Origin of the sequence: Geomonas ferrireducens, assembly GCF_004917065.1 — a bacterium.
Classification (GTDB): Bacteria; Desulfobacterota; Desulfuromonadia; order Geobacterales; family Geobacteraceae; genus Geomonas; species Geomonas ferrireducens.
Map to the genome: position 1 here is coordinate 788727 of NZ_SSYA01000003.1, position 115343 is coordinate 904069.

The following is a 115343-nucleotide window of genomic DNA, read 5'->3' on the forward strand; positions in this document are numbered from 1 at the left end:
CGATATACCCTCTTTTTCTTTGTCGGAAAACGAATTCATCTCACTGATCGGACCCAACGGTGCGGGGAAGTCTACGCTGCTTCTCTCCCTTTTGGGTCTCATCAAGCGCAGCAGCGGCACCGTCTCCTACCGGGGGCGCGAGATAGTGAATTCCGCCGACTGGCTCAAGGTGCGCCGCAGCATCGCCATGGTGCTGCAGGAACCGCTTCTCTTCGACGCCACCGTGTTCGATAACGTGGCGAGCGGGCTGAAGATCAGGGGGATGGGGCGCGGCGAGATCAAGAGCCGGGTCACGTCCTATCTGGAGCGCTTCCGGCTTGCCGACATGGCGCAGCGCTCGGCTAGAAAGCTCTCCGGCGGCGAGGCGCGCCGCGTGAGTCTCGCCCGCGCCTTTGCCGTGGAACCCGAGGTGATCCTCTTCGACGAGCCTTTCGCCAACCTCGATCCCCCCACGAGACAGGCGCTCACCGAAGACATGGACGAGGTCATCCGTGACCGCGGCATTGCCGCCATCCTGGTCACCCACGACCAGTCCGAGGCGCTCAGGATGTCGCAGCGCATCGTAGTGATGAACGGGGGGCGCATAGTCCAGGAAGGGACCCCAGCTGCGGTGATGAACCACCCGGTGAACGAGTTCGTTGCCAATTTCGTCGGGATGGAGACCATCCTGGAGGGAGAGGTGGTGGAAAACCGGGACCAGCGGATGACGGTGCAGGTGGCGGGAAGCGAGATCGACACGGTGGGGGAGGCGCAGCCCGGTGCGCTCGTCTACTGCTGCATCCGTCCCGAGAACGTCACCGTGAGCCTGGGCCATTCCGAGGAGAAAAGCAGTGCCCGCAACCATTTCGCCGGGCGCGTCGCCGGCATCGCCTCCATGGGGCCCTTCCTCAAGTTGCGACTTGACTGCGGTTTTCCGCTCACCGCCTACGTCACCCGCGAATCCTTCGCGGAGCTTGCCCTGTTAGAGGGGAAGGAGATCTTCGCTTCCTTCAAGGCCACTTCGGTGCACGTGATCGGCAGACGCGCGGCGTAATATCCTTTTCAAAAGCAGGCTTACGCTATATAGTCCTGCACTGACTACATCTGAGGGAGGAAATGCTATGAAATCACATTTCGGTTTTCTTGCGGCCCTTTGCGTGACCCTGGCGGCGTTTGACTGTGCATCCGCCGCCGATTCCGAGAGCATGCGGTGCAAGGGGGGGATCGTCTCCATCGGCAATTCAGCAGGCGAGGTGGTGGCGAAATGCGGGGAGCCCGCCACAGCGACGCAGAGCTCCAGGAAGTTGGTGGAAAAGGGGACTTACGGGACCAAGACCGCGACCGTCACCACCATCGTCGTGGACAACTGGATCTTCAACTTCGGCCCCAGCGAATTCCAGTACCAGCTCGAGCTTCAGGACGGCCGCGTTTGCCGAATCCAGAGCCTCGACTACGGGTACTAGTACGGGCCATATCAGCAGGAGAAACAATGGATTGGATCAGCATCATGGGGATCGCCGTGGCCCTCGCCATGGACGCCTTCGCCGTCGCCCTCGCTGCGGGCGCGGTCTTGAACCCCATCACCGGGCGGCACCTTTTCCGCCTGGGCTTTCACTTCGGCCTTTTCCAGGCCCTCATGCCTATCGCGGGGTGGCTTTTGGGACTCACGGTCCAGAAATGGATCACCTCCTATGACCACTGGATCGCTTTCGGCCTGCTTGCCTACGTCGGCGGAAGGATGATCGTCGAGGCCTTCGATGACGAAGAGGATGGGGACCCCGCCGATCCGACCCGCGGACTCACCATGGTGATGCTTTCGATAGCCACCAGCATCGACGCCTTCGCGGTCGGTCTTTCCCTCGCCATGCTGGGCGTCAGCGTATGGGTTCCCTCCGTGGTCATAGGCCTAGTCGCCGGCGTCCTCACGGTAACCGGCATGCTCCTTGGACGAAAGCTGGGCGACAACTGGGGAAAGAGGGTGGAGGTGTGCGGCGGGGTGGTCCTCTGTCTCATCGGACTCAAGATCCTTCTCGAACACACGCTCTTGAAATAGCAATGCACGCGCCGCCTCCTCATGGGGGCGAGCGCCGCTCCATCCTTCCTACCTCCACATACCTTGTGCTCCGCCACCTCCTTTGGGTACCGAAGCAGCCTTCCTCTCCAGTTTCGGCAGTCATGACGTCATTGTCGTATGGCATAGCCTCCATTGACTGTCATATTCATTGCCTTGAACTGTCACGAAATATCTGTATATTTTCCGCATGTCGTATTTCCCAATGCGTTGTCAGGTTCTTGATACATTGCCACCCGCATGAATTTCATTTTTATGCGACTGTGAAGTCATTGAGGTACGAGTGATCGACAAGCCAAGGGATACCGAAGAAACCGCGCTCTACCGCTTCATCATCGATACCATCCCGCAGATCGTTTGGACCGCCACGCCTGACGGGGCGCAGGACTTTGCAAACCTGCGCTGGTACGAGTTCAACGGACTGATCCCCGGCGAGCCCGATCCTGAGCCGTGGCGCAGCATCATCCATCCCGACGACGTCGACATGACTGCACAGAAGTGGAAACACTCGCTGGAAACCGGGGAGCCTTACAATTGCCTGCACCGCAACCGCAGGTTCGACGGCGAGTACCGCTGGGTGCTCTCCCGGGCCGTGGCGCAGCGCGACGAGTCCGGACGGATCGTGCGCTGGATCGGCAGCGGCACCGACATCACCGAGCAGAAGGTCGCCGAGGCCGAGATGCTCAGGTACCGCGACCACCTGGAGGAAGTGGTGCGGGAGCGGACCGCCGAGCTGGTCGTGGCCAAGGAGCGGGCCGAGGTGGCGGCACGCGCCGTCCTCGAGGCGAACGAACTGCTGGAGCTGCGGGTTGAAGAGCGGACCGCGGAGCTGAGAAGGACGGAAAAGGAGCTCAGACAGGCCCAGAAGATGGAGGCGATCGGAACGCTGGCCGCCGGGATCGCCCACGATTTCAACAACATCCTCACCTCGATCCTCGGCTTCACCGACATGGTGCTGCACAAGCTGCCACAGGACGGGGCGGGGCGCCCCGAGATGGAGCAGGTCTTCACGGCGGCCCAGCGCGCGGCGGATCTGGTGCGGCAGATCCTGAGCTTCAGCAGGCGCACCGAACAGGAGCGGAAGCCGGTGCATCTGCTGACGGTGATGGACGACGCCATGAGGCTGCTCCGTTCCTCGCTTCCTACCTCGATCGCCATCCGCAAGGAAATTTCCGTCCCGCCCGAAGCCGACAAGGTGCTTGCCGACGCCACCCAGTTGCACCAGGTGCTGATGAACCTCTGCACCAACGCCTACCATGCCATGCTGCCGCAGGGGGGGATCCTGACCGTCTCTCTGGAGTTGGTCCCTGCAGGCTCACCACTGCTCCTCCCATTCCCTTTTCTCGACCCGGTCGACCACCTGAGGCTGTCGGTGCGCGACACCGGATGCGGCATAGAAAGCCGCACCCTCGAGCGTATCTTCGATCCCTACTTCACGACGAAACCGGCCGGGCAGGGTACCGGGCTCGGGCTCGCCGTGGTGCAGGGGATCGTCAAGAACCACGGCGGTGCCATCTCCGTGCACAGCGAGGTCGGCGCGGGGACCTGCTTCGAGATCCTCCTCCCCGTGGTGGTCGATGAGATCGTACGTGAGGAGGACGTGCCGGAGCAGATGCTCCAGGGGCGTGAGCGCATCCTGTTCGTGGATGACGAGGAATCCCTTACCGTCCTGGGCAGGGGAATACTGGAGAACCTGGGTTACAGCGTGGTCACCGCCCTCAGCGGCACGGCAGCCTTGGAGCTTTTTCGGGCCGATCCCGCCGCTTTCGACCTGGTAATCACCGATCTCACCATGCCGGGACTTTCCGGCAAGGCACTCGCCCGCGAGATCACCGCCCTGCGGCCGGACATCCCCATCATCCTTTGCACCGGGTTCAAGGGGACCTTCGAGGAGGCGGACCGAGAGGTCGGTATCCGGGCCTGCCTCATGAAACCTTACACCATGAAGGTGCTCGGTCATACGATAAGGCAGGTGCTGGACCCCCGGTCTCTGCCATGAATAGGAGGTCAGCATGTGGAACTACGTAACCCAGGCCCTCACCGCGTTGGTGAGTTTCGCCCTCATGGTGATGTTCATGACCGCGGCCGTGAAGCGTGGCGTGTCGGTCCCCTTCGCCATGCTGGTGCTCTCGTTGGTGCTGACGGTATCGTTCGCGGTCTGGTCGGCGGGAGATTGGGGGATGTGGGATGCGTGGAAGTCCGCAGTTCCCCTGCTGGTCGCAGCGGGTGCCTGCAGCGTGCTCGGGAACTGGGCCATGTTTCTCGCCACCGCGTCGAGCGCGAACGCCGGGTACGCCCTCGCCATCATCGGCTGCCAGTCCGCCCTGGTGCTGCTCCTTTCCTACTGGTTCCTCGGTGGGGAGATGCACTGGCTGAGGCTCGTCGGCATCGCCACTTGCGTGCTCGGCGTGGTCATCATCAGTTGGCCGCTAGCGCCCGCCGTGAAGGGGTAAGTTCGGCGGCTTGCGATCAGGCGGGGCGGAAAAGCGGACGTGCCCAGGGGGTGACGACGCTGAGCGCGCCGCGGCAGCCGCGGCTCTGGATGAGGAGGGCGCAAGGAGCGAGCGCTTCCAGAAAGAGCGTCTCCCCGCTGCGTACCTTGAGCCGTGCTCCCGCCGACAGACAGTAATCGCGGGTGTCGTCGGTTCTCGTGAGCCAGAGCTTCCCAGTGGTAAGGGTAATCGACGCGATCGCGTCCCCAGGCTGCAGGGTGAGTAGCTCTCCTTTTTGCAGCTCGCAACGCATGGCAACCTCCTTTTTAAAAACAAAGGCTTATTTAACAGAGATGAAGGGGATAAAAGGGATAAATCCTTGAAAAGAAAAAGACTTTGAGGGTAAACCAAAATCCTTTCCATGTTTCTGCTTGTCTTTGCGCCTTTGCGGCTTTGCGTGAGACAGGTTTTATGCCTGTATCCCCTGCATCCCCTTCATCCCTGTTTGAATCGGTTTTAAAGCACCCCAAAGGACTAAAACCGCGTCCGGTAGGCGATCGGGGTGACGCCGACCTCTCGGATGAAGGTGCGCCGCATCTGTTCGGCGCCGGTGAAACCGCTGTCACGCGCCACCCGCTCGAGCGGCAGCGTGGTCTCCTCCAAGAGGGCGATGGAGCGCTCCAGCTTCAACTGGTCCAGGTACCTGGCCGGCGTCGTGCCGGTCTCGCGGACGAAGACCCTGGCGAAGTTCCTAGGGCTCATCGCCGCCCGGTCCGCCAACTCCTCGACGGTGACCCTGCCGCACCGGTTTTCCTTAAGCCAGGACAGAAGCGGCGCTAGCTGCCCCCCCTCGACCATCTGGGCCCTCAGCTGCGTGCTGAACTGGGCCTGCCCGCCCGGTCTCTTCAGGAACATCACCAGGCGCCTTGCCACGGCGAGCGCCATCTTCCTGCCGAAATCCTCCTCGACGAGTGCCAGGGCCAGATCCATCCCCGCGGTCACCCCGGCCGAAGTGGCCACCGAACCGTCGCGGGTGTAGATGGCGTCATTCTCCACCTCCACCTCCGGGTATTCGCGGCGCAGCGCTCCAGGTCGAGCCAGTGCGTCGTGGCGCGGCGGCCGTTTAAAAGTCCCGCCTCGGCGAGCAGGAAGGCCCCGGTGCAGACCGAGACGAGGCGCCGTGTGCGCGGTCCGGCCTGTGCCAGCCATTCGATGAGCCGCCGGTTCTTAAGCGCCACCTCCAGCGCCGCGTCCGGGCTTCCTGGAACCAGGATGGTGTCCGCGGTCTCCGGGAACTCATCCCAGGCGTGGTCCGCCACGATCCGCACCCCGGGACAGGTGGTGAAGGGACCGCTCTTCTCCGCGAGCAGCACGATCCGGTACCCCGGCTGTTCCGGCGCCGTTTCCGAAAGGCAGCGGTTCAGCATGTTGAACACCTCGATCGGCCCGGTCACGTCGAGCAGTTCCGCCCCCTCATAGGCCGCCACCGCCACGGTGCGCGCCGCATCCTTTATCTCTCTCTTTTTCATGGCCCTCTCCATGGCGCAGATAATTGCACAACCGCCCGCGCGGTTCAATGACAACGAACCTGCAGATCCTGCCAATGTAGATTTCGGCGAGGGGGTGGGAAGTGGTGAGCTATTTAATCGGGGGAGGGGAGAGGAGTTCTTGACAGGTATAAACAATCTGTTTACATTCTGCCATGATCGTATCGTTTGCAAACAAGGAAACAGAAAGGCTCTTCGCCGCGGGGAAGTCGAGAAAGCTTCCTCCGGAGATCCTTCAGCGTGCAATACTGGACAGCGCGCGCGAAGTCACTGACCTGCTGCTGCCACCGTCAAACCGGCTTGAAGCCCTTTCCGGCACAAGATCAGGCCAGTGGAGTATCAGAATCAACGACCAGTGGCGTATTTGTTTTTCATTCGCGAACGGCGAAGCAACGGTTGTCGAAATAACTGATTACCATTGAGGAAAAGATCATGCCCACCCCAAATGGCCTTCCTGCCATTCATCCCGGTGTATTCCTGAAGGAGATACTCGACGAACTCCACGTATCTCAGAATGCCTTTTCAAAGGCGATAGGCGTTTCTCCAATGCGGGTTTCGCATGTCATCAAAGGAGCGCGCCCTGTCACTGCGGAGTTGGCGCTCCTTTTCGGGAAAGCCTTAAATCAGACGCCGACTTACTGGATGAATTTGCAGACGACCTATGATCTGAAGACGGCAGAGAAGGAACTTGCCCTGAAGGTACGTCAGGTGCACCCGCTTTCGAAGGCTGCGTAGGAGGAGGCGGAGCCGTGGCTCCGCCTCGTTTGAGTCTTTACATCTTCAACGCGCCGATCATCAGCTCGTAGTCTTCCAGAAGCGACTGCAGGTCCTCCTCGTGCTCGACTTCCTGTTGCAGGATGGTGAGCACCATGTTGTAGGTGACCGGGTCCTTCTCGCGGGTCAGGTCGAGGAGTTTCTTGTACACGCTGATGGCGCACTGCTCACCCTTGATGTTCTGCTCCAGGATCTTCTTTACGAAGGGGTCGTCCGGGGCGTCGTAGCCGCAGTTGGTGAACTTGTACCACTCCTCGGGTTTTGTTACCGGCGTTCCCCCCAGCTGGATGATGCGCAGGGCAACCATGTCGGCGTGCGCCAACTCTTCGGTCGCGTGCACCAGCAGTTCGGCGCCGACGGCGTCCTTCATCGGTCCCTTCACGACCTTTGCCCCGAGCCAGTACTGGTAATAGGCGAACCACTCATCGCAGAAGGCGCGGTTCAACAGAGTGAGGAGCTCTTCCACGTCCATTCCGACAATTTCGCGTCCCTTAGATCCCATCTTGTTTCTCCCTTTGTTCAAGAAGTTTCCAGCCTGATCCTGTATGAGCGTGGAAGAGGCTGTGTCAATAGCCAAGGCTCAAACGAGTATAGCGGCGCTCTGTCAATGCGCAAATTATCGTTGAAGCAGAAACACTTCGGCTCATTAACAAGTTGACCCTCGCTCCCAGTTGGCGTATAGATTTTCGATGACTTCGTGGCTTCCCGGGACCCTCCGGTAGTGCGAAACGTTACCCGCAATAACCTCTGTCGGAAGGAAGGCAACGTGAAGAAGAAGCTCGCAGGACTGTCCCCGTTACCGCAGGAAATCCCCCCCCAGTACCGTATCGAGAACCCGATCCGCCAGGAACTCTACCTGATCGGCGGCGAGCTGCGCCGCTGGGAAGGGCCGATGCAGGAGGTGCTTTCGCCGGTACAGGTGCGAGCGGGTGAGCAGTCCGAAGCGCAAAGGGTAGGGGAGGCGCCGGCGTTGTCTGTTCCCGCAGCGCTGGAGGCGCTCGACGTCGCGGTGGCCGCGTACGATAACGGCCGGGGCGCCTGGCCCACCATGTCGGTCGGCGAGCGGATCCAGTGCGTGCAATGCTTCGCAAAGGCGGTAAAGGAGCGACGCGCCGAGGTGGTGAAGCTCCTCATGTGGGAGATCGGCAAGTCGATCAAGGAGGCGGAGGCCGAGTTCGACCGCGCGCTCGCCTACGTGAAGGACACCATCGACGCACTCAAGGAACTGGACCGCGTTTCGTCCCGCTTCGTCATCCAGCAGGGGATCATTGGTCAGATCCGCCGCGCCCCCTTGGGGGTCGTCCTCTGCATGGGCCCATACAACTTCCCGCTCTACGAGACCTTCACAACGCTCATCCCGTCGCTCGTCATGGGTAACACCATTGTGCTGAAGCCTCCCCGCTTCGGCGTCCTCATCTTCGAGCCGCTGCTGGAAGCCTTCCGCGACTGCTTTCCTGCGGGTGTCGTCAACACGGTGTACGGCGACGGCGAAGAGATCCTTCCGCCGCTCATGGCGACCGGCCGCGTCGATGTCCTCGGCTTCATCGGGACAAGCCGCGTGGCCGATGGGCTGCGCGCGAGTCACCCCCGCCCGCACCGGCTTCGCTGCGTGCTCGGGCTGGACGCGAAAAACCCCGCCATCGTCCTGCCGGACGCGGACCTGGAACTGGCGGTAGAGGAGTGCCTATCGGGTGCACTGAGCTTCAACGGGCAGCGCTGCACCGCGCTCAAGATCATCTTCGTGCACCGCAGCATCGCGGAGGGATTCCTGAAGGGAATGGCGGAGGGGATCGGTCGGCTGAAATGCGGCGTACCCTGGCAGGAGAAGGTGGCGATCACCGCACTCCCCGAGCCGGAAAAGCCGGAGTACCTGGAAGGGCTTTTGCGCGACGCGGAGAAGCACGGTGCGCAGGTGGTGAACGACTGCGGGGGAACAAGGAGCGGCTCCTTCTTCTACCCGGCGCTCCTTTACCCGGTGACGCCGCAGATGCGCGTCTACCACGAGGAGCAGTTCGGCCCGGTGGTCCCGGTGGTGGTCTTCGATGATCTGAAGGAGACCATCGACTACGTGGTCAGCTCCCCCTACGGCCAGCAGGCGAGCATCTTCGGGCGCAACGAGGACCAGTTGGCCCAGTTGATCGACGCGCTGGTGAACCAGGTCTGCCGCATCAACATCAACAGCAAGTGCCAGAGAAGCCCGGACAGTTTCCCCTTCAACGGCCGGAAAAACTCAGCCGAGGGGACCCAGTCCGTAGCGGATGCGCTGCGCGTCTTCTCCATCAGGATCGTGGTCGCCGCGAGGGAAACCGACGCGAACCGGGAGATCATCACCGGCATCGTGAAGGAGAGGAAATCCCATTTCCTCTCCACCGATTACATCCTCTGATTCTTTAAACACATGCCGCAAAAAAAACTCCGAAAGCGCCTTGAGCGTTCTCGGAGTTTTTTCTTTTGGGTGCGTTGGCTGGGGCGACCACGCCTCACGCGCCGGTCGCGAAGCAAAAGACGGGGTCTTCCTCCGAACTGCGATACTGGTGCACCGCCGTGTGCAGCGCGGTGGCTGCCATGCGGCAGCAGTACATCTTCTCCTCCGGCACACCGCCGAGGGCCGTGGCGATGGCAGCGGGGCCTATGGTCAGCACTTCGTCCAGGGACTTGCCGACGGCAAGTTCCGTCGCCACTGAGGAGGCGGCTACAGCGGCGGGGTTACCCTTGGCGAGGAAACGCACCGCTTCAACCTGCTCATCACGGATCTTGAACAGGTAGAGAAAAGCGTCCCCCTGTGAAGGATCTCCCGCCTGTACCAGCACGTCGGCGTCGGTGAGGAATCCGAGGTTGCGCGGGTTCCTGGCGTGATCCCAGATCTTGGTGCTGAACAGCTCGGCCATCATACCTCCATAGCTAGGTGCATCGGACAGGTCGGCGTTTTATCATCTAGAAATATGAATGTCAAGATATAACAGCCACGCCTGCAGTTGCGACGCTATCGACGGCGTTTTATTGGTTCTTCATGGAACTGACCCTTGGAGTACAGCTGTCCAGGAAGCGCAGCATGAGCCGTACGTTCCCCCCTTCGCCAAGGCTACGGGGGGCAGGGGGGAAGGGGGGATGCTGGATTCAGGAGTGTTGAGCCCGAAGCTCACAGCAAGGAGGCAAGCCCCTGCCAGACGAACCATCCACCCGCGATGGCGACGATTGCGCCGCTTAACCGCTTGGCCCACGTGGAGAGCCCCTGGATCCCCTTCGACTTGGCGAAGGATTCCACGAACCCGGTGCAGGTCCCGGCGAAAAGCATGAGGAGACAGTGCCCGATGGCGTAGCAAAACAGGAGGGCGATGCCGTAGAGGACCTGTGCCTTGCTCGCCACCAAGGTGAGCAGTACGACGAGCACCGGCGTCGCGCATGGGGATGAGACGATGCCGAAGAAAAGGCCGAGGATGAAGGCGCCGAAAAGCCCGGCCTGCCGCGGGCGCCACTCGGTGCGCCACGGCAGTTCGAACCGGTACATCTCCATCATCTGCAGCCCCATGAGAAGGGCGATGGTCCCCGCGATCAGGTACCACTTCCCGCCGAGGGTGCCGAACATGGTGCCGAGAAGTCCCGCCGCCGCCCCGAAGGCGGTGAAGGTGAGCGAAAGACCGAAGATGAAGCAAAGCGAGTAACGAAACGCCTTCAGCCGATCACCGTCGGCGTATCCCCCGGTGAACCCGACCACAAGTGGGATGGTGGTCAGGACGCATGGCGAGGCGGAGGAAAGGACACCGGCAAGAAACACCGCCCCGAACGCCGCGAAAGGGTAGAGCGCGATGATGCGCTCGATGTCCTCGAGCATGCTCACTTGAGCCCCGCAGCCTTGAGATCCCGGACCATTTCGGTCTTTTCCATGGATCCGATGTGGCGCTTGATCTCCTTGCCGTTTTTATCGAAGAAGACCTGGGTCGGGATCATCTGCACGCGGAACTTCTCCGCGGCCGCCTGGTTTTCGTTAACGTCGATGAAGAGGACGGAGGCCTTGCCGCGGTACTCGGCGGCGAGGTTCTCCAGGATCGGCGCCATCTTCCTGCACGGGATGCAGGTGCGGGCCCCGAGGTCGATGACGGTCGGTTTTCCGGAGCGAAGTGCACTGGCCACGGCGGCGTCCGTTGCGGAGGGTAGCTCGGCGTGGGCGAGGGCGGCGGAGGCGAGTAAAAGCGCGAGGGTGGTGGCGATTTTCATGGCGGTTTCCTTTCCGTGGTAATGGCGGCTACAGGAGCGCCATGATCTCTATGACCGACGCGGCTTTGCCGGAGAAGGCGACCTTGCCGTCGATGACGAGGGCGGGCGTGCTCATGACGCCGTACTTCATGATGGAAGGGATATCCTCGACTTTCACGACCTCGGCCTCCTTGCCGCTGTTGGCGACGGCAGTAACGGTGTGTTCGTAGAGGGTCTTACATTTGGCGCAGCCGGTTCCGAGCACTTCGATTTTCATGTCGTTCTCCTTTTCTGGGTGGTTAGAGGATGGCGTTGAAGAGATACCCCACTATCGTTATCGCTACGGCGACGATGCCGAAGAAAGTTGCCAGAAGCGGCCTTTTGAGGACGTTGCTGAGGATCACCGCCTCCGGGAGCGAAAGTGCCGTCACCGCCATCATGAAGGCGAGCACGGTCCCCATCGCCATACCCTTCTCCATGAGGGCGTGCACGATGGGGATCACCCCGGCGGCGTTACTGTAAAGCGGCACGCCGAGGGCCACCGCGACCGGCACCGCGAAAGGATTGTCGCGCCCCGCGAAGCGAGCGAGAAAGTCGGCGGGAACGTAGCCGTGGATGAAGGCGCCGAGCCCGATCCCGACGATCACGTAGGGCCAGATCTTTTTCAGAAGGCCAATGGTGTACTCCCGGGCGTAATCAAGCTTTCCCCGGAAGTCCGGTATGACGAGATCGGCCTGTCCCACCTTCATCTGCCAGACGTAGTCCTGGACGTAACGCTCCATCTTCAGTTTCCCGATGACGATGCCGGCCACGATGGCGACTACGAGTCCCGTCCCGATGTAGATGGCTGCTATCTTCCAGCCGAAGAGCCCCCAGAGCATGATGAGCGCCACCTCGTTGACCATCGGGGAGGAGACCAGGAAGGAGAAGGTCACGCCGAGCGGCACCCCGCTCTCCACGAAGCCGATGAAGAGGGGGACCGCCGAGCAGGAACAAAAGGGTGTGACGATGCCTAAAAGGGCGGCTAGCACGTTGCCGACGTACTCCCTTTTGTGCGCCAGCATGCGCTTGGTCTTCTCCGGCGGGAAGGATGAGCGGACCACCGCCACGACGAAGATGATGGAGGTGAGCAGGAGAAAGATCTTCACCGTGTCGTAGAGAAAGAAGTTGAGTGCCTCGCCGCCGCGGGAGCCGGGCACGAGGCCCAGCAGATCGAAGGTGAGGTAGTCCGCCGCTTGTTTCAGCATTTCAATCCCCCTACGCCGCCGTCATCCGGCGCTGAAACCAGAAGGCGACGTTGACGAGACCGATCATCACCGGCACCTCGACCAGGGGGCCGATGACCGCGGCGAAGGCTGCTCCGGAATTGAGGCCGAAGACCGCTACCGCGACGGCTATGGCGAGCTCGAAGTTGTTGCTCGCGGCGGTGAAGGCAAGCGTCGTGGTCTTGCTGTAGTCGGCTCCCATCCGTTTCCCCATCAGGAAGGAGACGAGGAACATGACGATGAAGTAGATGAGCATGGGGATCGCGATGCGCACGACGTCCATGGGAAGCTGCACGATCAGATGCCCCTTCAGGCTGAACATCACCACGATGGTGAAGAGGAGGGCGATCAGCGTGATGGGACCGACCTTCGGGACGAACTCCCGGTGGTAGCGCTCCTTGCCCATGATCTTCACGCCGAAAAGGCGGGTCAGGGCGCCGGCGATGCAGGGGATGCCGAGGTAGATGAAGACGCTTTTCGCGATGTCGCCTATGCTCACGTCCACAGCCACACCCTGAAGACCCACGAGGGGCGGCAGCACGGTGATGAAGAACCAGGCGTAGACGCTGTAGAAGAGGACCTGGAAGATGCTGTTGAAGGCTACGAGGCCCGCGGCGTACTCGGTGCTACCCTTCGCGAGCTCGTTCCACACCACCACCATGGCGATGCAGCGCGCGAGACCGATCATGATGAGGCCGACCATGTACTCCGGCTTGTCCGGGAGAAAGATGACCGCTAGCACGAACATGAGCACAGGTCCTATCAGCCAGTTCTGTACGAGAGACAGCGCGAGGACCTTCTTGTTGCGGAAGACCTCCGGCATCTCCTCGTACTTCACCTTGGCGAAGGGTGGATACATCATCAGGATGAGTCCCGCCGCGATCGGTATGTTCGTGGTGCCGACCTGGAAGCTGTTGACGAGTGTCTCGACGCCCGGGACGAAGTAGCCGAGCCCCACGCCGAGCGCCATGGCGGCGAAGATCCAAAGGGTCAGCCAGCGGTCGAGGAAAGAGAGTTTGCGGGAAAGATGTTCGCTCACTTGGTGCCTCCAAACGTTTCCATGATCCAGTTCTTTATTTCGTCACGCACGCGGCGAAACTGCGGCAGGACTTCCTCCTCGCTTCCCTGGACACGCGAGGGGTCGTCGAAGCCGTGGTGGGTGCGCGTGACACCTCCGATGAAGAGGGGGCACTTGTCGTTGGCGTCCCCGCAGAGGGTGATGACGTGATCGAAGCTTTGCCCCTCGAACTCATCGACGGTCTTCGAGTACTGGCCGGAGATGTCGATGCCGATTTCGGTGAGGACTTTCGCGGCGAGCGGGTTCACGCGGGTCGCTTCGGTTCCGGCGGAGAAGGCTTCCACCTTGTCTTCAAGGAAATAGTTCGCGAGCCCCTCGGCCATCTGCGAGCGGCAGGAATTGTGGGTGCAGAGAAACAGGATCTTTTTCCGGGGCATGTGCGGTCTCCAATATCCGTTCCGGCGGATATATGCGGGCAAAATTTTTTTTAGGCGCAGCTGTTGTCGCAACCGAAGCCGGCGAGGGTTTCGCGGTCGTCCGCCGAGGTGCTGGTCTTCAGGAGCTGTTTTTTCAGAAGCGGGATGAGCTCCCTTTGCGGTCCCGCGTTCTCGCGCACGGAATAATAGATCCAGAGGCCGCAGCGGCGGTCATTCACCCATCCGGTCTTCTTCAGGATGGCAAGCTGGCGCGAGATGGTAGACTGTGGGAGTTTCAAAGCGGCGATGATGTCGCAGACGCAGAGCTCACCACCCTCGCCAAGAAGCAGCGCGAGGATGCGCAGTCTGGTCTCATCGGCCAGCGATTTGTAGAGCAGCAGGATGTCGTTCATGGGTGGGGACTATATCCGTGTTGGCGGATGTAGTCAATGGTGATTTAATTGTCTTCACAGATTCTTGCTGCGGCTGTAACGAAACCGCAACATTTGGCTCCTATAGTTTCCACAAACAGACAAAGGAGGAAATGAATGATTCAGACCATCAAAAAGGCATTTTTCGCTCTCGCTTTGGTAGCCGCAGTGGGCGGCGCAGGCCAGGCAAACGCAGCAACACTCATAAACGGAGCCGGCGCAACCTTCCCGTATCCGCTGTACTCCAAATGGTTCACCGAGTACGCCAAGGTGGACAAGAGCGTCAAGTTCAACTACCAGTCCATCGGTTCGGGCGGCGGCATCAAACAGATCACCGCGCAGACCGTTGACTTCGGCGCAAGCGACAAGTTCCTCTCCGACGCCGAGCTTAAGGGCGCGCCGGGCAAACTGATCCACATCCCGACCGTGATGGGCGCCGTTGTTGTCACCTACAACCTCCCCGGCGTTCCCTCAGGCATCAAGCTGAACTCCGAGGACGTGGCCAACATCTACCTCGGCAAGATAACCAAATGGAACGATCCTCGAATCGCTGACGACAACAAGGGTGTGAACCTTCCCGCCAAGCCGATCATCGTCGTGCACCGCTCCGACGGGTCCGGCACCACCAGCATCTTCACCGACTACCTCTCCGGCGTGAATGCGGAGTGGAAGAGCAGGGTCGGCACGGGCGCCGCGGTCAAGTGGCCTGTCGGTCTTGGCGGCAAGGGTAACGAAGGTGTCGCAGGGCAGATCAAGACCACCCCGTACTCCATCGGCTACGTCGAACTTGCCTATGCCTTCGAAAACAAGCTCCCCTATGCCTCGCTGAAGAACAAGGCCGGTGTCTTCGTGGCGCCTTCCATCAAGTCGACGAGCGCTGCCGCGGCAGGTGCGGTGAAGAACATGCCGGCCGACTACCGCATCTCGCTGGTTAACCAGCCCGGCAAAGACGCTTACCCGGTGGTCGGTTTCACCTGGCTCCTCGTCTACGAAAAACAGAAGGACGCTGCCAAGGGGAAACACCTGGTCGAGTTCCTGAACTGGGCCATGACCAGGGGACAGAAGATGGCCGCCCCGATGCTCTACGCGCCGCTGCCGGACAGCGTGGTGAAGATGGTGCAGAAGACGATAAAGACCATCAAGTAGTCCGCTCCGAAAAATAGAAGGAACCATCCATCCGGGTGCACGGCATATGCTGTCACCCGGATTTTTTTATCTCTGTAAAACAGGAGCTTGCTTCATCCTCGCACTGTGATTGAGTGCATCTTCACTTGATATTTGCCTAAGAGCTTGGAGAATGTAACCAGCAGCACTAAAGGAGGCAATCATGTTCAGAAAAATGATGGTCTGCACCGATCTGACTCCTGCTTCATTTTCCCTCATCGGATGTGCAGCTCAGTTACAGCAGATCGGCACCAAAGAGATTGTCTTGGCTCACGTAGTAGAGTCCATCGCCTCAGCGGAAAGGACGCTTTTATCACAGGAATTGGAGGCTGTCTTCCGAAGGCAAAAGGAGATGCTCGAGCAGCGCGGCCTCGATGTCACCGCAGAGGTGCTTCACGGCTTGCCGGTCTCGACCCTGGATGCCGCCGCAGAAAAGCACGACGTGGGGGGCATCGTGGTCGGCTCGCACAGTAAGGCCGTTATCGCTCTTGCCACCCTGGGAAGCGTATCCGCGGCTCTTCTGGCTCTAACCCTGCGCCCGCTGCTGCTTTACCGTGTCGATTTTGTCGCTGAGGGGAGAGGGGAGGTGGAGTGCGGCAGTCTGTTCCGGCACGTCCTTTTCCCCACCGACTTCTCGGAAGCTGCGGAACTTGGGCTCGACTACCTGGGCAAGATCGCGTTGGAGCAGCACGGCGCGGAGATAACACTCTTTCACGTCCTTCCCATGGACGAGGAAGCCGAGGACGGACGAACCGAAGAGGATGCGCGGTATCTGCTGGAAGCGAAGAAAAGGCGACTGGAGCGGCTGGGGGCAAGCGAGGTAGGGATCGAACTCGTACGCGGCGAGGCGGCGGACGAAGTGATTGCAAGGGGGAAGGCCGGGCTTTATTCGCTTGTTGTCATGGGGTGCCAGGGGAAAGGGCCACTGAAGCGGGTATTGGCCGGGAGTACCGCCGAGCAGGTCACGCGCCGCATCGAAATCCCGGTGCTGCTCGTACCGGGAAAACACCACGTGGAATAGCCGTTTCGAAAAACAGCGGCGTTAACGAAAAATGCCACGGCAGCCGCCGTGGCATTTTTTTTGTTCCTTCTGGATTTGGGATAAAGGGTGATTCCCATGGCTGGAAGCATGCCGTAAATCTTTTAGCCCGCGTCCCGAAGCGCTGCATGAGCCCCAGCGTCCCCCCCTTTGCGAAGGGGGGACAGGGGGGATTTGCCTTTGGGGTGCACATTTACGCGATGGTATGCCGGATGTCCTTCCCCTTGATCATGAAGATGACCATCTCCGCGATGTTGGTGGCGTGGTCCGCGATGCGCTCCAGCCCTTTGGAGACCTGAATGATCTTCATGGCGCGGCTGATGCACTTCGGATCTCCCATCATGAAAGTCAAAAGCTCGCGCTGGATCTGCTCGTTCAGCTCATCCACGCACTGGTCGTCCTGGCAGACCTTTATGGCCAGGGCGTCGTCGCCGCGAACGAAGGCATCAAGCGCCTCTTTCACCATGTCCGAGGCCGCTTGCGCCATGCGCGGCAGGTCGATGTACGGCTTCAGGGCCGGCTCCTGGTTCAACTCCCGCGCCCTCTTGCAGATGTTGGCGCACTGGTCACCGATACGCTCAAGGTCGGTTACGATCTTCAGCGCCAGCGTGATGAAGCGCAGGTCGCGCGCGGCAGGCTGACGGCGGGCCAAAACCTCCAGGCACTTCTCGTCGATGACCATCTCGAGCGTATTGATCTCGTGATCGAAGGCGATGGTCCGCTCGGCTAGCTCCGTGTCCCGCTCGACGAGGGACTTCATGGCGTTGGCGATCATCACCTCGACCTTTCCCCCCATCTCAAGGAGCTTCTCGCGTATCTGGTTCAGCTCGTTGTCGAACTGTCTGCTGAAATGTTCTCTCTCCATGTCTTCTCCGCTTTCCTTGGTGGCGCTGCTTATGTGTTAGCCGAAACGGCCCGTGATGTAGTCCTCGGTGCGCTTCTCTTCCGGGGTCGTGAATATCTTCTTCGTTTCGCCACACTCGACCAGGTCTCCCATGTAGAGAAAGGCGGTGTAGTCGGAGACGCGGGCGGCCTGCTGCATGTTGTGCGTCACGATGATGATGGTGTAACGCTCCTTCAGCTCCTCGATCAGTTCCTCTATCTTCAGGGTCGAGATGGGGTCGAGAGCCGAGGCGGGTTCGTCCATGAGGATCACCTCGGGCTTCACCGCGATGGTGCGCGCGATGCAGAGGCGCTGCTGCTGCCCGCCGGAGAGCATCATGGCGTTACTCTTCAGACGGTCCTTCACCTCGTCCCAGAGCGCCACGCGCTTAAGGCAGCTCTCTACGATCTCGTCCGCCTCCTCGCGCGGCAGCCTTCCGTTCAGCTTGTAGCCTGCGATGACGTTGTCATAGATCGACATGGCGGGGAAGGGGTTCGGTTTCTGGAACACCATGCCGACGCGGCGCCTGATTGCGACGGGATCGACACCCCTTTCGTAGATGTCGCCGCTGTCGACGAGGATCTTGCCGGTGACCCGTGCCGATGGAACCAGGTCGTGCATCCTGTTCATGGAACGCAAAAGGGTCGACTTGCCGCACCCGGACGGCCCGATGATGGCGGTGACGCTGTTCTCCGGGAAGCTCATGTTGATGTCGCGCACCGCGTGGGTCTTGCCGAAGTGTATGTTTACTTCTTCCAGTTGTACCTTGTTGTTCATCGTATCCTCTGTCTTTCCTTGAAAACGTGGGGAGCTAGTGCGCCTGCCTGCTTCTGCTGAAGTAGCGGGCGGTGAGGCTTAAGCCGAACATGACGCTTACCAGCACGAGGGCGCCGGCCCAGGCGAGCTTGTGCCAGTCCTCGTAGGGTGCTATGGCGAAGCTGAAGATCTGCAGGGGGAGTGCCGCCATCGGCTGCATGACGTTCTTGCTCCAGAACTGGTTGCCGAGCGCGGTGAAAAGAAGCGGTGCGGTCTCGCCCGCGATCCTCGCCACCGCGAGCAGGATACCGGTGAGCACGCCGGACATGGCACTTCTGAGTGTCACCTTGAGGCTCGTGCGCCAGAAGGGGACGCCGAGTGCGAGCGACGCTTCGCGCAGCGAACCCGGGACCATCTTCAACTGTTCCTCGGTGGTGCGCAGCACGATCGGGATCATGATCATGGCGAGCGCCACCGCACCGGCAAGCCCGGAGAACCCTTTCATCGGGACCACGAGCAGCGTATAGGCGACCATGCCGGTGATGATCGACGGCGTGCCGGAGAGAACGTCCGCGGCGAACCTGATCGTCGTCGACATCTTGGAGCCGCCGAATTCGGAGAGGTAGATGGCCCCGAGGATGCCGATGGGAAGTCCGATCAGCGACGCTCCGCCGATCATGATGAGCGAGCCGAGCATCCCGTTGGCCATGCCGCCGCCCGGTTCACCGGTGGGCGCCGGGATGTGGGTGAAGAAGTCGATCGAGAGCGAACTGAGCCCCATCTTCACGATGTGTACGAAGATGAGTGCGAGCGGGATGAGGACCGCCAGGGTGCAGGCAAGCATGACGAAGCTCATCAGGTGGTTCTTCGCTTTGCGGAAAGCCATGCCGTTCATCATGCCGCACCTCCCTTCGCTTCACGCGAGACGCTCCAGATCAAGAGCCTCGCCAGTGCGTTCACGATCAGGGTAACCACCATGAGGATGAGGCCTATCTCCATGAGCGCGGAGGAGTGCAGCTTCGTGGTCGCCTCGGCGAACTCGTTGGCGATGACGCTCGGCATGGTGTAGGCCGGAGACAAAAGCGACAGCGAGATATTCGGAGCGTTGCCGATCACCATGGTGACCGCCATGGTCTCGCCGATGGCGCGGCCTAGCCCCAGGATTGCGGCGCCCAGGATGCCGGACTTGCCGTAGGGGAGGATGGCGACTTTGATGGTCTCCCAACGCGTGGCGCCGAGGGCTATCGCCGCCTCCTTCTGGCTTTGCGGTACGGCGAGGAGCACCTCGCGGGTGATCGAGGTGATGATCGGGACCACCATGATCATGAGGATGAAGATGGCGGCGAGCATGCTGACGCCGTAAGGGGCGCCCTCAAAGAGCGGGATGAAACCGAAGTGCTCGATCAGGAAGGGCTGCACCGTGGTCTGCAGCCAGGGGGCCATGACCAGCACGCCCCAGAGGCCGTAGATGACCGACGGTATCGCCGCCAGCAGTTCCACAAGCGGCGCCACGATGGAGCCCAGGCGCCCCGGCGCGATCTCGGTGATGAAGAGGGCCGCCCCGATGCTCAAGGGGGTGGCGAGCAGAAGGGCCAGCACCGAGGAAACCACCGACCCGTACAGGTAGGGGAGGGCGCCGAAGGTTTCCTGCACGGCATCCCAATCCTTCGAGCTTACGAATTTCCACCCGAACGCCTTGATGGCGGGCATGCTCTCACCGGCCATCTCGTAAAGCATGAGGGCGAGTATCGCGAGGATGCTGAAGGCGAAGAAGGTGGTGAGGTAGCGGAATACCGCGTCCCCGTTCAGCCTCTTCGCCGTATCCGGCTCACGTCTTTTCGTCGTCGCTCGTGCCACGTCTTTCTCCGTTTCACTGGTGCAGTAGGAACTGCGTACGTCAATGTCCAAGTGTTGCCTCCGGGAGCGTTTCGAGCCGCCAACCGACTGCCGCGCGGCCCATGTGAGGGGGCAGCGACCGCGTCGCGCTCGAACCTTCAATGCTCCCTAGGATGCCGGAGAAATGTTACAGCGTTGTTACAGATTGGCTAAATGTTTATGAACCTTTCACCGTTGTTTAGCCGGTTCGAAAGGAGCTCGGTGTGGGGAAGGCTGTGGTTTAAATGGTGAGTTGGCAGGAAGTTAGTCGCGCAGAAGGGGGGGGCGCTCACATCCCCTCTCCCTCTGGGAGAGGGCCAGGGTGAGGGCATTGGCAGCTGCAACTACTCACTTCGGGGCAACGCCCTCGCGCAGGCCCGGAGGGAGAGGGGAGCTAAGGGGTATCCGGTCCGGCCTGGCGCTCCGCATGATGTTCCTGGCATGCGACATCGGCCCTGGGGAGAAAGATGGTGCAGGTGGTACCCCTGCCGGTTTCGCTTTCCACCTTGATGAAGCCCCCGTGGCGTTTCACGATGCCGTAGCTGATGGACAGCCCGAGACCCGTTCCCCGGCCGACCTCCTTGGTGGTGAAGAAGGGATCGAAGATCCTGGCCCGCGTGGCCTCGTCGATGCCGGAACCCGTGTCCGAAACGGAAATGCGGACATAGGGGCCGGGCTTGGCGTAGCCGTCCACATCGTCGGCCCCGAGGACCGCGCCGTCCAGCGTCATCGTGAGCCTGCCCCCGTCCGGCATGGCGTCCCGGGCATTGGTCACCAGGTTCACCAGGACCTGCTCCATCTGCGCCTGATCCACCAGCACCGTCTGCAGCGACCGTGACGGACGCCATTCGAAGGCGACGGACTGGCCCGCCAGCCTTTCCAGCAGCACGACCACGTTTTCCACAAGCGTGTTGCCGTCCATGCGCGCGGTGTAGACGGGTTCCTGCCTGCTGTAGGCGAGCAGGTTTCTGACCAGCGCGATGGCCCGGTTCGAAGAGGTGTGGATGTTCTCGAGGAATCCCTTGAAAGGAGCGGGAGGGTTGAATTCCATCATCAGGAGATCGGTGTAGCCGATGACCGCGGTCATGATGTTGTTGAAATCGTGCGCGATGCCGCCGGCGAGGGTGCCGATCGCCTCCATCTTCTGCGCTTGGAGGAGCTGGCTTTCCATCTTCTTCAGTTCGGTGATGTCGTGGAAGGTCCAGACCCTGCCGGCAAGCTGTCCATCCTCGTAGTGCGGCCTGGAATAGCGCTCAAGCCACCGGCCGTCCCGCATCTCCACCAGGTCGTAGCTCTCGAGGTCGGGCTGCCAGTAAAGTTCGGTCACCTTCTCGAAGAAGAGGACAGGGTCGCGCACCTGGCCGAGCAGGGATATCAGCATCCGGTTCGAATCGCCCGATACCAGGATCTCCTCGTCGATCTCCCACATCTGCTGGAAGCGCCGGTTGCATGCGACGATTTCGCCCCCCGCGTCGACGGCCATGATGCCGTCCAGGGTGGCTTCGATGGTCGCTGAGAGCATCGAACTGACGTCGTTGCGCCGACTGGAAAGCCCGGCGAAACTGCGCAGTCGCCGGATCGGTACGGGAGCGATGCCGTCCGGAGGCATGGCGCCCGTGTCGGCGCTGTAATTGTCCTGGCAGTTCGTTGACCGCTCTTGCATCATTTGTTCGTTCTCCATGCTGAACCTTCCGCCGCTGCGGGCTGCGGATGCAGTCACCATTCGTTCAGGATGCGGGCCAACTGCTCGCCGTAGATCTCCACGTTGAGTTCCCGGTAGGAGTCCCGAATTTCCCGCAGCTTTTCGAGCGGGCGGTCCATGTCGTGAAAGAGCCTGCCGAACAAGTAGTTGATCGCCTTCATGCCGTCCCCTCCTTCCGCCCACCCTGAGCCTTTACCGGTGCCGCCAGCAGGAACACTCCGGTCATCTTGAACAGCATGCTGTGCGTCTGGTTCAGCCCCTCGATGCGGATTTCGGCCTTGTCGCTGATCTCCTTGAAGCAGCGCAGGATGAGGGCGATCCCCATGGAGTTGATGCGACCGGCCAGGCTGAAGTCGAACCTCGCCACCGGGTGTTTGACCTTCTTCGGGATCTCTTTCAGCGCGTCTTCGGCGTGCGCGTCGATGATCCCCTCAAGGATGAAGCAGTCCTCTTCGTTTGATACGTAATTTGCCAGATTCATGCAGCTACCTCCTCACAACGGTTCATGATGTGGAATCCCCGCGGTGCTTCGGGGGGAAGTGTCGACTTTAGATGCAGGTTGCCGCCGACCCTGGTCGAGTGGCCCGGCGTTACGGCGACGTGGAAGCGGTCCAGGAAGCGCCACACGATGAAGAGCCCACGGCCGCCGGGGTCGCCGCAATCGAGCGTCTCCTCCTCGTTTCGGGTCAGGTACTCGAGCACCTCGTCCGGGTCCAGGCTGCCCCAGTTGTCGGTAAGGGCGAGCGACAGGGTCTCACCGTCGAAACCGAAGCTGAAGACGATGTCCTCCCGCGGCAGCATGCTGCGCCGCTGTCCCTTGCTGAAAAGACGGTCCCCGCAGCCGCTCCGGGGGGCGTCGTACATCGCGTTCTCCAGGAGCTCGTCGGCGAGAAGCGCGCCTTTTTGCCTGAGCAGTTCCATCTCCTCGCCCTCGCCGTCCAGGAGCTCTTCGAGTTTCGCGATGAGGTCCTCTTTTTCGTCGCTGGAGCTCAACCGATAGGAGTGCAGCACGGTTCCCTCTTTGAGGCAGCAGGAGATGTCCCAGCCACGCTGCTTGAGCAGCATGTCGATCACGGCCGAGAGGCATGCTTCGTTCACCCCTGCTTGCCCCGGCATTATGCAGAGGTGTCTGATGCGGTCCTCGATGAGTGGCTTAAGCGGTGGTGCACAAGCCTCCCGCGAGATCAGGAGCACCTCCAGGTCCGGGTTCAGCTCGCGCAGCAAGCCGACCAGTCCCGGGTGAGGGTACGGGTACAACAGTGAGGAAATCACCGCCACGCGCAGGTCCTCCCCAATGGCGCGTATGCTATCCAGCGCCCGGGTCAGACCGTTCTCCGCGGTTACGGTCATGACGTGCGGTATCCCCCGGAAAGCCTCGTCCCATCCCTTGCGGTCCGTCTCATCGAGGCAGAGCACGGCTATCTTTTGCATTTGTTTCTCCCTGTAATTGATCATCACGCAGAACGTTGAACGGGCTCTAAGTCTCGAATCGGGCAGCCAGGGTGGTGACGTCGTCCTCCAACGCTCCGCCCCCGGTAAAGCCCGCCACGGCGCTCATGAGGTAATCGTGCATCCGCCCCACCGGAAGCTCCCTGCCGCGGACCAGAAGCTCTTCCAGCCGATCGTATCCGAGTTCCTCACCGCCTGGGGGCGTGCTCTCCACGAGGCCGTCCGTGTAAAGAAAAAGAAGGTCTCCGGGTGCGAAAGCGCTGCTCGTTTCCGGGTAGCAGGCCTCGCGGTCGAACCCGAGCGGGAACCCGGACTCCGTATCCAGCAGCTCGGCGCGCGCCGCCTCACGACGCAGCAGAAGCGGATAGTTGTGCCCGGCGTTGGCGAAGGTGATCACCCCTCGGCCCAGGTCGACGCAGGCGATCAGGCCGGTCATCAGGAGGGTGCGGCGCGCCGTGGCGAGAATGGCCCTGTTCATACCGGCCAAAAGCCCGGAAGGGGTGGTGACGCCGAGGGATACCAGGGTGTGGAGACTCGCCTTGGCGGCGGTGGTGACCATGCCCGCCTGCACGCCGTGGCCGCTTACGTCCGCGATTACCATGCCGAGGATGTTGTCACCCGCACTGAAATAGTCGAAGAAGTCACCGCCGATCTCGGAACAGGTGGCTATGCCGGCCCCGACCGTCAGGCTGCCGAAGCGATAGTCGGGCGGGGGGAGAAGGTCCTGCTGGATCTTCATGCCGAGGGCGACCTCCTCGCGCAGGCGGGAGCTCAGGCGGTCCAGCGCCCCCAGCAGCTCCTTTTGCCGTTCCGCCACCGTCATCATGAGGTCGGAAACGGATACGATGCCGCGACAGCGCCTGTCATCCACCAGGGCCAACGCCTCGGTCTGCAGGGTGGGGTCGAGCGAGAGGAGCTGCACCGCGGCCTCGTCCACGTCGAGCTCGGGCGGGAGTACGATCCGTTTTCCCTTCAGGTCCTGCATGAGGGTGAGCACCGGCTTCTTCGCGTACAGCTCCATGGCGAAGGGGCGGCTCAGCAGGGTCAGGAGCTCCTTGCGGTTCACGCACCCCCGGAAGTCCCCCTCTTCTTCGATGACTACGCTAAGCAGATCGGGGTCCCTTTGAAACAGGGCGAGCACCCCCTGCACCGGCAGGTGAGGCGGGGCTGCGACGGCACCCCTGCTTATGTCGGCCAGCCTGGCACGGCTTCGCTGCATGTGGCCTCCTCCTTAGAGATGGCCGCAGCATAGGTGAGAATTCTTGTGGTTGTGTTACGAAGGTGTGAAAGTTTTGGTGAGACTTGGGGCGGGGCTACCGGCGAAGAGCGGTTACGCCGACTTCAGCCGGTAGCCGACGCCGAGCTCGGTGATGATGTAGCGGGGGCGGGAGGGGGCGGGTTCTATCTTCTGGCGCAGGTTGCTCATGGTCACCCTGAGCACGTTCTGCTGGTCGGCGTACGTGTTCCCCCACACCTGCTTCAGGATCTGGCCGTGGGTGAGCACCATTCCCGCGTGGTTCGCCAGCAGGCGCAGCAGGTCGTACTCGGTGGGGGTGAGCTGGATCTCGACCCCGCCGCGCGTGACCTTTCTCCGCTGCAGATCGATCTCCAGCTCGTCGAAGCGGTAGACCGGCTCGGGGGCCTGCTGCAGCGAGCGGCGCAGCACCACCCTGATCCTCGCCTGCAGCTCCGCCACCCCGAACGGCTTCACCAGATAGTCGTCCGCGCCCGCGTCGAGCGCGGCGACCTTGTCGTCCTCGCGGTCGCGCACCGATAACACGATGATGGGAAGCGGTGACCATTCGCGGATCCGCCTGATCACCTCAACGCCGTCCAGGTCGGGAAGCCCGAGATCGAGCAGGATGAGGTCGGGACGCGCCGCAGCGGCGGCGGCGAGCGCCGCATGGCCGTTCTCTGCGAAGTGCAGCGAGTACTCCTCGCCCGGCAGGGCGCTCTTCAGGAAACGCAGGATGGCCGCCTCGTCGTCGACCACGAGGATGCGGGGGCGGCCGCTATCGGTTTTCACCTTTTGCATCTTTTCACCTTCCTTTTCAGATCACGGGAAGCGAGACGGTGACGCGCAGGCCGCCGCCAGAGCGGTTGTGCGCCTCGATGGTTCCCCCGTGGGCCTCGACGATGCCACGGCAGATGGAGAGCCCGAGCCCGGTCCCTCCTGCGCCTTCCGGTACCGGCACCCGGTAGAACTTGTCGAAGATGTGGGAGAGATCCCCGGCGGGAACGCCGCGACCCCGGTCGGACACCTCCAGGGTGAGCCAGTTCCCCACGATGTCGGCTGCCACCTCGACCGGGCTTGTAGGGGGAGAATACTTGAGCGCGTTGTCCAATAGGTTCACCAGCACCTGGGTCATGAGCACCATGTCCATCCGTACCGGGGGGAGCCCGGAGGGGACCGCTATGTTCACGCTGCGCCGTCCCAGATGCGGCTCCAGCACTGCCAGGGCGCACCCGACCAAGTCCTGGACGTCGGTGTGCGACTCCTTCACCTTAAGGGCACCCGATTCCAGCCGCGTCATGTCCAGGAGGTTCCCGACGAAACGGTTCAGCCTCCCCGCCTCCTCCCACGCAGCCTCCAAGAGGTCGCTTTTTGCCTCGGACGCCAGTGCGACACCCTTCTCGCGCAGGGCGCCGAGCGCGCCGGTTATGGTGACGAGCGGGGTGCGCAGGTCGTGCGAGACCGAGTTCAAAAGCGCCCGCTCCAGGCTCTCACGAGCCTTCAGGATCTGCGCCTGTTCCGCCTGCCTTGCGAACTGCGCCCGCTCCACGGCGAGCGCAGCCTGGGCGGCGTAGGCCTGCACCAGCCGACGGCACTCGGGCGAGGTGAACTCTTGCTCCTCGCGAAACCTGATGCCGATAACGCCCAGGACGTCGCCGCTTGTCTGCAAGGGGAGGTGGAGGAGCTTCGCGGAGCCAAGCGTATCCGTTCCCTTCCCCGCGGGTGCACGGTTCCTGAAGGCCCAGTCGGCGACGGCGGCCTCCTTGGCCCCCAGGGTGAACCCGCCGCTTGCCGCCTGCACCTCGAGGCGCTCCCCTTCGGAGAGAAGCACGACCACCTGCGCCTGCAGGTTCTCCTCGATGTTCCTCACCAGCGCGTCGAGGATCGCATCGAGACCGGAGACCGCAGCGAGGTCGCGACTCAGGTAGTAAAGGGTCGCGGTCTGCGCCTCCCGCTGGCGTATCGCCTCGGCCCGCTCGCGCGTCTGCGAAACCAGGGTGCTGATCACGACGCCGACTACGAAAAGCGCAAGGAAGGTGATCAGGTACTGCGTGTCGGAGACGGCGAAGGTGAACCTCGGGGGGACGAAGAAGAAATCGTAGGCGAGGACGCTCAGAAAGGCGGTGAAGGTCGCCTCCTGGCGCCCTAAGCGCAGCGCCGCCAGCACCACGGCCAAGAGGTAGATCATCACGAGGTTCGTAGGCGCGAGGAAGGCGTGGACCGGCTGGCATAAAAGCGAGGCGGCCAGCACGAGCAAAAGGCTCTTCAGGAAGCCGGAGAGCGGTGGGCGCTTCCGGCGCAGCACCCCCTCCTTCTTCGCCGCGTCGGCCGGCGCGATGCTGACCACGTAGACGTCGATGCTGCCGGAAAGGCGGATCATCTGGTCCACGAGGGGGGTGCGGAGAAACTCTCGCCACCTCGGCTTGGTCGGTTTCCCCACCACGATCTTGGTGACGTGGTTCTTCCTCGCGTAGTCGATGAGTGCCTCGGGAACCGAGGCGCCGGTGAGGGTCGCCACCTGGGCGCCCAGGCTCTCGGCGAGGCGCAGGTCCTTCCATACCCGTTCCCGGTTCTCCTGGAGCTGCTTCCCGGCGCCCGGCGTCTCGACGTAGACCGTGTGCCAGGTGGACTTAAGGTCGTCGGCGAGGCGCCTCGTGGTGCGGATCAGGGTCTCGCTGAAGGGGCTGCCGCTCACGCAGACGAGGATGCGCTCCGCCACCGGCCAGGGACCGGGGATGGAGCGGGACTCCATGTAGGCGCGCACCTGGTCGTCGACGCGCGCGGCGGCGCGGCGCAGGGAGAGCTCGCGCAGCGCCATCAGGTTTCCGGGCTTGAAGAAGTTCTCCGCGGCGTGCGCCGCCTTTTCCGGGATGTAGACCTTCCCCTCTTTGAGGCGCTGCAAAAGGTCCTCGGGGGGGATGTCCACCAGCCGGATCTCCACGGCCTGGTCGAGGATCGAGTCGGGGACGTTCTCCCTGACCACGACCCCGGTGATCTGCGCCACCACGTCCCTCAGGCTCTCGAAATGCTGGATGTTCACCGTGGTGTAGACGTCGATCCCGGCGGAAAGGATCTCCTCGACGTCCTGCCACCTTTTCGGGTGACGGCTTCCGGGGGCGTTGGTGTGGGCGAGCTCATCGACGAGGACGATCTGCGGCCTGCGCGCGAGCACCGCGTCGAGGTCGAGCTCGGGAAGGGCGACGCTGAGGTACTCGACCTGTACCCGGGGGACCACCTCGAGCCCCTCGAGCAGGAGGTCCGTCTCGCTGCGGCCGTGGGATTCCACGTACCCTACCACCACGTCCCGGCCGTCGTGCAGGCGCTCGTGCGCGGCCTGCAGCATGGCGTAGGTCTTGCCGACCCCGGCGGCGTAACCGAGGAAGATCTTCAGCTTCCCCTTCGCGGCCTGGGCCTCCTCGGCCTGCGCCACCTTTAGCAGCGTCTCCGGTGAGGGTCTTGATGTCTCGTCGTCTCGCATCGAGGCTCCTACTTCATCGTGTCAAGGGCCAGGTTCAACTCCAGCACGTTCACCCGCGGCTCCCCTATGAAGCCGAGCTGCCGCCCCTGCGTGTGCTTGGTGATCAGGCGTTCCAGGTCGGCCGCCTTCATCCCGCGCGCCCGCGCCACCCGCTCCGCCTGGATGGCGGCCCCCTGCGGCGAGATTTCCGGGTCGAGACCGCTCGCGGACGCCTGCACCAGCTCGGCAGGCAGCGTCCGCGTCGCGCCGCTTTCCCTTAAGGCCCGCACCCTTTGCGCAACCGTCTTCAGGTAGTCCGGGTTGGTGGGGCCCGCGTTGGAGCCACCCGAGGCCATCGGGTTGTAGGGGAAGCCGTCGGTGGCCGAGGGGCGGGGCCAGAAGTATTTCGCCCCGGTGAAGGGCTGGCCGATCAGCCTGGAACCGACGCTGACTCCGGCGGCATCGGCAATGAAGCTGCCGTCTGCCTGGCTCGGGAAGGCGAGCTGGGCGATGCCGGTTACGACGAGCGGGTAGGCGCCACCCAAAAGCAGCGTGAAGGCGATGAACAGCATAAGCGTCGGGCGTATGTCTTTCATGTCGGTTCTCCTATAGCATCAAGCCGACCAGGATGTCGATCAGCTTGATGCCGACGAAGGGGGCGACGACCCCGCCGACGCCGAAAACGAGCAGGTTGCGGATCAAGAGCCTCTCGGCTGGCATGGGGCGAAACTTGGTCCCCTTGAGTGCCAGCGGCACGAGGAACGGGATGATTAGGGCGTTGAAGATGACCGCCGAGAGGATCGCGGAGAGCGGACTGCCAAGCCGCATCACGTTCAGCGCACCGAGCTGCGGGTAGATGGAGAGGAGCATCGCGGGGACGATGGCAAAGTACTTGGCGACGTCGTTGGAGATCGAGAAGGTGGTCAGGTTGCCGCGGGTCATCAGGATTTGCTTACCGACCTCGACTATGTCCAGGAGCTTCGTCGGGTTCGAGTCGAGGTCGATGATGTTGGCCGCCTCGCGCGCGGGCTGCGTCCCGGTGTTCATCGCCACCGCCACGTCCGCCTGTGCGAGGGCAGGCGCGTCGTTGGTGCCGTCTCCGGTCATCGCCACCATGAAACCCGCCTCCTGGTGCTCTCTTATCAGGCGGAGCTTGTCTTCGGGTTTTGCCTGGGCGAGGAAGTCGTCCACCTGGGCCTCGGCGGCGATGGCGGCCGCGGTCAACTGGTTGTCCCCGGTGATCATCACCGTCTTGATCCCCATGCTGCGCAGTTGCTGGAAGCGCTCCTGGATCCCCCCCTTTATGATGTCCTTAAGGTTGATCACCCCGATCACGTCGGCGTCGCGCGACACCACGAGCGGCGTCGCCCCGGCGCGGGCGATGCGGTCCACAATTACGGGTAGGTCGGCCGGAACGCCTGACGCGCCGAGGCTCACGACGAAGGCGACCGCCGAGTCGGCAGCGCCCTTGCGGTACTTCACCCCCGCCGTGTCCAGCCCCGAGAGACGGGTCTCGGCTGAGAAGGGGACGCTCCGTCCGTCGGCCGGGAGCTCGGCCACAAGGCCGTGCTTCTCGCGGGCGAGGGCGACGATGCTGCGCCCCTCCGGGGTCTCGTCGGAGAGCGACGCCATGAGTGCGGCCTGCGCCACCTCCGCTTCCGTGTGGCCGCCGACCGGGACGAATTCCACCGCCTCGCGGTTGCCGAGCGTGATGGTGCCGGTCTTGTCGAGCAGTAGCACGCTCACGTCCCCGGCCGCCTCGATGGCGCGCCCGGAGAGGGCGATGACGTTCTTCTGGAAGAGCCGGTCCATCCCGGCGATGCCGATCGCGGGGAGGAGGGCTGCTATCGTGGTGGGGGCCAGGCAGACGAAGAGGGCGACGAGCACGGTGAGCGAGACCGGCGCACCGTGCCCCGCGGCCCCCGCGCTGTAGAGCGACAGCGGGCGGATGTTCACGCAGACCAGGAAAAAGACCAGGGTGAGCGCGATGAGGAGCACCTCGAGCGCGATCTCGTTCGGCGTCTTCCTCCTTTTCGCCCCCTCGATGAGCGAGATCATCCGGTCGAGGAAGGTCTCACCCGGGTTCGCGGTGATCCGCACCACGATGCTGTTTGCGATCACCTCGGTCCCGCCGGTGACGGCGCTGCGATCGCCGCCGGATTCGCGCACCACCGGGGCCGATTCTCCGGTCACCGCCGCCTCGTTCACAAGGGCAGCTCCGGCGACCACGTCCCCGTCGCCGGCGATCATCTCGTGCGCCCCGACCAGGATGTAGTCGTCCTTTCTTAGGTGCTCGGCCGGGACCTTCTCGTAGGGGGCGTCCAGTTCCGGGCGCTTGAGCCTTTTCGCCGTCACCTCGGTGCGGCTTTTGCGAAGGGATGCGGCGCGCGCCTTGCCGCGCCCCTCGGCGAGGGATTCGGCGAAGGTCGAGAAGATCACGGTGAGCCAGAGAAAGAGCGAGACGAGGCCGGTGAAAAAGGGAGGCTCGCCGTTTTTGCCCGCGAGGGACATGGCGAAGGTGCAGAGGGTGACGACGCTCGCCACCTCGACGCTCAGCATGACCGGGTTGCGCCAGAGCGCGCGCGGGTCGAGTTTTCTGAAGGACTCGACGAGCGCGGGTTTAAGGATGCGCGGGTCGAACATGGAAACCGGTGCCGGTGCGTGTTTGGACATGGCTATTTCCCTCCCAGCATGGTCACGTGCTCGACGATGGGCCCGAGGCTCAAAGCCGGGAAGAAGGTGAGCGCGCCGACGACGAGGATGACCAGGGAGAGCCAGAGGGCGAAGGGGACCTTGTCCGTTGGGAGCGTCCCGAGACTCGGCGGGACGTACTTCTTTCCGACGAGCGACCCCGCCATGGCGAGGGAAGCGACGATGGGGGCGAAACGCCCGACGAACATGGCGAGGGAGCCGGTCAGGTTGTAGAAGAGGGTGTTCGCGGCGAGACCTGCGAAGGCGCTGCCGTTGTTGTTGGACATGGAGGCGAAGGCGTAGAGGATCTCGGAAAGGCCGTGGGCGCCGGGGTTCGCCATGGAGGCGACCGCTTGAGGGGTCCAAAGGGCCAGGGTCGTGAAGAAGAGCACCAGGACACCGGAGGTCATCACGGTCACGATGGACATCCACATCTCGCGCACCTCGATCTTCTTGCCGAGAAATTCCGGGGTGCGCCCGATCATGAGCCCCGCCACGAAAACCGCAATCACCACGAAGGCGATCATGGTGTAAAGCCCGGTTCCCACGCCGCCGACCACCACCTCGGAGAGGAGGATGAGCGACAGGGGTACCATCCCGCCAAGCGGAGTCATCGAGTCGTGCATCGCGTTTACCGCGCCGCATGAGGTGCCGGTGGTGGCGCTGCTGAAAAGGGCACTTCCCGCAACGCCGAAGCGCGTTTCCTTACCCTCCAAGTTCACCTGTTGCACGCCGAGTTTTGCAACGAGCGGGTTTCCGGCGGACTCGGCCGCGTAGTTGATCCCGATGGCCAGGACCAGCAGGGCGAGCATCACCGCGAGGATGGCCCACCCCTGGCGCGGGTTCCCCGCCATCTCCCCGAAGGTCAAGGTGAGCGAGGCGCCGATCAGCAGGATCAGGAAGGCCTCGATCAGGTTGGTAAGCGGCGTCGGGTTCTCGTAGGGGTGCGCCGAGTTGGCGTTGAAGAAGCCGCCTCCGTTGGTCCCGAGCTCCTTGATCGCCTCCTGCGAGGCCACCGGTCCCATCGGTACCGTCACCTCCCGCACGACAACCCTTTCGGTGACTGCGTTACCCCGCGCGTCGCGCACCGCGTTGCCCCCGCCGTCCACCTTCGCCTTGTCGTAAGTGAGGGGCTGGACCAGAGGCATCATTTTGTAGGGGCCCAGGTTCTGGATCACCCCCTGGGAAACCAGAAGGGGGGCTACGAGCAGCGAGACCGGGAGGAGCACGTAGAGGATTGACCGGGTGAGATCGACATGGAAGTTGCCGATGAGATCGGAGCGGTGCCTTGCGAAGCCGCGTATCGTCGCGATGGCCACCGCGATCCCGGTTGCGGCGGATAGGAAGTTGTGCACCGTGAAGCCGAACATCTGGGTGAAATAGCTCGCCGAGGTCTCGCCCGAGTAGGCCTGCCAGTTGGTGTTGGTCATGAAGCTCACCGCGGCGTTCAGCGCTAGGTGCCAGGGAAAGGAGGTGAACTTTTGCGGGTTGAAGGGGAGCGCGCCCTGCAAAAGCAGGATGGCGAAGAGTGCTACGCCCCCTGCCAGGTTGAAAAGGACGAGCGACAGCGCGTAACGCCGCCAGGGCATCTCCTCGTTTCTGTCCACACCGCACACCCGGTACAGGATGTTTTCGCACGGGACGAGCAGAGGCGACAGGAAGGTACGCTCGCCGCGGAACACCCGGGCGAGGTAAGCCCCGAACGGTTTGACCGCCGCCAGGAGTATCACGAAAAAGACGATGGTTTGCATCCATCCGTAGTTATTCATTATCTCTCTCCACCTTTCAGTTTACCGCACTGTCAAAGATAGTCTTCCGAGCCTTAAGACGGCGTCAAAATAGGTCCCGAAGGCATTAAGAGAGCGTTAAAACCGGATTGCCTGCGCTACTGTCACCGCCAGGCCAGGGGGATGCGGGGCCTTTGCCTGGTGGCGATGACTGTGCGCTCGAAATCTTCTGATCGAATTAACGCGACTGCAACACCGCTGCAACATACCGGCGCTATCCTTCCCTTAAAAAAATGAGAAGAGAGAGAAGGAGTGAACACATGGATCTTATGCCGGTAGGTGATCGTTACATCTGGTACTGCGACTGGTGCGACACGAAGAACGTGACGCCTTGGGTGAGAGTGAGTGAGAAGGAAGTCTGCTGCGCGGCATGCCACAAGAGCTTCCCGTCTTCCGGCAAACCGGAGCCTGTGATGGCCTCGGCAGGTCGGAGACAGTTGCTATGACAAAGCGGTCTTTGAGCGGTGCGGTCAGGACGGGAAGAAAAGGGGTGACCATGAAGTGGTACGCGGGACTTCCGCTCGGAAGGAAGATCCTAGCCGGCTTTTTGCTGGTGGCCGGGCTTTGCGGGGTGAGCGGCATGGTGGCGGCGGGGAGCATCTACGAGGTCGGGGCACGCGCGGAAACGATGTACGTCGGGAACCTGGTCCCCCTTAGCAAACTTCCGGAGCTGGTCAGGGACTACCAGGCCTCCCTGTACCTGCTGCGGGACATCATCATGGACCCTTCCGAACAGGAGCGGCAGGAGCACCGGGAGCAGCTGAACCGCTGCACGCAAAAGGTGGAGCAGGGGCTGGCGGAGTTCTTCGCCTCGAACCGCACCCCGCAGGGGAGGGAGCTGCAAAAAAGCATCGCCGAGGACCTGAAGCTGTACGGCTTCTTCAGGGACAAGATCGTCGATCTGGCCGCCGAGGGGCGCCGGGACGAAGCGATCAACATCATGCGCAACCAGGGGGGAGATGTCATCGCCAGGGTCGACCAGGGGATCGCCGCGGTCGTTGCCCTGAACAGAACCCAGGCGCAAAAGAGTTTTGCCGACAACGACCGGATGGCGCGGCTCGCGCTCGGGGTGAGCGCGCTCTTCCTTTCGCTGGGAGCGGCGGCCGCCTTGGCCGCGGGGTACTTCTTATCCCGCAGCATCACCGCGCCCCTCGCAGCTGTCGGGGGGAAGGTCGCCGAGATCGCCTCGGGGGATCTCACCGTTCGGGTCGATGCGGCACATGCGGAAGAAGACTCCCGGAACGAACTGCACCGTCTCTCCCGCAACGTGAACCAGATGGCGCAGACGCTGCACTCGGTCGTTTCCTGCATCGCCACGGAATCGAAGAGCCTTTCCAGCGCCTCCGGCACATTGAGCGAGAGATCCGCGGGGATGGTGCAGCGTGCGGTGCTGGCGGGCAAGGAGATAGACTCGGTGGCCGGTTCCAGCGCGGAGATCAACGTCACGGCATCCGAGATCGCACGGAACTGTTCGGTTGCCGCCGACAACGTCGCCATCGCGAACCGCGCCGTGGAATCGGCTCGCGGCGTCATGGGCGAGACCATCGAGACCATGCAGGCGATAGGGGCGCATTCCCGCGAGACCTCCCTCGTCGTTGCGGAGCTCGGCAGGCGCTCTCAGCAGATAGGCGAGATCACCGACACCATCAACGACATCGCGGACCAGACCAACCTGCTGGCCTTAAACGCAGCCATCGAGGCCGCCCGCGCGGGAGAGCAGGGGAGGGGCTTCGCGGTGGTCGCCGACGAGGTCCGCGCCCTGGCTTCGCGCACCACGGCCGCCACGCGTGAGATCTCCGAAATGATCAAGGCGATCCAGCGGGAGACGCGTCGCGCCATGGATGCCATGGAAAAAGGGGTTGGCGAGGCGGAGCGCGGCGTGGCCAAGGCGTTTTCCACGGGCGAGGCCCTGAATGCCGTCACGGCGACCATCGAATCGATTGCCGGAGAGGTGAGTCAGATCGCCACGGCCGCAGAGGAGCAGAGCCTGTCGGTGCATGCGGTGGCTGGGAACATCAGTCACGTCACCGGAGTCATCAGAGAAAGCGGCGCCGGAGCCCAGGAATTCGCCAACGCCGCAGCGCATATGCACGCGATCGCCGAAGAACTGAAGGTTGTCGTGAGCCGCTTCCAAATTGGACAGCGGGATAATGATTGTAGAGAGTTGGAAGAGGCGGTGGAGCCCCGGGCATCGTATCTTGTCACGGCACCAGCCATGTCCTAGACAGCGGTATTTTTTCATGCCTTCCTGCCCGCGGCCCCACGAAGGTGAGCCGGAAAACAGCTTTGGTGGCCGAGGATGCTGTAAACCATTGACACACGGCAAGTTACGTGCGATATCCATGAGCCCGAAGCCGCGCATGCCGTAGAGGAGCCTCAGGCTTCCAGGCGTCAAAGGAGAAGCCATGGAAAATATAAGCGCCTGCTGTTTGTCAGTGCTGAATTCGATACCGCTCATAATTTTCGTGGTGGACAACGATGTGCGGATACGCGATCTGAACAAGACGGCGGCAACGACCTTCGGTCTCGACAAAGACGCGATCTACAACAAACGCGGTGGAGAGGTTTTCCACTGCCTGCATTCCCACGATGTCCCGGAAGGATGCGGTAGGGCGCCGATCTGCAAGAGCTGCGTGGTCAGAAACTCGGTTACGCTGAGTTTCGGCGGCCAGACCGTTTCCAAGAGCCGGGCGAAGTTCGAGATTCAGGTCGGAGGCTCCAAAAAGGAGCTGGAGCTGCTGATAACGACCAGTCCCGTTGAGTTAAACGGCGAGAAGCTGGTTCTTCTTATGCTGGAAGACATCAGTGAGTTCACCATGCTGAAGAACATCATCCCGATCTGCATGCACTGCAAGAAGATCCGTGATGATCAGGACTACTGGCATAGCGTTGAAGAGTACTTCAACGCATACGTCGGGGTCGATTTCTCCCACGGCATCTGCCAGAGCTGCCTCGACAAACTCCACCCGGAAGTGCGTGAGGCGCTCAACCGGAAATAGCTGCCGTGCTTCTCCTTGTGGCGCGAGCCTTCCATCGATCATTCGACTCCCGTTTCCCACCTCTGTTGTTTCTTTTCCCGCATGACCGATCATCCTGGCAGGCACCGCCGATGTGGCGGTGCCTGCCAGCCCCGCGTAGAAGTCCGCTTTAGTTTTCGCTTCCCTTCCTGGACGGAAAATTAAGCAGGAAAACGGCTTGACCGAAAAAAGGTAATAAGGTACCTTTATACGCCAATAGCCTCCGGCAACCACCTCGCTGGTAGTGAAGCTGCACCCAAAATGGGATCCGTGATGACCGGTTTCTTGCGCAGGCACAAGGTTTCACTGACTCTCGCGGCCGTCGTCGCCCTGACCGTTTACGCACTGATCATCATCGTTGACGCCAACGACGATGTGCGCGCGGAGGCGAGGGCGAGGTTCTTCGAGCAGTACAGCCGGCAGCAGTACCTGGTGGCGCAGTTGACGGCGAACTCCCTGGACGAGCTCTTCGCCACGCTGCACCGGAATCTTGACCTGGTCGCCAGTCTGTTCGAGGGTCAACGGGTGGACCCGCGAAGAGCACGGGCGGTGCGTGCAAGCCTCGGCAAGATCTACGTCTCCCTTTCCGGCACGCCGGTCATCGACCTGGTGGTTTTCGACGCGAACGGGACCGCCGCCGCCATAGAGCCCCACGATTCCTTCACCCTCGGGCGCAGCTATGCCTGGCGCGACTACTACCGGTGGATGCGTGACCGGAGGGAGCCGGGGCGCATGTACGTGTCGCCCCTCATGCGCATGGAAGGGGGACGCTTGCGCGGCGCGAAGGAACTCATCGTCGCGGAGGGGATCTACGGCGTCGGCGGCGAGTTCCGCGGCGTGGTCGCCTGCACCGTCGACTTCGATCAGCTGGCACGCAAACACATCCTGTCGGTGAGGATGGGAAAACACGGCCATGCCTGGCTCATGGACAACACCACGAGGACCATCCTGGTCGATCCGAACGGCAGGATCGCGGGGATGGGCTTCGACGAGGCGCTGCGAAACAAGTGGGACCGCCTGTACCGACTGCTCATGCGGGCCGGCGACGGCAGGCCGGGGAGCGGCTGGTACGACTTTCATGATCCGGACGACCCTTCCCGGCAGGTGCGCAAACTGGTGAGCTACCACCCGGTGCGCCTCGACAACCGGCTCTGGACGGTCGGCGTGGCGACCCCGGAGCGGGAGGTCGAGGCGCTGCTCACCTCCTTTTTGCAACGGCAGGAATTCATCTCAACCGCCCTCCTTACCACCATTCTCGGGGTGGCCGCCTTTCTGCTCGCCCTTCTTTTCAACTGGAACAGAACCCTCTCCACCCAGGTGGCGCTCCATACCCGTGCGCTGAGCGACACCCATGCCCGCCTTAAGTCCACCTTCGACGAACTGCTGGTGGCGAAGAAGGTGGCCGCGACCGGTCACCTGGCCCTGGGGCTTGCCCACGAGATCCGCAATCCCCTATCCGCCATCAGGATGAACATGCAGATGATCCGCAAGAGGATAGAACCCTCCGGCGTCATGTTCGAGAACTTCTCCATCGTCGAAGGGGAGATCAAGCGCCTGAACCGTCTGTTGAACGACGTGCTGGACTTCGCGCGTCCGCGCCCGCTCAGGCTGCGGAACGTCCCGGTGGCCGAACTCGCCGGGCGCCTCATGCAACTCATGTCACAGCGCCTGACCGACCGCGGCATCACCGTTACCACCGATCTCGACCCGGAGCTGCGCCTTGTCTGCGATCCGGAACAAATCCACCAGGTGCTTTTGAACCTCGTTCTGAACGCGATGGAGGCGATGGAGGGGAGTGAGCGGAAGCAACTGGAGATCAGGGCACGCGCGAAGGGGGAGCACGCCCTCATCGAGGTGTGCGACACGGGGGCGGGGATTGCGCCCGGCAAATGCGAGCAGCTGTTCGATCCCTTCTACACGACGAAAGCAGTGGGGGGGCTCGGGCTTTCGATCCTGCAGACCATAGTGATGAACCACGGCGGAGGCGTCAGCGTCCATAGCGAGCCCGGTGCGGGGGCCGCTTTCACCATTACCCTGCCGCGAAGCGGTCCGCCGGGAAACGGAGAATGCATTGAAGACCATCCTTATTGCTGACGACGATGCCGCCATCAGGCGCACCCTGGAACTGCACCTTTGCGAGGAGGGATACTCCGTGGTCACCGCGGGAAACGGACGCAGCGCCGTGGAGATCGCCGCCGAGAGCCGCATCGACCTGGTCCTTCTCGACCTGCGCCTTGGGGGAGTGGACGGTTTCGAGGCGTTAAAGCTCATGAAGGAGCGCCGGGGGGATTTGCCGGTGGTGATGGTCACCGCCTACGACGACATGCAGACGGCGATCGAGGCGATAAGGCTTGGCGCCATAGATCACCTGGGCAAGCCGGTCGATCTCGACCACCTGGACAAGGTGATCGCCCGCATCTTCCAGATGAGCGCCCTTTCCAAAAGCGGGGTGGCCTTCTGCGATTCCCCCGATCCCCCGTTCGAGCCGAACACCATGGTGGGACGCTCCAGGGGGATCAAGGAGATATACAAGGTGATCGGGGCGGTCGCGGACTCGCGCGCGACCGTGCTGATTCAGGGGGAGAGCGGCACCGGCAAGGAGATGGTGGCGAGGGCGCTTCATTTCAACAGCAGTTTCCGCAACCGTCCCTTCATCGCGGTCGCCTGCTCCTCGCTCGCCCCGACCATCCTGGAAAGCGAGCTCTTCGGCCACGAGAAAGGGGCCTTCACCGGCGCCTACCGGACCAAACCGGGCAAGTTCGAACTGGCCCAGGGGGGGACGCTGTTTCTCGACGAGATCTCGGAGGTGAGCCAGGAGATCCAGGTGAAGCTCTTGCGCTTTCTCCAGGAGAGGGAGTTCGAGAGGGTGGGGGGAGTGGAGACCATCAAGGCGGACGTGCGCGTGGTCACCGCGACCAACAAGGCGCTCGCTGGACTTGTGGCTACCGGGGAGTTCCGGCAGGACCTCTACTACCGCCTGAACGTGGTGACCATCGACCTGCCGCCGCTTAGGGATCGAAAGGACGACATCCTCCTCCTGGTCCGCTTCTTCCTCGGGAAGATCAGGCTGGAAACCGGGAAGAACGTGGACGTGGTCCCCCAGGAGACGCTGGATCTGATCCTCGCGCATCCATGGCCGGGAAACGTGCGGGAGCTGGAGAACGCGCTGCGGCGGGCCGTGCTCCTGTCCCGCGGCAGCGTACTCTTGCCGGAATCCCTGCACCTTGGAAGCACGGGAGGGCGGGAGCGGTTCCCCCTGGTGATGAAGCCTCTCCACGAGGTGGAGCGCGAGCATATCGAGAACGTGCTTGCCTTCACCTGCTACGAGAAGAAAAGGGCGGCCGAGATACTGGGGATATCCCGGCCGACCCTGGACCGGCGGCTGAAGGAGTACGGGGTGGAAGAGCCGACGGCGTGAACTGAACCATCACCGGGGATTCAGAAGGGGTCAGCAGTTCCCCTGCTCGGCCGGATTCCCTCCGGGGACGGCGGCGCGCGAGGCGGCGGGCTCGGGCGCCGTTCTCACCAGGGGCCATTTGTCGAAGAAGGTGTTCAGCAAAAGAAGCGTCATGAGCAGGGCGAACTGTCCGGCCAGCACCCCGAGCGGGGGGACGCCCATTCCGAGGTCGTTCGCGCCGTAGGGGATGAGCTTGAAGCTCTTCAGCCAGACGATGCCGTACAGCGTCCCCCCTCCGAACCACGCCGCCATCCTGCAGAGGATCCGAGCGGCTGTGCCCGGCACAAGCTGGGCGTTCGGGTAGTCGTCGAAGAGGTGGTGCCAGGCCAGCATGAAGACGATTACGGAAAGTTCGAGCGAGGCGACCGCCACATCGGCGGGGAGCCCGGGTACGAGGTTCAGCGGGACGATGACGGCCTTGATCGCGGGGGGGAGGAGAAACCCGGCGGCAAGAGCGATGATGAACCCGGCGATCCCCATGAACGGCTGTTTCTTCGCAAAAAACTTCATCGGGTACAGCTCGCCACCCTCGACCGGCATGATGGCGAAGATGACGTAGGCCTGGCAGAAGGCGGCGAAGGCGGGCCACCCCCCGAGGGGCGCGGTGACCACCTGCTCTTCCCCGATGGCGAGCTTCATCCAGCTCGGCACGATCAGCGCCATCCAGGCGATGAAGGTGACGGCGGTGCCAAGCGCCAGGGTCGCCCAACTCTCGAACGGCTTCTCACCCTTGCCTGCGAAAGGCCACTTCTGGAAGAGCGAAACCAGCGGGATCTGCGCGATGATCACGGCCAGCGCGTAGAAGTTCGACGCCTCCCACGCCTCCAGGGCGAGATGGGCCTCGGCTGCGGAACCGGGGGTGAACATGACGGCGAGGCTGAAAGGCTTCCACCAGATCCCGAGGAAGCTGATCAGGACGAGAAACCCGACCGCTCCCGCGCAGAAGGCGATCAGGGTGTAACGGATGCCGGTCCAGGGCTGCCTGGTCGCCACGGCGCTCTTGCCGTGATTTCCCATGACCAGGGTGAGCCAGATCCAGCTGTTGATCACGGTCCAGAAGAAGGTCCCCCTGGCGACCGAGCCGATCAGGTTGCCCGCCGTTTTCGGATCCGCGGCGGCGAGCCCCGCGGCGGCCAGGTTCTGGTAGATCGCCTTCACGGTGAGCGACCACGCCGGCCAGATCAGCATGGCGGCGATGAAGCTCAGCACGAGGGCGGCGGCGCCGGTGGCAAGCGGGCTTTCGAACTGTCTCTTCGTCGTGTGTTGCTCCATAAGATCTCCTTTTCATGCCTGACGTTGCTTCGGGATTAAAAGAAGTAAAAGGCCGAGACCCGGTAGACGTTCGCCACCCCTTTATCGGAGGTGCCCGCCGCGTTGTTGCCGTAGCGGGTGTCCAGGTGCTGGTATTCCGTTCCGAAGCGGATGGCTGCGTTGATGTCGTAGGAGACGTTGGCGAAGATCTGCGAGCTCCATTTCTGGAAGTTCGCGATCCCGTCGTAGCTTCCGTAATCGTAGGCGTTGCGCCTACCGTAACCGGCGGCGAAGCCCAGGTTTTGCGTCGGGTAGAAGATACCCTGGCCGAACATGCCGTACCCTTTCGCCGGGACCTTATGTCCCGCAGGCCCGGTGAGCGGTGTGGCGGTGGCGTAGTTGAAAGACATGTTCGCCGCCTGGTAGGTCTGGGCCTCGAGGCTCGCGGTCATCGCGCGGCTCTTGCCGTCTTTGGACGGCAGAAGCGGCACGAAGAGGTAGCCGCCGTACCCCCAGGAGGCGACGCTCCTGTCGTTCTCGCCAACGTCCTCCCTGCCGTACAGGCCGAAGAGCCCGGCCTGCAACGGGTTCATGGAGAGCCCCCAGAAACCAGGTGCTACGCCGAGGCTTTTGCTCACCAGCATCGCCTGGCCCGCGGTGTTCACCGCGCCTCCCCAGGTGTCCGTGGCCGCGCCTGACTGCTGGTTCGAGTCCTGTACCGGGTTTTGCAGCGAGAGGCTCAGCTTCAAAAGGTTCTGCTCGGAGAGTTTCACCTTCTGCGTGACCCTGAGCTGCGCCACGCGTGGCTGCTGCGGGTTGCCGGCGGTGGCGCCCAGGCCGAAATCGAGGGTGGAGGCGTTTGCCACGCCGAAGTTATCCCAGTACTGGCCGAAAAGGAGCTGGGTGTTCTCCCAGTCCAGCGTGCCGTAGGCGTGGCGCATGCGCAGGTTCCCTGACTCATTCGTGCCGTTGGCGCCGTAGAAGTCGACCTCGATAAGCGCCGCGGTCTTGGCGCCCAGTACGGGAGGTCCGGCGACCTTGAACCAGAGGCGCGACTGACGCGCGGTGAAGACCGACTGGTCCTGCTTTCCGGCGGGTGAGCTCGTCTTCGGGATGCCCCCCTGCTGCAACGTCGCCAAGGCGCCGTTACCCCCAAGGTTCACCGAGTTGTGGACGTAGTCGAGCTTCACCATCCCGCCGAGGCTCAGGTTGAACTTGCTCGTAACGGGCGACGAGAGCTTGCCGTAGAAGCCGGGGGCCACCTCGCAGGAGGGGTCGAAGTCGCAGTTGTAGGCCGGTGCAGCACTCGGGGCGAGTTCCTGGCCGAAGGCGGGAGCGGCGAGAAGTAAAATGGCGGCTGAGAGGCTTTTCTTGTTGAGCACGGATGCCCTCCTTTTCAATTGATGCCGCATCTGTCAGGCGGCCTTTTGTTGCTGCAGCATGTCGCGCAGTTCGAAGCGCTTGATCTTGCCGGTGGCGGTCTTCGGGAGCTCATCCATGAACCTGATCCAGCGCGGGTACTTGTACAGGGCGAGCGACGACTTAACGAACTCCTTCAGCTCGGACTCCACCTTCTCAGACGGCTCCTTAGAAGCGGCAAGGACCACGAAGGCCATCGGCTTTACCAGGTCGTCCTCGTCGGACGCGCCGATGACGGCGCATTCGAGAACATCTGGATGCTCGATGAGACATGCCTCCACCTCGTTCGGGGAAACCCAGATCCCCCCGACCTTCAGCATGTCGTCGGAGCGCCCGGCGCAGTAGAAGTACCCTTTTTCGTCGCAGTAGTACTTGTCGCCGGTGTTCACCCACGACCCCATCATGGTCTCGGTGGTTTTCTTGTGCTTGTTCCAGTAGAAGGCGGCGGCACTGTCCCCCTTGACGAGGAGCGTTCCGATCTCCCCGCCGGCCACGTCGCGCATCTCCTCGTCGACGATGCGCGCCTCGTAGCCCGGCACCACCTTGCCGGAGCTTCCCGCGGCGATTTCGCCGGGACGGTTGGATACGAAGATGTGCGCCATCTCGGTCGAGCCGATGCCGTCCAGGATGTCGAGCTGGAAGCGGGCCTTCCAGCGGTGCAGGTAGGAGGGGGGGAGGGCCTCTCCGGCCGAGACGCAAAGACGGACACCGGCCATCTGCCCGTCCTGTTCGAGCATCTGCCCGTAGAGGGTCGGGACCCCAAAATAGAGGGTAGGGCGGTGGCGGCGCACGGTGGCGTAGACCTGTTCGGGAGTCGGCCGGTGGGGCAGGTACACGGCGGTCGCGCCGACGTGGAAGGGGAAGTAGATGCCGTTGCCGAGGCCGTAGGCGAAGAAGAGCTTGGCCGCCGAGAAGAAGACGTCATCCTCCTTGATCTCCAGGATCTTCATGCCGTAGGTGCTCGCCGCGTACACCATGTCGTGTTGCAGGTGCACCGTTCCCTTCGGAGAGCCCGTCGATCCAGAACTGTAGAGCCAGAAACAGGCGTCGTCCCGGCAGGTGGGAGCCGCGTCGAGCCGGTCCGACTGGGCCGCCAAAAGCGTGTCGAAATCCAGATCCCCCGGTCGCATGCCGTTCACTGGTGGCTCGTCCGAGCAAGAAGGGGCTTGTCCCCCGTAGCCTTGGCGAAGGGGGAAGCCTTGGCGAAGGGGGACGACGATTACGTGCTCAAGGAAGGGGAGCTCATTGCGGATCGGCTCGATCAGTTCCAGCAGGGGCGCATCCACCACCAGGACTCGCGTCCTGGAATCGTTCAGGTAGAACCGGAAATCCTGCGAGCGGTTCATCGTGTTCAGACAGACCGGCACCGCACCAATCTTTATGGCGCCGAAGAAGGCCTGCGGATACACCTCCGTATCCAGAAGCAGCAGGGACACCCGCTCCTCCATGCGGACCCCAAGCGACTTCAGGGCGTTGCCGAACCGGTTCATGCCATCCTGCATCCCGGCATAGGTGAGCAAGCGGTCCTCGCAGAGGACAGCCGCTTTTTCCCCTCTTCCCTCACGGACGTTGCGGTCGACGAAATAATCGGCGGCGTTGAAAGCGTCGGGCAGATTCAGACTGTACGGCATGGCGACCTCCTGTTTGGGCGTGGGTTGTGATGAATTCTGAAAAGATGTTTTGCAGATCACGAGCCATATCCAGATTTAAAATTCAAGATTGGCATTAAAAGTGTAAGTCGTTGTATTGTGGCTGTAATTTATGGTGAGTTTATGTGTAACGCTGTTTACTTTTAATGATTGGTGCGACTTGCGTGTAACGTTTTGAGGGGCGGGTGTAAAGGTTTGCATCGGGGAAGGGGGGGCTTTATGGACCGGGAATCGGCGGAGCATTATCGACGGAAACTGACGACGGCGGACGAGGCGGTGCGGCAGATCCAATCCGGTTGGCGCGTCTTTCTCGGCTCGGGCTGCGCGGTGCCGCAGGCGCTTTTGTCCGCGCTGGTGAGGAACGCGGGACGTTTTCACGACCTGGAACTGATACAGCTCTTGGCCTTCGGTACGGCGGACTACTGCACCGGGGATTACGCCGGTCATCTGAGGCACAACTCGTTCTTCATAAGCGGCAAGATCCGGGAGGCGGTCCGCGAAGGGCGGGCGGATTACACCCCGATTTTTCTCAGCGAGATCCCCGAGTTGATCCGCTCCGGGCAGAGGGGGTGCCAGGCGGCCTTGCTGCAACTGTCTCCGCCCGACCGCCACGGCTACTGCAGCATGGGAATCAACGTGGACATACAGCGGGCCGCACTCGACCGGGCGAAGCTCGTCATCGCCGAGATCAACCCGCGCATGCCGCGCACCTTCGGGGATACCTCCGTGCACCTGAGCCGGATCGACCTCGTGGTGGAGTCCGACCTCCCCATCCTGGTCTCCGAGGCAAAGGAACCGGACGAGGTGGAACTGCAGATCGGCTACCACATCTCGCGGCTCGTGGAGAACGGCAGCTGCCTTCAGATGGGTATCGGGGCCATCCCTGGAACCGTCCTCAAGTACCTCGCCGACAAGCGCGATCTAGGGATCCATACTGAGATGTTCAGCGAGTCGCTTTTGCCGCTCATCGAGCAGGGCAATATCACCAACAGGCTTAAAAAGGTGCATCCCTTGAAGAGCGTGGCGAGCTTCGTCATCGGAAGCCGCGCCCTCTATGATTTCGTGGACGGCAACCCCGGCGTTGAGTTCCACCCGTCAGACCATGTCAACGACCCCCGGGTGATCAGCGCGAACGACAACGTGGTCGCCATCAACTCTGCCCTCCAGGTCGATCTCACCGGGCAGATCTGCGCGGACAGCATCGGCTACACCTTCTACAGCGGCATCGGAGGCCAGGTCGATTTCACGCGCGGGGCGGCCATGAGCCGCGGCGGCAAGCCGGTCATCGCGATCCGGAGCACGGCCGGGGAACTTGGCGTAAGCCGCATCGTGGCGCGCATCGACGACGGAACCGGGGTGGTGACGAGCCGAGGCGACGCGCATTACGTGGTGTCGGAATACGGCATCGCCTATCTGCACGGCAAGACGATCCGGGAGCGCGCCCTCGCCCTCATCTCCATCGCCCACCCCGATTACCGCAGGGATTTGCTCGATTTCGTCAAGAAGAAGCACTACGTATACGAGGACGAACAGGTGTGGCAGCAGGCGCTCGACCGTTACCCGCGTGACTACGAGGAGTCGCGCTCGTTCAAGGGGGTGGAGCTTCTGGTGCGCCCGCTGAAGGCGGTGGACGAACGCCTCCTGCAGGAGTTCTTCTACAGTCTCGACCCAGAGAGCGTGTACAACCGGTTCTTCGGCAGCAAGGTCCGGATGGCCCACCGCGAGGCGGCGAAGCTTGTCTGCATCGATTACGACAGTCGGATGGCGCTGGCGGCCTTTGAGCGGGAGGAGGGGGTGGAGAGGATGGTGGCGGTGGCGCGCTACGCGGTGAATCCCCGAAGCGGGATGGCGGAGACCGCCGTGGTCGTGAACGACGGCTTCCGCCGCCTGGGTGTCGCCCGTCATCTCATGCGCCGCCTGGAAAAGTACGCCAGGGGGCGCGGTGTTGAGGGATTTCAGGCCGAGATCCTGCCGACAAACGAGGCGATGCTCCGTTACCACCGCGAGCTCGGGCATTCGCTGGCCCTTTCCCAGGAAAGCGGCAACTTTCACATGGAGTACCGCTTTGAGGCATGAGGCGGCTTATCTGGTAACGGCGTTATTGTTTTACGTCGTCGTCGTTTCCTCCATAACCGTCTCCGACGGAGTGTCCTGCTCTCTAAGCGTTTAATTTGTGCAGTTTCAGCCTCTTATTCCGATTAGGCTCCACTATGGTCCTCTGCTAGAAAAAAAAACCAATTCCGCTTGACAGGTAAAATGGTATTGTGGTACCTATTTACACAAAACAAAGTTTTGCTGATTTGGCTCGGTCCTGTCAGCCATTAACGAAGGAGGAGGTTTTATGTCCAAGCAAGCGTATCGCTGGTCCATGACGGCCGTTGGTGAACCTATGGCGAAGAGCGAATTCACCCCGACCCCCGGAGCAGGCGAGGTCGTGGTCGAGGTTGCCGGTTGCGGCGTCTGCCACACCGATCTCGGCTTCTACTACAGCGGTGTCCGTTTCAACCATCCCGCTCCGCTCACGCTGGGGCATGAGATCAGCGGCCGCGTGGTGGCGACCGGGGAGGGCGCCGGCGCCTGGGCGGGGAAGGCCGTCCTGATCCCGGCGGTCATGCCTTGCGGCGAGTGCGACCTCTGTCTTTCAAGCCACGGCACCATCTGCCGCGCCCAGCAGATGCCGGGTAACGACATCCACGGCGGGTTCGCCTCGCACATCGTCGTTCCGGCGAAGACGCTCTGCCCGGTGGACGAGAAACGCCTCGCCGCGGCCGGTCTCAACCTGGCCGACATCTCGGTCGTGGCCGACGCTGTGACGACGCCCTACCAAGCCGCGGTCCAGGCCGAGGTGAAACCGGGTGACGTAGCCATCGTCATCGGCATCGGCGGGGTGGGGGGCTACGCGGTCCAGGTGGCCAACGCGCTCGGCGCAACCGTCATCGCCATCGACGTCGACCAGGCGAAGCTGGACAACATGGCCAAGCATGGCGCGGCGCTCACCCTGAACTCCCGCGAGATCCAGGGCAAAGAGCTCAAGAAGGCGATCAACACCTTCGTGAAGGAGAAGGGGCTCAAGGAGACCTGCTGGAAGATCTTCGAATGCTCGGGGAGCGCTCCAGGCCAGGATACCGCCTTCGGTCTGCTGACCTACGGCGCGACCCTCTCCGTGGTTGGCTTCACCATGGACAAGATCGAGCTGCGCCTCTCCAACCTGATGGCCTTCCATGCGCGGGCGCTCGGGAACTGGGGATGCCTCACCGAACTCTATCCGGCGGCGCTCGACCTCGTCCTGGACGGCAAGGTGAACCTCGCCCCCTTCATCGAGAAGCACCCCCTGGACAACATCAACGAGGTCTTCGCCTCGGCCCATGCCCACAAGCTCACAAGGCGCGCCATCCTGGTTCCGGGCGCGCAGGGAGGTGCGTGATGAGCGAAGCCGCGGCAGCAGCACAGAACGCGACGGCACAGGTCAACTCCCCGCTCAAGGTGAGCCTCGAGCGCGATGGCCGCCTGCTTAAACTCACCCTCGCGCGTCCCAAGGCGAACATAGTCGACGCGGCCATGATCGCCGCGTTGCAGGGCGCCCTTGACGAACACCTCGCCCGTCCGGAGCTTAGAGCCGTGCTCCTTGCGGCCGAGGGGTCGCACTTCAGCTTCGGGGCGAGCGTCGACGAGCACATGCCGGACTCCTGCGCCCAGATGCTCAAATCGCTGCACGCGCTAGTGCTGAGGCTCGTGGAGAGCCCGGTTCCGGTGCTGGTCGCGGTGCGCGGACAGTGCCTGGGCGGCGGGCTTGAGGTGGTCGCTGCGGGCAACTTCATCTTTGCCGCACCGAACGCGCAACTCGGGCAGCCCGAGATCAAGCTCGCTGTCTTCGCACCCGCCGCCTCCTGCCTGCTGCCGGAGCGGATCGGGCAGGCGCAGGCGGAGGATCTCCTCTTTTCGGGCCGCAGTGTGAGCGCCGAGGAGGCCCTCCTCATGGGTCTTGTGTCGGTAGTTGCGGAGGACCCGGACCAGGCGGCCTACGACTACTTCGACAAGCATCTCGCCTCCGTGAGCGCGAGCACCCTGCGCTTCGCCGTCAAGGCCGCCCGCACCCAGTTCGCGCAGCGGGTCAGGGCGAAGATCGAGTTCGTGGAGAAGCTGTACCTTGAAGAGATGATGAAGACGCACGACTCGGTCGAGGGGCTCATGGCCTTCGTCGAGAAACGTCAGCCGACCTGGCTCGACCGTTAGCCGTGCGATAACGTACTCACCCCCCGCAAGGGGGGAGGGGGGATTGCCGTTCTCTCGGACAGGCGGCAATCCCCCTGAGTCCAAAAAATCCATCTGTGACCACGAAGCGCTGCATGAGAACTCGCGTCCCCCCCCCCCTTTTTGCGTAGGTTCTTCGGGGGAAAACCGGGAATCGCGGAGTACAGCAGTCAACTAAGCGCTGCACGAGCCCAGCGTCCCCCCCCCTTGCGAAGGGGGGACAGAGGGGATTTGCCTTTTAGCTTTCAAGGATGAGGGGCAAATGTGACGCGGATTCTTCTTCGTGTACAGGTGGGGGCGGTTGTAGAAAGCACAACAAATCAAATCCCCCCTGTCCCCCCTGCGCCAAGGCTACGGGGGGCAGGCTCCCCCTTCGCAAAGGGGGGGACGTGACGCCAAGGTTGCCCCTTTGAGGGAGCACGACCGGCTGGGGGAGTTCTATCCAACTGCTTTAGAGGGGGCGACATGAGCAGCTTTCTGAATTTCGAGGGACGGACCGCGGTGGTCACCGGTGGCGCGCGCGGACTGGGGCTTTCCATCACCCGCACGCTCCTGGCGCACGGCGCTAAGGTGCATGTCTTCGACGTGGCCGAGGGGGAAGGGGGAGGCGGCTACCAGTTCCACAAGGTCGACATCACCGACCCCGCGAGCGTCTCGGCCGCCGTCGCCACCATCCCGGAACAGGTGACCCTTCTGGTCAACAACGCGGGCATCACCCGCGACCGCAGCGTCCTGAAAATGTCCGACGACGAGTGGCAGTCCGTCCTCGGGGTCAACCTGACGGGCGCCTTCAACGTGGTCAGGGCCTTCGCCCCCGGCATGAGGGACGCGGGCTACGGTCGCATCGTGAACATCACCTCGATCAACGGCATCCGCGGCAAGTTCGGCCAGGCCAACTACGCCGCCTCCAAGGCTGGTCTCATAGGTCTCACCAAGACCCTCGCCCGCGAGCTCGGGCCGAAAGGGGTCACCGTGAACGCGGTGGCGCCTGGCATGGTGCTTACCGACATGGCGCTCGCTCTCCCCGCGGAGATCCTCGACAAGGCGAGAAACGAGTGCCTGCTCCCGGATCTCGCGAGGCCGGAGGACATCGCCAACGCGGTCGCGTTCCTTCTTTCGGACGCGGCCGGCAAGATAACCGGCGAGGTGATAAGGGTGGATTCCGGGCAGTACATCTGAGAACCCTAAGGCTTTAACGCGGAGACGCAAAGCCGCGAAGACGCGGTGAAAACCTTGTACGGAAGGGCTTTGCCCTAAATGCTTTCTTAGCGCCTCCGCGCCTTTGCGCCTTTGCGTTAATGCTTTTAGGTTCTACTAAAATCAGGCCTGACGCTGCGGCGGTGGGCATGGAGGTTCATGTGCGTGAAGCGGTGATAATCGATGCGGTGCGGACGCCGGTTGGGAAATTCGGCGGCGCTTTGGGAAAGGTTAGGCCGGACGACCTGGCGGCGCTTTGCATTTCGGAACTGGTAGAGCGCAACCGGCTCGATGCTTCCCTCATCGAGGACGTGATCCTCGGATGCACCAACCAGGCGGGCGAGGACAACCGCAACGTGGCGCGCATGGCGGGGCTCCTCGCCGGGCTGCCGCACAGCGTCGGCGGCCAGACCATAAACCGCCTCTGCGGCTCTGGGCTGAACGCGGTCAACGCGGCGGCGCTCGCCATCAAGGCGGGGGAGGGGGACGTCTTCATCGCCGGAGGCGTCGAGTCGATGACCCGCGCCCCCTTCGTCTTCGCCAAGGCTGGCTCCCCGTTCTCCCGCGACATGAAGATTTTCGACTCGACCATCGGCTGGCGCTTCGTGAATCCCCGGATGACCGAGCCGTACGCGAAGGAGGCGATGGGAGACACAGCGGAGAACGTGGCGCAGCGCTACGGGATCACCCGGGAAGAGCAGGACGAGTTCGCTCTTGCGACCCAGAGGAAGTGGAGCGCGGCGCAGGCGGCCGGTAAGTTCGCCGACGAGCTGGTGCCGGTTCCCGTCCCGCAAAGAAAAGGGGAGCCGATTATCGTGGACCGTGACGAGTTCCCACGCCCGGAGGTGACCATCGAACAGCTCGGGAAGCTCCCTGCCGCCTTCAAGAAGGAAGGTAGCGTCACCGCCGGGAACTCAAGCGGCATCAACGACGGGGCCGCCGCGGTCCTTCTCATGGAAGCCGAACGCGCCCGTGCTCTGGGATACCGCCCCATGGCGCGGGTGGTGGCGAGCGCCGTGGCTGGCTGCGATCCCTCCTACATGGGGTTGGGTCCCATCCCGGCCATTCGCAAGGCGCTCGAGCGCGCGGGGCTCTCCATCGACGACATCGATCTCTTCGAGATAAACGAGGCGTTCGCCGCCCAGGCCATCCCCTGCTTAAGGGAGCTCGGCATCGACCCGGAGAAGGTCAACGTCAACGGCGGCTCCATCGCCATCGGCCATCCGCTCGGCTCCACCGGCGCGCGCATCACGGCGACGCTCGTGCACGAGATGAGAAGGCGCGGCTCGCGCTACGGCATCGCCTCGCTCTGCATCGGCCTCGGGCAGGGGATCGCCACCATCGTGGAGCGGGTCTGAAGGTAAGGAGGCAGCCATGACGGCGCCAGGGGAACAGAAACCGCGGCCTTTGAGGATCGATTTTCACGTGCACCTCGCCTCGTACGACGGCTCTCTGCACCCCTGGGTGGTGGATTGGATGCGGCTGTCGCACCCGGTTGATTACGAGGATTACGTCGCCCGCTACAGCGACCCCGGCGCCTTCGAAACGCTCCTCGAGGAGGAGGGGGTGGATTACGCCTGCCTCCTCGCCGAGTTGAACCCCGTCACTACCGGCGTTTGCAGCAACGACCAGGTGCGCGAGTTTTGCCGCGGTAGGAAGAGGCTGATTCCTTTTTGCGACCTGAACCCGTACCTGCACACGGACCTGGGGGGGAGCTGCGCCGCAAGGTGGAAAAAGAAGGTTTCCGCGGCATAAAGCTCTATCCCAGCTATCAGCACTACTACCTGAACGAGCCGAGGATGTACCCCCTGTACCAGGTCGCGCAGGAACTCGGCATCCCCGTCCTGATCCATACCGGTTCCTCCGTCTTCAAGCAGACGCGGCTCAAGTACGCGAACCCCCTGCACCTGGACGACGTGGCGGTCGACTTCCCGGACCTTCCCCTAGTCATGGCCCATTCCGGACGTGGCTTCTGGTACGACCGCGCCTTCTTCCTCTCCAAGCTGCATAAAAACGTCTACATGGAGCTTTCCGGGCTTCCCCCGGTGAAGCTTTTGACCTATTTCCCCGAGCTCGCACGCAACACGGACAAGACCATCTTCGGCAGCGACTGGCCCGGCATGCCGCGCATCCGTCACAACATGGATGCGATCGCGGAACTGCCGCTGCCTGCCGACGGTGTCGCGGCGATCCTCGGCGGAAACGCGGCCCGGATTCTCAAGTTGTAAGTCCGGAAGGAGCACGGCATGTCTCTGATCGATTCCTACGGCAGGCGCATCAACTATCTACGGCTCTCGGTGACGGACCGCTGCAACCTGCGCTGCCGTTACTGCATGCCCGCCAAAGGGGTGCAACTGCTCCCGCAAGACGGGATCCTTTCCTTTGAGGACCTCCTGAGAATTTCGGAACAGGCGGTTCTCGCCGGAATCCGGAAGATACGGGTGACCGGCGGCGAACCCCTGGTGCGCAAGGGGATTCTTCCCTTCCTCTCGAACCTTTCGCGGCTCCCCGATCTGAAGGAACTGGTGCTTACCACGAACGGCACCTACCTGGGTGAGATGGCCAAGGAACTCAGAGAGGCAGGGGTGCAGCGGCTCAATATCAGCCTCGACTCCTTGAAGCCCGAAACCTACGCGAGGATCACCCGCGGCGGACGGCTCTCCGACGCCCTTTCCGGCATCGAAGCGGCGGAAAAGGCGGGCTTCCCGCCGCACAAGATCAACGTGGTGCTGATGCGGGGCGTAAACGACAGCGAGATCATGGACTTCGTGGAACTAACCAGGGAACGCGCCTACAACGTCCGGTTCATCGAGTACATGCCGACAGGCCACTCTGGCAACTGGCGCGCCCTTTCCATCCCCGGCTCCGAGGTCATCGAGCGGATCGCGCAGCGCCACCTGATCGAGAAGGTGGCGCCGACCGAGCACTCCGGCCCGGCGAGCAATTTCAAGGTGCGCGGAGCGCCGGGTACGCTCGGGATCATCTCCGCCATGACCGGGCATTTTTGCGACGGGTGCAACCGGCTGAGGGTAACTGCGTCGGGAGTGGCGCGGGGATGTCTTTTCTCCGGGGAAGGGGTCGACTTGAGACCCGCCCTGGAGAGCGGAACCGACGCCTTGCTCAGGCGGGAAATACGAAACCTCGCGCTGGCTAAGCCTGCGGGACACGAGATGAGGGGGAGCCGCGCCTCTTTCCCTCCCGTTTCCTTCCACATGTCCGCCATAGGCGGCTGACGAAGATGGGGTGCGAGTAACGACTGCGGCGGAGGAACCATGACGTGGGTCTACAGGTATGAAAAGGGGACGTTGTCGGCGCGGGAGCGCGAGGTGGTCGAGGAGGTCCCGGTCGTCCTCAACGTGAACGGAAGGGAGCTCGCGACGCTGATCGCCTCTCCGCACGACCTCCGTTTCCTGGTGGCGGGATTTTTGCGCATGCAGGGACTCGTCCAGTCGGTGGAGGACTTTCATCTCCTCTCGGTTTGCAGCGATTTCGGCATGGCCAAAGTCGAGATCCGGGGGGAGCTCCCGGAGAGCCTCAAACCGGTGCTCACCTCAGGGTGTGGGACCGGGATCAGCTTCACCATCCCGAAGGCGCGCCAGGTGAACCCCGAAGGGACCGCCGGGAAGAGCTACCGCCCCGCGGCGGTTTTCGCAATGATGGACGCCCTTGCGCAAAAAGCTGGCGCCTACCAAAGCCACGGCGGCATACATTCCGCGGCGGTGGGGGACGGGAGCGTGGCCCTTTTTTCCGAGGACCTGGGGCGTCACAACACCATTGACCGGATCGCAGGCGAGGCGCTTTTAAAGGGGGTCGATCTGAAGGGGATGATGCTCGTCACCTCCGGGCGGATCTCCACCGAGCTTGTGGCGAAGGCGGCACTGCTCGGCATCGGTCTGGTGGCCTCCCGCACCTCCCCGACATCGACGGCGGTCCGGATGGCGGAGGAGGCCGGGGTGACCGTCATCGGCTACGTCAAGGCCGATCGCTTCGAGGCTTATTCTCATCCTGACCGGCTGGATCTGGTTGGCGCGACCTGACCCTTTTGGTCAAGAAGGTTGACATACGTATGTGATATTTCGTATACACAATGCGTTCGCCTTGCCGTGCGGTCGAGATTTTCTCGCAGCCCCGGGCGACTCTTCTTGCCCTTTAGCATAAGCGGGGAAAGGGAATATGGACCAGGCCATCGACATAGCCGGACCGGCTGCAGGCAACTCCGTTGACGATTGGGCCCCTTCGGGGATCCTGCACCTCGATGCACAGCTCTGCGTCGTCTCGCTGGACGAGGCCGCCGGCGCCATGCTCGGCGCCGCGCCACATACTCTGCTTGGGCGCAGGCTGGACGAGATCGCCGATCTGGCGGATCTCGGCGCCCTCATGAAGAGCGGCACCGTCTTCAACGGTCAACCGATCGCGGTCAAAGGACGCCGGATCCTTTGCGATTACCTCCCGACCGTCGAGTCCGATCAGGTAGTCGGTGGGGTGCTCTCGCTGCAGCGGGTTTTGCCGGAGGTGCACGACTCCCAGGTGGACCTGAAGGAATTGCTCCAGTCAGCGGGTGCCTACCTCGACCTCAACTACGACGGGATCGTCATCTGTGACCGTGCCGGTATCATCGTCATGGTCAACCAGGCCTTCGCGGAACTCCTCGATACGACTCCCCACGCCATGATAGGCAGGCACCTCGACGAAGCCTATCCCAACTCGCAGCCGTCGCGCCTTCCCGGCGTGATGGAGACAGCGTCCCCGCAGATAGGCATCACACACTACCTGAACGGCAAACAGGTGTACGCCTCCCTCTATCCCATCCAGAAGGACGGGAAGGTGGTGGGGGGGATCGGCAAGATCCTCTTCAAGGACATCCGTGAGATCACCCTGATCGCGAACCGGCTGCAGGCGGCCCCGGAGACGCGTGCGCTGGCCGGTAGCGTGACGAGAAAAGAAACCAGTTCACGCTACGACGTGAACAGCATTGTCGGCCAGAGCAAGAAGATCCTCGATCTCAAGGAATCCCTGCTGCGCGTGGCGGCGAAGAACTCCAACGTCCTTTTGCTGGGGGATAGCGGTACCGGGAAAGAACTCTTCGCGCACGCGATCCATGCTGCTAGCAACCGGCGCTATGCACAGTTCGTCAAGGTGAACTGTGCCGCGATACCCGAGCACCTCCTCGAATCGGAGCTGTTCGGCTACTCCGAGGGGGCCTTCACGGGCGCCAGGAAAGGCGGCCAGCTGGGCAAGTTCGAGCAGGCGCACCTCGGCACGATCTTCCTGGACGAGATAGGCGACATGCCTCTCTACATGCAGGCGAAGATGCTGCGCGTCCTCCAGGAGCGGGAACTGACCCCGCTCGGCGGGGGCGCCCCAAAGATGGTCGACGTGAGGGTGGTAGCCGCCACCAACTGCAACCTTGAGCACCTGGTGCGCGAGGGGAAGTTCCGGCAGGACCTCTATTACCGCCTTAAGGTGGTAACCCTCAGCATCCCGTCCCTTAGGGAGCGCAAGGAGGACATCCGCCCTCTCACCATGAACTTCATCCAGCAGTTCAACGAGGAGTTCGGGCTGGAGGTGCAGGGGCTGAGCCTCGAGGCGAGGGAAATCATCATGCGCTACGACTGGCCCGGCAACGTGAGGGAGCTACGTAACGTCATAGAAAGCGCCTTCAACCTTGTCACCGGCCCCCTGATCCTGCGCGATCACCTGCCGGAACAACTCTCAAGGATGCACACCGATTCCGGGATAGAAGCTTCCGCTGCGCAGGACATCGGTGGGTACATCCGGCAGAGGCTCGGGTCCGCGCCGCTCTCGGAGATCGTGGATGAGTTCGAGAAACTGCTTGTGGAAGCCGCCATCGAGGCGAGCCACGGCAACAAACTCCACGCTGCTGACCTGCTGGGCATCTCCCGGCAGTGGCTCTACAAGAAACTGCACAAGTACGGCGCCGATCCCGGCGAGGATCACTGACCCGAGCTCAGCTTTCCCACATCCGTTCCCCTCCGTCTTACCTGTATAAATCCCCTCTTAGCCAAAAACCTTGTTTTGCTCATCGTTATTTCATAACCGTTTCAGTACGTATCTTTGCCGGACTTTTCACCGTGCATGACAGTGGGGTGATAGTGTAAACAAATTGGATAATAATTAAAGGTGGTGTGTATATCTCGCTAAGTGCTAGTTTTTGCACTGTTTTAAGGATACTGTCTCCTGTCGGTGTCAACGGATATTTACATGCCCCTCCATGGCCGTTCGAGGTTGTTGTGAAAATATACGAACACTGTTTTGTTGTATGTTGCGCACTTGCGATAAAAATAAATGACTTTCGTCAGAAAAGACGGCTTTTGGTATTGCCGTTGCTATATCTCCGTCACAAACACGAGCCTGTCGTCAGGACGTTCAACCCTAAAGGATGGAGGTACCACCCGTGAAGAGTATCGCTCTGGCAAAAAGTAGTTTTGAACAGGAATACCGTCAGAAACGTTGTACGCCCGCTGAGGCAGCCTCGGTCGTTAGATCAGGAGATCACCTCTGTTTCCCGCTCGGCGTGGGGGAGCCGACCCTTTTCGTGAAAGCGCTGGCGGCGCGCAAGCGCGAGCTCGAAGGGGTGGTGGTGAACCAGCAGCATCACCTCTGTCCCGACTACTTCACCGAGGATTCGGTGCCGCACATCAAGGTGAACGCCTGGTTCACCAGTCACGTTTCCCGTGAGGCGGTGCAGAAGGGGTGGGCGGACTTCGTGCCGAACCATTTCCACGAGGTGCCGAAGCTCCTGAGGGAATACTGGCCGGTGGACGTGGCCGGTACCGTTGTCTCGCCGATGGACGAGTTCGGCTACTTCACCTGTAGTCTCTCGGTGGGGTACACGATGGAGGCGGTGAAGAAGGCCGATAAGGTGGTGGTGCAGGTGAATCCGCATGCCCCCCGCACCCACGGCAACTGCCACATCCACATCTCGGAGGTGGATCACATCATCGAGTGCGACGAGCCTCTGAAGGAGTTGCAGATCCCCGAGGTCTCCCCGGTTGAGGAGGCGATCGGCGGGTATCTCGCGGAGATGATCCCGGACGGCTCCTGTCTGCAACTCGGCTGGGGCGGCATCCCCAACGCCGTTACGCGAGCGCTACTGCACAAGAAGGACCTGGGTATCCACACCGAGCTCATGTCGGACGGCATCGTCGACCTGATGCTCTCCGGTGCGGTGAATAACTCCAGGAAGAACATCCATCGCGGCAAGGCTCTAGCCACCTTCGCCCTTGGCACCAAGCGGCTCTTCGACTTCATGAACGAGAACCCGATGATCGAGATGCATCCGGTCGACTACGTGAACGACCCGGCCGTGATCGGCTCCATCGACAACGTGGTGGCCATCAACGCCACCATACAGGTCGACCTTTTGGGACAGTGCTGTTCCGAGTCCTTCGGGCACCTGCAGTGGAGCGGCACCGGCGGGCAGGCGGACTTCGCGCGCGGCGCGAACCGTTCGCGCGGCGGCAGGGCCTTCATCGCGACGGCGTCAACCGCTAAGAAAGGGACCGTCTCCTGCATCGTACCGACCCTCACGCCGGGGTCGTCGGTGACGACCAGCAAGAACGACGTCGACCACGTGGTGACGGAGTTCGGCGTGGCGAAGCTGCGCGGGCAGACCGCGAAGCAGCGGGCCATGAACCTGATCAACGTGGCGCACCCGGATTTCCGCGGCGAGCTGATGGAAGCCGCGAGGAAGATGAACAGGATTTAGTTTGGCGGAAAGAGGCTTCCTTTTAGTTGGAGGCCTCAGGTGAAGGATCCCCTCCCCCGGAGGGGGAGGGCTAGGGGGGGGAGCGCAGCATCTAGACCGGCTTCCCCCCTCCCAGCCTCCCCCCTCCGGGGGGAGGAGCGCCGAGCGAGGTGCGTTGGAAACTGGCCCTTTTGCAGGCGGCCGGGGGGTCAGCTTTTGGGAGCTTCCTTCTGGGAGGCGAGTTCGGCGCGCAGGCGGGTGTTTTTGAGGGCGGTGGCGAGGGTGATGGTGTCGAGGATGGCCCGGGTCACCGTGTCGATCTCGTTGGTGATCGCATGCAACTCCTCGACGACGGGATCGGCCGCCTTGTTCCAGTGCGGCATGTCGAGGTCGGATTCCATCGTCTCGAAGAGCTTTATGATGTCGAGCAGCGTGGTGCGGTTCACGTTTCCCGCGAAGCGGTAGCCGCCGCCGACGCCGCGCATCGCCTGCACCACCCCCTCGTGCACCAGGTTGCGCATCACCTTGGCCAGGTGGTGCGAGGAGATGCCGTACTTGTCGGCGATGTCGGCGGTGGAAAGCTGCCGCTCCGGCTCGCTTGCCAGCTCCAGCACGGAAATAAGCCCGAAGAGACTTGCCTTGTTCAGCTTCATGATTGCTTGCTCCAGTGGGGCGCTCGGGCGCCCCTAGTCGATTTGCTTTTCCAGTTCGATGTAGCGGCCGGTGCGCATCCCCATGCCGCGGAAGAAGGAGAGGGTGAGCTTGCTGTCGATATCCACCATGGTCCGGACCGTTGAGACCCCGGCCTCTTTGAGGCGCGCGCAGATCTCGTCGAACATCTTCTTGCCGATGCCCCCTTCGCGGACGGAAGGGGAAACGGTGAGCGCGAAGACCCAGCCGCAGGGAGGGGAGCCGAATTCCCAGGCGCGGACTTCGCCGATGATGAACCCGACGGGGGTACCCCCCTGCTTGGCCACCAGGAACACCCGGTCGTTGCGGCCGCTTTCGACGTAGCGTTGGAACACGCCGCGCCAGTAGCCGATCTTGTCTTCCTTCAACCCGGCGCGGTCTAAGGCGATGACCGCCTCCAGGTCGCCCTGCACGGCATCTTCAATGCTTATTTGCTGGTCCATGTTTTCTCGCTTGTGATCGCGCCGACAAATCGGGTGGCACGATCAGGATGAGGTGTCTGCCAAGCGGCAGAGAATATTAAAGTGGTAATTTAGTACCATAAATACCAAGGTATGGCAAGTGCCCGGGGAAAAATAGCAGTGGGAAGCAAAAAAGATCTTGACACTAATTTGGTATAGTGATACCAATTTAATCACTGAAACGTTGTTCTGATATTTGTAGACGAGAGCGAGGTTTCCGATGACTGATAGTTTCCGTTACTACATGAGGGTGCGCTACTACGAATGCGATGCGCAGAAGGTCGTGTACAACGCCAACTACGGAAACTACGTCAGCGTCGCCACCACCGAGTTCCTGCGGGCCCTGCCAGGCCGGGACCTCTTGCACGGCGATCTCGACTATAAGGTGGTGAAGCAGGAGATGAAGTGGCACGCTCCGGCCAGGTACGATGAGGTTTTGGAGGTGTCGGTCTCGGTAAAGCAGCTGGGGCGCAGCTCGGTCACCATCACCACCGACTTCCGCATCGCGGGCACCGACGCGGTGATCGCTTCGGCGGAGACGGTTCGAGTCGTGGTGGATGCCGCGACCATGGAGAAAAAGGGGATCCCGCACGACGTGCGCGAAGTGCTGAAAGCGGGAGCGCCTGATGTGGTAGTCGATCACGCAGGCTACCTTTCGATGGATGACATAGTCTTTTCGTAAAACGTAGTCTTTTTTTTTGATCATAAAATCGTATTGAGGTACCGTAATACAAGTTAAGGCGATCCGAACACACTAAAAACAAAACAGACAAGCAAAGGGGGAAGCCGTGGCAACTACAGACGAAATCATAAAGACGACCGCACCGTCCCATCTCATCGACCACAACCTGATCGACCGCGAGGTGGAGAGCCTGTGCGACGGGATGGTCAAGTACGAGAAGCGCCCTGCCAAACGCCGCGACGGCAGCGTGGTGGACGGCCTGTACAACGCCTGGATCATCTTCAACAACCCCAAGCAGTTCAACTCCTACACCACGGACATGGTCAAGGCCACCATCCTCGCCTTCCGTCGCGCCTCGGTCGACCGCCAGGTGAACGCGGTGGTCTTCACCGGGGTTGGCGAGAAGGCCTTCTGCACCGGCGGCAACACCAAGGAATACGCTGAGTACTACGCCGGTAACCCGCAGGAATACCGCCAGTACATGCGCCTTTTCAACGACATGGTCTCCGCGATTCTCGGCTGCGACAAGCCGGTCATCTGCCGCGTGAACGGCATGAGGATCGGCGGCGGCCAGGAGATCGGCATGGCCTGTGACTTCTCCGTCGCCCACGACCTCGCCAACTTCGGCCAGGCGGGCCCGAAACACGGCTCGGCAGCCATCGGCGGCGCCACCGACTTCCTCCCGGTCATGATCGGCTGCGAGCAGGCGATGGTCTCCGGCACCCTGTGCGAGCCGTTCTCGGCGCACAAGGCCGCGCGCCTCGGCATTATCGCCGACGCGGTTCCGGCGCTGAAGATCGACGGCAAGTTCGTCGCGAACCCGACCGTGGTCACCGACCGCTTCATCGACGAGTACGGCCGCGTCGTGCACGGCGAGTTCAGGACCGGTTCCCAGTTCAAGGAAGGGCAGGCGCTGATCAAGGAAGGCGAGATCGACCTCTCGCTTCTCGACCAGAAGGTCGAGGAACTCTGCGCGAAACTCCTCGACACCTTCCCCGAGTGCATGACCAAGAGCCTCGAGGAGCTGAGAAAGCCGAAGCTGAACGCCTGGAACCAGAACAAGGAAAACTCCAGGGCATGGCTTGCCCTCAACATGATGAACGAGGCGAGGACCGGCTTCAGGGCCTTCAACGAGGGGACCAAGGAGACCGGCCGCGAGATCGATTTCGTGAAGCTGCGCCAGGGGCTCGCCGTCGGCACCCCGTGGACCGAGCAGCTGGTGGACAGTCTCATGCCGCAGGCGGCCAAGTAGCGCACTGGACGGGGGCTTCCCCCGTCACCGGTCCCGATCGTCGGAGCCCGAACTTAAGGTAACCAACCAAGGGGTAACACTATGAGGTATGCAGAGACAGGATATGTGCTGGAAGTCGATCTGACCAAGGGGAACATCGAACGGGTGGCGACCGACCCGAGGGATACCGAGCTCTACCTCGGCGGCCTCGGCACCAACGCCAAGATGCTGTGGGACAGGGTCCCCGCCGATGTCGATCCCTTTTCGCCGGACAACCTTTTGATCTTCGCCGCCGGGCTTCTGTGCGGAACGCCCGCCACCGGTTGCAACCGCACCATCGTCTCGACGATCTCTCCGCAGACGAAGCTGATGGCCTTCTCCATGATGGGGGGCTTCTGGGCGCCGGAGCTCAAGTACGCGGGATACGACAAGGTGGTCTTGCGCGGCAAGTCCAAAGACCTCGTCTATCTCTACATCAACAACGACAAGGTCGAGATCCGTGACGCCTCCCACCTGAAGGGGAAGGGGGCGATCGAGACCGCCGAGATCATCAAGAAGGAGCTGAACGAGCCGCGCGCCCAGGTGGCGGCCATCGGCCTCGCCGGTGAGAACCGGGTCTTCTACGCCTCCATCGAGCAGGGCAGATCCTCCGCCTCGCGCGGCGGCATCGGCGCCGTGATGGGTGACAAGGGTGTGAAGGCGGTGGTCGTGCGCGGCACGAAGGACGTCGTCGTCGCGAAGCCCCAGGAGTACATGGATCTTTGCAGCGAGGTGCTCGACTACATCAAGCACCGCGAGGATAACCCGATCCCCGACGTGATGCCGATCCTGGCCGGGCTTGGCAGCCCGCAGGAGATGAAGGTGCACGACGAGAAGTGGCACACCGAGAACTTCAACTGGGGCAACGCTCGCACCCGCCGCAAGGACTTCTGGACCGAGGAGGTCGACAAGTCCTGGGGCGAGACCATGGAGAAGGCGAGGACGAGGCTCATCAGCTGTTACAACTGTCCCATGAAGTGCGGCGCCACCATCTCGATGGAGGGGCTCCCGACCTACATGATGAAGTGCTTCACCAAGCTCACCTACACCATGGCCGCCTACTCCGACCTCGATTTCGGCCTCAGGATCGCGCAGAAGGCGACCGAGTACGGCCTGGACGGCTTCTCCGCCCCGCAGGTCATGGCCTTCGCCCTCGAACTCCTTGAGAAGGGGATCCTGAAGGACTCCGACTTCCCCGGGATGCCGGAGGACAACGAGGGGAGGTTCTTCTACCTCCTCGACAAGATCGTGAACCGCGAGGGGATCGGCAATGTTCTCGCCAACGGCACCTACTGGGCCGCGCAAGAGATCGGCAACGGCGCCGAGGATTTCGCCCACAACAACATCAAGAAGCACGAGCAGCTTCCCTTGAAGCTCTCCATGCTGAACCCCATCTACTACCTCATGTACTGCACCGGGGAGAAGATCAACATCACCCAGATCGAGGGGCAGTTCCCGCAGGCGCCGTATCCCACCATGGAGCAGCGCGAGGCCTTCGTGAAGGACTGGGTCCAGGTGCCGGACGACAAGTTCAAGGACATCTTCCTTCAGTGGGAGCCGCGCGGCGAGAAGTCGATGCCGCACTTCCCGACCGTGGACATGTGCTGCGACATCGTCGACTGGCAGGAGATGATGCACTACATAGACGACGCGCTCGGCCAGTGCGCGGGTCTCTCCTCCTTCCCGCTCAAACCGCCGTACCACATCCATAACTACCCGAAATTCATCTCGGCCGGTGCGGGCATCGAGATGGACGAGGAGAAGCTCAAGAAGGCGGCCAAGCGCTACCGCACCCTGGTCCGCGCCAACAACATCCGCCGCGGCATGAGAAGGGCGGACGAGCAGCCGCCGGCGAATCACTGGAAGAACAGGTTCCCCGAGCTGGAGAAGGATCTCCTCGACTCGTACTACAAGCTGAAGGGGTGGAACGAGGACGGCATCCCGACCAAGGAGACCCTCGAGGAACTGGGGCTTGGCTACGTCGCCGCCGAGTTCGAAAGGACCGGCGTGTACGGCGGCGCACAGGCAGCCCAGGCGCCGCGTCAGCAGGAGACACTTAACGTCGGGGGGGTACAGCCGTGAGCACCGAGACCAAAAAGAGAACGATAAAAACCATCAACATCGATGCGGACAAGTGCAACGGCTGCCGGGCCTGCGAGGTGATCTGCTCCTCCTTCCACGCGGCCCCGCAGTACAGCAGCAACAACCCGGCCCGCTCCAGGGTGCGCGTGGTGCGCGATCCGCTTCGCGACATCTACATCCCGCTCTACGCCGGTGACTACACCGAAAGCGAGTGCATGGGGCGCGACAAGTTCATCATCGACGGCAAGGAGTACGACGAGTGCGGCTTCTGCCGGACCTCTTGCCCCTCGCGCGATCTCTTCAGGGAACCGGATTCCGGGCTCCCCCTGAAGTGCGACCTCTGCGACGGCGAGCCCGAACCGCTCTGCGTCAAGTGGTGCCTGGTCGGCGCGCTCTCCGTGACGGAGCGGGAAATCGAGGAGCCCTCCGAGGAGACGAAGCAGGGCGAGCTGGAGATCGGTCTCGAGTCGCTGGTCAGAAGGTTCGGCCAGGAGAAGCTCCTCGACACGGTCGCCCAGATTACCAAAGGACGCTGACGCGAAAGGACGGTGCACCGTGGAAACCGTGACTCCATTCAAAGAGATCATAGATGTCATCAAAGAGAAGGGGGGCGACTCGCTCAAGTACTGCTACCAGTGCGGCCTGTGCGACTCGGTCTGCCCTTGGAACCGGGTGCGGCAGTTCAGCATGCGCAAGGTGGTGCGCCAGGGTGTCTTCGGCCTCACCGAGATCGAGCAGGAAGAGATCTGGCGCTGCAGTACCTGCGGCACCTGCCCCTCCCGCTGCCCTAGAGGGGTGAACCAGATCGAGGCGGGGGTCGCCCTTCGCACCATGGGGGCCGAGTACGACGTCTATCCCGGCCACGTGGCCACCATCAGAAACGTAGTGGCGAGCCTCACCAGCGAGGGTAACTCCATCGGAGGCGAGCGTGCGAAGAGGGGCGAGTGGGCGAAGGATCTCCCGGTGAAGCCGTACGAGGAGGGGATGGAAGCCCTCTACTTCACCGGCTGCTACTTAAGCTACGACCCCCGGATGAGGAGGGTCGCCCAGGCGACCGCCACGATCCTGAACAAGGCGGGGGTGAAGTTCGGAATCCTCGGCGACAAGGAGAGCTGCTGCGGCGAGAGCATCAGAAAGACCGGCAACGAGGAGCTCTTCAAGAAGCTCGCCAAGGACAACATCAGGAACTTCATCGACCGCGGCGTGAAGAAGGTGATCGTCTCCTCGCCGCACTGCTACCACACCTTCAAGAACGAGTACCCGGAGTTCATGGTGCACTTCGAGGTGGTCTTCATCTCCCAGTTCATCGAGGAGCTGATCGCGGCGGGCAGGCTCACCATCAAGGGGGAGTTCGCCAAGAAGGTGACCTATCACGATCCCTGCTACCTCGGGCGCCACAACGGCGTCTACGATGAGCCGAGGAACCTGCTGAAAAGGGTCCCGGGGCTCCAGTTCGCCGAGATGGCCGAAAACCGCGAGTTCTCGCTTTGCTGCGGCGGTGGCGGCGGCCGGATCTGGATGGAGACCCCGAAAGAGGAGCGCTTCGCCGACCTGAGGCTCAGGCAGGCGGTGGACGTGGGAGCCGAGGTGCTCGCCACCTCCTGTCCCTACTGCATCACCAACTTCACCGATTCGAGCCTCGACCTGGCCGACGACGAGAAGTTGGAGGTGAAGGACCTGACGGAGATCATCGCCGAGGTGATTTGAGGCAACGAACCCTAGTGGAAGGAATACTTCTATGAATACCGCAGAGAGAAATATTGGCGACGTACTCATCGTGGGGGGAGGGATCAGCGGTATTCAGGCCGCGCTCGATCTCGCCAACTCCGGCTTCAGGGTCTTCCTGGTGGACAAGTCCCCGGCGCTCGGGGGCAAGATGTCCCAGTTGGACAAGACCTTCCCGACCAACGACTGTTCCATGTGCATCGAGAGCCCGAAGTTCATCGAGTGCTCGAGAAACCCGAACATCGAGATCATCACCTACACCGAGGTCGACCGCGTCGAAGGCGAGGCGGGCGACTTCAAGGTGACCCTCACCAAGAAGCCTAGGTACATCTCGGAGGAGAAGTGCACCGGGTGCAACATCTGCGTGGACTACTGTCCCGTGAAGATCAAGGACCCGTTCAACCAGGAGCTCTCCGATAACAAGGCGGTGCACATCTACTTCTCGCAGGCGGTGCCGCTGGTCACCTACGTCGACCCGGAGACCTGCCTCTACCTGAAGGAAGGGAAGTGCCAGATCTGCGTCGGCGCCTGCAAGACCAACGCGATCGACCTGCACCAGAAGCCCGAGACCTTCCAGATCGAGGTCGGCGCCATCCTCCTTTCCCCGGGCTACTCGACCTTCGACCCGAAACTCCGGGGAGATTTCGGCTACGGCCGCATGCAGAACGTGGTCACGAGCCTCGACTTCGAGCGCATCCTCTGCGCCACCGGCCCCTACGAGGGTGAGGTGCTGCGCCCCTCGGACAAGGCCCACCCGCATAAGATCGCCTGGATCCAGTGCGTCGGCTCCCGTCAGGTGACCCCGGGCGGCAACAACTACTGCTCGGCCGTCTGCTGCGCCTACTCGCAAAAGCAGGTGATCCTCGCCAAAGACCACAGCCCGAGCCTGCAGGCGACCATCTTCCACAACGACGTCCGCGCTTACGGCAAGGATTTCGAGCGCTTCCACCAGAGGGCCGAAAAGCTCTCGGATGTCCGCTTCATCAGAAGCTACGTCACGGTGGGGAGGGAGATCGAGAGCACCAAGAACGTCACCATCAGGTACTCCACCGTCGACCAGGGGGTCAAGGAGGAGGAGTTCGACATGGTGGTCCTCTCGGTCGGCTTGAACCCGCCCAAGGACGTCGAGGCCCTCGCCGCCAAGTTCGGCATCGAGCTCACCGACCAGAAATTCTGCAAGAACAACCCCTACAACCCGATCGAGACCTCGAAAAAGGGGATCTTCGTCTCCGGCGCCTTCCAGGGACCGCTCGATATCCCGGAATCGGTCGTGACCGCGAGCGGCGCCGATGCCCTCGTGGGGCAGCTTCTCTCCAACCGGCGCCACAAGCTGGAGCGCGAGAGGGTCTACCCGGTCGAGAAGGACGTCTCACAGGAGGAGCTGAAGATCGGGGTCGTCGTCTGCTACTGCGGCGCCAACATCGGCCGCGTCGTCAACATCCCCGAGGTGATCGAGTACGCGGCGACCCTTCCCAACGTCTCCTGGGCGGGTGAGAACCTCTTCGCCTGCTCCACGGAGAACGCGAAGCAGATCTCCGACGCCATCGTAGCCAAGGGCCTGAACCGCGTGGTGCTCGCCGCCTGCACGCCGAGGACGCACGAGCCCCTCTTCAGGGACACCTGCCGCGAGGCGGGACTCAACCAGTACTTTTTCGAATTCGCCAACATCCGCGAGCACTGCTCCTGGGTCCACTCCCGCGAGAAGGAGAACGCGACGGAGAAGGCGAAGGAGATCGTCAGGATGGCGGTGGCCCGCGCGGCACACCTCGCGCCTCTGCAGGAATTCCAGCTCCCGGTCGACCACACCGCGCTAGTGGTAGGGGGCGGGGTCGCGGGGATGACCGCCTCGCTCAACATGGCCGAGCAGGGTTTCGAGGTCTACCTGGTCGAGAAGGACGACGACCTGGGGGGCATGGCCAGACGCCTGCACTACACCATCGAAGGGACCGAGGTGCAGCCTTACCTCGCCGACCTGGTGAAGAAGGTCTACCGGCACCCGTCCATCCACGTCTGGACCGACGCGGTCATCGAGGACGTCTCGGGCTACGTCGGCAACTTCACCACCCGTGTGACCTCCCAGGGGAGGGTGCGCGAGGTGAAGCACGGGGTCTCGGTACTCGCCACCGGCGCCGCCGAGTACAAGCCGACCGAATACCTCTACGGCGAGAACGAGAACGTACTGACCCAGCTTGAGCTCGAAGAGAGGATCGCGGCGGGGGACGAGAAGGTGAAGGCGGCGCAGAGCGTCGTCATGATCCAGTGCGTCGGCTGCCGCCAGGCCGACCGCAACTACTGCAGCCGGGTCTGCTGCAACCAGGCGATCAAGAACGCCCTCAAGCTGAAATCGATCAACCCGGAGGTGGAGGTCCAGATCATCTTCCGCGACATGCGCACCTACGGTCTCAAGGAGGTCTACTACCGCGAGGCGGCGAACCAGAACGTGAAGTTCATCCGCTACGAGCCGGAAGGAAAACCGGTGGTCGAGGCGGAAGGCGCGGGCTTCAAGGTGACCGTCCCCGACCCGGTGCTGGGCCAGATGATGGAGCTCGAGGCGGACCTCGTGGTGCTGGCCGCGGCGGTGATCCCGTCCGAGGCGAGCCAGGAGGCGGGGAAGCTCTTCAAGGTCTCCAACAACCCGGACGGCTTCTTCCAGGAGGCCCACGTGAAGCTGAGACCGGTCGACTTCAGCGCCGACGGCGTCTTCCTCTGCGGCACCGCCCATTATCCGAAGCACCTGACCGAGACCATCAGCCAGGCCCTAGGTGCTGCGGGACGCGCGGTGGGGATCCTCTCCAAGGAGACGGTGACGGCATCCGGTTCGGTCTGCGACGTCGACGAGACGAGCTGCGTAGCCTGCGGCGCCTGCATCACCGCCTGCAAGTACGGCGCGATCAGTTTCATCGACACCCCGAAGGGGAAGAAGGCGCACGTGGAACCGATCCTCTGCAAGGGGGACGGCCTGTGCAACGCCAAGTGCCCGACCCGGGCCATCTACCTGAAGCACTACACCGACGACGCCATCTACGCCCAGATCGACGCGGCGCTGCCGCCGAGCCGGGCCTAGATCTCACGAACAACTCCAGGGAGACCTGGGAAGGAGGTAACAATGACAACCGGAATCGAGCAAAAGCCCAGGGTCGTCGGTTTCCTGTGCACATGGTGAGCATACGGCGCTGCCGACCTGGCTGGAGTTTCCAGACTGCAATATACGACAGAGACGAAGATCATCAGGGTCATGTGTACCGGCCGCGTGGACATCGGGTTCGCGCTGCGGGCCTTCCAGAAGGGTGCGGACGGGGTTTTCATCGGCGGCTGCTGGCCGGGTGAATGCCACTACGTCACCGAGGGTAACTACGACGTGCTGAAGAACGTGCACATCGCGAAGAAGATCCTCGAAACCCTCGGCATCAACCCGAACCGCCTGAGGCTCGAGTGGATCTCGGCCTCGGAGGGGATGCGCTACGCCGAGGTGATGAACGACTTCGGTCGCCAGTTGAAGGAGCTGGGCCCCCTGGGGAAAGGGGAGGGGATCGACCCCAGTGCCCTGAAGATCAGGCTCGAGGCCGCCAACAAGCTGGTCCCCTACGTGAAGCTAGTCGAGCGCGAGCGGCTCAGGCAGCGCTTCAAGACCGAGGAGGAGTACGCGGAGTTCTTCGCGAGCGACGAGCTGAAGCGGATCTTCGAGGACCTGGTGGTCGACAAGCTCGCCGTGAGCCAGATGACCCTGCTTTTGAGAGACAAGCCGCTGACAAGCGCCGAGATCGCGCAGGCCCTGAGTCTGGCGCCCGCGGACGTATCGAGGCACCTGAAGGATTCGTCGCGGAAAGGTTTGGTTAGGTACGACGAGGGGGAGAAGCGCTACGCGCTGGCCCTTTAGTCGACAACGAAGTTAAGTGAGGACGGCCACCATGTGCATGGATATTTCGAGAATCGACCAGATCATTGACAACCACAACGCCGAGCAGAGCTCGCTGATCCAGATCCTCCTGGACATCCAGGCCGAGCACCACTGGCTCCCGAAACAGGCGCTGGACCGGGTGGCCGAGAAGCTGGATGTGCCGATGAACCGTATCCAGCACATCACCACCTTCTACAAGGCGTTCAGCCAGGTACCCAAGGGGCGCCACCAGATCCATGTCTGCATGGGGACGGCCTGCCACGTGCGCGGGGCGCAGAGGGTCCTGGACACCATCTCCGACGCGACCGGCATCAAGGCGGGGGAGACCGACGCGGAACTGAAGTTCAGCCTCGAGACGGTCAACTGTCTCGGGTGCTGCGCCCTCGGGCCGGTCATGGTGGTGGACGGTGAATATCACGGCAACGTGGCGCCCGCCCAGGCGGCGGACGTGCTGAAAAACTACGAGTAAGGGGCGCTTATGCCAAGGATAAATTCGCCAGCGGAATTGGAAGAGTTCAGGAGGAGCATCCTGTCCAAGCGTAGCGACGACAGGCCCTGCATCACCCTCTGCTCCGGCAGCGCCTGCCACGCAACCGGAAGTGAGAAGGTGGCGGCCGCCATCGTTGCAGAACTTGAGAACCACGGGCTCACCGACCAGGTCGAGATCAGAAGGACCGGCTGCCACGGCTTCTGCGAGCAGGGTCCCATCGTGGTCATCTACCCGGAGGGGATCTGCTACCTGAAGGTCAAGCCGGAGGATGTCTGCGAGATCATCTCCCACACCTTCAAGGAGAAGAAGCTCGTCGAAAGGCTCCTCTACGTCGACCCGACCACCGGGGACAAGTCGAGCTACGAGCACGACATCCCCTTCTACAAGAACCAGCAGCGCCTCATCCTCGGGCTGAACCGCAAGATCGACCCGAAGAGCCTCGAGGACTACCTGGCCGTAGGCGGCTACAAGGCGCTCACCAAGGCGCTCTTCGAGATGAGCCCCGACGAGGTGATCGGCGAGGTGAAAGCGGCGAAGCTGAGGGGCCGCGGCGGCGCGGGCTTCCCCTCAGGGATGAAATGGGAGTTCGCCAGGAAGGCGCCGGGAGACCAGAAGTACGTCGTGGTCAACTGCGACGAGGGCGACCCGGGGGCCTACATGGACCGCTCCCTCATGGAAGGAAACCCCTTCACCGTCCTCGAAGGGCTGATGATCGGGGCCTACGCCATCGGCGCGACCGAGGGTTACATCTACGTCCGCCAGGAATACCCGCTCGCCGTCGACAACCTCTCCGTCGCGATGAAAGAGGCGGAGCGGCGCGGGCTTTTAGGCAAGAACATCATGGGCTCGGGCTTCGACTTCACCGTCAAGGTTCACCGCGGCGCAGGCGCCTTCATCTGCGGCGAGGAAACCTCGCTCCTCGCCTCGCTGGAAGGAAAGCCTGGCGAGCCGAAGTCGAGGCCTCCGTTTCCGGCCAATAAGGGTCTTTGGGGCAAGCCAACCAACATCAACAACGTGGAGACCTGGGCCAACATCCCGGTGATCATCAACGAGGGGGCGGAGTACTTCTCCTCGGTCGGCACCGAGAGCAGCAAGGGGACCAAGATCTTCTCGCTGGTCGGCAAGGTGAACAACACAGGCCTCGTCGAGGTGCCGATGGGGATACCGCTGAGAGACATCATCTACAAGATCGGCGGCGGCGTCCCGAAAGGCAAGAAATTCAAGGCGGTGCAGACCGGCGGCCCGTCCGGCGGCTGCATCCCCGAGGCGTACCTCGACGTCAAGGTGGACTTTGACGAGCTGATGAAGATGGGCGCCATGATGGGCTCGGGCGGCATGATCGTCATGGACGAGGACACCTGCCTCGTCGACATCGCCCGCTACTTCCTCGAATTCCTGAGCGACGAATCGTGCGGCAAGTGCGTTCCGTGCCGCGAGGGGATCAGGCAGATGCTCAAGGTGATGACCGACATCACCCAGGGAAGAGGGAAGGAAGGGGACATCGAGCTCCTCGAGAACATGGCGATGGCGACCCAGGGCGCCGCCCTCTGCGCACTCGGCAAGACCGCCCCGAACCCGGTTCTCTCCACCCTCAAGTACTTCCGCGAGGAGTACGAGGCCCACATCAAGGAGAAGCGTTGCCCGGCCCTTTCCTGCAAGGAGCTGATCGCCTTCCACATCGATCCCGAGAGGTGCAAGGGGTGTGGCAGTTGCCTGCGGAAGTGCCCGGCCAACGCCATCGAGGGGGGCAAGAAGACGATCCACGTCATCGACCAGGAGAAGTGCACCAAGTGCGGCACCTGCATCGAGGCCTGTCCGGCGGCCTTCCAGGCCATCGACAAGCTCTCCGGCGTGCCCGTCCCGGCCCCGGTCCCGCAGGAAAAACGGGCCTTGGCTTAGCTTAGGGCTCCTGAAAGGAATACAAAATGAGCGAATTCGTCCTGCAGATTGATGGGAAAGAGGTCACCGCCCGGGAAGGGATGACCATCGTAGATGCCGCGAAAACGGCGGGGATAAAGATCCCCACCCTTTGCCACCACGACCAGCTGGAGCCGTACGGCGCCTGCCGGATCTGCACTGTGGAGGCGGAGGCGAACGGAAGGAACCAGCTGGTCGCCGCCTGCGTCTACCCGGCCGAGAAGGGGATGGTGGTGCAGACCAAGACCGAGAAGCTGGCGAAGATCCGCAAGGTGCTCGTGGAGCAGATGATGGCCCACGCCCCCGACGCGCCGCAGCTCCTTGAGCTTGCCGAGGAGTACGGCGCGGACCGGGACCGCTTCGACAAGGACCCGTCCTTCTGCATCCTTTGCGGCCTCTGCGTCAGGTACTGCAACGAGGTGAAAAAGAAGAACGCCATCGGCTACATCGATCGCGGACCGCGCCGTGAGATCAGCTTCATCCCCGACGTTGCCGGGAAGGAGTGCTGGGACTGCAAGGAGTGTTTCCCGCTCTGTCCCACCTCGGCTCTGCAGGCCGCCTACGTCCTGACCGAGGCGCTCGCGACGCCGCCCGAGGAGGCGCAGGAGGCGGGTTGCGCCTGCACCAGCGGCTGCTCCGGGGGATGCGGCTCATAAGTTCTCACGTCCCCCGGGGAGGTACGGTGGGTGGAGTTCGTTGGGGTGCGGGTCTTCATCCGGCCTTCGTGCCGCCCCCCCGGGGGACGGGGGATTTAACATGAAAGGTTCTTTCGGAAACTCCTGGAACTCAAGAGAATGTTTCCTCGAAGCCGAAAGGACGCCCACAGGTCCCCCCCTTTGCGAAGGGGGGACAGAGGGGATTTGCTTCTAAGCAAAGCGAACCCCAAATCCCCCTAAACCCCCCTTCGCAAAGGGGGACTTGAAGAGCGCCCCCTCCTGATGATGAGGGGACATGGGGGATTTAGCCGAGCAAGCCCCGGCTCGCAATAAGAGAGTCAACTTACAAAATCCTGGTAAACCAGCAAACCAATAAAAAAGGAGGTCGTCATGCGGTTCGGGTTAACGGATGAACAAAAGATGATGCAGGATATGGCGAGGGATTTCGCGCAGAAGGAGATCCTTCCCACCCTGAAGGAGGACGAGGTCAACCATACCTTCCGTCCCGAACTGGTGAAAAAGATGGCCTCCCTCGGGTTCTTCGGCTGTGGTCTTCCCGAGGAGTACGGCGGCAACGGCTGCGGCTTCCTCGAGTCGGTGATCCTCGCCGAACAGCTCGCCACGGTGAGCGGCTCCTCCAGGCTTCCGCTCAACATGCAGAACATCGGCCCCTCCCTCACCGTCAACAAGTTCGGCACCAAAGAGCAGAAGGAACGCTTTATCCCCGACTGGGTAAGTGCAGAATCCTTCGGCTTTTTCGCCATCACGGAGCCGAACTCCGGCTCGGACGTCGTGAGCATGGGGACCACCGCCATCGACCGCGGCGACCACTGGGAGATCAACGGCCAGAAGATGTGGATCTCCAACGCCCATGTCGGCGATTGGGGCCTGCTATACGCCGTCACCGACCGCGCCGCGAAGTACAAGGGGCTCACCTGCTTCATCATCAACCTGAAGGGTAACGAGGGGATCATCACCGCCGCCATCGAGAGCAAGGTGGGGCTCCACTGCGCCCCGACCGGCGAGATCTCCTTCAACCAGGCCAAGATCCCCAAGGACTCGGTGCTCGGCGAAGTGGGGCAGGGTTTCCAGATCTGCATGTGGCAGCTGAACAACACCCGCATCAGCTGTGCGGCCGGTGCTCTCGGCATCGGCGCGGGTGCCATCGAGGCGGCCATCGGCTACGCCAACGAGAGGACCCAGTTCGGCAAGAAGATCGGTTCCTACCAGATGATCCAGGCCTCCATCGCCGAGATGGTCGCCGAGCACGAGGCGGCAAGGCTTCTCGTCTACCAGGCCGCGTGGCTCAAGGACCAGGGGCTTCCCAACCAGTACCAGACCTCCATGGCGAAGCTGTTCGCCTCCGAGGCCGCGGTGCACGCGGCGACCGAGACCATGAAGATCTTCGGCAGCTACGGCTTCTCCACCGAATACCCGGCCGAGCGCTGGCTGCGCGACTCCATGTCGCTTCGAACCGTCGAGGGGACGAGCAACATCCAGAAGACCATCATTGCCGGTTTCGCCCTGGGAGACGTGGTCAACCGCTAAACCACGACGCGCTGAAAGTTCCCTCCCCCGGAGGGGGAGGGTTAGGGAGGGGGAAAGCCTGAAAAACGGGCCCCCCCCCCCCCCCCCCCTCCTGGGGGAGGAGTGCAGGCACCATACAGCACCTAAATTCAACGAAAAAGGAACCCATCATGGCACGGAAGCAAACACCACTGCGCCCTTATTTCGAGAAGATGGCCGATATCGGCAAGGCACTGAGCGATGCGGAGGTAAAGCGTTCGCAGGAAAACGTGGAGCTCGTCAAGGAGCAGGTGGGAGTGCTCACCCGGGAGACCGAGCGCGTGAAAAACGCGGGCATCCCCGCCAAGAAGGTTCATGACCGCGGCGGGATGACCATCTACGACCGCCTGGAATACCTCGTTGATGCAGGGACCTGGTCCCCGCTGCACACGCTCTACAACCCGAAGGAGAACGAGGAAGGGTGCACCGGGGTCGTGAACGGCATCGGGCGCATCGAGGGTAGATGGGCGGTCATCATCGGCTTCGACAACAAGGTGATGGCGGGCGCCTGGATCGCCGGGCAGTCCGAGAACATCCTCATGGTCACCGACATGGCCAAGCGCCTGAACGTCCCGCTGGTCTGGCTCACCAACTGTTCCGGAGTGAAACTCATGGAGCAGGAGACGGTGTATGCCGGTCGTCGCTCGAGCGGCGCTCCCTTCTACCGTCATGCCGACCTGAACCACCTGGGCATCCCGATCCTCAACGGCATCTACGGCACCAATCCGGCCGGTGGAGGCTACCAGGGGATCAGCCCGACCATCCTGCTCGCCCATGACGGCGCCAACATCGCGGTAGGCGGCGCGGGCATCGTCGGCGGCATGAACCCCAAAGGGCACATCGACGTAGAGGCCGCGCAGGCCCTGATCGACGCCACCCGTAACTTCAAGGCGAAGGACCCGGGGCGCGTCGAGACCCACTTCGACCAGACCGCCTACTTCCGCGAGGTGCACGACACCGAAACCGGCGTCCTCGACGGCATCAAGGACTACATGCGCATGATGCCCGCATACGACCCGGCGATGTTCCGCGTCGCCGCCCCCGCACCCCCGAAATTCCCGGTCGAGGATCTCAACATGATCCTCCCCGCCAACCAGAAACGCCCCTACGACGCCATCCAGATCCTCGCGCGCCTCACCGACAACAGCGAATTCATGGAATACCGCCCCGACTACGGGCGCGAGGTCTACACCGGCATCGCCAAGGTGGACGGCTTCCCGGTCGCCTTCATCGGCAACCGCCAGGGGGTCTTCCCGGGGTACCCGGAGTACGCGAAGGGCGCCTACCCGGCGGTGGGGGGTAAGCATTACCGCGAAGGCCTCATCAAGCAGGCTGAGTTCGTGACGCTCTGCGGTCGCGACAACCTCCCGATCGTCTGGCTCCAGGACACCACCGGCATAGACGTGGGCGACCTCGCCGAGGAAGCCGAACTGCTGGCGCTGGGACAGTCGCTGGTCTACTCCATCGAGCAGACCGACCTCTCCATGATGTGCGTCGTGCTCAGGAAGGGGACGGCGGCGGCGCACTACATCATGTGCGGCCCGCAGGCGAACAACAATAACGCTTTCACCTTGGGGACGCCTCTCACCGAGATCTACGTGATGCACGGCGAGACCGCGGCCGCCGCCTCCTACGCGCGCCGCCTGGTGAAGGAGCAGGATTCCGGCAATGATCTCGCGCCGGTCATCGGGAAGATGAACCAGATGATCCAGGACTACCAGGAAAAGTCGCGTCCGGCCTACTGCGCCATCAGCGGGTTTGTCGACGAGATCGTCGAGCTTCCCGAGCTGCGCAGGTACATCCAGGCCTTCACCGGTGCGAACTACCAGAACCCAAAGTCGATCACCCCGGTGCACCAGATGCTACTGCCGAGGATCATCAGAGGATAAGTCCGGCGGCAAATCAGGAAGGCAAATCCCCTCTGTCCCCCCTTCGCCAAGGCTACGGGGGGCAGGCTCCCCCTTCGCAAAGGGGGGGACGCGGGGGCTCACGCAGCGCTACGTGGCAATTACACTGCCGCGTGCAGGGGGGCCGAAACTTCGTACGGGGAGCCAGGGCGTTTTTCCATGAAGCAGTGAGCATGGCCGAACGTTCCCCCCTTTGCGAAGGGGGGACAGGGGGGATTTGCTTTTGAGTCCCTCAGCTTAAATGCACCTTTATAAACAATCACTTCAGCAGTTTAACTTCACGCATAGTTACGGAGACGAAGATGGCCAAAACAACGAAACCTTTAGGCATCACCGAAGTCGTACTCAGGGACGCACACCAGTCCCTGTTCGCCACCCGCCTGCGCCTGGACGACATGCTTCCCATCGCTGAAAAGCTCGACCGGGTCGGCTACTGGTCCATCGAGATGTGGGGTGGCGCCACCTTCGACTCCTGTATCCGCTTCCTGGGCGAGGACCCTTGGGAGCGCCTGCGCGAACTGAAAAAGGCGATGCCCAACACGCCGCAGCAGATGCTCTTCCGCGGGCAGAACATCCTGGGCTACCGCCATTACGCTGATGACGTGGTCGAGAAGTTCGTCGAGCGTTCCGCGGTGAACGGCATCGACGTCTTCCGCGTCTTCGACGCCATGAACGACCCGCGCAACCTGGACACCGCCATCAAGGCGGTCATCAAGCAGGGTAAACACGCCCAGGGGACGCTCTCCTACACGGTGAGCCCGGTGGACACCATCCCCAAATGGGTGGACCTGGCGAGAAAAATCGAGGACATGGGGGCGCACTCGCTCTGCATCAAGGACATGGCGGGTCTCATGGCCCCCTACGCCGCCTACGACCTCGTCAAGGCGCTCAAGAAGGCGATCAAGATCCCGATCCACATGCAGTGCCACGCCACGACCGGCATGTCGACGGCGGCCTACGTGAAGGCGATCGAGGCGGGGGTCGAGAACGTCGACACCTCCATCTCCTCGATGAGCATGACTTACGGCCATTCCCCCACCGAGACCCTGGCCGCGATCTTCGCCGACACCGACAAGGCGACCGGCCTCGACACGGTACTCCTGCAGGAGATCGCTGACTACTTCACCGTGGTGCGCAAGAAATACGCGAAGTTCGAAGGCTCCCTCAAGGGGGTCGACGCCCGCATCATCACCGCGCAGGTTCCGGGCGGCATGCTCACCAACATGGAGAGCCAGCTGAAGGAGCAGAACGCCGGGCACAAGATGGACCTGGTGCTGGCCGAGATCCCGAAGGTCCGCGAGGACCTCGGCATGATCCCGCTCGTTACCCCGACCTCGCAGATCGTCGGCACCCAAGCGGTCATCAACGTCCTCACCGGCGAGCGCTACAAGTCGATGACCAAGGAGACCGCGGCGGTCCTCAAGGGTGAGTACGGAGCGACTTCGGCCCCGGTGAACAAGGAGCTGCAGCAGAAAGTTCTGGCGGGCGCCGACCCGATCACCTGCCGCCCGGCCGACCTCCTCAACGCCGAAATGGACAAGCTCACCGCCGAGCTGCGCGAGATCTCCAAGGAGAAGCACCTGAAGTTCGGCGACCACGAGGTGGAGGACGTGCTTACCTACGCGCTGTTCCAGCAGGTTGGCCTCAAGTTCCTGGAGCATCGCGACAACCCCGACATGTTCGAGCCGGTACCGACCGGTGAGGAAGCGGCCCCCAAGAAAGCGGCGGCGGCCGAGATCACCGGCGGCGACACCTACACCGTCACCGGCGGCGGCCAGACCTTCGTGGTGCAGGTGGCGAAGGCGACCGGTGCGGCAGCAGCCGCGGCAGCGGCAGCCTCCGCCGTCGGCGGCACGGCGCCGGCAGCGGCCCCGGTCGTGGCATCCGGCAAGACCATCGTTTCCCCGCTGGCAGGGAACGTCTGGAAAATCGAGTGCGAGCCGGGTCAGCAGGTGCAGGAAGGAGATCTCCTCCTGATCCTCGAAGCGATGAAGATGGAGAACGAGATCTTCGCCGACCGCGACGGTATCGTGGGCGCCATCCACATCGAGGAAGGGACCGCCGTCGACATCGGCGCCGCCCTGGTCACCATCGTCGGCACCGACGATGCCCAAGCCGCATCGGCCCCCGCAGCAGCAGCGACCGCAGCCGCCCCCGCCGAAGGAGGAGTAGTGGCGCCCCTGGCAGGCAACGTCTGGAAGATCGAGGTCGAGCAGGGGCAGGCGGTTCAGGCGGGCGATCTGCTTCTGATCCTGGAAGCGATGAAGATGGAGAACGAGATCTTCGCCGAGAAGGACGGCGTCGTCAGTCAGATCATGATCAAGGAAGGAAACGCCGTCGACATCGGCCAGCTGCTGCTGACCGTGCAGTAGTGCGGAGCAAGCCACGCCCATCATGCTGTTGATGGGGGCGTGGCCTACTAGGTGCTGAACACGCTCAAGCGTTCCCCCCTTTGCGAAGGGGGAGCCTGTCCCCCGTAGCCTTGGCGAAGGGGGAACAGGGGGGATTTGCTTCTAAACAAACTAACCCCAAATCCCCCTAAATCCCCCTTCGCAAAGGGGGACTTTAAAAGCCCCTTCTCAAAAGGGGACTTAAATCACTGAATCCTGTTGTCAATGCCACTTGCCTTGAAAGGACGCTGCTATGAAGAAGATGTCCGATGCACTGGAATACCACGCCACCGGCCGTAAGGGAAAAATCGAGGTAATCGCCACCAAACCCTGCCAGACCGCGCAGGACCTGTCACTTGCCTATTCGCCCGGCGTCGCCGAGCCCTGTCTCGCCATCGAGCAGAACCCTGAGGACGCCTACCAGTACACCGCCAAGGGAAATCTTGTCGCGGTGGTCTCCAACGGCACGGCGGTTCTTGGTCTTGGCAACATCGGCGCCCTCGCGGGCAAGCCGGTCATGGAAGGGAAGGGGGTCCTCTTCAAACGCTTCGCCGACGTGGACGTCTTCGACATTGAGTTGAACAGCGAAGATCCCGACGAGATCATCAGGGCATGTCAGCTCCTCGAGCCAACCTTCGGCGGCATCAACCTGGAGGACATCAAGGCTCCCGAGTGCTTCTACATCGAGGAGGAACTCAAGAAGACCATGAACATCCCGGTCTTCCACGATGACCAGCACGGAACGGCGATCATCTCGGCCGCAGGCCTCATCAACGCCCTGGAACTTGTCGGCAAGAAGATAGAAGAAATAAAGATGGTGGTGAACGGCGCGGGTGCATCGGCCAACGCCTGCGTAAACCTCGCCCTGTCGCTCGGCCTCAAGCTGGAAAACCTCATCATGTGCGACACCAAGGGGGTCATCTACAAGGGCAGAACGGAGGGGATGAACAAGTACAAGGAGCGCTTCGCCGCCGACACAAAGCTCCGCACGCTGGAAGAAGCGGCGGTGGGATGCGACGTCATGTACGGCCTCTCCTCGAAGGGTGCCATCACCCCGGAAATGGTGCGCAGCATGGCGCCCAACCCGATCATCTTCGCCATGGCGAACCCGGACCCCGAGATCACCCCGGAAGAGGCCCACGCGGTACGCGGCGACGTCTTGATCGCCACCGGTCGCTCGGATTACCCAAACCAGGTCAACAACGTCCTCGGCTTCCCCTTCATCTTCCGCGGCGCCCTCGACGTCAGGGCGACGACCATCAACGAGGAGATGAAAAAGGCGGCGGTCTTCGCGCTGGCTGAGCTCGCCCGCGAGGAATGCCCGGATTCGGTCTGCCGCGCCTACGGCAACGTCAAGTTCAGCTTCGGTCGCGACTACATCATCCCCAAGCCGTTCGATCCAAGGGCCCTCCTGAGAGTCGCCCCGGCGATAGCCAAGGCGGCAATGGATTCCGGCGTAGCGCGCCAGCCGATCGCCGACATGAACAAGTACGTGGAGCACCTGGAGTCGCTGCAGGGGAAATCCAAGGAGACGCTGCGCCAGATCATCAACAAGGCGAAGAGCGATCCGAAGACCGTGGTCTTCCCGGAAGGGGAGAACGAGAAGGTCCTGCGCGCGGCCCAGATGCTGGTCGAGCAGGGGATCGCCAAGCCCATCCTCCTTGGGAACGAGGAGAAGATCCGCTGCACGCTCCAGTCGCTGGAGATCGACCTGCACGGCGGTGTCACCATCATTGACCCCGCGAATGACGAGAACCTGGAGTCCTACGCAAACGAGCTCTTCCTGCTCAGGCAGAGAAAGGGACTCACCCTCTCGGAGAGCCGCAGGCTCATGGCGCGCAAGTCGCGCACCCACTTCGGCTGTATGATGGTCCGTCGCGGCGACGCCGACGCGCTCCTGGCAGGGGTGGACGCGAACTACGCGGACACCATCCGTCCCGCCCTCCAGGTGATCGGCAAGCAGGAAGGGCTTTCCAGCGTGCACGGCCTCTACATGATGGTCTTCAAGCAGGAGATCTACTTCCTGGCCGACACCACCGTCTGCATCGACCCGGACGCGGCGGAACTCGCCGAGACGGCGATCCTTGCCGCGGAGAAGGCGCGCATGCTCGAGATCGAGCCGAGTGTCGCCATGCTCTCCATGTCCAACTTCGGTTCGGTGCGGCATCCGCAGGCCGACCGGGTGAGAAGCGCCGTGGAGATGGTGAAACAGAGGGCGCCCGGGCTCGACATCGACGGGGAGATGCAGGCCGACACCGCCGTGGTCTCCGAGCTTTTGCAGGCGAATTTCCCCTTCACCACCCTCAAAAAACCTGCTAATGTCCTGGTCTTCCCGGACCTCACCTCGGGGAACATCTGCTACAAGCTCCTGCGGCAGCTGGGGGGCGCGGATGCCATCGGGCCGATCCTCATGGGGATGAACAAGCCGGTGCACATCCTGCAGCAGGGAGACGACGTGATGGACATCGTCAACATGGCGGCCATCGCCGTGGTCGACGCCCAGAACTACGGCCGGCAGGCCGCCGCGACCGGCGCGCCGCAAACGAAGAAGGTGCATCTACCCCTTCCGTCCGAGGGGGCTTTCGCCGGAGCCTGAGGAGGCACCCATGATGCCCGCGCACGAACCGTCCAGAGCTGCCGCCGCCGTCGCCGACCATTACCGCTGCCCGGACCTTGAATCGAAGGTCCTCTCGGCCCTGGTTGCGGCGGGAAAAGATCCGGACCGGCTGCGTCCCGAGGAACTGGCCGCCATCGACGAGTTCCACGTGCGCGGCGCCGCGGCCACGAGGGAGCTCGCGGCGGCGCTGGAGCCCGGGGCGGGGCTTCTTGTCCTGGACGTCGGCTGCGGGCTGGGAGGTGCGTCGCGGCACCTCGCCCGCCTTCTTGACTGCCACGTCATCGGCGTCGACCAAAGCTCCGATTACTGCGCCGGAGCGAGGATGCTCTCCGAGCGGCTCGGGATGAGTTCGAAGGTGGCCTACCTCCAGGCGAACGCGCTGACGCTCCCCTTCGGTGACGGCGCCTTCGACGTAGTCTGGACACAGCACGTATCGATGAACATCCAGGACAAGCGCCGTTTCTACCAGGAGATCCGCCGCGTGCTCGTACCGGGTGGCAGGCTCGCCTGCTACGAGGTTCTCTCCGGCCGGGGAGGGGAGGTGTGTTTCCCGGTGCCGTGGGCGCGGGACCCGTCCGGGAGCTTTCTGATAGACGAGCGGGAGTTCAACGAACTCCTCTCGGAGGCGGGGTTCCGGAGCCTGTCTTGGAAGGACGTGACCGAGGAAGGGCTCGCATGGTTTCGCGCCAGGCGGCAGAAGAGCGGCGACGTGCCTCGGGACCCGTTCGGGTTGCAGCTCCTGCTCGGGGACGATTTTCCGCAGATGATCGAGAACCAGCTGCGCAACCTTGAAGAGCAGCGGATAAAACTGGTGCAGGGGGTTTTTCAAGCGACGATGGAGAGATGATTGTTCACAGCAGGGAAGGAGGTCCACCATGAAAAGTACCGCTCGGAATTTTTCGCTCATACCCAATCCGAAGGAGGGTCCGGCCATGCCTCAGCTTAAGGATTGCACCCTGACCCTGGAGGATAGAGTCGCCGTACTGACCTTCCAGCGCGACGATGTCCGCAACGCCCTCACCGGAACCGCCCTCACCGAAGACATCATCACCACCGTCAACTGGATCAACCGCGAGGATCGCGTTTCCGTCCTGGTCATGACCGGCGCCGGATCGGCGTTCTCCTCCGGCGGAAACGTGAAGGAGATGCAGTCCAAAAGCGGCACCTTCGGCGGGTCTCCCGTGGAGGTCCAGGACAAGTACCGCCGCGGCATCCAGCAGATACCGCTTCTTTTGCACAAGGCCGAGATCCCGGTCATCGCCGCGGTGAACGGCCCCGCCATAGGCGCCGGTTTCGACCTCGCCAACATGTGCGACATCCGCATCGCCTCCACCCGCGCCAAGGTGGGTGAAACCTTCATAAATCTCGGCATCACCCCCGGCGACGGTGGAGCCTGGTTCATGCAGCGGCTTTTGGGATACCAGAGGGCCGCCGAACTCATCTTCACCGGGCGGGTGGTCGACGCCGCCGAGGCGCTCAAGCTCGGCATCTTCCTTGAGGTCGTCGAACCGGACAAACTCATTCCGTGCGTGATGGAGCTTGCGCGCGAGATGGCGTCCAAGCCCCCGGTGACGCTCAGGCTCACCAAGCGGATGATGAAGCTCGCCCAGCGAAGCGACCTCCCCGACTTCCTTGATCTCTGCGCCTGCTTCCAGTCCTTCGCGCATCATACTGAGGACCACCTGGAAGCGGTCGACGCCTTCCTCGAGAAGCGTCGCCCCAACTACAAGGGACGCTGACATGGGCGCACCGGAGACAAAGAAGCGCGAGGGGGGAATCGAGTCAGCCATCATCGACGTCCATGCCCACTGCTTCACCTCTAAGGCCCTCGCGGGGGACGTCGCTCAGCAACTGGGGCGGCTTCGGGGGAGGGGGATTTCGCATGTCGCCGTGGCGGGGATGGTCAACGACCGCTTCGATGAGGAGCAGATCTGGGGGTTAGTCCCGGACTGGGTGGAAAACCGCGGGGACGGACTCTTTGACGAGGGGCGGGACCTGCTGGAGCACGCCCGGCTTTCCAAGGGGGGCATTGTCCCGCTGCTCGATACCCGCTACCTCTGGGGAAATATTTCGGCAGTACTGGGGCGTTACCTGAGGCAGGGGTTTCGCGGCATCAAGGGGATCTATCTCCCCGATTCCGCAAACGACCTGGGGGTCAAAGGGGTCCCGGACACCTTCGGCATAACGGTAAGCGAGTACCGCAAGCGGGAATGGGAGATCTTCTCCTTTGCGGAGACGAACGACCTTACCGTCCTGTACCACATCGATGCCAGACGTTACGGCGACACCTTGGCGGCGATTCTGGCCGACTTCCCGAGGGTGCGGGTGAACTTCCCTCATTTCGGGATCGGCAGGAAGGCGTTCGCACCGTTCCTCGACCGGTACCCGAACGTCTTCACCGACTTTTCCGGTCTCCTGTCACACATGAGGGAGAACCAAGCGAGCTACCGCGGCTTCATCCAGCATTATCAGGACCAGATCTGCTTCGGGAGCGACGCCATCCTCTACAAGGTGGAGGGCTCCCTCCATTACCTGGATGCGCTATACGACCTGGGGCTCCCGGAAGAGGTGCTGCGCAAGGTCTGCGTGGAGAACCCGCGCAGGCTGATGGGGAACGCGCTTTCCGCAGCGATGGATTAACGCTGCCCCCGGCGGCAGGCGCTCCCTCAATAAGGTAAAGATGCCCAGACGTCCCCCCCTTTGCGAAGGGGGGACAGGGGGGATTTGCCTTTGGCCAGACTATGCAAGCACCTGCTGATACGGCGATAGCCAACGCTGCTCAAAATAAAGATTGATGCCCAACAACCGTGGAACTCCTGGAATCCAGTACAACTGGCGGAGCCCGTGGACAAAAAGCAAATCCCCCCCGTCCCCCCTTCGCAAAGGGGGGGCGTGATGCCAGACTCACTGCTTCGAGACTGATGCACACATGCTCCTCCTGGATTTTCTGAAGAACGTTCGCAAAGGGGGGGGACGACAGTTTCCAGCTTTCCCGGAATTAACTTCAAAATTTGTGTAACACCGTTCTCTTTTTTTGTTGACTGTAAATTGGTATTGTAGTACTTGTTTACCAACTAATGCCGAGGCGGGTCATTTGAGACACCGCTCCAAGAGGAGAAACACCATGTCCGAGGTCTACCTGGTCGAGTCACTGAGAACACCGTTAGGATCGTTCGGAGGCGCTCTTTCCGACGTCGAGGCACCCCGTCTCGCTGCAACCGTAATAAAGGAAATTCTGGATCGCACAGGGCTTCCGGCGGACGCCGTGGACGAGGTCATCGTAGGCCAGGTCCTCACCGGCGGCACTGGTCAGGCTCCGGCCCGGCAGGCGCTTCGCTACGCGGGACTCCCCGACAACGTGCCGGCACTCACCATCAACAAGGTCTGCGGCTCGGGGTTGAAGGCGATCATGCTAGGCGCGGGCTCGATCCGCCTGGGCGACGCCGACATCGTGCTCGCGGGCGGCATGGAGAATATGTCCCTCGCTCCCTACGCACTCACCAAGGGGCGCTACGGCTACCGGATGGGTAACGCCGAGATGCTCGACCTCCTGGTGCACGACGGCCTCATCGACCCCTACAGCGGCAGTCACATGGGCGTGATCGCCGAGGCGAGCGCTGAGAAGAACGGCCTTAGCCGCTCCACCCAGGACACCTACGCACTGGCCTCCTACATGAAGGCGCAGGCGGCGCAAAGAGACGGCATCTTCAACGACGAAATCGTGCCGGTAACTAAGAAAACCCGCAACGGCGAGATGCTGGTAACCGACGACGAGGAGCCGTTCAAGGTCGACTTCAAGAAACTCCCCGAGCTGCGAGCCGCCTTCAAGAAGGAAGGGACCATCACCGCCGGGAACGCCTCGACCATTAACGACGGCGCCGGGATGACCCTTTTGGCCGGTCCCGCGGCCCTCAAGAAATACGGCCTTAAACCCAAGGCCCGCCTGGTCGCCTACGCGACCAACAGCGTCCACCCTGACGACTTCACCGAGGCTCCGGTGGGCGCCATCGAGAAGGCGTGCGCCAAGGCCGGGCTCTCCGTCGCCGACATCGACCTCTTCGAGATCAACGAGGCCTTTGCCGCGGTGCCGCTTATCGCCTGCAAGAAGCTCGGCATCGACCCGGAGAAGGTGAACGTGAACGGTGGCGCCGTCGCTATCGGCCACCCCCTTGGCGCCAGCGGCGCGCGCATCACCGCAACCCTGGTCCGTGAGCTTAGAAAAAGAAAAGCCCGCTACGGTCTCGCCACCCTCTGCATCGGCGGCGGCGAGGCGGTCGCGGTCATCCTCGAGTCGGTTCAGGAGGCAATATGATCAGGAAGGTTGGTGTTCTCGGCGCAGGACAGATGGGAAGCGGCATCGCGCAGGTGCTCGCCCGTTATGAGACGGGAGTGGTCCTCTATGACATCGCGCAGGCTCAGCTCGACAAGGCCCGTGCTGGTATCGCGAAGAACCTGGATCGTCAGGTGCAGAAAGGGGAGCTTACCGCTGAGGCGGTGGAGCAGATCCTCAAACGCATCATCGTGACGGACAAGTTCGATGATCTCGCCGACTGCGACATGGCCATCGAGGCGGTCACCGAGAAGGAGTCGCTCAAGCTGGAGATCTTCCGGAAGCTTGACCAGGTGGTCAAAAAAGACGCCATCCTCGCCTCCAACACCTCCTCCATCCCGATCACCAGGATCGCGGCCGTGACCGGTCGGCAGGACAAGGTGATCGGCATGCACTTCATGAATCCGGTGCCGGTCATGAAACTGGTCGAGGTGATCCGCGGGCTCGCCACGAGCGACGAGACCTTCGCGGCGACCTCCTCCCTCGTTGCCCGGGTGCAGAAGGAGATGGCGGTTTCCGCCGATTACCCCGGCTTTATCGTGAACCGCATCCTCATCCCGATGATCAACGAGGCGGCCTTCGCCCTCTTCGAGGGGATCGCCACCGTGGAGGACATCGACAAGGCTATGAAGCTCGGCACGAACCAGCCTATGGGGCCGCTCACCCTGGCCGATTTCATCGGGCTCGACACCTGCCTGGCGATCATGGAGGTCCTGTACCAGGGCTTCAAGGATCCCAAGTACCGTCCCTGTCCGCTCCTCGTCAAGATGGTCGAGGCGGGGTATCTCGGCAAGAAGTCCGGCCGCGGCTTCTACAACTACGCCTAAGGGAGGCGCCAATGCCATACCAGAATCTGCTCTTGGAGAAAAAGGACGGCGTCGCCCTCCTTACTGTGAACCGCCCGAAGGTGCTGAACAGCCTGAACGAGGAAGTGCTGGACGAACTGCTGCATGCCTTCGAGGTGCTCGACCTGGACCGCTCCGTGCGCGCCGTGGTCCTGACCGGCGCAGGCGAGAAGGCCTTCGTGGCCGGTGCGGACATCGCCGCCATGGCCGACTACAACGTGGAGCAGGCGCTCACCTTCGCTAAAAAGGGGCAGCAGTTGATGGCGCTGATCGGCCGGGTGAGAAAGCCGGTGATCGCCGCCGTGAACGGCTTCGCCCTCGGCGGCGGGCTGGAACTGGCGCTTGCCTGCGACTTCGCCTACGCCTCCGAAAACGCGAAGCTGGGGCTCCCCGAGGTCACCCTCGGCATCATGCCCGGTTTCGGCGGAACGCAGAACCTGCCGCGGCTGGTGGGTAGGTACCGCGCCAACGAGTTGATCTTCCTGGGGAAGGTCATCGACGCCGCCCAGGCCAAGAGCTGGGGGCTGGTCGCGGCTGTCTTCCCCCCCGATCGCCTGCTGGACGAGGCGCTCGAGACCGCCCGGAAGATAGCTGGTAACGGCGTTCTCGGAGTGGCCCGCGCCAAGGATGCGGTGAAGAGCGGTCTCGACATGTCGATAGCTGACGGCATGAACCACGAGGCGATAAGCTTTGCCTCCCTCTTCGCGAGCCAGGACCAGAAAGAGGGGATGACGGCCTTCGTTCAGAAGAGGAAGCCCGCCTTCACCGGAGCTTAAGCAGTAAGAAACGTAGAACCTGGAACGTAGAACGTTGAACGTTCTATGACAGCGAGGTGACTCATGGAAGCAACGCGCGAACTCTATTGGAACGTAGGCCACGGGGCCTCCACGCTGGTCCCGATGTACCTGATCACTTTCGCCGCCCTGGCGCTGCTCGGGTATTACGGTTACCAGCGGCTGCAGCTCTACGGCAAGGGAAAGCCCCTCGACCGGACCGACAACCGTTCGGCCCGCATCTCGATGCTGGTCAAGAACGTCCTTTTGCAAAGCCGGGTACTAAAGGTTAAGGGGCCCGGGTTCGCCCACGGCTTCTTCTTCTGGTCCTTCGCGGCACTCTTCGTAGGGACCATCCTGGTGGCGCTGCAGGCCGACGGGACCGATCTCTTGTTCGGCGTGCGCTTTCTGACCGGCACCTTCTACAAGATCTTCTCCCTGGTGCTCGACGTCGCGGGCCTCGCCGCCCTCATCACCCTGGCGGGCCTCTTCGTGCGACGCTACCTGGTGCGCCCGGACGGCCTTGAGACGACCCGCGACGATGCTGTCATGCACGGTCTCCTCTTCGCCATCATCCTTACCGGCTTCCTCATCGAGGGGGCGAGGATGGCGGCGACCGAACTGGTGCAGCAGCCCGATCTCGCGCTCTGGTCGCCGGTGGGGCTCCTGGTCGCCAAGGCCCTTTCCGGTTCGCAGCCGGAGGCCCTGTCCCAGTTGCACCGCGGCCTCTGGTGGTTCCACTTCGCCCTGGTGGCGGCCTTCATCTGCGCCATCCCCTTCACCAAGTTCCGCCACATCTTCACCACCTCGGCCAACTACTTCTTCGCGCCGCTCGGCCCCAAGGGGGCGCTCGTCACGGTAGATATGGAAGGTGACGCCGAGAGCTTCGGCGCGGCGAAGATCGGCGATCTCACCTGGAAGGACATCTTCGACACCGACGCCTGCACCAAGTGCAAGCGCTGCCAGGACCGGTGTCCGGCACACGGCACCGATAAACCGCTCTCCCCCATGAAGGTGATCTCCCAACTGGGCGAGGTGGCACGCGAGACCGTCGAGGACAACCTGGTCGAGGCGGTCGGCAAGGACGCCCTCTGGTCCTGCACCACCTGCCGGGCCTGCCAGGAGATCTGTCCCGCCGCCATCGAGCACGTCAACAAGGTGGTCGACATCCGCCGCAACCTGGTCCTCATGGAAGGTGAGTTCCCCGGCGACGAGGTGGTCACCGCGATGGGTAACGTCGAGGTTAACGGCAACCCGCTCGGCATGTCCTTCGCCTCACGCGGCGACTGGGCCGAAGGGCTGCCTGTGACACAGCTCTCCGAAGGGGCCGAGGTCGACATCCTCTACTTCGTCGGCTGCTACGCCTCCTTCGACAAGCGCAACATCAAGATCGCCACGAGCTTCGTGAAACTCTGCGCGGCGGCGGGCATCAGGGTCGGCATCCTCGGCAAGGAGGAGAAGTGCTGCGGCGAGCCGATGCGCAAGCTGGGCAACGAATACCTGTACCAGACCCTGGCGACCGAGAACATCGAGACCATCAAGGGGTACGGCGTCAAGAAGGTGGTCACGGCCTGTCCGCACTGCTTCAATACGCTGGCCAAGGATTACCGCGATCTCGGCTTTGACATCGAGACCGAGCACTACACGACCTACCTGGAGCGGCTGGTGACGGAAGGGAAGCTGAAGGTTGACAAGGGCGCCTTCGAGTGCACCTACCACGACTCCTGCTACCTCGGTCGCTACAACGAAACCTACCAGGCGCCGCGCGCCCTGGTGCAGGCGGCGGGCGGCACCATAAGGGAGATGGAAAGGAAGGAAGCGGAGAGCTTCTGCTGCGGCGCAGGCGGCGGCAGGATCATGGCGGAGGAGAAACTCGGCAGCCGCATCAGCGTGAAGCGCGTGCAGATGGCCGCGGCAACCGGCGCCGGGGTGCTCGTATCCAACTGTCCGTTCTGTCTCACCATGTTCGAGGACGGCGTGAAGGGGGCCGAACTCGAAGGGCTCCTGGTGGCCCGCGACGTCTCCGAGATCCTTCTGGAAAGACTCTCCCCCCAGGCAGGGTAGGCGGAAAACCTGTCCACGACTCCCGCAATCCCCTCTCCCCCCGGGAGAGGGTAGGGTGAGGGCGGCGGCAGGAGGAGAGAGCACAGCAGTCAACGGTAAAGCGAGGGCCGGTAGCGGCAGGTACCGCATCCGACTCCGGGCAGGCGAAAATCTGACGGAGGACACCGATGAGCCGAATAAGATGCGTTAGAGGCCCCAGGGGGGCTGGCGGAAACCGCAGCAGGCGAGAAATTCAGTTGTTGAGACCCCCGTAGCAGATGCCAAAAGGCGCAGTACTCCTGCCGGAAGCGGCATGGGGACTTTGAGGCAACTGTCGATAAAGGCGGCAGGCGATATGAGGAGGCGCCGCGCGCCTGGGAGGATAAAGGGATGAACATACACGAGTATCAAGCCAAAGCGATACTGAGGAAATTCGGGGTGCCGGTGCCGGACGGCCACGTCTGTTACAACGGCGCGAGCGCCAGGGAATGGGCCAAGAGGCTCGGGGAGGGCCCCTGGGTGGTGAAGGCGCAGATCCACGCCGGTGGACGCGGCAAGGGGGGCGGGGTGAAACTCGCGAAGACCTCGAGCGAGGTGCAGCTGATCGCCCGCGACATGCTCGGGATGACGCTTCGCACGCACCAGACCGGCCCGGAAGGGAAGGTGGTGCACCGGGTACTGGTGGAGAACGGCTGTGATATCGCACGCGAACTCTACGTGAGCCTCGTCGTCGACCGCTCCACCTCGAAGGTGACCGTCATGGCCTCGACCGAGGGGGGCATGGACATTGAGGAGGTGGCGGCGAAGACGCCGGAGAAGATCTTCACCGAAAAGATCGAGCCGCTCGTCGGGCTCACCCAGTTCCAGGGAAGGAAACTCGCCTTCGCCCTTGGGCTCGAAGGAAAGCAGATCGGGAAAGCTGCCAAGATGTTCGAGGCGCTTTACACCACCTTCATCGCCTGCGACTGCTCGCTTCTCGAGGTGAACCCGCTCGTCGTGACCGGTTCCGGCGAACTTCTCGCCCTGGACGCGAAGTTCGGCTTCGACGACAACGCGCTCTTCAGGCACCTGCAGATCGGCGACATGCGCGACTTCGACGAGGAGGATGCAAACGAGATCGAGGCATCCCAGCATGACCTCTCCTACATCTCGCTCACCGGCAACATCGGCTGCCTCGTTAACGGCGCCGGTCTCGCCATGGCGACCATGGACATCATCAAGCACTACGGCGGCGATCCGGCGAACTTCCTGGACGTAGGGGGCGGGGCGACCATCGAGCGCGTGACCGAGGCGTTCAAGATCATCCTCTCGGACAAGAACGTCGAGGGGATCCTGGTGAACATCTTCGGCGGCATCATGAAGTGCGACGTGATCGCCACCGGCGTCATCCAGGCAGCCAAGCAGGTCGCCCTGAAGGTTCCGCTGGTGGTCCGCCTCGAAGGGACCAACGTCGAGAAAGGGAAGCAGCTTTTAGCCGAGAGCGGGCTCGACATCGTCGCCGCCGATGGCATGGCCGACGCCGCGCAGAAAATCATCATGGCCGTTTCCGCCAAAGGGGGTAGAGCATGAGCATCCTGGTCGACAAAAACACCAAGGTAATCACCCAGGGGATAACCGGGGCCACAGGTCTCTTCCACGCGCAGGGCGCACGCGAGTACGGCACCCAGATGGTCGGGGGCGTCACCCCGGGCAAGGGGGGGACCACGGTGGACGGCTTCCCCGTCTTCAACACCGTCGCTGACGCGGTCCGGGACACCGGCGCCACTGCGAGCGTCATCTACGTCCCGCCGCCGTTCGCCGCGGACTCCATCATGGAGGCGGTGGACGCGGGGCTCGAGCTCGTCTGCTGCATCACCGAGGGGATTCCTGTCCTCGACATGGTGAAGGTGAAGCAATTCATGCAGGGGAAAAACACGCGGCTCATCGGTCCCAACTGCCCCGGCATCATCACCCCCGGCCAGTGCAAGATCGGCATCATGCCCGGCTACATCCACAAGCCCGGCAAGGTAGGCGTTGTCTCCCGAAGCGGCACGCTCACCTACGAGGCGGTGTGGCAGTTGACCGGCTACGGCCTTGGGCAGTCCACCTGCGTCGGCATCGGCGGCGACCCGGTGAACGGCACGAGCCACCTCGACTGCCTGAAGATGTTCGAGGAGGATCCGGACACCGAGGCGGTCATCATGATCGGCGAGATCGGCGGTTACGCCGAGGAGGAAGCCGCCTACTTCGTGAAGGAGCACATGACCAAGCCGGTAGCGGCCTACATCGCCGGCCGCACCGCCCCCCCGGGCAAGAGGATGGGGCATGCAGGCGCCATCATCTCCGGCGGCAAGGGGACGGCGGCCGAAAAGGTCGCGGTGCTTGAGTCCTGCGGCATCAGCGTCGCAGCAACCCCGGCCGAGATGGCCCAGGCGCTCATGAAGATCTATCGTCCCGGCATCAAGAACACGCACCATTACGTGACCGCCCCCGCGGCCGCCGCAGTCTAACGAAGCGCAGCACTAGGCCCCAGGTTCCCCCCTTCGCCTTGGCGAAGGGGGGACAGGGGGATTTGATTCTGAACCAACAGACGGGATTTGCCTCAGAACCGACAGTACACCAGCAGTCAAAGCTAAGGAGAAGGTCATGCTCGTGATCTCCTGTATCAAGCAGGTGCCGGACACCACCCAGGTGAAGATCGACCCGGTCACCAACACCCTGGTGAGGGAGGGGATTCCCTTCATCGTGAACCCCTACGACACCCACGCCCTCGAGGAGGGGCTGGCGCTCAAGGACCGCTACGGGCTGCGTTCGGTTGCCCTCTCGATGGGCCCTCCCAACACGGTCGCCACCCTGAAAAAGGCGTGCGCCCTCGGTGTGGACGAGGCGATCCTCCTTTCCGACCGCGCTTTCGGCGGCGCCGACACCCTGGCCACGAGCCAGGTGCTCGCGGCGGCCATCGAGCGGCTCGCGGAAAAGGATGAAGTGGGGATCGTCTTCTGCGGCAAGCAGACCATCGACGGCGATACCGCCCAGGTCGGCCCCGGCATCGCGACGCGCCTCGGTTTCACCCAGCTCACCCTGGTGGACCGCATCGAATGGCTCGATCTCAACAAGAAGCGGATACGGGTCAGGAGAAAACTTGAGGGGCGGCACGAGATCGTCGAGGCCCCGCTCCCAGTCGTGATCACCGCGGTCCGGGAGCTGAACCGGCCGCGCTACCCAACCGTGCCGATGCGTCTCACCGCCGAGCTAACCGAGGTGACCGTATGGGACAACCAGGTGCTGAAGCTCGACGTGGAGACGGTCGGCCTCAAGGGCTCGGCCACCTGGGTAAGCAAGATCTTCTCTCCCGAGCGTGACCAGGGGGAGATCATCGGCGACGGCATCGGCGATCCCGTTGGTACCGCGCATCTGCTGCTCGAAAAGATGCTCAGCAAAGACCTGTTAGCGATCTAGCCTGCAAGGAGTTGCCATGGACAGCAAGAAGATCAAGAAACCGCGCGGCATAGCGCGCCTCGTCGCGGGGAAGTGCATAGCCTGCGGCGCCCGCTGCGAGAGCTCTTGCCCGGTGAGCGGGATCCTGATGAACGAGGCGGGGGAGCCTTCGATCCATGCCGAGAAGTGCATCGGTTGCGCGAAGTGCGTGAAGGTCTGCGCGGCCGGGGCCCTGGAGATGTTCTACACGCCGGAAGAGCTGGAGATCCTGAAACAGTGGGAGGCGCAGCACGGCGCGGCCGAGGAGGAGCTCGACCCGGCGGAAAAGCAGCTGCGGGACATGCTCGCCACCTATCGCGGCGTCTGGGTCTTCATCGAGCAGTACGAGGGCGAAGTCGCCAAGGTCTCCTGGGAGCTTCTGGGCGCAGGCGCCGACTTAGCAAAGCAGCTCCAGGTCCCGCTCTCCGCTGTGATCATCGGCTACGGCGTGGGAGAGCTCTGCGATGAGGCCTTCAGCTATGGCGCCGAGCAGGCCATCGTGCTCGATGCCGAGGTCTTCGAGAACTACCGCACCAAGCCCTTCTGCGATGCGCTTTGCCACCTGATCTCCAAACACCGCCCCGAGGTGATCCTGATGGGCGCGACCGGCCAGGGACGCGATCTCGCCGGAGCGGTCGCCACCATCGTGAAGACCGGCCTCACCGCCGACTGCACGGGCTTGGGCATCGACGACAAGAGAAACCTCATGCAGACCCGCCCGGCTTTCGGCGGCAACATCATGGCGACCATCATGTGCGACCGGTTCCGTCCCCAGATGGCGACGGTGCGACCGCACGTGATGGCGATGCCGGAAAGGGACTCAGGGCGTATCGGTGTCGTGATCAACGAGGAGTACGACCTGCGCGAGGAGGACGTGCTCGCCAAGGTGATCGAATCGGTGAGCGACAAGGGTGGCAAGGACATCGACATCGCCGGTGCCGAGATCATCGTCTCGGGTGGACGCGGCCTCATGGGGAAGGAAAACTTCGCCATGCTGCACGAACTCGCCGAGGAACTGGGTGGCGTGGTCGGCGCGTCGAGAAGCGCCGTCGATGCCGGATGGATGCCGCACAGCCGCCAGGTGGGGCAGACCGGAAAGACCGTGCGCCCGAAGATCTACATCGCCTGCGGCATCTCCGGCGCCATCCAGCACCTGGTCGGCATGCAGGATTCGGACGTGGTCATCGCCATCAACCGCGACCCCGAGGCCCCCATCTTCCAGGTCGCCACCTACGGCATCGTGGGTGACGTCTTCGAGATCGTCCCGGCCCTGACCAAAAGGGTGCGCACCATGAAAGAGCAGCGCGGCGGAAGAATTCCCGAGCGGCTTGCCGTCTGACGAAGAGTTGCCCTAAAAAAGATCACCGCTTGCGAGGTATCACATGCAAAGCCACCAGTATTTCATGCCCATCTTCGTAGTCGCCATCCTGACCTTCTGCTACAGCTGTTGGCAGCGTCTGCAACTGGTCGGGGAGGGCGCCGCCGAGAACCGCTTCGATCGTCCCGGCGAGCGCCTGGCCGGGGTCTTCTCCTACGCCTTTGGCCAGAAGCGGGTGCTTTCCCGCCCGTTCGGCGTGAACCACTTCGTGCTCTTCTGGGCCTTCATGCTCCTTTTGGTCGCCAACGCCGACTTCATGTGGGAGGGGCTCTTCCCCGGCAGCGGCCTGTCGGCCCTACCGGCCGCAATCCGAAATCCCCTCTCGCTCGTCTTCGACCTCGTGTCGCTTGCCGCTTTAGCGAGCGTCGTCGTGGCCCTTGCGCGGCGTCTATTCTTCGCGCCTTCCTACCTCGGCAACGAGTACACGAAGCCGTGCAGCGGGGAGGCGCTCCTGATCCTCGGCATGATCGCGACGCTCATGGCGGCCTACTTCGTCCTGAACGCGGCGCACTTAGCCCAGGGGCAAACGGCCTGGATGCCAGTATCCCTAGCGGTCGCTTCGCTCTTGCGGGATCTGCCCGCGGCAACGCTCGAAACAGTCGCCATTGTCTCCTGGTGGCTGCACGCCGTGGTGTTGCTTCTTTTTCTCAACTTCTTGCCGCGCAGCAAGCACATGCATATCCTCACCGCCATCCCCAACTGCTACTTCCGCAGCCTGGAAAACCCGGCGGTGCCGCCGCGCGAGCTTTTCGAGACCGGCAAGAGGTTCGGCGTGAGCGAGGTGGAGCAATTCTCCTGGAAGGATCTCCTCGATTCCTTCTCCTGCACCGAGTGCGGGCGCTGCCAGGACCTCTGTCCCGCGCACAACACCGGGAAGTCACTGAACCCGCGCCGCGTCATCCACGACCTCAAGGTGAACCTGCTGGATGGGGGGAAGCCGCTCATCGGCGATAAGAGGGAAGGTACTAGCTGCGAGGAGGCCCTTTGGGACTGCACGACCTGCGGCGCCTGCCTCTCGGTCTGCCCGGTCCTCATCGAACACCTGCCGAAGATCGTCAAGATGCGGAGGCACCTCGTGCAGGAGAAGGCCCGTTTCCCGGAAGAGCTTTTGAACCTCTTCGAGAATATGGAGCAGCGCAGCAACCCCTGGGGCATCGCCCCTTCCGAGCGGGGCAAGTGGACCGGGACCCTCGGGGACAGAAGCTTCAAGAAAGGGGAGACCGAGTACCTCTTCTTCGTCGGCTGCGCTGGCTCCTTCGACAGCCGCGCCAAGCAGACCACGGTCGCCCTCGCCACCACCCTCGACCGCGCCGGGGTCTCCTGGGGCATCCTCGGCAAGGACGAGATCTGCTGCGGCGACAGCGTCAGGCGCCTGGGGAACGAGTTCGTCTTCGACAAGATGGCGCGCGGCAACGTTGAGCTCTTCCGCGAGCGTGGCGTCACCAAGATCGTCACGGCGTGCCCGCACTGCTTCAGCACGCTCAAAAACGATTACAGACAGTACGGCGCGGAGCTTCAGGTGGTGCACCACAGCGAGCTGATCGCGCAACTGGTCAAGGACGGGAAGCTGAAGGCGCCCAAAAAGACGGACCAAGGGAAGGTCATATTCCACGACTCCTGCTACCTCGGGCGTCACAACGACACCTACGCGGCTCCCCGCGACGTCATCGAGGCGGCCACCGGGTCAGCCCCGCAGGACTTCGAGCGCAACCGTGAAAAAGGTTTTTGCTGCGGCGCAGGCGGCGGCAGGATGTGGATGGAGGAACAGACCGGCACGAGGATCAACCACGAGCGGGTGCAGGAAGCCCTGAAGCAGCAACCGGACACGATCTGCGTCAGCTGTCCCTACTGCATGACGATGCTGGAGGACGGATTGAAGGACCAGGGGGCGGAGAAGGTACGGGTTAAGGACATCGCAGAGGTAATGGCCGAGGCATTAAACGACCGATAGGGAGGCGCAAATGAACATTCTAGTCTGCATCAAACAGGTACCGGACATGGAATCCCGCTTCAAGGTGAACGGGACGGGGGATTGGTACGACGAGGCCGATCTCGCTTACAGGATGAACGAATACGACGAGTACGCCGTCGAGCAGGCGGTGCAGCTCAAGGAGCAGCTCGGGAACCAGCCCGAGATCACGGTCCTCTCCATCGGCGCCGACCGCGTCGGGGAGGCGCTTAAGAAGGCGCTCGCCATGGGGTGCGACAAGGCGGTGCAGGTCCAGGACAGCGACAGCGCACGCAAGGACCCCTGGCAGATCGCCAACATCATCTCCGCCTACGCGGCGGACAAGAACTTCGACGTCATCTTCACCGGGATGCAGTCTCAGGACCGCGGCTCCGCGCAGGTAGGTGTCACCGTCGCCGAGATTCTCGGCCACAACTGCGCGAGCACCCTGGTCGGTTTCGAGTACGCCGACGGCGTAGTGACCGCGAAGCGTGAGCTGGAAGGGGGCGTGAAGAGCGTCGTCAAGGTTCCCGTTCCGGCCCTTGTCACCTGCCAGCTGGGCCTCAACGTGCCGCGCTATCCGACCCTTCCCAACATAATGAAGGCGAAGAAGAAGGAGTTGCAGTTGGTGCCGGTTGCGAGCCTTCTGAAGGAAGAGGCTGCCACGGGAACCGAGAAGCTCTACCCGCCGGTGAAAAGCGGCGGCGGCATCGTTCTCGAGGGGGATCTGGCCGATGTGGCGGACCGCCTGCTTGGCATTCTGAAAGAAAAGACCACGGTCATGAAATAGGGGGTGAGCCATGAAAGCACTGCTTGTCTGTGAACAGCGGGAAGGGAAGTTACTCGACACAAGCTACGAACTCGTTGCGTTTGCCGAGCGTCTTGGGGCGGAGGTGAGCCTGGTCCTGGTCGGTAAGGAGGCGCAGGCCCCGAAGATTACCGGGAAGCTCTACCTGGCCGATGCCGACAAATACGGGGAATACAATCCGGAGCTGCACAAGCACATCGTGGTTGCCGCGGTGCTCAAGGAAAATCCGGACTACATCATCTTCCCGCACTCCTCCTACGGTTGGGACCTGGCGCCCAGGGTTGCCGCGACCCTCAGGGTGGGGCAGGTCTCCGAGGTCGTCAACATCGTGGACGGCAAGTTCGAGGTGAGCCTATGCAACGGCAAGCTGCGTCGCACCGTGGCTCCGAAAGCCGCGCGCGCAGTCCTCACCGTCCAGGCTGGTGCCTTCAACTATACGGGGCAGCTCTCCGGCGCGCCGCAGGTTGAGGCGATCGAGATCTCCCAGGGGAGCTCCCCGCTGCAGTTCGTGGGGTACGAACCCGCCGAGAAGAAAGAGGTCGATCTGGGTCGTGCCGAGATCATCGTGAGCGCCGGTCGCGGCGTCGGCAAGAAGGAGAACGTCGCCGTGATCGCAGATCTCGCCAAGGCGTTTGGCGGCGAGCTCGGCGCGAGCCGTCCGGTGGTAGATGCCGGGTGGGTCGGTCACAGCCACCAGGTGGGCACCACCGGACAGACGGTGTCGCCCAAGCTGTACGTCGCCTGCGGCATCTCCGGCGCCATCCAGCACCTGGCCGGGATGAAGAAATCCGACTTCATCGTCGCCATCAACAAGGACAAGGAAGCCCCGATCAGCGAGGCCGCCGACGTCATGGTCGTCGCCGACGTCCTGGCGCTCGCCCCGGTTCTCGCCGAGAAGCTGCGCGCGGCGTAAGGCGGAGCAGGGATAGTTCCCTCCCCCGGAGGGGGAGGGTTAGGGAGGGGGAACGCGGGGAGCGTTTGAAGTGTTCCCCCCTCCCGGCCTCCCCCCTCCGGGGGGAGGAGCAGACCCCCTCCTTGGGGAGGAGTAGACCTCTCTGCGGGCTGGAGAGGGAGAGTTTACAAGCATCGCCGGAGCATATCGCTCCGGCGCAGGATATGGCTCGGGACAGTAGGCCTGGGACCAGCAGCACCACGCGCAGGTTCTCCTGGTTTTCCTGCGCGTGGTGCGACTTACATCAAGGAGGGAGTCATGTCCGTGGCAAGCATAGAGGAAGCGATCGAGGAGATCAGGTCCGGCAGGATGGTGATCCTGGTGGACGACGAGGACCGTGAGAACGAAGGCGACCTCACCATGGCCGCGCAGTGCATTACACCGGAGGCGATCAACTTCATGGCCCGCTTCGGCCGCGGCCTCGTCTGCCTCACCATGACCGCCGAACGCTGCGACCGCCTGGCGCTCCCCCCCATGGTGCGGGACAACACCTCCTCCTTCGGCACGGCGTTCACCGTTTCCATCGAGGCGAGGCTAGGCGTCAGCACCGGGATCTCCGCTGCGGACCGCGCCCACACCATCCTTACCGCCGTGGCGCCCGACGCGCAAGCCTCGGACCTCGCGCGGCCGGGTCACATCTTCCCTCTGCGCGCACGCGACGGAGGTGTCCTCGTCCGCTCCGGACAGACCGAAGGTTCCGTCGATCTCGCGCGGCTTGCCGGGCTCGAGCCCGCGGGAGTCATCTGCGAGATCATGAAAGAGGACGGCACCATGGCGAGGATGCCCGACCTGAAGCGCTTCGCGCTGCAGCACGGCATAAAGATCTGCACCATCGCCGACCTGGTCGCCTACCGGCTCAGAAACGAATCCCTGGTGCGGCGCTCCGTCGAGGTCGCCATGCCGACCAAAACCGGCTCCTTCCGGGCTATCGCCTTCGAGAACGACATCGATCACCTTGAGCACATAGCCCTGGTGAAGGGGGATCTCTCGGGCGACGAGCCGGTTCTCGTGCGGGTCCACTCCGAGTGCATGACCGGGGACGTGTTCGGCAGCGTGCGGTGCGACTGCGCCGACCAGTTGCACCAGGCGATGGAGCAGGTTGAAGCGGAGGGGAGGGGAGTGGTGCTCTACATGCGCCAGGAAGGGCGGGGCATAGGGCTCACCAACAAGCTGAAAGCCTACGCGCTGCAGGACCAGGGGAAGGATACCGTCGAAGCGAACCTGGCCCTTGGCTTCAAGGCCGACATGCGCGACTACGGTATCGGCGCCCAGATCCTCGCCCATCTTGGGCTCAAAAAGATCCGGCTCATGACCAATAACCCGAAGAAACTGGTCGGTCTGCAGGGATACGGCATCGACATCGTCGAGCGCGTTCCCCTGGAAATCGCCCCCGGCAGCAACAATATCGGGTACCTGCGTACCAAGCGGGAGAAAATGGGACATTTGCTGCAGTCCATCTGAGCGGGCGCTGCGGCTTGTGGGGTGAAGTATGGAGCACTATCAAGATCTCCCTTCTAAACGCAATATCATCTCGGTGCGCATCACCGATGACGAGCGCAACTTTCTGCTGCGTCTGATCGATGGGCGCGAGATGACCCTCTCCGACCTGATGAGGGAAGCCTTGGGCCGCCTGACGGTGTTCCCGCCTGCCTCGGCTCGAAAATCGCGTCGGCAGGGATTGCAGCAGCTGGAACCAAAAGCCCAGAGCGGCGACCCGGCGCAGGGGGCAAGCACTACCTGAGCCTAAGCCTCGGCGGTGAGCTGGCGAAACTGAAAAAATAGATAGCAATAAAATAAATAGGATGCTATCTATATTGCATGACAACCGAAAAAACTAAGGTAGAAAAGCATAACCTCCTTTACCGTCTGGGCTTTCTGACGAGGCGTTGGCGCCAGGTGCTCGACTCGTCGTTCCAGTCTTTGGGAGTCACCGACGCGTCATGGCGCCCATTGCTGCACCTGCACCATCTGGGTGACGGCATCAAACAGAAAGACCTTGCGGCCTCCCTCGGCATTGAAGGCCCCTCTCTCACACGCATCCTGGACCAGTTGATCGCGAAAGGTTTTATCGAGCGCGTCGAAGACGCGAGCGACCGCCGGGCGAAACTGCTCACGCTCTCACCGCAGGGGCGGGCGATGGTCACCGAGATCACCGGCAAGGTGTCGGCCCTCGAGCATGATCTCCTCAGTGCGTTCGATGACACGGAGATCGAGCAGATGAGCAACTTCGTGGAGCGACTGGAGAAAAGGCTGCAGGAAACCCGCTCGAGACTGAAAGGATGAATTCGCACCACCGCTTGAAACTCATCGTCGCCCTGCGCGGGACGCTTTCCGCGCTTACGGCACTTGGCGTTTCCCAGTTCCTGGGGATCGAGAATCCCTACTGGGCCGCGATGACCGCACTGATCGTCATCCAGCCGACCCGCGGCCTTCTTTTCGAGAAGAGCTTCTACCGCCTGGTCGGCACCGTCTTCGGCTCCTTGGCCGCTCTTTTTCTCCTCCGGCACACCGTATCCCCGTCCATTCTCACCTTAGCCCTCGTCTTCTGGATCGCCGGTTGCGTCGGCATCGGGAACCTCCTACACGGTCTGCGCTCCTACGCCTTTCTCATGGCTGCCTGCACCTGCGCGGTCATCGTGATGAGCGGCTTCATGAATCCTTCACGGATGCATGAGATCGCCTTCGGCCGGATCGCCTGCATCGTCGTCGGCATCATCGTCTCTACGGCGGTCACCGCCTTCTTCACGCCGTCTTCGCAACGCGAGGAGTTGGAGCGGCGCCTCCGGGAGGCGGTAGCGGACGCCATGCACTGGCTGGCCGCGCTCATCCGTCATGGCCGGGCGGAGGAGGTCGCGAGACTTGAACATGCACTGCTCCTGGAGTTGGCTGACCTGGAGGTGCTTTTGGATGCGGCGGGGGCGGCAACTCCCGGCTTCAGAAGAAGGAAGCGGCAGGTAAAGAGCCTGATCGCCGCGCTTCTTTCCCTGCTCTCGGTCGGGCGCCTTTCCGCGGAGCACCTTGAGCGTCACAAAGACGAGGACGGCAGGCACGCGCAGTGGCGTGAGCTCCTGGCGCGGCGTTTGAACGAAGCTGCGGCGACGTTCGAATCTTCCGAAGGAGCTGCTTTTTCCACCGAACTCGCCGCTCTCTCATCTGAAGCGCGCTCCCACCTGCCGCTTTTGGGGGAGACGCTGCACGGGCTGGTGGCTGCACTGGAAGACGTCCTTTCCGGAGTCGAGGCGGTTGCCGGCGATCAGGAAAGCGAGCCGCGGCATCGGCTCATCAGGCACCGGGACTGGGTTGAAGCGGGTAGGGCAGCCTTTCGTTCCGGCCTTATCATCGCGGCCGTCGGCTTTACCTGGAGCGCCACCGGCTGGAGCAAGGGCCCGCTCATGCTGATGGCCCTCTCCATCATGACCACAGTCTTCTCGAACAAGGACCATCCCGCCCACTTCGTCGGCAACATCTTCGTCGGTGCGGCGATCGGCTCCGCGGCCGCGGTTCTCTGCAGAATATTCCTGCTCCCTGGTGTGGTTGACCCGTACCTCACCATCGCCGTTGTCGCCCCGTTCGTGCTGCTCGGTTTCATCGCCATGCAGTACCGGAAAACGGTGCTGGCCGCGACCGACGCGACCCTCTTCTTCCTTTTCGTGGTTCAGCCGGGGGTAGCGGTTCACGTCGCCAATATCGATCTGGCCATTGGCGCCGTAGCCATGGTGGCGGGTGTGGGAACCGCATGGATCTCCTACACCTTGCTGGTTCCGATCAACCCTCGTCTGCGCATGCGGTCCATTCTCGCGGCCGTTTCCCGCGACCTCGTGCGCATGGCGCAGGACGGGTCGCCGCAGGTCATGGCCCGAACCCGTGAGAGGCTGCACCACAGGGTGATCCGTTTGGTGGACATGGCCGCGCGGCATGACCCGGAGCATCTCAGAACCGTAGAGGGTGGGGTGACCGCGCTCGGCATGGCCGCATGCATCATCTCGTTGCGTGAAAAACTGGACAAAGAGGATCTTGCCCCGACATCGGAACGGATCATAAGGGAGGCGCTGATGGCTATAGCCGTCCTGGCCCCTCGACCTGAAAATGCCGGGCAACTGTTAAGCCGTGCGGCACGCGCCCTTTACGCTGTCTTGGAAGATGGGGTGGTGATGAAGGACGTGGCACACGCAGAGGTAGGATCAACCGGTCATGCAGGGGACGTGCAACTGCATCCGCACCGGCTGCTGTGGGCAGAAAAACAGTAAGACTGAAGAGGAGAAAAAAATGGAATTGGCAGGCAAGGTAGTTTTGGTCACCGGCGCCAACGGCGGCATAGGGTGGGCACTGGTGCAGGAGTTATTGGAGCGTGGAGCGGCCAAAGTATATGCGGCGGCCCGCAACATCCAGGCGGTAGCCGAAATGGCGAAATTCGACCCGGGGCGCGTGGTCGCGCTGAGGATTGACGTGACCCATGAGACGAGCGTGGCAACGGCGGCGGCGCAATGCCAGGATGTCGATCTCGTCATCAACAACGCCGGGGTCAACCATTGCAAGAGCCTGCTCGACCCGGACGGGCTCGATTGCGCGCGCCAGGAGATCAAGGTCAACTACCTCGGCACCCTTTCCATGTGCCGTGCCTTCGCGCCTGTACTGGCCGCACGCGGCGGGGCGATAGCGAACGTCTGCTCCATCCTCGGTCTCGTGAACCTTCCCGTGAACGGAACCTACTCAGCCTCCAAGGCGGCCGGCCACTCGCTGCTGCAGGGGGTGCGCGCCGAACTGGCGCCGCGCGGCGTCAAGGTCTACGGGGTGTACCCAGGTCCGGTCGACACCAGGATGACCGCGGGGCAGGAGATGTCGAAAGCGACTCCGTCTCAGGTTGCGAAAATGATCCTGGAGGGCATCGCGAAAGACGAAGAGTACATCTTCCCTGATGCGATGTCGCTTGATGTGCGCAAGGGGCTGCTCCATGCCCCGAAAGAGGTCGAAAAGGAATTCGGCGCGATGGTGCCGTAAGGAACCGGATACCCGAAAGCCTTCGCAGCAAAAGAAAAGGCCCTGATCTCTCAGGGCCTTTTTCTGTCTGGGTGTCCTTTGCGCCTGGGGATCGGGCGTCAGGATGAGGCCAGGTCGAATGAGGATGCTGCACGGGAAGCCTGGTCGTAGCTGCCCGAAACGTTGCGTAGGAATTTGGCGATACCGGCCAGCGTCTTCGCTTCGTCCTCGCTCTTGGTGAAGCTGTCTATGAGACAGGTGTCACGTACCTGCCTGTAGTTGTTGCAGATGGTCGAACCGTTGGGGGTGGTTGAGTAAAACATTTCCTTCCCCTTCTTGGTCCCGCTGACCAGCCCCGCGTTGGTCAGCTTCTTGATTGAGTAGGTGGCAAGGTGGGTATCTTCGATGTTCAGGATGAAACAGATGTCCGCAAGGCGCTTTTGCTTACCCCGATGGTTGATATGGTGCAGGATCAGTATGTCGAGCGGCGCCATGTCCTTGGCTCCGGCGGCGTTCATGCAGCGCACCATCCAGCGTTCAAAGGCATGATAAGCGATGATGAGCCCGAATTCGAATTCGGAAGACTCCGGATAGGAAACGGCGAGGTGGGCGGACGTAACGATATGAACGTTATTATCTTCCGAGTTTGAGCCGCTTCCTGCCATGGTGCTGATATCGATCTCTTTCTTTGGCATAGACCCTCTGGTTAATCTGCGGAACTTGACACAGGCATGCTGTAAGCGGGCAGTATAACTATCGGAGCAGCTTTTTACCAAGAAAATTCATCCCGATCTCGCAGGACTGTACTACCCGGCCGGTTCCACGACACACAGCAATTCGTTGGTCGCAACGGGAACACCCTCAGTGGCCTTCAAGCTTCCTATCACACCGGCCACCGGTGCCTTGAGCTCGTTCATCATCTTCATCGCTTCAAGAATCATCAGCACCTGGCCGGATTCGACCAGGTCACCTTCCTTGACCAGGACCTTGCAGACATTGCCGGACATGGGGGCGGTGATCTCCTGCCTTCCTGAAAGCCCCGCAGAGAGCTTGCTGGCGAGCTTTTTCCGCTTCTCCTCCATTACATCCAGCTCGAAGTGATCACCCTGTATGTCGACCTGGTACACCTCACCTTTATCGGAAAGGTCCAGATCCACTTCGTACGATCTGCCGTTTATGATCAGGGAGAGGAGGTTGTCTCTGGATTCATGGTAATCCACCAGGTATTCCTTGCCGCCCAAGTGAACCACGTACAGCCCGGGATGGCGCTCTTCCACCCCGATGTGCCACTCTTCTTCGTTGCAGGTGACGATGTATGCCATGTGGAATTATCCTCCGTGAAGTGCCGTCAGCGCTTGATGCGGCCGCTCATCTTCCAGCCTGATTTGCCTTGCGGGGTGCCGTCCGGAACTGGCGTGCTCTTGCCGAGCTTTGCCTTGTCGTTCCGGAAAGCCTTGATGACGACGGCGAGCAGCGCCACCTCCAGGTGCGGTTTTTCCCTGGCGGCATCCTCCCTGTCGAACCTGCTGTCGATGAAGGTCGTGTCGTAGTCGCCTTCAATGAAGTGCTCGTTCTGCATGACCCGTTCGCAGAAAGGTATGGTGGTCTTGATCCCCTTCACGAAGTACTCGGAGAGCGCCCGCCGGGTGCGGCTGATGCAGCGCTCCCGGGTACCGGCCCAGACCACGAGTTTCGCCAGGTGCGGATCGTAGTAGGGGGGGACGTCGAGCCCCTCGTACATACCGGAGTCGTCGCGGACACCGGGGCCGCCCGGCGTGCGCAGGCCGTCGATGCGTCCCGCGATCGGGAAGAAGTCATGGTCCGGATCCTCCGCGTGAATGTGGCATTCGATGGCGTGGCCGCGGAAGGCGATGTCCTTTTGCTGGAAGGCCAGCGGTAGACCGGCTGCCACACGGATCATCTCCTTGCAGAGGTCCGTGCCGGTGACTGCCTCGGTGACCGGGTGCTCGACCGCCAGACGGGTATTCATCTCCAGGAAGAAGAATTCCTTTGTCGCCCCGTTCACCAGGAACTCGACCGTTCCCGCCGAATCGTAGCCGACCGCCCGGGCGATGCGGACCGCCGCTTCGCCCAATTTGCCGCGGAGTTCATCATCCACTATGGTCGAGGGCGCCTCTTCGATCATTTTCTGGTTCCGGTGCTGGATGGAACACTCTCGCTCCATGAAATGGACCACGTGTCCGTTTCCATCGCCGAATATCTGGATCTCTATGTGGCGAGGCCTTTCGATGCAGCGCTCCAGGTAGACCGCCTTTCTGCCGAAGCAGTTGAACGACTCGGAGCGGGCCGCCCGCACCAGCCTGGTCAGGTCCTCCGGCCGCTCCACCCTGCGCATCCCCTTGCCGCCGAAGCCGTGCACCGCTTTGACCATGATGGGGTAACCGATTTCGGCCGCTGCCTGCTGGGCATCTTCGTCGTCGCGCAACTCCGCCAGCATGCCGGGGACGAGCGGCACGTCCTGCGCGGCCGCCACCTTGCGGGCCTCGATCTTGTTTCCCATGATCCGGATGGCGCCCGGGTTTGGGCCGATGAAGGTGATCCCTTCCGCGGCGCAGAGTTCGGCGAATTCCGCAGTCTCGGAGAGGAAACCGTACCCGGGATGGATGGCGTCACAGCCGGATTTCTTCGCCACCTCGATGATGGTGTCGGTCCGCAAGTAGGAACGGGAGGCGGGCGCCGGGCCGATACAGTAGGCTTCATCGGCGACCCTCACGTGCAGCGAGGCGCGGTCCGCCTCGGAGTACACGGCCACCGTCGGTATCTGGAGTTCCTGGCAGGCGCGGATGATTCGTATGGCGATCTCGCCGCGGTTGGCGATGAGCACCTTTTGAAAGAGCTTGTCAGCGGGCATATGAACTACTCCTTGCTGTTACGCTTCGGCTGCACTCGTACTTGCCGTTTACAGGGGTATGTTGCCGTGCTTGCGCGGCGGGTTCGCGTCGCGTTTGTTCTTGCACATCTCGAGCACGCTGATGAGCTTCGAGCGGGTCGCCGCGGGATCGATGACCTCGTCGATGTAGCCGAGCTCGGCGGCGTTGTACGGGTTGGCGAACTTCTCGCGGTAATCCCGAACCAGTGACTTCCGGGTTTCCTGCGGGTTGTCCGAAGCGTACATCTCGGCGCGGTGAATGATGTTCACGGCACCTTCCGGCCCCATCACCGCGATCTCAGCCGTGGGGAAGGCCATGCTGTAGTCGCCGCGGATATGTTTGGAGTTCATGACGCAGTAAGCGCCGCCGTAGGCCTTGCGGGTGATGACGGTGATCTTGGGTACCGTTGCCTCGGCCATGGCGTAGAGGAGTTTGGCGCCATGCTTGATGATGCCCCCAAGCTCCTGTCCCACCCCCGGCATGAAACCGGGGACGTCCTCGAAGATGACCAAGGGGATGTTGAAGCTGTCGCAGAAACGGGTGAAGCGTGCCCCCTTGAGGGATGAATCGACGTCCAAGGCCCCGGCCAGAAAGATCGGCTGGTTCGCTACGACGCCGACCGGCCTGCCGTTCAACCGGGCGAAGCCGACCACCAGGTTCTTCGCGTAGTGTTCCTGGACCTCGAAGAAGTAGCGGTCGTCGACCACGGCCTTGATGACCTCCTTCATGTCGTAGGGGACGTTGGGGTCGTCAGGAATCATGGTGCGCAGGGCATCCTCGCAGCGATTGATATCGTCTTCGCACGCCGTCCGGGGAGGGTCCTCCATGTTGTTCAGCGGGATAAAGGAGAAGAGCTCGCGCATCATCAGCAGGCACTCCTCGTCGTCCGAACAGGCGAAGTGGGCGCAGCCGGACTTCGAGTTGTGGGTCATGGCCCCGCCCAATTCCTCCTTCGTCACTTCCTCGTGGGTCACTGTCTTGATGACCTCCGGCCCGGTGATGAACATGTAGGAGGTGTCCTTCACCATGAAGACGAAATCGGTGATGGCAGGCGAATAGACCGCCCCTCCCGCGCAGGGGCCCATTATGGCCGACAGCTGCGGCACCACCCCCGAGGAGGTTACGTTGCGCAGGAAGATGTCCGCGTAGCCTGCCAGCGAATCGACTCCCTCCTGGATCCGGGCGCCCCCCGAATCGTTCAGGCCGATCACCGGCGCGCCGTTTTTCAGGGCCATGTCCATGATCTTCACGATCTTTTCGGCGTAGCTCTTGGAGAGTGACCCGCCGAACACGGTGAAGTCCTGGGCGAACACATAGGCAGGCCTCCCTTCGATGGTGCCGTAGCCGGTCACGACACCGTCGCCTGCGATCTTCTGCTTCTCCATGCCGAAGTTGTGGCAACGGTGCGTCACGAACTTGTCGATCTCGTTGAAGCTCCCCTCGTCCAGCAGGACCGCGATACGTTCCCTGGCGGTCAGTCGGCCGGACTTGTGATGCTTCTCGATCCTGTCGGCGCCGCCGCCCAGTTCGGCCTCTTCGTTTTTTGCCTGCAAAAGATGGAGTTTGTTTTCGATGGTCATGGTCTACCTCGTTTTACCAACCGTTCTTTAGCCCGCGTAGCTGCCGAATGCCTTCAGATGGACCTTTTCCTGCTCAAGCCTCGACCTGATGATCCGGATCATCTCGATGGCTTCCGCCGTATCGCCGTGAACGCAGATGGTCTGGGCGTTGAGCGGAACCGGGGTGCCGTCGATGGAAATCACGCTGCGGTCCCTCACCATGGTCAGAACCCGTTCCGCCGCCAGCGCCGGATCATGGATCACCGCACCCGGCTGGTTGCGCGGCACGAGCTTTCCTTCACTCGTGTATGCGCGGTCGGCGAAGACCTCTTCCACGTACCGGATGCCGGTTTCCTTGGCCGCAGCCACCATCTCGGAATTGCTCAGGCATACGAGGTACAGTTCCGGATCCAGGGCCTTCATCGCTTCCGTAATGGCGAGGGCTATGGGGCGGCTGACGGCGGCCTTATTGTAGAGTGCCCCGTGGGGCTTTACGTGCTGCAGTTTGATCCCTTCGCACTTGCAGAACGCCGACAGGGCGCCTATCTGGTAGATGAGATCCGCAGTGACCTCCTCTGCCGAGAGTTCCATGGGACGTCTCCCGAAGCCGACCAGGTCGGGGTAGGAGGGATGTGCTCCAACGGCGACACCGTGTGCCTTGGCCATCCTGACCGTATTCCGGATCGTCGCCGGGTCGGATGCGTGAAACCCGCAGGCTATGTTCGCCGAGGTGATGAAGGGCATGACCTGTTCGTCACTGCCGATGGTGTACGCCCCGAACCCTTCGCCCATGTCGCAATTCAAATCGATGTGCATATCCTCAAACCTCCTTGCTTGCAGCCGCGCCTTTTACCGGCGCGCCCCCCAATGGCCCGTGACTTACCCCGACAGCGGTCTTCTCGTAGGCGGCACTTTCCGCGGCCAGCGCTGCGACGGCCTCCTGATCGCTGCACTCCACAAAGGTGACGCTGTCTCCTGCCTTCGCCTGTGCCAGCCTTGAAAGGTCGGGCCCGATCACGAAGCCGATCTTGGCGTAGCCGCCGGTGGTCTGGCAATCCGCCATCATGACGATGGGATGCCCGTCTCCCGGCACCTGTATCGCCCCGGCGCTCAGCGCGTCCGAGATGATGTCGGCCCCGGAGGCATGCTCGACGGTCGGGCCTTCGAGCAGGACGCCCATCCGGTCGTTCCTGGACGAAACGGTGAAGCTCTTGCTGAAAAGCGACTGCAACCCCTCGGCGGTGAAGAGGCCGTCCTGCGGCCCCGGGATCACCCGCAGGCGCACCTCGTTGCCGTATTTGGGCAGGTGATGGTACGACAGCGCGCGAGGTGCGCAGGGCATCTCGCCTGCCTTGCCGATTTCGATGACGTCATCGGCCTTGAGCGCCCGTCCGTCAAACCCGCCTATCCCGGCACGGGTATAGGTCGATCTGCTTCCCATGACTTTGGGGACCTCGATGCCGCCGTAGAAGGCGATATAACTCCGGCAACCGTTCACCGCGTAGCCGAAGGAAAGTTCGCTGTTAGCGGGAACGTAAAAGGCGGACCAGTTTTGGATCTTTTTGCCGTTCAGCGTCCCCTGCATATCGGCCCCGCAAACGGCCAGGTAGGTCTCGTTGGGGAACCGGAAGGTCCCCCCCAGCATGGTCATTTCCAGGACGGCGGCTCCGGGTTCGTTACCGGCCAGGATATTGGCCATGGTTGCGGCGTAACGGTCCATGACCCCGGAAACCGGCATCCCGAAGGCGCGATACCCGGTACGTCCCCGGTCCTGGACGGTCGTCAGCATCCCCGGCTTGATCACAGTGCACATGCGGCGTCCTCCCCCTGTTTGACCGTGCCGGTCACCGGCTTATAGCTTCCCGACTCCACCTGACACAGGATCTCCTGGAAGGTCCCGGCATTGATCGCGGTAAAGCGGAGATAGTTTCCTGCCGCGAAGAGAAAGGGATCGGCCGAGCCGGGATTGAAGAGTTGCAGCGGCGTGCGGCCGATCAACTGCCATCCCCCGGGGCTCTGGATCGGATAGATGCCGGTCTGGCTCCCTGCGATGCCGATGGAACCGGCGGGGATCACCACCCTCGGTTGAGCCAGTCGCGGTGCGGCGATGCGGTCCGACATCCCCCCGAGGTAGGGAAAACCAGGGGTGAAGCCGAGCATGTAGACCTGGTAGGCCCGCGAGGTGTGGATCTCCACCACCTCCTCAACACTCAGCTTGTTGTGGCTCGCGACGAACTCCAGGTCCGGCCCGAACTCGCCGCCGTAGCAGACCGGGATGCTGACCACCGTCGCGGTGTCGACCTTCTCGCCGCTTTCCGCGTCGCTATCCAGAAACAGCCTGATCTTATCGGTGAGCGCTTCACGGCTGATGCGCAGCGGGTCGAAGTAGACCATCAGCGAGCGGTAGGTCGGCACCAGCTCGAGTATCTCGTCCGGCATCTTCCCGGAGATCTGCTGCGCCAGGCGATGCACGCGGGCGTTTACTCCAGGATCGATGACGTCGCCGAAGTCCACCACCACCCCTTGCTCGCCCGCTTTGACGATGTTGATGTTGCTCATGCTTCCACCCCCGGAAAGTTGCGGTCCAGGAACACCTTCACGAACTCCTCGAAGTCCGACTCCTGGTCGCCCCGGTACACCATGGCGGAACCTATTTCGGCGGCGAGTATCGCGAAAAGGTACTTCTGCGGCAGCTGACCGATCCGCTGGTTGTAGCAGCTGTTTTCGCTCAGGAAGCGGGGGAGGTGGCTCAGGATGGCGCGCCGGAACAAGGGCTGCAGGCAGATCTCCGGCCGCTTCTGGAAAAACTTGAAGAGTCGCGCGTAGTGCGTGTTGATCTCGGCACTGATGGAGTTGGAAATGTCGGTGCAGAGTAGGTTCGGCTGCTCGCGACGGCGCTTGAGGATCAGTCGTGCCTCGTCGGCGGCACGCTTTTCCAGGATCTGGAGCACGTCCGCGACATAGGCCTCCTTGTTGGCAAGGAACTCCTCCTCGGTGAGCAGCAGGTTGGCGATGATCTCGTAGGAGGACGAGATGACCCCGCACTTGTTCGCGGAGGCGTCCCGCATGATGATGACACCTTTTTTCTGCAGCTGCTGGCGCGCCTCCGGGGTGATGAACGAGTTGGCCCCCTCGATGATGACCTTGGCGGAAGGGGTTCCATCCGCGAGAAAGAACCGCTCCCAGTTGTGCATGTCGATGGTCTCGGGCCTCCCCCCGCCGGGGATGAAAAGGTCCGCCTCGACCGAGAAGGGGAGTTCCGCGAATTCCCTTGAGAATTCATCGACCGAGATCCACTCTTCCTCCACTCCGGCCGCCGTCCGGGTCACCTTGCGGTAGAGCTCGCGCAGCCCTTCCGAGCGGCTGCCGCTACGAAAGAGCATGAAGCCGCCGGGGTTCAGTTTGCACGGGTCGAAGGCATCGAGATCGCGGGAAAGGAGGATGCGCCCGAGTTCCTCACGGTCCGCGCCCGCCGTGTCGCACAACGCCGCGGTACCGTCGAGGATGAGCCGAATCTGCACCTGCGGGGAGCGCTCCAAAAGCAAGCGCATGGCGTTTCCCGCCACGTCACCGTTCGGGCCGCCGGTCATCTTGACGGAGTAGGGGGCCTGGCGCATGTCGATGCCGAGCTCCGCCATGGTTATCTCGGCGAAGGTGACCACGCCAAGCGAGGTGACGCCGTATTCCTTGTGGTTGATGCCGACCTCTTTGCTGGACATGATGCCGTTGCCGAGGATGTACCCCCTTTTCTTTGAGAGGCGGGCGACGGCTTCGATGACGCTGTCGTGCATGTTCTCGTCGGGGCCGAGCTCGATCGGTTCTTCCTCGCGATAGTAGTCGACGACGGCAGGATTTTTCGCGATCCCGTTTTCGGTGACGTAGATGTCAAGGAAGGCGTGAATGACGCCGTACTGCAGCTTGTACAGGCGCCACGTTTCCTGGTCCCGATCCCTCGCCTTGAGGTCGGCGGTGTTCAGGATCAACACCATCTTCGAGCCGCCTTCGTAGATATCCTTGTTCTTTAGATGCTGGGTGAACGCCAGCACGAAGTTTTCCCGGAACAGGTTGTTCGAGTTGGTGACGAAGTCATCCTTCGTGCGGGCGATGACGGTGCGCCAGCCGCCGCGGGCGATGTCGGAAAAGCCAATGTGGTAACCGAAGCCGAAACGGCTGAAGAAGAAGGTGATGCGAAACGGCGTGCCTTCCGGGAGATCGGCGGTGAAGTCGGGACCGAGCTCGGCGAGGTAGGCGGGGTCGATCCTGAAGGAGAGTGCCTGTTTCACGACAACGAAGAAGTTAGTTTTCAGCGTGTTCCGGATGAAGGAGAGGCAGCAGCGGAAAATGGCCCTCCGGATGTCATCGAGGTAGCGGTGGCCGGTGCTGTAATCGGCCACGGTCTGCCGCGTTGCGGCCAATAGCGCCTCGTAATCGGCGCTCTCACGCCCGCGCGGGTCGAAGCGGCTGCGGAACAGTTTGACCAACTGGAGCGCTATCTCCGGGTGCGAGGTGAACGCGTCCTGCACGTCTTCGAGGCCGAAACGGTCCGGCTGGTTGTGGGCCAGGTTCGAATGGCAGAACGCGGTGAAGGCGTTGATGAGCGCGGCGTCTTCGCCGGAAATGACGTCCCTCGTTACGAACTCGCGGTAGGTCGGCGACGAGACATTGAGAATCTGCGTCGTGTACAGTTCGCCCTGCAGCCGGACAAAGCTGTCGGAGTTCTTTTCGAGCTGGCTCCCCCCGCGCGGGCGCACGTAGAACGTCCCGAGGAAATAAGGGTGAGTTCCGTTGGAGATGGTCAGGCAGTAGGCGCGGTTCACGGCCAGCCCCAGCCGGTTGAAGACCTCCATGACCTGCAGCAGGAAGTCCTTTTGCGGCGGGTTGGCGACGGCGAAGAGCACCCGGGACTCGCCTCCGGTCTCCATCGGTTCCACGTCCAGGTGCAGCCCGCCCCCCTGGTTCCCCATCTGGTACAGGTTGAGGATCTGCGCCACCCTCGCTGGGGGGGAGATGCGCACATAGCTTTCGTTGTTGAGCCAGATGATCCGGAGTAACCTGTCGAAATCCTCCGTGGGGCTTGCCGGGTATTCACGGATGAAATCACCGTAGATCCGTTCGCGGATGTCGGCCGGTACCTCGTTCCCCTTGCCGTTTAACACCTCGTGGTTGGACTTGCGGTCGAATTCGAGGCGCTGGATTTCCAGCGTCTGCTGCATGCCCGGCATAGGGCTCTCGGAGTGTGCGATCATCGCATAGGAAATCTCCCGCTCACGCACCCGCCCGATCGAGTCATACAGGGAGCCCGGAACGTTCGCCATGGCCTGGATGAAGCTCTTCTCCCGGTCCGCGAGGATCAGGCGGCGGTTATGCCGCAGGGTGCCCATTTCGCGTCTGAGGATGTCGATCGCCTCCGGTTCATCCTTCATGGAGACGAAAAAGTAGGGGTGCATTTCTTTTTCCAGCCAGCTCTGGTTCCCGCCGTTTACCGATTCTTCAACGCCTTGGTTGGACACGACTTTCTCCTTTGTCGGCTCTAGAACGCGTTCATCAGGAAATACATCAGGGCGATGTTGACGACCAAGAGTGGCAGGGCCGTCATGATCTGCACCTTGATGACGCCGTTTTTGTCCGGAAGTTCAAGAAGGGCCGCAGGGACGATGTTGAAGTTGGCCGCCATCGGCGTCATGAGCGTGCCGCAGTAACCCGAGAACATGCCGATCGCGGCGACGATGGCGGGGTTGCCGTGGAACACCCCCATGAGGATGGGAACTCCGACCCCTCCCGCCATTACCGGAAAGGCGGCAAAGGCATTACCCATGATCATGGTGAAGATGGTCATCCCGAGACAGAAGACCGCTACCGCAACCAGCTTGAAGTCCATCGGGATATAGGTTGTCGTCACGTTTGCGACCGCCTTGCCAACGCCTGCATCCATGAACAAAAGCCCAAGGACGGCCAGCATGTGGGGAAGCACCACGGCCCATCCCATCGAGTCGATCAGGCGGCGTGCTTCGCGCATGGCCTGCACCGGTGTGGATCCGGTGAAGCGGCAGGCGACGATCAGGGCGAGGATGCAGCCGATGCCGAGGCTGACCAGGGTGAAGTTCTTTTGATCGAGCAGGAACATGCCGCCGATCTTGGTTTTCTGGAACACCACCGAGCCGATCATAGTGGTGAAGGGGATGATCAAAGCCGGATAGAGCAGGCGGTTGCCGAGTTTCACGGCGCTGTCGTGGCGCTCTTTGGCGGTGAACTGGTGGTACTTGCCGAGTGAGACACCGCCCAGACCCGCGATGAGCGCCATGGCTACGACGATGATGCCTGCGAAAAGGGGAGGGATCAGGTCACCGATCAGAAACACCACCGCGTAGAGGGCCCAGAACGAGCCGGTAGCGATCCTTCTTGGGTTCCCTTTGTCGCGAAAGGACATCAGGGAGATGATGGTCAGGGTCAGTCCGAGCAGTATGAAAAAGTAGTTCAGGGGCAAGATCGTCGAGCTCATGCTTTTTCTCCTGTGAATGCTTCAGTAACTACGGCTTCAGTCGTTTTCTGCAGTCCCAGTTCACGTTCGATTTCGACATCCAGCCTGCGCAGGCGGAAAGCGTGGATGGTGAACGCGGAGATGGCCGTCGGGATGCCCCATAGCGCCATGTGCAGCGGATTGACCTCTATGCTGTACCCCCGCAGGATCGTCTGCATCAGCACGATGGCTCCGAACGCCACGAAGATGTCTTCCCCGAAGAAGAGCCCCACGTTATCCGTGGCGGCCGCCATTGCCCGTATCTTGTGCAGCAGCTTCTCCGGTATGGAGCCGTAACGGTTTTCGGTGGCCCCCTCCGCCATCGGCGCTATCAGCGGGCGCACCATTTGGGGATGGCCGCCGAGACTCACTAAGCCAAGCCCCGCAGTGATTTCGCGCACAAACAGGTAGACCATCAGCAACCGCCCCGCAGTCGCCGACTTGATCTTGGCGATGATCAGCTGGGCCTGTTCCTTCAGCCCGTAGCGCTCCAAAAGACCGATGACCCCCAGCGGCAGCAATAGAATCAGGGGCAGATTTCTGGTCTTGATGAATCCGGTGCCCAGCGAGATGAGGATTTTGTCGATGGGCATGGCTGCGGTGAGACCGGTAACCACCGCCGCGATGATTACAACCATTACGGGGTTTTGCCGTAGGATAAAACCGGCAATGATTACGGCAACTCCGATGAGCGGCCAGAGATTTACAGCTCCTTGCATGGCATTCTCCTTTTCCAGGTGGTGAACCTACGATTATGAACTTAGCGCCGACCGGTCTGCTCTGGAGTCTCAGGCCGAGCAGTGGATATTAAGAAATTTATGTCTCTCAGGAGCCTTCACCAGAGCCGTAAATGGGAAGAGGGGGGCTGCTCTTGTCGTGAAGTCTGTCCGCCGTCCAATCAGGCACTGCGTGAGCAGGCAGGACAGCGGCCGCACAGCGGTCTGTACCTGCCGTAACAAACACTGTTCGGTATACAAACATTTCGTTGATAAAATGTCAACGTTTTGTTGATGAGTCGTTGATGTTTTTTTTGCAGTCATAGGCGGATAGCCATGAGCTTCAGCCTGAGGGCTTGTCATGGTTATGTCGGCGGCAACGGCGCGCAATGAGTACCTCTCCGCTCTGTATGCGGTTGAGCCTCTGGAACAGGGTTTCCTGAGAGTCGAGCTGGAAGGTGTGAGAGTGGAGACGAGGTGGTGGATGTAATTTCGGGAGGGCAAGACGAAGTGACAGATGAGACAGGTGGGGGGCGGGCATGCTGCTGCGGGAAAACAAAAAGGCCCTGATCGCTCAGGGCCTTTTTGTTCTCTGAAACTGCTTGTAATAGTTGGCGAGATGCCCATATAACGAATTGGTTAACATCTTGGTATTACATTGCTATTCTGTGTATGCTCGGAGCATATACCCCCAATAATACCCCCTCCATGATGGCTCTTATTGCGTTACTCCCCCTCCCCCCCTGAGTCCTGGACGGGACCATTTTCCCAGGGGGGGAGGGTGGCTTGAGCAAGGTCGCTGTGCAACTATCGGTGCTCTTCTAACGCGTTGGAAACAAAAAGGGTGCGAGGAAGGCTGCAGCTTTTGGATCTCGTTCTCGTGGTGTCCACTCCCTTGCTAGCTTTTGGGCCTGTTCAATCTGGCTGGCGGTCATGAGGCTTGCTAACTCTTGCAAATATTGTGGAATAGGCGAATGGCCCTGCGATCTTGCTAAATTAGCCCACTTATGAGCCTCGACGTAATCTTGCAACACTCCCACTCCTCCCCAATATCTTGCACTTAACCTCAGTTGCGCATCTGGATCTCCCTGTTGTGCAGCTAACAAATACAATTTTGTAGCAGTAGCCGCATCCCTTGTCACCCCCCTGCCTGTGTCATAGAACCACGCCAACAAGCTTTCTGCTTCTTTAAGATCTACTCTCACTAGGCTAGATAGCCAAATTAGCGCCTGCCGGTCATCCTGTGATACTCCTTTATTGAAGGCATAGTCAGTAGCAACCAGATACATCGACACCCAGTTACCTAGTTTAGCTGATAGAAGAGCCCAATTGAACCCTTCTGAGTCATCTTGCCTTACTCCTTGACCAAGTCGATACATCATGGATAGATAATATTGCGGCCATCCATCTGTGTCTTCGCCGCTGCTTACTTCCGTTTTACATAACGAAAAAGCACTAGCATAGTTCTTGGCTAAATAAGCATCAGCACAAGTTGAATATTCGGCCCCCGCCATCCTAACATCCACTATGATGCTCACGAATATCAACAGTAATGAGAGGGATTTTTTTAACACATTACCACCTCCTGTTGAAGTTGCCATTTCCCAGTATACCGCGATATCGGCCACTGTCTTATGATCCGTCCCCTTGGTGTGGTTCCGGCAGTATCAGAGTCCAATGCGTTTCAGTCAGCCTGACAGTTTTGCAGGTAGCTCTGAATAAAATCAATAGGTTAGATGTTGACAGCGCGTGCTAATGCAGGTACGATTGGATTATCCAAAAGGAAGCGGCCAAGCGAAATCACCGTGTGCCTGAGTCTCTCCGCATTGTGAAGTGCGGGGGCGGTTACCCTTGGCGACCGTTGGAAAGACTCAGGCTCCAAAATCCAAAAACGTCAAGGGGGTAGCAAATGGAAAAGCGAATGATGCTGTCGGAAAAAATCGCGCTGGAAATGGCTATCGTTGAGAAGCACGGTGACATGATGGTTTACCTGGGCGATATGGAGCCGCTCACGGGCGCAGACCTGGAAGTGGTCACCGCGTTGGAACCTGAGAAGCACGGGGAAAAGTTTCTGCACATAGGCGACTGGTAAAAAACGGTAGGATAGTAAAGGCGGGGGGGCTGAGAAGGCCCCCTTTTCATATCTGAATGAGGGGGCGATATGGTTGAGAAATCCATCGAACAGGTCACGATGACAATCAAGGAGGCGGTGGAGAGGCACAAGGGTGTCACGGCCCGACAATTCCGTAAATTGTGCCTCAGAGGAAAGTATCTAGCCAAGATCCACGGCGGGGCAAGCAGAGTTCCGGCGAAGGAACTGAACACCGCTCTCTTCGCTAAGAAGTGGGGGCGGGATTGGCAGATTCCAGTTGCAGAGTTGGACCGGCTTTTTTTGCCTACTGAAAACTATCGATGATGATGGTGGGCTGCAGACTAGCACCCTGGCGGGGAATTGTCTGCAACCCGAAGAGTTGTGTCGGCTATTTCCAGAAAGACGAGAGCGGCTTTTTCTGTGTGCTCGGCTGCCAGGACTTACCGCCGTCATTGGAGACAATTTTTTGGCCGGTCTGCGGATTGGTGGCGTACATGGGAGCCGGTGCTGCCGGTTTCTCGCTGCCGCCCTTGTAGGTCTTGAAGCGGTCACCGTGGGTTGCTCTCAGGTAGCCTTCGGTATTGGCGATTTCAGCCCGTACCGTGGCAAGGGCATTGTCAATCTGCGTCTGCGGTATGACTTGGCCGGTAATCGGGTCGTAGCCTTTCTGGATACCAGCTTCTTGCCTGCGAAGGGTTTGGAGCTTTGTTACCCACTGGTTGAAGTCCTGTCGCTCGTCCTTTGCTGCTCTTTCCCCTTCGTGATCTTTTGCCACTTTCGGGTGATTGGTGACGCCGGTATTCTCCACCGGACGTGCGAACATATCCAGGCTGACAACATGGGTTGCATCGCCTGCGCTGGTGGTCACGGTCTTGTTGGTCGGGCCAGAGTTCCGGCTTGCGATGTCCTTCAGGCGTTCGTCCACAACTTTCGGGTCTGCGCCGGGGATGGAATAAAGCAGTTCAGCAAGGCCGTTCCAACTGCCTACGGTACGCTTCAGGGGGTATTTGGCGATGGTCTGGTTGATCTGGTCATTTGCCGCGACCACCTTCTGCTTCTCGTCAAAGGTGCGGTTCTTGTCGAGAGTGTTGAGGTTGGTGTTCAGCACCTTGTCCATTTTTTCCGACATGGGGTTGGTCACCCTCGCGGCGAAGTCGGCAGGGGTAGCGGTACCTGCGGCCACACGGCGCTCGATGGAGCCGAGCCGTTGCAGGTTCTCGATGTCCCTTGCCTCGCTGTTGGTAACAGGGTTGGTGCTGTACCCCTTGCTGAAGAAAGAAAGATCCCCGTTGAACCCTTGGCGCTGTAGCTCCTGCCGGGATGCGGGGTCATTGAAGAAACGCGGGTCGGTGGTGCCGGTCTGGTCGGCGTAATTCTGAAGGGTGTTCACCTCGGGGATGGCGTTCTTCTCGTTGATCCCTTTGGCAACGTCAAGAGAACGAGCCAGGGCTTTGCCTGCGGCCTCGGGGTTGGAGAACCTCTTGAGCATGGCCGCGTCAACCGGCGTGTTCGGGTCGGTGGCGAACTGCTGAAGGAGTTGGGTTGCGGCTTCTTTATCCTGGTCCTCGTTCTGTTGGTCCCTTACCTGCCGGTA

At 62.0% G+C, this 115343-nt stretch carries 104 protein-coding genes (2 of these 104 cut by a window edge); 61 read left to right on the forward strand and 43 right to left on the reverse strand.

What is annotated here, in order from left to right; translation table 11 throughout:
* The 5 genes from E8L22_RS19310 to E8L22_RS19330 form a co-directional block, all read left to right on the forward strand.
* Positions 1-1033, forward strand: the 3' portion of a protein-coding gene (locus E8L22_RS19310; RefSeq protein ID WP_136526736.1) for an ABC transporter ATP-binding protein. Its footprint begins 68 nt before the window's first position; the window shows 1033 of its 1101 coding nt (coding positions 69-1101); its start codon lies beyond the left edge, outside the window; it ends in the stop codon at positions 1031-1033.
* A gap of 67 nt (positions 1034-1100) precedes the next feature.
* Entirely contained in the window at positions 1101-1442 is a 342-nt protein-coding gene (locus E8L22_RS19315; protein WP_136526737.1) for a DUF2845 domain-containing protein, read from the forward strand.
* Between the two features lie 26 nt (positions 1443-1468).
* On the forward strand, positions 1469-2032 hold the full coding sequence (locus E8L22_RS19320) for a manganese efflux pump MntP (RefSeq protein WP_135870414.1): 564 nt from the start codon (positions 1469-1471) through the stop codon (positions 2030-2032).
* Positions 2033-2333: 301 nt separating this feature from the next.
* A complete protein-coding gene (locus E8L22_RS19325; protein ID WP_246044800.1) occupies positions 2334-4049 on the forward strand; it encodes a hybrid sensor histidine kinase/response regulator in 1716 nt (571 codons plus the stop codon).
* 13 nt (positions 4050-4062) lie between these two features.
* On the forward strand, positions 4063-4503 hold the full coding sequence (locus E8L22_RS19330; protein WP_136526738.1) for an EamA family transporter: 441 nt from the start codon (positions 4063-4065) through the stop codon (positions 4501-4503).
* Between the two features lie 16 nt (positions 4504-4519).
* Here E8L22_RS19330 and E8L22_RS19335 read toward each other — a convergent pair whose 3' ends face one another.
* From E8L22_RS19335 to E8L22_RS22085, 3 genes are all read right to left on the reverse strand, one after another.
* Complete coding sequence (locus E8L22_RS19335) at positions 4520-4795, reverse strand: DUF2917 domain-containing protein (protein ID WP_136526739.1); 276 nt, start codon at positions 4793-4795, stop codon at positions 4520-4522.
* Positions 4796-5016: 221 nt separating this feature from the next.
* Positions 5017-5538, reverse strand: coding sequence for a GlxA family transcriptional regulator (locus E8L22_RS22080; RefSeq protein ID WP_246044803.1), 522 nt, complete (start codon positions 5536-5538; stop codon positions 5017-5019).
* Positions 5481-6011, reverse strand: coding sequence for a DJ-1/PfpI family protein (locus E8L22_RS22085; protein ID WP_246044804.1), 531 nt, complete (start codon positions 6009-6011; stop codon positions 5481-5483). The genes E8L22_RS22080 and E8L22_RS22085 overlap by 58 nt, the downstream gene beginning before the upstream one ends.
* A 173-nt stretch (positions 6012-6184) precedes the next feature.
* Between E8L22_RS22085 and E8L22_RS19345 the strand changes: the two genes are divergently transcribed.
* Positions 6185-6451 carry a type II toxin-antitoxin system RelE/ParE family toxin gene (locus E8L22_RS19345; RefSeq protein WP_136526740.1) on the forward strand — a complete coding sequence of 89 codons (267 nt, stop codon included), beginning with the start codon at positions 6185-6187 and terminating at the stop codon, positions 6449-6451.
* A 10-nt stretch (positions 6452-6461) separates the two neighbouring features.
* Positions 6462-6764 (forward strand): HigA family addiction module antitoxin, encoded by a 303-nt coding sequence (locus tag E8L22_RS19350; RefSeq protein ID WP_136526741.1) that lies wholly within the window; start codon positions 6462-6464, stop codon positions 6762-6764.
* A gap of 37 nt (positions 6765-6801) precedes the next feature.
* Here E8L22_RS19350 and E8L22_RS19355 read toward each other — a convergent pair whose 3' ends face one another.
* Positions 6802-7305: a ferritin-like domain-containing protein gene (locus E8L22_RS19355; RefSeq protein WP_136526742.1), complete on the reverse strand. Its 504-nt coding sequence runs from the start codon at positions 7303-7305 to the stop codon at positions 6802-6804.
* A 264-nt stretch (positions 7306-7569) separates the two neighbouring features.
* Between E8L22_RS19355 and E8L22_RS19360 the strand changes: the two genes are divergently transcribed.
* Positions 7570-9189, forward strand: coding sequence for an NADP-dependent glyceraldehyde-3-phosphate dehydrogenase (locus tag E8L22_RS19360; RefSeq protein WP_136526743.1), 1620 nt, complete (start codon positions 7570-7572; stop codon positions 9187-9189).
* 94 nt (positions 9190-9283) lie between these two features.
* Here the strand turns inward: E8L22_RS19360 and E8L22_RS19365 are convergent, their stop codons facing one another.
* The 8 genes from E8L22_RS19365 to E8L22_RS19400 form a co-directional block, all read right to left on the reverse strand.
* The gene (locus tag E8L22_RS19365; protein WP_136526744.1) at positions 9284-9691 is read right to left on the reverse strand and encodes an iron-sulfur cluster assembly scaffold protein; all 408 of its coding nucleotides are present in this window, start codon (positions 9689-9691) and stop codon (positions 9284-9286) included.
* A 251-nt stretch (positions 9692-9942) separates the two neighbouring features.
* Positions 9943-10641, reverse strand: a complete 699-nt coding sequence (locus E8L22_RS19370) for a cytochrome c biogenesis CcdA family protein (RefSeq protein ID WP_136526745.1) — start codon at positions 10639-10641, stop codon at positions 9943-9945.
* On the reverse strand, positions 10638-11018 hold the full coding sequence (locus tag E8L22_RS19375; RefSeq protein ID WP_136526746.1) for a thioredoxin family protein: 381 nt from the start codon (positions 11016-11018) through the stop codon (positions 10638-10640). Before E8L22_RS19375 ends, E8L22_RS19370 begins: the two co-directional genes overlap by 4 nt.
* 28 nt (positions 11019-11046) lie before the next feature.
* Positions 11047-11274: a thioredoxin family protein gene (locus tag E8L22_RS19380; RefSeq protein ID WP_136526747.1), complete on the reverse strand. Its 228-nt coding sequence runs from the start codon at positions 11272-11274 to the stop codon at positions 11047-11049.
* A gap of 22 nt (positions 11275-11296) precedes the next feature.
* Positions 11297-12244 (reverse strand): permease, encoded by a 948-nt coding sequence (locus E8L22_RS19385; RefSeq protein WP_136526748.1) that lies wholly within the window; start codon positions 12242-12244, stop codon positions 11297-11299.
* Between the two features lie 10 nt (positions 12245-12254).
* Positions 12255-13301, reverse strand: coding sequence for an ACR3 family arsenite efflux transporter (arsB, locus tag E8L22_RS19390; protein WP_136526749.1), 1047 nt, complete (start codon positions 13299-13301; stop codon positions 12255-12257).
* Positions 13298-13717: an arsenate reductase ArsC gene (locus tag E8L22_RS19395; protein ID WP_136526750.1), complete on the reverse strand. Its 420-nt coding sequence runs from the start codon at positions 13715-13717 to the stop codon at positions 13298-13300. Before E8L22_RS19395 ends, arsB begins: the two co-directional genes overlap by 4 nt.
* A gap of 50 nt (positions 13718-13767) precedes the next feature.
* A complete protein-coding gene (locus E8L22_RS19400) occupies positions 13768-14109 on the reverse strand; it encodes an ArsR/SmtB family transcription factor (RefSeq protein ID WP_136526751.1) in 342 nt (113 codons plus the stop codon).
* 135 nt (positions 14110-14244) lie between these two features.
* Here E8L22_RS19400 and pstS point away from each other — a divergent pair, with 135 nt between their 5' ends.
* Together pstS and E8L22_RS19410 are read left to right on the forward strand one after the other, a co-directional pair.
* On the forward strand, positions 14245-15273 hold the full coding sequence (gene pstS, locus E8L22_RS19405) for a phosphate ABC transporter substrate-binding protein PstS (RefSeq protein ID WP_136526752.1): 1029 nt from the start codon (positions 14245-14247) through the stop codon (positions 15271-15273).
* A 181-nt stretch (positions 15274-15454) separates the two neighbouring features.
* A complete protein-coding gene (locus E8L22_RS19410) occupies positions 15455-16312 on the forward strand; it encodes a universal stress protein (RefSeq protein WP_136526753.1) in 858 nt (285 codons plus the stop codon).
* 211 nt (positions 16313-16523) lie between these two features.
* Here E8L22_RS19410 and phoU read toward each other — a convergent pair whose 3' ends face one another.
* The 14 genes from phoU to kdpA form a co-directional block, all read right to left on the reverse strand.
* Positions 16524-17195 carry a phosphate signaling complex protein PhoU gene (gene phoU, locus E8L22_RS19415; RefSeq protein ID WP_135870393.1) on the reverse strand — a complete coding sequence of 224 codons (672 nt, stop codon included), beginning with the start codon at positions 17193-17195 and terminating at the stop codon, positions 16524-16526.
* 36 nt (positions 17196-17231) lie between these two features.
* The gene (pstB, locus tag E8L22_RS19420) at positions 17232-17990 is read right to left on the reverse strand and encodes a phosphate ABC transporter ATP-binding protein PstB (RefSeq protein ID WP_136526754.1); all 759 of its coding nucleotides are present in this window, start codon (positions 17988-17990) and stop codon (positions 17232-17234) included.
* Between the two features lie 34 nt (positions 17991-18024).
* Positions 18025-18867 (reverse strand): phosphate ABC transporter permease PstA, encoded by an 843-nt coding sequence (pstA, locus tag E8L22_RS19425; RefSeq protein ID WP_136526755.1) that lies wholly within the window; start codon positions 18865-18867, stop codon positions 18025-18027.
* Positions 18864-19826: a phosphate ABC transporter permease subunit PstC gene (pstC, locus tag E8L22_RS19430; protein WP_407925363.1), complete on the reverse strand. Its 963-nt coding sequence runs from the start codon at positions 19824-19826 to the stop codon at positions 18864-18866. Before pstC ends, pstA begins: the two co-directional genes overlap by 4 nt.
* 412 nt (positions 19827-20238) lie before the next feature.
* Positions 20239-21525, reverse strand: coding sequence for a two-component system sensor histidine kinase NtrB (locus E8L22_RS19435; protein ID WP_246044805.1), 1287 nt, complete (start codon positions 21523-21525; stop codon positions 20239-20241).
* 35 nt (positions 21526-21560) lie between these two features.
* Positions 21561-21707 carry a hypothetical protein gene (locus E8L22_RS21650; RefSeq protein WP_162604611.1) on the reverse strand — a complete coding sequence of 49 codons (147 nt, stop codon included), beginning with the start codon at positions 21705-21707 and terminating at the stop codon, positions 21561-21563.
* Positions 21704-22027, reverse strand: a complete 324-nt coding sequence (locus tag E8L22_RS19440) for an STAS domain-containing protein (protein WP_136514384.1) — start codon at positions 22025-22027, stop codon at positions 21704-21706. Before E8L22_RS19440 ends, E8L22_RS21650 begins: the two co-directional genes overlap by 4 nt.
* On the reverse strand, positions 22024-22977 hold the full coding sequence (locus tag E8L22_RS19445; protein WP_136526758.1) for a hypothetical protein: 954 nt from the start codon (positions 22975-22977) through the stop codon (positions 22024-22026). Before E8L22_RS19445 ends, E8L22_RS19440 begins: the two co-directional genes overlap by 4 nt.
* A gap of 46 nt (positions 22978-23023) precedes the next feature.
* A complete protein-coding gene (locus tag E8L22_RS19450; protein ID WP_136526759.1) occupies positions 23024-24214 on the reverse strand; it encodes a PP2C family protein-serine/threonine phosphatase in 1191 nt (396 codons plus the stop codon).
* A gap of 111 nt (positions 24215-24325) precedes the next feature.
* Complete coding sequence (locus E8L22_RS19455) at positions 24326-25030, reverse strand: response regulator (protein ID WP_136526760.1); 705 nt, start codon at positions 25028-25030, stop codon at positions 24326-24328.
* 16 nt (positions 25031-25046) lie between these two features.
* The gene (locus tag E8L22_RS19460) at positions 25047-27707 is read right to left on the reverse strand and encodes a sensor histidine kinase (RefSeq protein WP_136526761.1); all 2661 of its coding nucleotides are present in this window, start codon (positions 27705-27707) and stop codon (positions 25047-25049) included.
* Between the two features lie 8 nt (positions 27708-27715).
* On the reverse strand, positions 27716-28282 hold the full coding sequence (kdpC, locus tag E8L22_RS19465; protein WP_136526762.1) for a potassium-transporting ATPase subunit KdpC: 567 nt from the start codon (positions 28280-28282) through the stop codon (positions 27716-27718).
* Positions 28283-28292: 10 nt separating this feature from the next.
* Complete coding sequence (kdpB, locus tag E8L22_RS19470) at positions 28293-30359, reverse strand: potassium-transporting ATPase subunit KdpB (protein WP_136526763.1); 2067 nt, start codon at positions 30357-30359, stop codon at positions 28293-28295.
* Between the two features lie 2 nt (positions 30360-30361).
* On the reverse strand, positions 30362-32146 hold the full coding sequence (gene kdpA / locus E8L22_RS19475) for a potassium-transporting ATPase subunit KdpA (RefSeq protein WP_136526764.1): 1785 nt from the start codon (positions 32144-32146) through the stop codon (positions 30362-30364).
* Positions 32147-32424: 278 nt separating this feature from the next.
* Between kdpA and E8L22_RS19480 the strand changes: the two genes are divergently transcribed.
* From E8L22_RS19480 to E8L22_RS19500, 5 genes are all read left to right on the forward strand, one after another.
* Positions 32425-32610 (forward strand): hypothetical protein, encoded by a 186-nt coding sequence (locus tag E8L22_RS19480; RefSeq protein WP_136526765.1) that lies wholly within the window; start codon positions 32425-32427, stop codon positions 32608-32610.
* The gene (locus tag E8L22_RS19485; protein ID WP_162604879.1) at positions 32607-34388 is read left to right on the forward strand and encodes a HAMP domain-containing methyl-accepting chemotaxis protein; all 1782 of its coding nucleotides are present in this window, start codon (positions 32607-32609) and stop codon (positions 34386-34388) included. Before E8L22_RS19480 ends, E8L22_RS19485 begins: the two co-directional genes overlap by 4 nt.
* A 181-nt stretch (positions 34389-34569) precedes the next feature.
* Positions 34570-35163: a PAS domain-containing protein gene (locus E8L22_RS19490; RefSeq protein ID WP_136526767.1), complete on the forward strand. Its 594-nt coding sequence runs from the start codon at positions 34570-34572 to the stop codon at positions 35161-35163.
* A gap of 291 nt (positions 35164-35454) precedes the next feature.
* On the forward strand, positions 35455-37275 hold the full coding sequence (locus E8L22_RS19495) for a sensor histidine kinase (protein WP_136526768.1): 1821 nt from the start codon (positions 35455-35457) through the stop codon (positions 37273-37275).
* The gene (locus E8L22_RS19500; RefSeq protein ID WP_136526769.1) at positions 37253-38599 is read left to right on the forward strand and encodes a sigma-54-dependent transcriptional regulator; all 1347 of its coding nucleotides are present in this window, start codon (positions 37253-37255) and stop codon (positions 38597-38599) included. Before E8L22_RS19495 ends, E8L22_RS19500 begins: the two co-directional genes overlap by 23 nt.
* Before the next feature lie 30 nt (positions 38600-38629).
* Here E8L22_RS19500 and E8L22_RS19505 read toward each other — a convergent pair whose 3' ends face one another.
* From E8L22_RS19505 to E8L22_RS19515, 3 genes are read right to left on the reverse strand one after another with little or no spacing between them, the layout of a single operon-like run.
* Positions 38630-39910, reverse strand: a complete 1281-nt coding sequence (locus E8L22_RS19505; RefSeq protein ID WP_246044806.1) for a hypothetical protein — start codon at positions 39908-39910, stop codon at positions 38630-38632.
* 35 nt (positions 39911-39945) lie between these two features.
* A complete protein-coding gene (locus E8L22_RS19510) occupies positions 39946-41301 on the reverse strand; it encodes a hypothetical protein (protein ID WP_407925358.1) in 1356 nt (451 codons plus the stop codon).
* A 3-nt stretch (positions 41302-41304) separates the two neighbouring features.
* Complete coding sequence (locus E8L22_RS19515; RefSeq protein ID WP_136526771.1) at positions 41305-42939, reverse strand: benzoate-CoA ligase family protein; 1635 nt, start codon at positions 42937-42939, stop codon at positions 41305-41307.
* 237 nt (positions 42940-43176) lie between these two features.
* Between E8L22_RS19515 and E8L22_RS19520 the strand changes: the two genes are divergently transcribed.
* From E8L22_RS19520 to E8L22_RS19565, 11 genes are all read left to right on the forward strand, one after another.
* Positions 43177-45033: a bifunctional acetyl-CoA hydrolase/transferase family protein/GNAT family N-acetyltransferase gene (locus E8L22_RS19520; RefSeq protein WP_136526772.1), complete on the forward strand. Its 1857-nt coding sequence runs from the start codon at positions 43177-43179 to the stop codon at positions 45031-45033.
* 265 nt (positions 45034-45298) lie between these two features.
* Positions 45299-46381, forward strand: a complete 1083-nt coding sequence (gene had, locus E8L22_RS19525; RefSeq protein ID WP_136526773.1) for a 6-hydroxycyclohex-1-ene-1-carbonyl-CoA dehydrogenase — start codon at positions 45299-45301, stop codon at positions 46379-46381.
* Positions 46381-47190 (forward strand): cyclohexa-1,5-dienecarbonyl-CoA hydratase, encoded by an 810-nt coding sequence (locus E8L22_RS19530; RefSeq protein ID WP_136526774.1) that lies wholly within the window; start codon positions 46381-46383, stop codon positions 47188-47190. The genes had and E8L22_RS19530 overlap by 1 nt, the downstream gene beginning before the upstream one ends.
* A gap of 483 nt (positions 47191-47673) precedes the next feature.
* Complete coding sequence (fabG, locus tag E8L22_RS19535) at positions 47674-48387, forward strand: 3-oxoacyl-ACP reductase FabG (RefSeq protein ID WP_136526775.1); 714 nt, start codon at positions 47674-47676, stop codon at positions 48385-48387.
* Between the two features lie 179 nt (positions 48388-48566).
* Positions 48567-49763 carry a thiolase family protein gene (locus tag E8L22_RS19540; protein ID WP_136526776.1) on the forward strand — a complete coding sequence of 399 codons (1197 nt, stop codon included), beginning with the start codon at positions 48567-48569 and terminating at the stop codon, positions 49761-49763.
* A gap of 16 nt (positions 49764-49779) precedes the next feature.
* A complete protein-coding gene (locus tag E8L22_RS22090) occupies positions 49780-50160 on the forward strand; it encodes an amidohydrolase family protein (protein ID WP_246044807.1) in 381 nt (126 codons plus the stop codon).
* Positions 50133-50633 carry an amidohydrolase family protein gene (locus E8L22_RS22095; RefSeq protein WP_246044808.1) on the forward strand — a complete coding sequence of 167 codons (501 nt, stop codon included), beginning with the start codon at positions 50133-50135 and terminating at the stop codon, positions 50631-50633. The genes E8L22_RS22090 and E8L22_RS22095 overlap by 28 nt, the downstream gene beginning before the upstream one ends.
* Before the next feature lie 18 nt (positions 50634-50651).
* Complete coding sequence (gene moaA / locus E8L22_RS19550) at positions 50652-51638, forward strand: GTP 3',8-cyclase MoaA (RefSeq protein ID WP_136526777.1); 987 nt, start codon at positions 50652-50654, stop codon at positions 51636-51638.
* Between the two features lie 39 nt (positions 51639-51677).
* Entirely contained in the window at positions 51678-52442 is a 765-nt protein-coding gene (gene fdhD / locus E8L22_RS19555) for a formate dehydrogenase accessory sulfurtransferase FdhD (protein ID WP_136526778.1), read from the forward strand.
* A 136-nt stretch (positions 52443-52578) separates the two neighbouring features.
* Positions 52579-54366, forward strand: coding sequence for a sigma-54 interaction domain-containing protein (locus E8L22_RS19560; RefSeq protein WP_136526779.1), 1788 nt, complete (start codon positions 52579-52581; stop codon positions 54364-54366).
* A 454-nt stretch (positions 54367-54820) separates the two neighbouring features.
* Positions 54821-56134 carry an acetyl-CoA hydrolase/transferase family protein gene (locus tag E8L22_RS19565; protein ID WP_136526780.1) on the forward strand — a complete coding sequence of 438 codons (1314 nt, stop codon included), beginning with the start codon at positions 54821-54823 and terminating at the stop codon, positions 56132-56134.
* A gap of 188 nt (positions 56135-56322) precedes the next feature.
* Here the strand turns inward: E8L22_RS19565 and E8L22_RS19570 are convergent, their stop codons facing one another.
* Together E8L22_RS19570 and E8L22_RS19575 are read right to left on the reverse strand one after the other, a co-directional pair.
* Entirely contained in the window at positions 56323-56766 is a 444-nt protein-coding gene (locus E8L22_RS19570; RefSeq protein ID WP_136526781.1) for an Rrf2 family transcriptional regulator, read from the reverse strand.
* A 33-nt stretch (positions 56767-56799) separates the two neighbouring features.
* Positions 56800-57246: a GNAT family N-acetyltransferase gene (locus E8L22_RS19575; RefSeq protein ID WP_136526782.1), complete on the reverse strand. Its 447-nt coding sequence runs from the start codon at positions 57244-57246 to the stop codon at positions 56800-56802.
* A 238-nt stretch (positions 57247-57484) separates the two neighbouring features.
* Here E8L22_RS19575 and E8L22_RS19580 point away from each other — a divergent pair, with 238 nt between their 5' ends.
* The 33 genes from E8L22_RS19580 to E8L22_RS19745 all read left to right on the forward strand — a co-directional run bounded on the left by E8L22_RS19580 (position 57485) and on the right by E8L22_RS19745 (position 99995).
* Entirely contained in the window at positions 57485-57946 is a 462-nt protein-coding gene (locus E8L22_RS19580; RefSeq protein ID WP_136526783.1) for an acyl-CoA thioesterase, read from the forward strand.
* A 106-nt stretch (positions 57947-58052) separates the two neighbouring features.
* Positions 58053-59198, forward strand: a complete 1146-nt coding sequence (gene oah, locus E8L22_RS19585) for a 6-oxocyclohex-1-ene-1-carbonyl-CoA hydratase (protein ID WP_136526784.1) — start codon at positions 58053-58055, stop codon at positions 59196-59198.
* Positions 59199-59279: 81 nt separating this feature from the next.
* Positions 59280-61298, forward strand: a complete 2019-nt coding sequence (locus E8L22_RS19590; RefSeq protein WP_136526785.1) for an aldehyde ferredoxin oxidoreductase family protein — start codon at positions 59280-59282, stop codon at positions 61296-61298.
* Complete coding sequence (locus tag E8L22_RS19595) at positions 61295-61834, forward strand: 4Fe-4S dicluster domain-containing protein (RefSeq protein ID WP_136526786.1); 540 nt, start codon at positions 61295-61297, stop codon at positions 61832-61834. The genes E8L22_RS19590 and E8L22_RS19595 overlap by 4 nt, the downstream gene beginning before the upstream one ends.
* Before the next feature lie 19 nt (positions 61835-61853).
* Complete coding sequence (locus tag E8L22_RS19600) at positions 61854-63005, forward strand: (Fe-S)-binding protein (RefSeq protein ID WP_136526787.1); 1152 nt, start codon at positions 61854-61856, stop codon at positions 63003-63005.
* A 31-nt stretch (positions 63006-63036) separates the two neighbouring features.
* On the forward strand, positions 63037-66087 hold the full coding sequence (locus E8L22_RS19605; RefSeq protein WP_136526788.1) for a CoB--CoM heterodisulfide reductase iron-sulfur subunit A family protein: 3051 nt from the start codon (positions 63037-63039) through the stop codon (positions 66085-66087).
* Positions 66088-66129: 42 nt separating this feature from the next.
* A complete protein-coding gene (locus tag E8L22_RS19610) occupies positions 66130-66900 on the forward strand; it encodes a hydrogenase iron-sulfur subunit (protein WP_136526789.1) in 771 nt (256 codons plus the stop codon).
* A gap of 37 nt (positions 66901-66937) precedes the next feature.
* Entirely contained in the window at positions 66938-67390 is a 453-nt protein-coding gene (locus tag E8L22_RS19615; protein ID WP_136526790.1) for a complex I 24 kDa subunit family protein, read from the forward strand.
* 9 nt (positions 67391-67399) lie between these two features.
* Positions 67400-69310, forward strand: a complete 1911-nt coding sequence (nuoF, locus tag E8L22_RS19620) for an NADH-quinone oxidoreductase subunit NuoF (protein ID WP_136526791.1) — start codon at positions 67400-67402, stop codon at positions 69308-69310.
* Between the two features lie 26 nt (positions 69311-69336).
* Positions 69337-69984 carry a 2Fe-2S iron-sulfur cluster-binding protein gene (locus tag E8L22_RS19625; RefSeq protein ID WP_136526792.1) on the forward strand — a complete coding sequence of 216 codons (648 nt, stop codon included), beginning with the start codon at positions 69337-69339 and terminating at the stop codon, positions 69982-69984.
* Positions 69985-70374: 390 nt separating this feature from the next.
* Positions 70375-71532 (forward strand): acyl-CoA dehydrogenase family protein, encoded by a 1158-nt coding sequence (locus tag E8L22_RS19630; protein ID WP_136526793.1) that lies wholly within the window; start codon positions 70375-70377, stop codon positions 71530-71532.
* Positions 71533-71681: 149 nt separating this feature from the next.
* Complete coding sequence (locus E8L22_RS19635) at positions 71682-73439, forward strand: acyl-CoA carboxylase subunit beta (protein WP_136526794.1); 1758 nt, start codon at positions 71682-71684, stop codon at positions 73437-73439.
* A gap of 320 nt (positions 73440-73759) precedes the next feature.
* The gene (gene oadA, locus E8L22_RS19645; protein ID WP_136526795.1) at positions 73760-75829 is read left to right on the forward strand and encodes a sodium-extruding oxaloacetate decarboxylase subunit alpha; all 2070 of its coding nucleotides are present in this window, start codon (positions 73760-73762) and stop codon (positions 75827-75829) included.
* Positions 75830-76100: 271 nt separating this feature from the next.
* A complete protein-coding gene (locus E8L22_RS19650; protein ID WP_136526796.1) occupies positions 76101-78443 on the forward strand; it encodes an NADP-dependent malic enzyme in 2343 nt (780 codons plus the stop codon).
* A gap of 10 nt (positions 78444-78453) precedes the next feature.
* A complete protein-coding gene (locus E8L22_RS19655) occupies positions 78454-79311 on the forward strand; it encodes a class I SAM-dependent methyltransferase (protein WP_136526797.1) in 858 nt (285 codons plus the stop codon).
* Positions 79312-79339: 28 nt separating this feature from the next.
* Complete coding sequence (locus tag E8L22_RS19660; protein WP_136526798.1) at positions 79340-80203, forward strand: enoyl-CoA hydratase-related protein; 864 nt, start codon at positions 79340-79342, stop codon at positions 80201-80203.
* A 1-nt stretch (position 80204) separates the two neighbouring features.
* Positions 80205-81104, forward strand: a complete 900-nt coding sequence (locus E8L22_RS19665; RefSeq protein ID WP_198420194.1) for an amidohydrolase family protein — start codon at positions 80205-80207, stop codon at positions 81102-81104.
* A gap of 484 nt (positions 81105-81588) precedes the next feature.
* Complete coding sequence (locus E8L22_RS19670; RefSeq protein WP_136526799.1) at positions 81589-82776, forward strand: thiolase family protein; 1188 nt, start codon at positions 81589-81591, stop codon at positions 82774-82776.
* Complete coding sequence (locus E8L22_RS19675) at positions 82773-83621, forward strand: 3-hydroxybutyryl-CoA dehydrogenase (RefSeq protein ID WP_136526800.1); 849 nt, start codon at positions 82773-82775, stop codon at positions 83619-83621. Before E8L22_RS19670 ends, E8L22_RS19675 begins: the two co-directional genes overlap by 4 nt.
* 11 nt (positions 83622-83632) lie before the next feature.
* Positions 83633-84415, forward strand: coding sequence for an enoyl-CoA hydratase/isomerase family protein (locus E8L22_RS19680; protein WP_136526801.1), 783 nt, complete (start codon positions 83633-83635; stop codon positions 84413-84415).
* A gap of 63 nt (positions 84416-84478) precedes the next feature.
* On the forward strand, positions 84479-86476 hold the full coding sequence (locus tag E8L22_RS19685; protein ID WP_136526802.1) for a heterodisulfide reductase-related iron-sulfur binding cluster: 1998 nt from the start codon (positions 84479-84481) through the stop codon (positions 86474-86476).
* Positions 86477-86845: 369 nt separating this feature from the next.
* Entirely contained in the window at positions 86846-88024 is a 1179-nt protein-coding gene (gene sucC, locus E8L22_RS19690; protein WP_136526803.1) for an ADP-forming succinate--CoA ligase subunit beta, read from the forward strand.
* Positions 88021-88944, forward strand: coding sequence for a succinate--CoA ligase subunit alpha (sucD, locus tag E8L22_RS19695; protein ID WP_136526804.1), 924 nt, complete (start codon positions 88021-88023; stop codon positions 88942-88944). Before sucC ends, sucD begins: the two co-directional genes overlap by 4 nt.
* Before the next feature lie 136 nt (positions 88945-89080).
* Complete coding sequence (locus E8L22_RS19700) at positions 89081-89893, forward strand: electron transfer flavoprotein subunit beta/FixA family protein (RefSeq protein WP_136526805.1); 813 nt, start codon at positions 89081-89083, stop codon at positions 89891-89893.
* Between the two features lie 16 nt (positions 89894-89909).
* Positions 89910-91250 carry an FAD-binding protein gene (locus E8L22_RS19705; RefSeq protein ID WP_136526806.1) on the forward strand — a complete coding sequence of 447 codons (1341 nt, stop codon included), beginning with the start codon at positions 89910-89912 and terminating at the stop codon, positions 91248-91250.
* 43 nt (positions 91251-91293) lie between these two features.
* Positions 91294-93240, forward strand: a complete 1947-nt coding sequence (locus E8L22_RS19710; protein WP_136526807.1) for a heterodisulfide reductase-related iron-sulfur binding cluster — start codon at positions 91294-91296, stop codon at positions 93238-93240.
* Positions 93241-93250: 10 nt separating this feature from the next.
* Entirely contained in the window at positions 93251-94027 is a 777-nt protein-coding gene (locus tag E8L22_RS19715) for an electron transfer flavoprotein subunit beta/FixA family protein (protein ID WP_136526808.1), read from the forward strand.
* 10 nt (positions 94028-94037) lie between these two features.
* Positions 94038-94958, forward strand: coding sequence for an electron transfer flavoprotein subunit alpha/FixB family protein (locus tag E8L22_RS19720; protein WP_136526809.1), 921 nt, complete (start codon positions 94038-94040; stop codon positions 94956-94958).
* Between the two features lie 297 nt (positions 94959-95255).
* Complete coding sequence (locus E8L22_RS19725; RefSeq protein ID WP_136526810.1) at positions 95256-96458, forward strand: bifunctional 3,4-dihydroxy-2-butanone-4-phosphate synthase/GTP cyclohydrolase II; 1203 nt, start codon at positions 95256-95258, stop codon at positions 96456-96458.
* Positions 96459-96486: 28 nt separating this feature from the next.
* Positions 96487-96738, forward strand: coding sequence for a hypothetical protein (locus E8L22_RS19730; protein ID WP_136526811.1), 252 nt, complete (start codon positions 96487-96489; stop codon positions 96736-96738).
* A 77-nt stretch (positions 96739-96815) separates the two neighbouring features.
* The gene (locus E8L22_RS19735) at positions 96816-97280 is read left to right on the forward strand and encodes a MarR family winged helix-turn-helix transcriptional regulator (RefSeq protein WP_136526812.1); all 465 of its coding nucleotides are present in this window, start codon (positions 96816-96818) and stop codon (positions 97278-97280) included.
* Positions 97277-99244 (forward strand): FUSC family protein, encoded by a 1968-nt coding sequence (locus tag E8L22_RS19740; protein WP_136526813.1) that lies wholly within the window; start codon positions 97277-97279, stop codon positions 99242-99244. Before E8L22_RS19735 ends, E8L22_RS19740 begins: the two co-directional genes overlap by 4 nt.
* A 19-nt stretch (positions 99245-99263) precedes the next feature.
* Positions 99264-99995 carry an SDR family oxidoreductase gene (locus E8L22_RS19745; RefSeq protein WP_136514397.1) on the forward strand — a complete coding sequence of 244 codons (732 nt, stop codon included), beginning with the start codon at positions 99264-99266 and terminating at the stop codon, positions 99993-99995.
* 98 nt (positions 99996-100093) lie between these two features.
* Here the strand turns inward: E8L22_RS19745 and E8L22_RS19750 are convergent, their stop codons facing one another.
* From E8L22_RS19750 to E8L22_RS19800, 11 genes are all read right to left on the reverse strand, one after another.
* Positions 100094-100669: a winged helix DNA-binding protein gene (locus E8L22_RS19750; RefSeq protein WP_198420195.1), complete on the reverse strand. Its 576-nt coding sequence runs from the start codon at positions 100667-100669 to the stop codon at positions 100094-100096.
* A gap of 111 nt (positions 100670-100780) precedes the next feature.
* Positions 100781-101296, reverse strand: a complete 516-nt coding sequence (locus E8L22_RS19755) for an acetyl-CoA carboxylase biotin carboxyl carrier protein subunit (protein WP_136526814.1) — start codon at positions 101294-101296, stop codon at positions 100781-100783.
* 26 nt (positions 101297-101322) lie between these two features.
* On the reverse strand, positions 101323-102846 hold the full coding sequence (locus E8L22_RS19760) for an acetyl-CoA carboxylase biotin carboxylase subunit (RefSeq protein ID WP_136526815.1): 1524 nt from the start codon (positions 102844-102846) through the stop codon (positions 101323-101325).
* A 48-nt stretch (positions 102847-102894) separates the two neighbouring features.
* Entirely contained in the window at positions 102895-104445 is a 1551-nt protein-coding gene (locus E8L22_RS19765; protein WP_136514400.1) for an acyl-CoA carboxylase subunit beta, read from the reverse strand.
* A gap of 27 nt (positions 104446-104472) precedes the next feature.
* On the reverse strand, positions 104473-105240 hold the full coding sequence (locus tag E8L22_RS19770; protein ID WP_136526816.1) for a LamB/YcsF family protein: 768 nt from the start codon (positions 105238-105240) through the stop codon (positions 104473-104475).
* 4 nt (positions 105241-105244) lie between these two features.
* The gene (locus E8L22_RS19775; protein WP_136526817.1) at positions 105245-106237 is read right to left on the reverse strand and encodes a 5-oxoprolinase subunit C family protein; all 993 of its coding nucleotides are present in this window, start codon (positions 106235-106237) and stop codon (positions 105245-105247) included.
* The gene (pxpB, locus tag E8L22_RS19780) at positions 106225-106983 is read right to left on the reverse strand and encodes a 5-oxoprolinase subunit PxpB (RefSeq protein ID WP_136526818.1); all 759 of its coding nucleotides are present in this window, start codon (positions 106981-106983) and stop codon (positions 106225-106227) included. The genes E8L22_RS19775 and pxpB overlap by 13 nt, the downstream gene beginning before the upstream one ends.
* Positions 106980-109934 (reverse strand): NAD-glutamate dehydrogenase domain-containing protein, encoded by a 2955-nt coding sequence (locus E8L22_RS19785; protein WP_246044809.1) that lies wholly within the window; start codon positions 109932-109934, stop codon positions 106980-106982. Before E8L22_RS19785 ends, pxpB begins: the two co-directional genes overlap by 4 nt.
* Before the next feature lie 20 nt (positions 109935-109954).
* On the reverse strand, positions 109955-110923 hold the full coding sequence (locus tag E8L22_RS19790) for a DUF979 domain-containing protein (protein ID WP_136526819.1): 969 nt from the start codon (positions 110921-110923) through the stop codon (positions 109955-109957).
* Positions 110920-111660 carry a DUF969 domain-containing protein gene (locus E8L22_RS19795; RefSeq protein ID WP_136514405.1) on the reverse strand — a complete coding sequence of 247 codons (741 nt, stop codon included), beginning with the start codon at positions 111658-111660 and terminating at the stop codon, positions 110920-110922. Before E8L22_RS19795 ends, E8L22_RS19790 begins: the two co-directional genes overlap by 4 nt.
* Before the next feature lie 818 nt (positions 111661-112478).
* Positions 112479-113285: a tetratricopeptide repeat protein gene (locus tag E8L22_RS19800; RefSeq protein ID WP_136526820.1), complete on the reverse strand. Its 807-nt coding sequence runs from the start codon at positions 113283-113285 to the stop codon at positions 112479-112481.
* A gap of 281 nt (positions 113286-113566) precedes the next feature.
* Between E8L22_RS19800 and E8L22_RS19805 the strand changes: the two genes are divergently transcribed.
* Together E8L22_RS19805 and E8L22_RS19810 are read left to right on the forward strand one after the other, a co-directional pair.
* On the forward strand, positions 113567-113749 hold the full coding sequence (locus E8L22_RS19805) for a hypothetical protein (RefSeq protein ID WP_136526821.1): 183 nt from the start codon (positions 113567-113569) through the stop codon (positions 113747-113749).
* Positions 113750-113818: 69 nt separating this feature from the next.
* Entirely contained in the window at positions 113819-114073 is a 255-nt protein-coding gene (locus E8L22_RS19810; RefSeq protein WP_136526822.1) for a hypothetical protein, read from the forward strand.
* Between the two features lie 64 nt (positions 114074-114137).
* Here E8L22_RS19810 and E8L22_RS19815 read toward each other — a convergent pair whose 3' ends face one another.
* Positions 114138-115343, reverse strand: the 3' portion of a protein-coding gene (locus tag E8L22_RS19815) for a hypothetical protein (RefSeq protein WP_136526823.1). It continues 90 nt past the right edge of the window; the window shows 1206 of its 1296 coding nt (coding positions 91-1296); the start codon falls outside the window, past its right edge — the gene reads right to left on this strand; the stop codon is at positions 114138-114140.

Coding starts and splice junctions, on each gene's coding strand:
- E8L22_RS19440 (WP_136514384.1), bottom strand. CDS start 22,027: ATGAATCTGGCAAATTACGTATCAAACGAAGAGGACTGCTTCATCCTT.
- E8L22_RS19355 (WP_136526742.1), bottom strand. CDS start 7,305: ATGGGATCTAAGGGACGCGAAATTGTCGGAATGGACGTGGAAGAGCTC.
- had (WP_136526773.1), top strand. CDS start 45,299: ATGTCCAAGCAAGCGTATCGCTGGTCCATGACGGCCGTTGGTGAACCT.
- E8L22_RS22085 (WP_246044804.1), bottom strand. CDS start 6,011: ATGAAAAAGAGAGAGATAAAGGATGCGGCGCGCACCGTGGCGGTGGCG.
- E8L22_RS19570 (WP_136526781.1), bottom strand. CDS start 56,766: ATGAAGCTGAACAAGGCAAGTCTCTTCGGGCTTATTTCCGTGCTGGAG.
- sucD (WP_136526804.1), top strand. CDS start 88,021: ATGAGCATCCTGGTCGACAAAAACACCAAGGTAATCACCCAGGGGATA.
- E8L22_RS19505 (WP_246044806.1), bottom strand. CDS start 39,910: ATGGAGCAACACACGACGAAGAGACAGTTCGAAAGCCCGCTTGCCACC.
- E8L22_RS19805 (WP_136526821.1), top strand. CDS start 113,567: ATGGAAAAGCGAATGATGCTGTCGGAAAAAATCGCGCTGGAAATGGCT.
- E8L22_RS19380 (WP_136526747.1), bottom strand. CDS start 11,274: ATGAAAATCGAAGTGCTCGGAACCGGCTGCGCCAAATGTAAGACCCTC.
- E8L22_RS19575 (WP_136526782.1), bottom strand. CDS start 57,246: ATGGACCAGCAAATAAGCATTGAAGATGCCGTGCAGGGCGACCTGGAG.
- kdpB (WP_136526763.1), bottom strand. CDS start 30,359: ATGTCCAAACACGCACCGGCACCGGTTTCCATGTTCGACCCGCGCATC.
- pstA (WP_136526755.1), bottom strand. CDS start 18,867: ATGATGAACGGCATGGCTTTCCGCAAAGCGAAGAACCACCTGATGAGC.
- E8L22_RS19510 (WP_407925358.1), bottom strand. CDS start 41,301: ATGCGGCATCAATTGAAAAGGAGGGCATCCGTGCTCAACAAGAAAAGC.
- E8L22_RS19745 (WP_136514397.1), top strand. CDS start 99,264: ATGGAATTGGCAGGCAAGGTAGTTTTGGTCACCGGCGCCAACGGCGGC.
- E8L22_RS19330 (WP_136526738.1), top strand. CDS start 4,063: ATGTGGAACTACGTAACCCAGGCCCTCACCGCGTTGGTGAGTTTCGCC.
- kdpA (WP_136526764.1), bottom strand. CDS start 32,146: ATGAATAACTACGGATGGATGCAAACCATCGTCTTTTTCGTGATACTC.
- E8L22_RS19755 (WP_136526814.1), bottom strand. CDS start 101,296: ATGGCATACATCGTCACCTGCAACGAAGAAGAGTGGCACATCGGGGTG.
- moaA (WP_136526777.1), top strand. CDS start 50,652: ATGTCTCTGATCGATTCCTACGGCAGGCGCATCAACTATCTACGGCTC.
- E8L22_RS22090 (WP_246044807.1), top strand. CDS start 49,780: ATGACGGCGCCAGGGGAACAGAAACCGCGGCCTTTGAGGATCGATTTT.
- E8L22_RS19735 (WP_136526812.1), top strand. CDS start 96,816: ATGACAACCGAAAAAACTAAGGTAGAAAAGCATAACCTCCTTTACCGT.
- E8L22_RS19630 (WP_136526793.1), top strand. CDS start 70,375: ATGCGGTTCGGGTTAACGGATGAACAAAAGATGATGCAGGATATGGCG.
- E8L22_RS19750 (WP_198420195.1), bottom strand. CDS start 100,669: ATGCCAAAGAAAGAGATCGATATCAGCACCATGGCAGGAAGCGGCTCA.
- E8L22_RS19560 (WP_136526779.1), top strand. CDS start 52,579: ATGGACCAGGCCATCGACATAGCCGGACCGGCTGCAGGCAACTCCGTT.
- E8L22_RS19385 (WP_136526748.1), bottom strand. CDS start 12,244: ATGCTGAAACAAGCGGCGGACTACCTCACCTTCGATCTGCTGGGCCTC.
- E8L22_RS19490 (WP_136526767.1), top strand. CDS start 34,570: ATGGAAAATATAAGCGCCTGCTGTTTGTCAGTGCTGAATTCGATACCG.
- E8L22_RS19770 (WP_136526816.1), bottom strand. CDS start 105,240: ATGCACATCGATTTGAATTGCGACATGGGCGAAGGGTTCGGGGCGTAC.
- E8L22_RS19315 (WP_136526737.1), top strand. CDS start 1,101: ATGAAATCACATTTCGGTTTTCTTGCGGCCCTTTGCGTGACCCTGGCG.
- E8L22_RS19590 (WP_136526785.1), top strand. CDS start 59,280: ATGAGGTATGCAGAGACAGGATATGTGCTGGAAGTCGATCTGACCAAG.
- E8L22_RS19605 (WP_136526788.1), top strand. CDS start 63,037: ATGAATACCGCAGAGAGAAATATTGGCGACGTACTCATCGTGGGGGGA.
- E8L22_RS19480 (WP_136526765.1), top strand. CDS start 32,425: ATGGATCTTATGCCGGTAGGTGATCGTTACATCTGGTACTGCGACTGG.
- fabG (WP_136526775.1), top strand. CDS start 47,674: ATGAGCAGCTTTCTGAATTTCGAGGGACGGACCGCGGTGGTCACCGGT.
- E8L22_RS19635 (WP_136526794.1), top strand. CDS start 71,682: ATGGCACGGAAGCAAACACCACTGCGCCCTTATTTCGAGAAGATGGCC.
- E8L22_RS19765 (WP_136514400.1), bottom strand. CDS start 104,445: ATGACCATCGAAAACAAACTCCATCTTTTGCAGGCAAAAAACGAAGAG.
- E8L22_RS19400 (WP_136526751.1), bottom strand. CDS start 14,109: ATGAACGACATCCTGCTGCTCTACAAATCGCTGGCCGATGAGACCAGA.
- E8L22_RS19685 (WP_136526802.1), top strand. CDS start 84,479: ATGGAAGCAACGCGCGAACTCTATTGGAACGTAGGCCACGGGGCCTCC.
- E8L22_RS19810 (WP_136526822.1), top strand. CDS start 113,819: ATGGTTGAGAAATCCATCGAACAGGTCACGATGACAATCAAGGAGGCG.
- E8L22_RS19365 (WP_136526744.1), bottom strand. CDS start 9,691: ATGGCCGAGCTGTTCAGCACCAAGATCTGGGATCACGCCAGGAACCCG.
- E8L22_RS19580 (WP_136526783.1), top strand. CDS start 57,485: ATGACTGATAGTTTCCGTTACTACATGAGGGTGCGCTACTACGAATGC.
- E8L22_RS19740 (WP_136526813.1), top strand. CDS start 97,277: ATGAATTCGCACCACCGCTTGAAACTCATCGTCGCCCTGCGCGGGACG.
- E8L22_RS19460 (WP_136526761.1), bottom strand. CDS start 27,707: ATGCGAGACGACGAGACATCAAGACCCTCACCGGAGACGCTGCTAAAG.
- E8L22_RS19320 (WP_135870414.1), top strand. CDS start 1,469: ATGGATTGGATCAGCATCATGGGGATCGCCGTGGCCCTCGCCATGGAC.
- E8L22_RS19795 (WP_136514405.1), bottom strand. CDS start 111,660: ATGCAAGGAGCTGTAAATCTCTGGCCGCTCATCGGAGTTGCCGTAATC.
- E8L22_RS19520 (WP_136526772.1), top strand. CDS start 43,177: ATGGACCGGGAATCGGCGGAGCATTATCGACGGAAACTGACGACGGCG.
- E8L22_RS19615 (WP_136526790.1), top strand. CDS start 66,938: ATGGATATTTCGAGAATCGACCAGATCATTGACAACCACAACGCCGAG.
- pstB (WP_136526754.1), bottom strand. CDS start 17,990: ATGAACAACAAGGTACAACTGGAAGAAGTAAACATACACTTCGGCAAG.
- sucC (WP_136526803.1), top strand. CDS start 86,846: ATGAACATACACGAGTATCAAGCCAAAGCGATACTGAGGAAATTCGGG.
- E8L22_RS19650 (WP_136526796.1), top strand. CDS start 76,101: ATGAAGAAGATGTCCGATGCACTGGAATACCACGCCACCGGCCGTAAG.
- E8L22_RS19445 (WP_136526758.1), bottom strand. CDS start 22,977: ATGCAAAAGATAGCCGTGCTCTGCCTCGATGAGACGGACCGCAAGGGA.
- E8L22_RS19675 (WP_136526800.1), top strand. CDS start 82,773: ATGATCAGGAAGGTTGGTGTTCTCGGCGCAGGACAGATGGGAAGCGGC.
- E8L22_RS19395 (WP_136526750.1), bottom strand. CDS start 13,717: ATGCCCCGGAAAAAGATCCTGTTTCTCTGCACCCACAATTCCTGCCGC.
- E8L22_RS19625 (WP_136526792.1), top strand. CDS start 69,337: ATGAGCGAATTCGTCCTGCAGATTGATGGGAAAGAGGTCACCGCCCGG.
- E8L22_RS19720 (WP_136526809.1), top strand. CDS start 94,038: ATGAAAGCACTGCTTGTCTGTGAACAGCGGGAAGGGAAGTTACTCGAC.
- pstS (WP_136526752.1), top strand. CDS start 14,245: ATGATTCAGACCATCAAAAAGGCATTTTTCGCTCTCGCTTTGGTAGCC.
- E8L22_RS19725 (WP_136526810.1), top strand. CDS start 95,256: ATGTCCGTGGCAAGCATAGAGGAAGCGATCGAGGAGATCAGGTCCGGC.
- E8L22_RS19760 (WP_136526815.1), bottom strand. CDS start 102,846: ATGCCCGCTGACAAGCTCTTTCAAAAGGTGCTCATCGCCAACCGCGGC.
- kdpC (WP_136526762.1), bottom strand. CDS start 28,282: ATGAAAGACATACGCCCGACGCTTATGCTGTTCATCGCCTTCACGCTG.
- oadA (WP_136526795.1), top strand. CDS start 73,760: ATGGCCAAAACAACGAAACCTTTAGGCATCACCGAAGTCGTACTCAGG.
- E8L22_RS19450 (WP_136526759.1), bottom strand. CDS start 24,214: ATGCAGCGAAGCCGTGCCAGGCTGGCCGACATAAGCAGGGGTGCCGTC.
- E8L22_RS19730 (WP_136526811.1), top strand. CDS start 96,487: ATGGAGCACTATCAAGATCTCCCTTCTAAACGCAATATCATCTCGGTG.
- E8L22_RS19350 (WP_136526741.1), top strand. CDS start 6,462: ATGCCCACCCCAAATGGCCTTCCTGCCATTCATCCCGGTGTATTCCTG.
- E8L22_RS19700 (WP_136526805.1), top strand. CDS start 89,081: ATGCTCGTGATCTCCTGTATCAAGCAGGTGCCGGACACCACCCAGGTG.
- E8L22_RS19530 (WP_136526774.1), top strand. CDS start 46,381: ATGAGCGAAGCCGCGGCAGCAGCACAGAACGCGACGGCACAGGTCAAC.
- phoU (WP_135870393.1), bottom strand. CDS start 17,195: ATGGAGAGAGAACATTTCAGCAGACAGTTCGACAACGAGCTGAACCAG.
- E8L22_RS19410 (WP_136526753.1), top strand. CDS start 15,455: ATGTTCAGAAAAATGATGGTCTGCACCGATCTGACTCCTGCTTCATTT.
- E8L22_RS19485 (WP_162604879.1), top strand. CDS start 32,607: ATGACAAAGCGGTCTTTGAGCGGTGCGGTCAGGACGGGAAGAAAAGGG.
- E8L22_RS19335 (WP_136526739.1), bottom strand. CDS start 4,795: ATGCGTTGCGAGCTGCAAAAAGGAGAGCTACTCACCCTGCAGCCTGGG.
- E8L22_RS19775 (WP_136526817.1), bottom strand. CDS start 106,237: ATGTGCACTGTGATCAAGCCGGGGATGCTGACGACCGTCCAGGACCGG.
- E8L22_RS19790 (WP_136526819.1), bottom strand. CDS start 110,923: ATGAGCTCGACGATCTTGCCCCTGAACTACTTTTTCATACTGCTCGGA.
- E8L22_RS19710 (WP_136526807.1), top strand. CDS start 91,294: ATGCAAAGCCACCAGTATTTCATGCCCATCTTCGTAGTCGCCATCCTG.
- fdhD (WP_136526778.1), top strand. CDS start 51,678: ATGACGTGGGTCTACAGGTATGAAAAGGGGACGTTGTCGGCGCGGGAG.
- E8L22_RS19665 (WP_198420194.1), top strand. CDS start 80,205: ATGGGCGCACCGGAGACAAAGAAGCGCGAGGGGGGAATCGAGTCAGCC.
- E8L22_RS19345 (WP_136526740.1), top strand. CDS start 6,185: ATGATCGTATCGTTTGCAAACAAGGAAACAGAAAGGCTCTTCGCCGCG.
- E8L22_RS19515 (WP_136526771.1), bottom strand. CDS start 42,939: ATGCCGTACAGTCTGAATCTGCCCGACGCTTTCAACGCCGCCGATTAT.
- E8L22_RS19375 (WP_136526746.1), bottom strand. CDS start 11,018: ATGAAAATCGCCACCACCCTCGCGCTTTTACTCGCCTCCGCCGCCCTC.
- nuoF (WP_136526791.1), top strand. CDS start 67,400: ATGCCAAGGATAAATTCGCCAGCGGAATTGGAAGAGTTCAGGAGGAGC.
- E8L22_RS19660 (WP_136526798.1), top strand. CDS start 79,340: ATGAAAAGTACCGCTCGGAATTTTTCGCTCATACCCAATCCGAAGGAG.
- E8L22_RS19655 (WP_136526797.1), top strand. CDS start 78,454: ATGATGCCCGCGCACGAACCGTCCAGAGCTGCCGCCGCCGTCGCCGAC.
- E8L22_RS19715 (WP_136526808.1), top strand. CDS start 93,251: ATGAACATTCTAGTCTGCATCAAACAGGTACCGGACATGGAATCCCGC.
- E8L22_RS19495 (WP_136526768.1), top strand. CDS start 35,455: ATGACCGGTTTCTTGCGCAGGCACAAGGTTTCACTGACTCTCGCGGCC.
- pxpB (WP_136526818.1), bottom strand. CDS start 106,983: ATGAGCAACATCAACATCGTCAAAGCGGGCGAGCAAGGGGTGGTGGTG.
- E8L22_RS19680 (WP_136526801.1), top strand. CDS start 83,633: ATGCCATACCAGAATCTGCTCTTGGAGAAAAAGGACGGCGTCGCCCTC.
- E8L22_RS19455 (WP_136526760.1), bottom strand. CDS start 25,030: ATGCAAAAGGTGAAAACCGATAGCGGCCGCCCCCGCATCCTCGTGGTC.
- E8L22_RS19435 (WP_246044805.1), bottom strand. CDS start 21,525: ATGGAGAACGAACAAATGATGCAAGAGCGGTCAACGAACTGCCAGGAC.
- E8L22_RS19670 (WP_136526799.1), top strand. CDS start 81,589: ATGTCCGAGGTCTACCTGGTCGAGTCACTGAGAACACCGTTAGGATCG.
- E8L22_RS21650 (WP_162604611.1), bottom strand. CDS start 21,707: ATGAAGGCGATCAACTACTTGTTCGGCAGGCTCTTTCACGACATGGAC.
- E8L22_RS19705 (WP_136526806.1), top strand. CDS start 89,910: ATGGACAGCAAGAAGATCAAGAAACCGCGCGGCATAGCGCGCCTCGTC.